This is a genomic window from Cellulomonas sp. ICMP 17802, from assembly GCF_041295535.1.
Classification (GTDB): Bacteria; Actinomycetota; Actinomycetes; order Actinomycetales; family Cellulomonadaceae; genus Cellulomonas.
Genome location: NZ_JBGFQZ010000004.1, coordinates 1 through 109,785, shown reverse-complemented (window position 1 = coordinate 109,785; position 109,785 = coordinate 1). Strand labels below are relative to the sequence as shown.

Genomic DNA, 109,785 nt, shown 5'->3' with positions numbered 1-109,785 from the left:
GACCTGGCGCGACCGCATGGAGTGCATGGCGAACCCCTCGCGGTGCAGCGCGTAGACCAGGTCGTCCGTCGAGGGTTCGACCTCGGCCAGGATGCCGAGCCAGGCGTACGGGTACGTGCGCTCCCAGGTGACCTGCTCCGACGGCGGCAGCGACCGGCGGCAGACCCCGTGGTACCCGTCCGCGCCGATCACGACGTCGCACGCGAGCTCGACCTCCCCGCGGTCGTCGCGGTAGCGCACGCCCGGGCTGCTCCCGGTCACGCCGCGCACCTGGACGTCGGCCGCCTCGAACACGATGTCGGACCCGGCGCGCTCGTGCTCGGCGAGCAGGTGCGCGACCAGCGCCTGCTGCCCGTAGACGGTCACGGTGCGTCCGACCAGCTCGGGGAAGTCGAGGTGGTGGCGCTCGCCCTCGTACTGCAGGTAGATCCCGTGGTGGGTCAGGCCCCGGCGGCGCAGGTCGTCGTCCAGGCCGAGCGACGCGAGCAGGTCGACGGTGCCCTGCTCGAGCACGCCGGCGCGCACGCGGCCCAGCAGGTGCTCGCGCGTGGTGGCCTCGAGGATGCGGAACGGCACGCCGGCCTGGGCGAGGATGTGGCCGAGCGTGAGCCCCGCCGGCCCCGCGCCGACGATCGCGACGCCCGTCGTCTCCTGCACGGGACCGCTCACGGCGCGGCGACGAAGGTCTGGCGGATGTCCCCGATGCCCTCCGCGGTGCTCACCAGCGTCTCGCCCGGCCGCAGGAAGCGCGGCGGCGTGCGGCGGTTGCCCACGCCGGCGGGCGTCCCGGTGAAGATCAGGTCGCCCGGGAGCAGGCGGCACACGGCCGAGAGGCGGGCGACCAGGTCGTCCACCGGGAAGATGAGCTCGCTCGTGCGGCCCTGCTGGAGGACCTCGTCGCCGATCCGGGACGCGAAGCCGACGTCGTCGCGGTCGGGCAGCTCGTCGGGCGTCACCACGACGGGCCCGGTGGGTCCGAACCCGGGGTGGGACTTGGCCAGCGAGAACTGCGGCGGGGTCCCGCGCAGCTGCTGCACGCGCTCCGAGAGGTCCTGCCCGAGAGTGAGGCCCGCGACGGCGTCCCACGCCTCGGCGCGGGGGATCCGGTACCCGCCGCGGCCGATGACGGCGACCACCTCGATCTCCCAGTCGACGTGACCCTCGGGCAGCTCGACGGTGGTCACCGGGCCGGTGATGCTGGTGGGGAACTTGGTGAACACGAGCGGCTCGTCGGGCGCCACGAACCCGGCCTCGGCGGCGTGCGGCCGGTAGTTCAGCGCGATCGCGAACACCTGCCGAGGGGCCGGGACCGGAGCCCCGAGCTGGTCGGGGGTCACCGCGACCCCGCCGTACCAGTCCGCGCCCGGCGCCCAGGAGACGACGTCCGACCAGCGCTCGAGAGCGGCCACGGGGTCCGCCGGGAGAGCGCCGCCGGACGCGGTGGCCACGTCGAGGGCGCGCCCGTCGCGGACCAGCGCGAACCGTCCGTCGAGGGTGCCGAACCTCATCGCGTCAGCCGTTGGTGGGGGAGTAGAGGTCCGTCGTGTACGGCTCCGTGTCGTGCGCGGCGCTCCACGGCACCACGTGGTTGCGCAGGATGCCGACGCCCTCGATCTCCGCCTCGATCCGGTCGCCCGGCTGCAGGTAGAAGTCGAAGGGGTTCGGCTGGATCGCCGCGACGCCCGAGATGGTGCCGGTGGTGATGATGTCGCCCGCGCTGTAGCCCTGCGCCGAGTGGTAGGCGACCAGGTGCGGCAGGGAGATGATCATGTCGGACGTGTTGCCCTGCTGCCGGACGTCGCCATTGACCCGCAGCTCCATGCGCAGGTTCTGCGGGTCCGGGATCTCGTCCTTGGTGACGATCCACGGGCCGATCGGGCAGAAGGTGTCGATCCCCTTGGAGAACGAGAAGACGCCCGACTGCATCTCGCGGCGCTGGATGTCCCGCGCCGTGATGTCGTTGAACACGAGGTAGCCGGCGATGTAGTCCTCGGCCTCCTCGGGCCCGAAGAACTTGCCGCTCTTGCCGATGACGACGCCCAGCTCGAGCTCGTAGTCCATCTCGCGCGTGAGGCCCTCGGGGTATACGATCGCGTCGTCGGGGCCGATGATCGCGTCGACGTTCTGGAAGAAGACGATGCCCTTGTGCACCGGGTGCGACCAGTTCACCGCCGCGAGCTCCTCGTGGTGGGCCGCGAAGTTGCCGGCCGTGTGGAAGAACTTCTTGGGCACGATCGGCGCCCGCAGGTGGACCGCGTCGCGCGAGAACCGGCGTCCGGTCTCCTCGACGTCACCGCCCCGCTCGAAGTACTCCCGCGTGGAGCCGACGCCGAGCTCGACGACCTCGTCACCGTCGAGGTACCCCACGAGGCCCTCGTTGAACGTCACGAGCTTCATCGCTCGACCCTCTTTCACTCTACGAAAGTTAGTTTCACAATTCTGATGAGGCGACGGTCCACCTGTCAAGCGAGGCGGCGGTCAGTGCGGCGGTGCGGCGACGCGCAGCACGCGCAGCTGAAGGGCCAGCGTGTCGTAGTAGCCGACGAGCGTGAGCAGCTCGAACACCTGGGGGAGGCCGAGCACGTCCGTAGCCTGCGCGAACGCCTCGTCGTCGAGGTCGCCGGAGTCCAGGAGCTGGTGCGTCGAGCGGGCCACGACGCGCTCTGACGGTGACGTGAGCACGTCGTAGTCGTGCTCCCGCAGGGCCTGGAGCTCCGCGTCCGTGAGCCCCGCGTGGCGCCCGACGGCCTCGTGGGCGTACCACTCGAACGCGGAGTCGCGGTGGACCGCGACCACGAGGATGGCGATCTCGCGCTCCCGGTCCGAGAACGTCGTCCGGTAGCGCACGGCCGCGCCGAGCTCCTGGAGCGCCATGCCCACGCCGGGCTGCAGGAGGAAGGCGTTGAACGGCCCCTCCAGGGCGCCGGCGTCGTCGACCAGCCGGAACAGCGCGGGACCCTGGGCGCGGGGACCGCCGGTGACGGCGTCGTACACCGCGCGCTGTGCCTCGTCGAGAGAGGCGGGGTCGAGCCGGGGGACCCGGGTCACGCGTGGCCGCCGGACAGCAGCGCGGAGATCTCCGCGCACGTGTCCAGCAGCGTGGGTCGCAGCTCGCGCACGATGCGCTGCGTGGACCAGTCGCGCGCCTGGACCGCCAGGTTGACGCCGGCGACGACGCGCCCGCCCTCGCCGGTGACCGGGCCGGCGACCGACCGCAGCCCGTAGGCCAGCTCCTCGTCCTGCATGGCCCAGCCCTGCTGACGGATCTGCTCGAGCTCCGTCCGCAGCTCGTCGAGGGAGACCTTCGCGTTCGGGCCGTGCTGTGCGGCGAACGACTCCGGCGTGATCCGCGACGCCAGGTCGTCCTCGTCGAGGTGGGCGAGCAGGAGCTTGCCGATCGACGTCGTCACGGCGGGCAGCGTCGACCCCACCTGGATGTTCGCGGTCACCAGGTCGGAGTTGCGCAGCCGCACGAGGTAGAGCACGTGGTCGCCGGTGAGCACCGCGAGGTTCACGGTCTCGCCGGTGCTCTCGCCCAGGCGCTGCAGCCTGGGGGTGGCGACGCCGACGAGGTCGAGGCTGCGCAGCGCGGCCGACCCGAGCGTCAGCGTGCGGACGCCGGGGCGGTAGTCGCCGTTGGGCAGGTGGTCGAGATACCCCTCGGACGCGAGCGTCTGCACCACGCGGTACACGGTGGGCATCGGCAGCCCGGCGGCGGCGGCGAGATCGGTGACGCGCCAGGTGGGTCGCTGCTCGTCGAACAGGCTGAGGATCCGCAGGCCCTTGGCCAGCGCCTCGACCCGGTACTCGCGCTTCTCGGCAGCCTCGGCCGGGTCGGCGGCGGTGGCGACCTTGGTCTTGGGGGGCATCGGTGTCCTCCGTGCTCGTCGTCCCGACTGGTCCGCGTCAGCCTAGGGCGCGGGGTGGGCGATGCCTGGACAGGCTCGCGGTGTCTACCATAGTCTACGGGAAAGCGACTTTCATGATGTGAGAATGAAGGGACACCGGAGTCCATGGGGGATTGGCTGGGTCTAGGGGGCAGGCCAGCGCTCGTCGTGGGCGCCGGAGGGCTCGGCGGCGCGAGCGCGGTGAGCCTGGCGGTCCAGGGTGCGCGCGTGGTCGTCGCCGACATCGACGAGGGTGCGCTCGAGTCCGTCGCGCGCGGGGCCAAGGACGAGGGCGCCGAGGTGCTCACGCTGCTGGCCGACGTGTCGACGGCCGAGGCCAGCCGCGCCGTGGTCGAGGAGGCCGCCTCGCTGGTGGGGACCCCGCAGGTGTTCCTGCACGCCGTCGGCCGCAACGACCGGCGCCCGGTGCTCGAGCTCGCCGACGAGGACTGGGAGTCCATCCTCACGCTCAACCTCTCCACGGCGTGGTGGCTCGGGCAGGAGGTCGGCCGCCGGATGGTCGCGGCCGGCACCGGCCGCATGGTCTTCGTGTCCTCCGTCTCGGCCCTGCTGGCCCACGCCAACCACGCGCCGTACGCGGCCACCAAGGGCGGGATCAACCAGATGATGCGGGTCATGGCCCGCGAGTGGGCGCCCCACGGCGTCAGCGTCAACGCGGTCGGCCCCGGCTACGTGGAGACCGACCTCACCCGGACGTACCTCGCGCGCGACGGCCACCGCGAAGAGCTGGAGTCGCTCGTCCCCGCGGGAAGGCTGGGCCGTCCGGCCGAGGTGGCCGACGCCGTGACCTTCCTGCTCTCCGAGCGCGCCGGGTTCATCACCGGCCAGTGTGTGTACATCGACGGCGGCCGCACGCTGGTCTGACCGTCACCCGCCCGATCCACCGAACCGCAAAGGACACACCGCCGTGCCTCTCGCTCCCGTCCCCGTCCCGCGGCGCTTCGAGGGCCGCTCCGTCGTCGTCACCGGGGCCGGCACCGGCTTCGGCGCCGAGATCGCCGTGCGCGCCGCGCAGGAGGGCGCCCGCGCCGTCGGGATCCACTACCGCAGCTCCGCGGCCGGGGCCGAGGCGACCGCCGAGCGCGTGCGCGCCGAGGGCGCCGAGGCGGTGCTCCTGCAGGCCGACATCATCGAGTGGGCGCAGGTCGCCGCGATGGCCGACGCCGCGTTCGAGGCGCTCGGCCAGGTCGACGTGCTGATCAACAACGTGGGGGACGTCGCGCGCGAGCAGATGTCGTGGCGGGACATCACCGAGGAGTCGATCGACCACGTGCTGGCGGTCGACATCAAGGGGACCATGGCGTGCATCCACGAGTTCGGGCAGCGGATGCTCGACCAGGGCCACGGCGCCATCGTCAACATCGGGTCGACCGTCATCGTCCGCGGCAGCGCGCGGGCCCCGCAGTACGCGGCGGCCAAGTACGGCCTGCTCGGTGCCACCAAGTCGTACGCGCACGCCTTCGCGCCGACCGTCCGGGTCAACATCTTCGCGCCCGGGTTCATCGAGACCGAGGCGACCCTGGGCCGCAAGGACTGGCGCGAGGGTCGCGGCGACCAGCTCCGCGCCCTGACGCCCATGGGCCGCATCCCCGGACCGGCCGAGATGGCGGGCCCGGCGCTGTTCCTGGCCACCGACGACGCGGCGCACATCACGGGCACCTACATGGTGGCCGACGGCGGCTACAACATGGTCGGGGCGTGAGCACGCACCCGCGCGACCTGCCGCTGGCCGAGGCGCGCGCCCTGGTGCAGCGCGCGGTCGACAAGGCCGAGCAGCTCGGACTGCGCGGCGGCGTCGCCGTGGTGGGAGCGAGCGGCGCGCTGGTCACCGCCTCGCGGCTCGACCACGGCGGGCCCGGAGGCATGGCGCGGGCGCGGTCGAAGGCGTGGATCTCGGCGACGCAGCAGATCCCGAGCGCCGAGCACCTGCACCGGATGACCGTGCTGCCGGTGCCGATCTCGACGGGCTTCGTGGCCGCGTCTCCTGAGGCGGTGTTCCCCGGGGCCGGCGGCATGCCCGTGCTGCGCGACGGGGTCGTGGTCGGCGGCGTGGCGGCCTCGGGCGCGACCGTCAGCCCCTTCCTCCCGGCCGGGGTCGCACCGGAGGTGGTCAGCGCCGAGGGCGAGCCGGCCAACCCCGAGGACCTGCTCGTCGCGTACGCGCTGGGCGGCGGCTACGTCGGCCAGCACGGCGACGACCGGGCGCGCTGGGAGGCGCGGTTCGGGGATCTCGTCGTCGCGCCCGAGGCGAGCCTCGGCATGAAGCCGGCGCCGCGCGCGAGCGCCCAGGACGAGCTGACCTGGGCGATCGCCCTGTGCGACGCCGCGATGGCCCGGGCCCAGGCGCTCGGCGTCCGGGTCAGCGTGGCCGTCGTCGACCGCGGCGGTGATCCCGTGCAGCAGGACCGCATGGACGACGCGGTCGCCGGCGGCGTCGACGTCGCGCTCGCCACCGCCTCCGCGGCCGCGCGCTTCGGCGTGCCCAGCGCTGAGCTCGCGACGTCCTTCGGTGCCGCCGCGGCGGCCCTGGGCACCCTGTCGCCCGCGCCCTTCCTGGCCGCGCCCGGGGGAGTGCCGCTGGTGATCGGGGGCCGGGTGGTCGGCGGCCTCGGCGTGGGCGGTGCGGACCCGCAGACCTGCGCCGACATCGCCGCGCTGGCGGCGGCGTCGTGACCGTGCGGGTCGCGGTCCTCGGGTGCGGGGCCATCGGCAGCCTCTACGCCGCGCACCTCGCGCGGGTGCCGGGCGTCGAGGTCTGGGCGGTCGACCCGTGGTCCGAGCACGTCGCCGCGATCGAGAGCGGCGGGCTGCGCGTCACGGGCAACGCCGACTTCGTCGCCCCCGTGCGGGCGGTGACCGACGCCGCGCAGCTGCCCGCGTGCGACTTCGGCGTGGTCGCGACGAAGGCGCAGCACACGCGCGCGGCGGTGCAGGCGGCCCGGTCCGCGCTCGCCGACGCCGCGGTGGTGAGCGTGCAGAACGGCCTGGGCAACGAGGAGGTCGTCGCCGAGTCCGTGCCGCACGTCATCCGCGGCAGCATCGTCACGGCCGGCGCGGTGACGGCACCCGGCACCGTGCGGTACGACGCCCCGGGCGACTCGTGGTTCGGGCCGTTCGAGCCGAGCCCCGCGGGCGCCGACGAGATCGCACGGCTGGCGGCGCTGCTGACCGAGGGCGGCCTGCGCACGCACGCGATGGCCGACGCCCGCGGACCGCAGTGGACCAAGGTGGTGTTCAACGCGGCGACCAGCCCGCTGTCGGCGCTCACGGGCCTCACAGTCGGCCAGGTGTGCACGGACCCCGGGCTGCGCGCTCAGGTGGACGCCCTGGTGGCCGAGGCGCTCGCCGTGTGCGCGGCGGCCGGCATCGTGCTGCTCCGGGAGCCCGCGGAGTCGGTGCAGGAGGCCATCGACGAGGCCTTCTGGCACAAGCCGTCGATGCTGCAGGACGTGCTGGCCCGGCGGACGACGGAGGTCGACGTGCTCAACGGCGGCATCGCGCTCGAGGGCGCGCGGGTGGGCGTCGCCACGCCGCAGCACGACGCCATGGTCGCGCTGGTGCACGGGCTCGAGAGCTCCTGGTCATGACGGGCCAGGTGCTCGGGCTCGGGTGCGGGGTCCCCGGCGGAAGCGCCGAGATCCTGCTGGTGGAGGCGCTGCGCGCGGCCGAGGCCGACGGGGCGACGGTGGAGCTCGTGCGGCTCGACGAGCTGCGGCTGCCCGAGGACGCCGACTGGTTCTGGGAGCGCCTGGTGGCCTGCGACGCGTGGGTGGTCAGCGCGCCGATCATCAGCCGCACCGTGCCGGGCCGGCTCAAGGTGCTCGCCGACCTGCTCCTGGGGCCCAACGCGGACGCGGCGATCATCCAGGGGCTGCTCGAGGCGAGGCGGGCCGGGGCCGAACCGGTGGTGCCCTTCCGGGTGGACGAGCGCGTGCTCAGGCCACGGGTGGCCGCGTTCATCGCCTGCGGGGGGTCGCTGACGACGCAGTGGAAGGCGCTCGCGCTGCCCGTCATGCACACCCTCGCGTTCTCGATGCACCTCAAGGTGGTCGACCAGCTGGTGGTCGACGGCGCCGGCACGCCCCGGTCCGTCGTGCTCGACGACGACGCCCTCCGGCGCGCCGCCGCCCTGGGCCACCACGTGGCGAGCCAGCGGGGCCGACCGTGGCAGGAGGCCGAGTACCTCGGCCCGCCCGGGGCGTGCCCGATGTGCCGCCTCGACGTCGTGGTGCTCTCGGGCCGGGACGTCGAGTGCGCGACCTGCGGGGCGCGGGGACGGCTCGCCGACGACTTCGCGGTCGAGTGGACCGACCTCACCACCTCGGTGATCTCCATGGACGAGAAGCGGGACCACTACGTCGAGATCGTCGACACCGCCCGGCGGCACGCAGGCCTGCGCGACGTCATCGACGAGCGCGCCGCGGCGTACGCCGGGTTTCCCGTCACCCGTCCGGCCCCCTGAGCACAGTCACAGTTTCGTCACGACGGGCCGGGACGTAGACAACGGCTCGTCGTCGCTCTACGGTTGGTGCTAGATGGAAAGTTACTTTCACGATGTGAAAGCGCCTCATCACCGCGGACATCAAAGGAGATCCCCGTGAGCTTGTCCCGCCGGCACTACACCCGCACGATGTCGGGCCTCGCGCTCGTCACCGTCGTCGGCCTTCTCGCCGCGTGCAGCGGCTCCAGCGGCGACGACACCGCGTCGACGCCCGGCGCCTCGGACACCGGCTCGTCCGGTTCGAGCCTGCCCAAGACCCTCGCGTTCTCGCCGATCGGCCTCCAGGTCCCCGCCATGAAGGGCCTGTCGGAGGGCGTGACGGGCTACGGCAAGTCGCAGGGCTGGGAGGTCATCGTCCAGGACCCGAGCCTCGACCCGACCAAGCAGGTCCAGCAGGTCACCGAGGTGCTCGACTCCGGCCGAGCAGGCGCAGCGTGGATCATCGCGATCGCCCCCAAGTCGATGAGCGACGTGCTCAAGAAGGCGCAGTCGAGCGGCATCCCGGTCCTGATCAACGGCGTCCCGGCCGACTACGGATTCGACGGCCCGCAGCCGGGCATCTCGTTCGACACGATCGACTACGCGGCCGGCGGCACGGCTGTCGGCGAGCAGCTGGGCAAGTGCATCAACGAGAAGATGGGCGGGACCGCGAACGTCCTGTACGGCGAGTCGGCGGCCGGCACGGCCGGCAAGGAGGAGTCCGACAAGGCGTTCAAGGACGCCCTCGCCAAGACCGCCCCCAAGGCGAAGATCGTGCAGAGCTGGACCATCTCGGACCGCGCCGCCTCGCAGACCGACGTGGGCAACATCCTGCAGGGCCAGCCCGACGCCAACGCGGTCGCCGCGGCCAACGACGAGGGCGCGCTCGGCGCCATCGGTGCCTTCAAGGCGGCGGGCAAGGACCTGCCGTGCATCGTCGAGTTCGGCGGCAACGACGAGGTCCTCGCGCTGGTCAAGGACGGCACGATCTTCGCGTCCGTCGCCCTGCAGTTCGGCGACGACATGACGCAGTCGTTCGACACCCTGGTCACGATGCAGGAGGACCCGACCGCCGTCGGCCCGATGCTCACGGTTCCGCAGAAGGTCATCACGGCCGGCAGCTGACCGGGCGCGTGAGGGAAGAGACGTGACGATGAGCCTGCCCACCGAGGCGCACGGCCAGGTGGCCCCCGACGAGCCGGGGGCCACCGTGCCGGCACCGCCCGCCTCGCCCACGCCCGCACCGTCGCCCGTCGGCGACAGCGCGGGGGTGCGCGGCCTGATCTTCCTCCGGGACCGCGGCATCTTCGTGCTGTGGGGGCTGCTGATCCTCGCGTTCAGCTTCTGGTGCAGCCCCTACTTCGCGAGCCTGAACAACGCGATCCTCATCGCCAACGCGGCGGCCATCAGCGCGATCTTCGCGGCCGGTGTCGCGGTCGGGATCATCTGCGGGGCGCTCGACCTGTCGATCCCGGGCGTCGCCGCGCTGGCCAGCTGTCTGACGGGCTGGTTGATGATCAACGGCGCGCCGGTCTGGCTCGCCCTCCTGGCCGGTCTGGCCGTGGGGCCGCTGGTAGGCCTGCTCAACGGGCTCGTGTCGCTGCGCGGCTTCAACCCGATCATCGTGACCATCGCGACGCTCTCGTTGACGTCCGCCGCCGCCGCGATCATCGCGGGCGGCTACACGATCCCCGGCCTCGACGCCCTCGACTTCATGGGCACCCAGCGCTACCTGGGCGTGCCGGCGCCGGTCTGGATCGTCGCCGTGCTCTTCCTGGTCGGCACCGTCTTCCTGACCCGGACCCGGGACGGCATCCGACTGATGGCGGTCGGCGGCAGCGCCGAGGCCGTGCGCCGGTCCGGCATCCACAGCAACCGGTACCGCGTGCTGGCGTTCATGATCAGCAGCGGCTGCGCCGCCCTCGGTGGGCTCGTCACCGCGGCCACGGTCACCGAGGCCAGCCCGTCGGCCAGCCCGGGCATCATCTTCACGGCGCTGACGGCCGTCGCCCTCGCCGGTGTCTCGCTCGTCGGCGGTCGGGGCAGCCTGCCTCGCGTCCTGGTCGGCGCCCTGGTGCTCGCGACGATCTCCAACGGCCTGACCATCAAGGGCGTCCAGCCGTACTGGGCGACAGGCGTCACCGGCCTGCTGCTGCTCGGCTCGCTCGGCCTCGAGCGCTGGATCTCCATGACGGTCTCGCGCCGGCTCATGGCCACGGCGCAGGCATCCGTCCACACGGGAACGCGGTGAACGCCATGACGGACCAGGCACCGGCCCTCGAGCTCGAGGCCGTCGACATGCACTACGGCTACGTCCGGGCCCTCGACTCGATCGACTTCCGGGTGGGGCAGGGCGAGGTCGTCGGCCTGCTCGGCGACAACGGAGCCGGCAAGTCGTCTCTGCTCAAGGTGATGTCCGGTGCGCACCGCCCCTCGGGCGGCACGCTCCGGGTGCACGGCACCGAGGTCGAGTTCCACGCGCCCAGCGATGCCACGCGGGCCGGGATCCAGATGGTCTACCAGGACCTCGCGCTGGTGGAGCCGCTGGACATCGCCACGAACCTCAACATCGGCCGGGAGATCCTGCGCAAGGGGCTGCTGGGCACGCTCGGGTTCGTCGACCACAAGGCGCAGCGCCGCCGCTCGGAGGCCGAGCTGGACAAGCTCGGCGTCCGGACCGCGGCCATGACCCGCCCGGTGGAGATGCTCTCCGGCGGTCAGCGTCAGGTCGTCGCCCTGGCCCGCAGCGCCACGCGCGTGTCCGGCGAGCAGAACGGCATCCTGCTGCTCGACGAGCCCACGGCCGCCCTCGGCTACGAGCAGACACAGGTGGTGCATGCGCTGATCCGGCGGATGGCGGACCAGGGCATCGCGATCGTGCTGGTCACGCACAACCTGCCGCTCGCGACCGCCGTGTGCGACCGCATCGCCGTGCTCAACCGCGGGCGCAAGGTGGCGGACCTGCCGACGGCCGAGACCGACAACGACCAGCTGGTCGGCTGGATCACCGGGGCGCGCGCCTCGATGTTCGTCTGAGGTGCCCGCACCGCTCGCGCCGAGGGCCGTCCGCGTCGACGTCGTCGGCGGGGACCCTCTCGGGCGCGGCGACCGGCCCGCGCTGTCGTGGTGGCTGCCCGAGGGCGCCACCCGGCAGACGGCCTACCGCATCGCGACCGACGACGGGTACGACACCGGGGTGGTGGAGTCCGAGCGCCAGTCGTACGTCGAGGTGCCCGTGTTCGACCGGTCGCGGCGCAGCTGCCGGGCGCGGGTGACCGTGTGGACCGACCTCGGCCAGAGCCCGGCGAGCGAGCCCGTCCTGCTCGAGAGCGGCCTGCTCGACGAGGCCGACTGGTCGGCGCACTGGATTGCAGCGCGCGAGGCCGGGCGGTCGGCCCGGTGGTTCCGCTCGGTCGTCGACGTGCCGGCCGGCGCGGACGCGCGCCTGCACGTCACGGCACTCGGGCTCTACGAGGCGTTCCTGAACGGGCGGCGCGTAGGCGACGTCGAGCTGGCGCCCGGGTACACGCAGTACGCGCGACGCGTGCAGCGGCTGGCGTTCGACGTCACGGCACTGCTGCGGCCCGGTCCGAACGTCATCGCGGTGCTGGTGGCCGACGGGTGGTACCGCGGCCAGGTCGGAGCGCCTCGCGCCACCGACCAGTTCGGCTCCCAGCCTGCCCTGCGCCTGCAGCTCGAGGCGAGGGACGGCCCGGGATGGACCACCCTGGCCGCGACGGGCGAGCACTGGCAGACCGGCCCCTCGCACGTGCTGGCCGCCGATCTGATCGCGGGCCAGCACGAGGACCGGCGGCTGGTGGACCCCTCCGTCCACGAGACCGCCGACCCCGGCTGGGGGAACGCGGTCGAGGTGCCGGTGGACGTGGCGGTCGTCGGCCCCGTCGCGCCGCCCGTCCGGCGCGTCGAGGACCTCCGCCCGGTCGCGGTCGCGCGGCGGCCGGACGGCGCCTCGATCGTCGATCTCGGGCAGAACGTCAACGGCTGGACCCGGGTCCGCGACCTCGGGCCGTCCGGGACCACGCTGGTGCTCCGGCACGGCGAGCACCTCGACGCCGACGGGGACCTGACCACCACGCACCTCGACGTCGACCTTCCCGTGGTCCCGGACCCGCTGCCGCTCGGGCAGGTCGACGTCGTGACCTCGGCCGGGCGTCCCGGCGACGCGTTCGAGCCGCGCTTCACCACCCACGGGTTCCGCTACGTCCGGGTCGAGGGCCATCCGGGCACCCTGACGCCCGACGACGTCACCGGCGTGGTCGTGCACTCCGACCTGCGCCGCACCGGCTGGTTCGCCTGCAGCGACGAGCGGGTGCGACGCCTGCACGACGCGGTCGTGTGGTCGTTGCGCGGGAACGTGTGCGACATCCCCACGGACTGCCCGCAGCGCGAGCGGGCGGGGTGGACGGGGGACTGGCAGGTGTTCGCGCCGACGGCCGCGGCCCTCTACGACGTGCTCGGCTTCAGCCGGAAGTGGCTGCGCGACGTGGCGCTCGACCAGCGTGCCGACGGCTGCGTCGCCAACATGTCGCCGTGCCCGCCCGCGGAGGGCTTCGACGGCCCGATCGGCTTCCTCAACGGCTCGGCGGGCTGGGGCGACGTGGTCGTCGCGACGCCGTGGGACCTCTACCAGGCCTACGGGGACCTCTCGCTGCTTCGCGAGTCGTGGCCCGCGGCCACCCGGTGGCTCGACTTCGCGATCCGCGGCGCCGCGCAGGGCCGGCACCCGGACCGCGCGGCCCGACGGCCCGTCGCCGCGCCGCACGAGGAGTTCCTGTGGGACATCGGCTTCCACTGGGGCGAGTGGCTCGAACCCGGGGTCGAGGTGGGCGACTTCCGCGCCTTCGTGGGTGCCGACAAGTCCGAGGTGGCGACCGCGTACCTGCACCGCTCCGCGGCGACGATGGTGCAGGTCGGGGAGCTGCTCGGCGAGGACGTCGAGCGGTACCGCCGGGTCGCCGAGGGCGCGCGGGCCGCCTGGCAGGCCGAGTTCGTGGCGGCCGACGGCACGCTCCGGGTCCGGACGCAAGCGTCGCACGTCCGCGCACTGGCGTTCGGCCTGGTGCCCGACGACCTGCGCCCGGCCGTCGCCGACGCGCTGGTCCGGCTGGTCGCCGAGGCGGGGGGCCACCTCGGCACCGGCTTCCTGTCGACGGGGCTGCTGCTGCCGACCCTGGCCGCGTCGGGCCACGCCGACGCCGCCTACGAGCTGCTCCTGCAGGACACCGAGCCGTCGTGGCTGGCCATGATCGACCGGGGCGCCACGACGATGTGGGAGCGGTGGGACGGGGTCGATGCGGACGGGGTGGCGCACGCGTCCCTGAACCACTACAGCAAGGGCGCGGTCGCGTCCTTCCTGCACCGGCACGTCGCCGGCCTCGAGCCGACCGCGCCGGGCTACCGCGCGTTGCGGGTCCGCCCCGTGCCGGGCGGGGGGCTGACGTGGGCGACGCTGCGGCACGACAGCCCGTTCGGCCCGATCGAGGTGGCCTGGCGGATCGAGGGCGGCGGGTTCGAGCTCGACGTCCAGGTGCCTCCCGGCACGTCCGCGGAGCTGGTGCTGCCCGACGGGTCACGCGAGACCGTCGGTCCCGGCGCGCACCGCCGACGGGTCACAGGGTCGTGGCCTCGCCCGTGACCAGCCGGCGCACGACGCCGTCGGGGCTGAAGGCGGCGAGCATCCCCGCGTACTTGGCGGGGTCGGTGGTCTCGCCCTCGTGGATCGGCACGGCGACGCGGGGGGCCACGGCGCGCACGTACTCGACGGCCTCGGCCAACTTGAGCCACGGCCCGTCGATGGCGACGGCGAGCACGTCGACGTTCCGGCCGGGCAGCACGAACGAGTCGCCGGGGTGCAAGAGCGCGCCGTCGTCGACGAGGTACGCCGCGTTGGTGCAGCCCGGCACGTCCGCCCACACGGCCGCGTGCAGGTCGCCCAGGACGTCGACCGTCGAGCCGCCGAACGTCAGGCGGTCGCCGGGCCGGGCGACGACGACCGTCGCACCGAGGCCGGCCACGGCGGGTGCGGTGTCCGCGTCGACCACCAGGGTGGCGGCGGGGTTGGCCTCGAGCAGCGCGCCGAGCCGGGCGATGTCGACGTGGTCCGGGTGCTGGTGCGTGACCAGGACGGCGTCGAGGTCGCGCACGTCCTTGAAGCTCGACAGGGTGCCCGGGTCGAGAAGGAGCCGCGCCCCGTCGGTCTCGACGAGGAGGCAGGCGTGGCCGAGGTGGGTGAGCTGCATGCGGCCATACTCTCACTGTCAGAACATCACTTCCACAGAACGGGAGACGTGATGCATCACCTCGGCTACTGGGTCGACGACCTCGACGCGGCGATCGACCGCACTGTCCGGACGCTCGGGGTGGGCCCGTTCCTGGTCCACGAGCACGTCCGCTTCGAGTCGTTCGTGCTGGCGGACGGCACGGTGGTCGAGGACCCCGCGTACTTCGACCACTCGGCGGCGTTCACGGCCTGGGGCCCGGTCGTCCTCGAGCTGGCGGTCGTGCACTCGGTCGACCCGGCGCTCGCCACGGCCTACGGGCTCGGCGTGGGCGGGCTGGGGCACGTCAGCTGGGTGGCCGACGACCTGGCGGCCGAGTCCGCGCGCCTCGAGGAGCAGGGCTGCCGGCTGATCCACACGGCGAGCTCCGGCGCCGTCGCGGTCGCGTGGCACGACGGCGGCCCGCTGTTCCCGCACCCGATCGAGGTGCACCGCGCCGGCGCGCCGATCCTCGGGATGCACGCGCGCCTGGCCGCCCTCGCGGCAGGCTGGGACGGTCGCGAGACGCGGTTCCCGATGCAGGGGTGACGGTGCTGGATTCCTGACGGCGGTCGAGATATCCTTGCTGCGAAAGTCGCTTTCACAGGACGAAAGTGCCGCTTGCACAAGGGAGTGCCGCCGTGACCGATCCTCGACCGTTGCACGTGCTGATCGCCGGTGGGGGCCTCGCCGGCCTGGCCACGGCCCAGGGCCTGCTCAAGTCCGGCCACACCGTCGAGGTGTTCGAGCGCGACGCCGACCTCAACCGCAAGCAGGGCTACTACCTGCACTTCAACGCGATCGGCGGAGAGGCCCTCCGTCGGTGCCTGCCGGACGACCTGTTCGCGCTGTACCAGGAGACGTCGCGCCGCAGCTACGACCGACCCGAGTCGATCGTGCTCGACGACCAGCTGAACGAGCTCAGCTCGCGCCCGCACATGGGCCCGCCGAACGACGGTCCCGTGCCGCACACGGGCGTCCACCGCCGGACGCTGCGGCAGGTGCTGTCCGCGCGGCTCGGCGACGCGATGCGCGTCGGCGCCCCGGTGGTCTCCTACGTCGAGGACGCGGACGGCGTGACCGCGACGCTCGCCGACGGCAGCACCGCGCGCGGCGACGTGCTCGTCGGGGCCGACGGCATCCGGTCGGCAGTGCGCCGCCAGCTGCTGCCCGACGTGCCGGTCATCCCGACCGGCATCCGCGGCATCGGGGTCTTCGGCCGCACGCCGATCACGCCGGAGCTGGACGAGCTCATGCCGCACATCCTCGACCAGGGCGTGCTCATGGCGGTGGACCGCAAGGGCTCCCGCCTGCTCATCGCCAACTTCCGGCCCCGCCGCCCCGCGGACGAGGCCGCCGCCGAGGTGGCCCCCGACGTGGTCCTCGACCCGGTCCCGGCGTACATCATGGTGAGCTGCAGCCTGACTGAGGGGACCGTCGTCCCGCCCGTCGGGGAGTGGACCGCGCAGACGCCGCTCGACCTGCGCGAGTCGATGCTCGCCGCGGTCGAGGGCTGGCACCCGGCGGCCCGGGCGATCGTCGCCGGGCTGGACCCCGAGTCGATGTTCGCCATCCCGTTCGGCTTCCTCGAGCCGGCCGAGACCTGGGAGCCGTCGCGCGTGACCATCGTCGGCGACGCCGCGCACGGCATGCTGCCGACCCTGGGCATGGGCGCCAACCTCGCGCTGAACGACGCGGCCCTGCTGGTGGACCAGCTCGACCGGGTGGCGCGCGGCGAGGTCGACGTGCCGGCGGCGGTCGGCGCGTACGAGCAGCAGATGCGCGAGACGTCGTACCCGATCCTGCGGATGACGCTGGACCACGACAAGAACTTCGGCGGCGGCGCGCTCGCCGAGGCGAGCGGGGATCGGCAGGCCGGGTGAGCGGGCGGCTGGCCGGCCGTGTGGTGCTGGTCACCGGCACGGGCGGCGGCATCGGGCGGGCCACGGCGCTCGTGTGCGCGCGCGAGGGCGCCCACGTGGTGGGGTGCGACCTGCATCCCGGGCCGTCGCAGGAGACGGTCGAGCTCGTGCGGGCGGCGGGCGGGCGCATGGACGGGGTCGCGCCCGTCGACCTGGCCACCGAGGAGGGCGCGCGGGCGTGGGTGCAGGAGGCCGTCGCGCTGGCCGGTGGCGTCGACGTGCTGGTCAACAACGCGTCGGCCATCCGCTTCGGGGCGATCGACCGGCTGTCGTACGCGGACTGGTCGTTCACGCTGCGCAACGAGCTCGACATCGTCTTCCTGGTGACGCGAGCGGCGTGGCCGCACCTGGTGGCCCGCGGGGGCGGCTCGATCGTCAACATCGGCTCGATCAGCGGGTCGCGGGGTGCGTGGTTCGAGCCCCAGAACGCGCACGGCGCCGCCAAGGGCGGGGTGCTGGCCCTGACGTCGCAGCTGGTGGTCGAGGGTGGGCCGCACGGCATCCGCGTGAACGCGGTCAGCCCTGCGATGACGCAGACGCCGCAGACGGACGCGATGCTGCGGGACCCGGACGGGCCGGCCGAGCAGATCCTGTCCCGCGTGCCGCTGCGGAAGTGGGGGCAGCCCGAGGACGTCGCCCACGCCGTGCTCTTCCTCGCGAGCGACGAGTCGTCGCACGTCTCGGGGGCGAACATCCCGGTCGACGGTGGCGCCGCGGTGGTCGGATGACGGGCCGGCTCGTCCTGCGCGGCCAGGAGGGGTACGAGGAGGCGCGCGTGGGGCGGGTGTTCAACGCGCGCCGCCCGGACCGGTACCCGGCGGCGGTGCTCGAGGTGGCCGACGAGGACGACGTGGTGGCGGGGGTGCGCCTCGCGATCGAGCGGGGCTGGGGCATCAGCGTCCGGTCCGGGGGGCACTCCTGGGCCGCGTGGAGCGTGCGCGACGACGTCCTGCTGATCGACCTGGGCGCGCTGCGCTCGATCGCGTACGACGAGGCGACCGGCGTGGTCGCGGCCGGGCCCGCCACCACCGGGGCCCTCGAGCTCGCGCCGTTCCTGGCCGAGCGCGGGCGCGCGTTCCCGGTGGGTCACTGCGCGACGGTCGGGATCGGCGGCTTCCTGCTGCAGGGCGGGCAGGGCTGGAACGGGCGCGCCCGCGGCTGGGCGTGCGAGGGCGTCGTGGCCGTCGACGTCGTGACCGCCGACGGCGAGCTGGTCCGCGCGGACGCGTCGCAGAACACCGACCTGTACTGGGCCGCGCGCGGCGCGGGGCCGGGGTTCCCGGGCATCGTCACCCGCTTCCACCTGCAGAGCTACCCGCAGCCGGCCGTGATGTGGCAGGACACGTGGACGTTCCGGCTCGACGACGCCGAGGCCGTGATCCACTGGTTGCACGACGCGCTGCCGCGCCTGGACCGGCGGGTCGAGCCGGTGATGGCCGCCACCCGGCTGCCCGACGTCCCGCTGGACGAGGGCGTGCCGCACCCCGGTGGCACGGTGCTGCTGCTGCACACCACCTGCATGGCCGACTCGGACGAGGAGGCGCTCGCGCTGCTCTCGGCGCTGGGGGAGTGCCCGGTGCTCGGGCGCGAGCTGGGCCACGTCACCGGTCCCACGTCGCTGGCGCAGGAGAGCGTCGCGCAGGCGGGCCAGAACCCCGAGGGTCACCGGTACGCGGTCGACTGCACGTGGACGGACGCTCCCGCGGACGTGCTCGCCCCGCTGCTGCTGGACATCTGGCGCGGGCTGGACACCGAGCACTCGTTCTCCATCTGGTACGGCTGGGCACCCACCCGCGTTCTGCCCGACATGGCGTTCTCCGTCGAGGGCCAGGTCTACGTCGCGACCTACCTGATCTACACGGACCCGGCGGACGACGAGCTCTACCGCATGCGCGTGCACGAGCGGACGGCCGCGATCGCGCGGCAGGGCGGCGTCGGCGTCTACCTCGGCGACACCGACTTCACTCGTCGTCAGGACCGGTTCCTGGCGCCCGAGAACCTGGCGCGGCTCGAGGCGGTCCGGGCCGCGCGGGACCCGTCGGGCCGGATCGCGTCCTACCTGACGGCCGACCGGGCGGGGCTGAACCGGCATGGCTGAGCACACCCCGCGCCTGGACCACGTCGGCCTCACGGTGGCGGACCTGGGCTCCGCGCAGGCCTGGTACTCGGCGGCCTTCGGCTTCGTCACGGAGCTCACCGCTCGGGTGGACGCCGTCGGCCTGGACGTCGTCATGCTGGTCCACCCGGGTCGCGGTGACCGCCTCGAGCTGCTGCACCGGGCAGGGTCGGCGCGCGGCCCGCGGGCCGCCGATCCCGCGGCGGCGGCCCTGGTCGAGGGCTACGGGCACGTCGCGTTCGACGTCCGCGACCTCGAGGAGACGTTCGACCGGCTGGTCGCCCTCGGGGCACGACCCGTGATGGCGCCCCAGCCGTCGCCGGAGCCGGGCGTGCGCATGGCGTTCGTCGCGGACCCCGAGGGAAACCTGGTCGAGCTGCTGGACCGGTCGGGCGGCCCCGCGTGAGCGCTCCTGCCGTTCCCGTCCCGCGGCACCTCGTCCCCCTGCTCGCGGCGTTCACCTCCCTGGTCGTCCTCACCACCGACGTGTACCTGCCCGTGCTCCCGCAGCTGGGGACGGAGCTGGGCACCACGAGCGCGGCCGCGGCGGCGACGGTGTCCGCGGTGCTGGTCGGCATCGCGGTGGGCCAGGTGGTCGTCGGGCCCCTGAGCGACGCGGTGGGTCGACGGGTCCCGCTGCTGGTGGGCGGTCTGGCGTACGCGGTCGCGCACCTGCTCAGCGCGCTGGCGCCGTCGATCGGGGTCCTGCTCGGGCTGCGGGTGCTGGCAGGCCTGGCCACGGCTGCGTGCCTCGTGGTCACCCGGGCGGTGGTCGCGGACGCCTACCCCGGGGCGGCGGCGGCGCGGGCCTTCGCCACCCTGAGCGCGGTCACCGCGATCGCGCCGGTGGTCGCGCCCGTCGCGGGCGGGCTCCTGGCGCACGTCATGACCTGGCGAGGCATGTTCGTCGTGCTGGCCGGCGCGGCCGTGCTGCTCACCGCGATCAGCTGGCGCGCCCTGCCCGAGACGCTGCCCGCCGAGCGCCGCGTCCCGCCCCACCTGGGGTCGGTGGTCGCCGGGCTCGGGTCGGTGCTGCGGATCCGCACGTTCCTGGCCTACCTGGCGGCGACCGCGGCGTTCGGCGGGATCCTGTTCGGCTACATCGGCGCCTCGTCGTTCGTGCTGCAGGGCTCGTTCGGGCTGTCCCCGCAGCAGTACAGCCTGGTGTTCGCCCTCAACGCCGTGGGCATCTTCGTGGCGTCGAACCTCAGCCGGCACCTGGTCGGCCGAGCCGGGTCGGCCCGGCTGCTGGCGAGCGGGCACCTGACGTCCGGGGCCGGCGCCGTCGTGCTGGGCGTCGGCGTCGGGCTGCACAGCCTCCCGCTGGTCATGGCCGGCCTGTTCCTCGCCGTGGCCAGCCTGGGCCTGGTGATCCCGGCCGCCACGACGCTGGGCATGGCGGCGGCCCCGGGCCGCGCCGGCGCCGCGTCCGGCGTGCTCGGCATCTGCCAGTTCACCGTCGGGGCGATCGCCTCCCCGCTGGCCGGCGCCGGCGGCTCGCCGTGGTCGCTCGTGGTCGTCGTCGCCGTCTGCGCCGCGGCCGGGCCCGTCCTCCTGCACGTGCTCCGGCGCCCCGCGCCCGAGCCCACCGCACCGCACCCGTCCGACACGAGGAGCACCACATGACCGCGCGACAGTTCCCCGACGGCTTCCTCTGGGGGGTGGCCAGCGCCGGCCACCAGAACGAGGGAGGCAACACGACGAGCGACACGTGGTTCGCCGAGAACGTCAGCCCGACCGTCTTCCGCGAGCCCTCGGGGGCCGCCTGCCGCGGCTACGAGCTGTGGCGCGAGGACGTGGACCTCGCCGCCGGCATGGGCCTGAGCGCGTACCGGTTCTCGGTGGAGTGGGCCCGGGTCGAGCCCGTCGAGGGCCAGGTCGACGCCGACGCGGTCGCGCACTACGAGGCGATCGTGGACCGGTGCCTGGAGCTCGGGCTGGCGCCCGTGGTCACGTTCAACCACTTCACGTCGCCGCACTGGTTCGCGTCCGCCGGCGGCTGGCTGAACCCCGCGGCGCCCGACCTGTTCGCGCGCTACTGCGACGTCGTGATGGCGGCGTTCGGCGACCGCATCGCGTACGCGGTGACCATGAACGAGCCGAACCTGGCCCGCCTGCTCACCTGGATCGACCTGCCCGGGTTCGTGCGGGACCTGGAGCGCGCCACCCTGGCCGCGGCGAGCGAGGCCGCGGGGGTCCCGCGCTACCGGCTGGGCAACGTCATGCTCCCCGAGGAGATGGACGCGATGGCCGACGGCATGACCGCGGGTCACCGGGCCGCCCGCAGCGCCATCAAGGCCCGCCGCCCGGACCTGCCGGTCGGGCTCAGCCTCGCGATCGTCGACGACCAGGTGGCCGACGACGACGCGTCCGTGCGCGACCGCAAGCGCGCCGAGGTGTACGCGCGGTGGCTGGAGCTCGCGCGCGAGGACGACTTCGTCGGGGTGCAGAACTACGAGCGGGTGGTCTACGACGGGACCGGACCCGCCCCGATCCCCGAGGGCACACCGACCAACGACATGGGCTCCGCGATCGCGCCGCTCTCGCTGGCCGGCGCCGTGCGGTTCGCCTACGAGCGGGCGGGCGTCCCGGTGCTGGTGACCGAGCACGGCATGTCCACGCACGACGACGCGTTCCGCGCGGCGTTCCTCGCCCCGTCGCTCTCGGGCCTCCTCGACGCGATCGACGACGGTGTCCCGGTGCTCGGCTACCTGCACTGGACGCTGATGGACAACTTCGAGTGGATCTTCGGCTACGGCCAGCAGCTGGGCCTGCACTCCGTGGACCGGGAGACCTTCGTCCGCACCGCGAAGCCCAGCGCGGGCGTCTACGCCGCCATCGCGCGGTCCCACGGGGCGGACCTGTGAGCGCGCTGGTGGCCGAGCTGGCCGGCCGGCTCGCGCTGCTCGACGGCATGCCCGACCTCGGGGCGGGCGCGCCGTCGCCGGAGGACATCGCCCGCTTCGACGGGTTCTTCGCGCCCGTCGGCGACTACCGGGCGCCGACCGCGGTGGTCGAGGAGCACGTGGCCCCGGGCCCGCACGGGCCGGTCCCGGTGCGCGTGTACCGACCCGCCGACCATCCGGCCGCACCCGTCGGCCTCGTCTGGATGCACGGCGGGGCGTTCATCTCGGGCGACCGCGACATGCCCGAGGCGGACGTCGTCGCGCGCGAGCTGGCCTCCCGGGTGGGCGCGACGGTGGTCTCGGTCGACTACCGCCTGTGCCACGGGGGCGTCCACTTCCCCGTGCCGCACGACGACGTGCACGCCGCCTTCGCCTGGGCCGCGACGGCGTCCGACCTGCTGCCCGCGGGCGCCCCGTGGGCGATCGGCGGCGCGAGCGCCGGCGCGAACCTCGCCCTCGGCGTGGCCCAGCGGCTGCGCGACGAGGGCGGCCCCGCGGCGAGCGCGGTCCTGCTGGCGTACCCGGTCGTGCACGACCCCGTCCCCGCCGGGTCACCCGAGCTGGCGCTGCGGATGGCGACCCTGCCGTCGGTCCTGCGGTTCACCCCGGAGGCCACCCGGTTCCTCAACCGCAACTACCTCGGCCCCCACCCGGCGTCCGTGCCGTACGCGTTCCCGGGCGACGGTCGTCTGGAGGGGCTGCCGCCGACCGTCGTGTCGCTGTGCGAGTACGACGACCTGCTGCCGTCGGGGGAGCGGCTCGTTGCCGACCTGCGCGCGGCCGGTGTGACGGTGGTCGAGGACGCCGCGACGGGTGCACCGCACGGACACCTGAACGTGCCGGGCCTGCCCGCCGCGCTCGCGTCGCTGGGGGTGATGAGCGAGCACCTGCGCCGCACGTCCTGAGGTCACGCGTGGGACGATCCAGGCGTCGGGCACCGCTGACCCTCTGACCCAGGACGCACCGTGGACGTCACCGATCGTCGCGAGCTCGCGCGGCGGGCGCTGGACGGGTACCCCAGCGGCCCGGGCGCGCCCGTCCGGGCGACCGCCGGCGCCGTCGCCCGGCTGGACGGCGCCGCCGCGCTGGTGGTCGTCGAGGGCATCAGCGACCAGATCGCGATCGAGACGGCGGCGCGCGGGCGTGGTCGCGACCTCGACGCCGAGCGGGTGGTGGTCGTCCCGATCGGTGGGGCGCACGCGATCCGCCCGTTCCTGGCCGTGCTCGGCCGTCGCGGCGCCGGCGCGGTGCCGCTCGCGGCCCTCTGCGACCGGCGCGAGGAGGAGGTCGTCCGGCGCGCGCTGACCGACGCCGGCGTCGGCCAGCTCGGGCTCTTCGTGTGCGTCGAGGACCTGGAGGACGAGCTGGTCCGGGCCGTGGGCGTCGCGGGGGTCGAGGCGGTGGTCGAGGCCCAGGGTGACCTCGGATCGTTCCGGTCGCTGCAGAACCAGCCCGCGTGGCGCGGGCAGGACCCGGGCGCGCAGCTGCGCCGGTTCCTGGGCAGCGGGTCGCGTCGGAAGCTGCGGTACGCGCGCCTGCTCGTCGAGGCGGCGGCACGCGCGGACACCCTGCCCCGGCCGCTGGAGGAGCTGCTCGGCGCGGTGTGAGGCCGCACGCGTTCGCCGCCGGTGAACGGCGCGAAAGACCACTGGCACTCTGCACCGCAGAGTGCTAATCCTTCTGCTGTAGCCAGTCCGGCGCCGAGCCGGACAGCACCCGGGGCCCGGACCGCCCGGTGCCCCGACACGAGGGAGGTGAGGGTCATGGCTACGCGATTCGACCCGTTCCAGGAGTTCGACCGGCTGTTCGGGCAGATGCTCACCGCCGACCGCTCGTCGGCGACGATGCCCATCGATCTCTACCGGTCTGGCGACCACTACGTCCTCCACGTCGACCTGCCGGGGGCGGACCCGGGCTCGATCGACGTGAACGTCGAGGACCGCACCCTGACCATCCGGGCGCAGCGGACCGCGCACACCGAGAGCGACGCGCAGTGGTTGGCCAAGGAGCGGCCGACGGGCACCTACGCCCGGCAGCTCAGCGTGGGCCGCGGGCTCGCGCTCGACGCGATCTCGGCCACGTACGCCGACGGCGTCCTCACCCTGAGCATCCCGGTCGCCGAGGAGGCCAAGCCGCGGCGCATCGAGGTGCAGCACGGCGGCGACGCCACCCAGATCACGTCGGGTGCCGAGGCGAGCGCCTGACCCACCTGACGGCAGGGGCGCGACGAGCAGCGAGAGCGCTGTCGCGGGGCCCGGGACGTCCTGTGCGGGCGAGCCGCGCCCCCGCGCCCCTGCCGTCACCGGCGGGCCGCAGCTCGACGCAGGTACGGTCGGGAGCCACCGTCGAGGAGGACCCATGACCCGGCTCGTCCTGCTCGCCGACACGCACATCCCGGGCCGCGCGCGTGACCTGCCCTCCGCGGTGTGGGCGGCCGTCGACGAGGCCGACGTGGTGATCCACGCCGGTGACTGGGTGTCCGAGCGGGTGCTCGACGATCTGGAGGCACGGGCCCGCCGGGTGGTGGGGTGCTGGGGCAACAACGACGGACCGGCCCTCCGGCGTCGGCTCCCGCTGGTCGCTCGGCTGGAGCTCGACGGTCTGCGGCTCGGCGTCGTGCACGAGACCGGGCAGGCCACGGGAAGGGAGCGGCGGTGCGACGCCGAGCACCCGGGGCTCGACGTCCTGGTGTTCGGCCACAGCCACATCCCCTGGGACACCGTGACGCCGCGCGGAATGCGGCTGCTCAACCCGGGGTCGCCGACCGACCGGCGCCGGCAGCCGGTCGCCACCTTCATGACGGCGTCCGTCCGGGACGGCCGGCTCGGCGAGGTCGTGCTGCACCCGGTGGAGCGGCCCGCGCCCTGAGGTGCGGCCGGCCGTGTCCGCCCGCACCATGGAGCGCGGCGTCGGGCAGCGGGCGCCGAGCTCGACAGACGACCGGTCGCCCGCGTGGGCGCCGACTCCGGGAGGTCACCGTGTGGGTCCTGATCCTGCGGCGGGTGCGCCTGTTCCTCATGATCGCCGTGCTGCTGCCGGTGGTCTCGTCGCTCTCGCGCAGGATGGCGGAGCGCCTCGAGCGCCGGGCCGCGGGTCCGACGTTCGGCTCGCGCGGGCTGCGCACGATCGAGGGCGTGGCCGGCCGCGCGCGCTCGGCGCTCCGGCGGTAGAGGTGCACGTGGGCCACGTGTTCCGCCAGATCGGCGTGACGGACCGCACGAGCGCGGCCCTGTGGGGCAAGGAGCACCTGGCGGACGAGTGACGCCGGGCGGCGTCCGCGTCGCGGGCGTACGGTCGGACCGACGGCGCCGCCGAGGGGCGCGCCCCGGAGGAGGACGCACCGATGAGCACCGACACCCCGCCGCTCCCCGACGACGAGACCCGCGAGCACGCCGAGGAGCCGGCCGAGGGTGCCGAGTCCGTCGACCCCAGCCCCGAGGTGCGCGAGCACGCGAGCGAGCCCGCCGAGGGCGAGGACACCGGCGCCTGACCCCCGGCGCTCAGCCCCCGGCCCGCACGGCGACGCCCGCGTCCCACCCCGGCGCGAGCCCGGATCCGGGCGGGCCGAGGTCACCCAGCAGGCCGACGTCGGCGAGCACCCACGACACCACCGAGTTCGACGTCCACATGTCGCGCGCCGACCGGACCTGGCGTCCCCACGTGAGGCGGGGGACCCCGGGCGCCGCCGCGAGCACGGCCGCCACCGCCTCGGGTCCCCGGCCCACCACCGTGGCGCCGGGGTCCGCCGGCGTGCCCGGCCGGGTGAACCGGACCTCGTAGCGGAACAGCCGGGACCGGCCCAGCCAGCGGGCGCCGACGGGTCCGGTGGCGACGACCTCGCGGGCGCCGGCCGCGGCCCGGCCCCACCGCGGCGTCATCTCGAGGACGACGACCTCGTCGTCCACGACGAGCTCGAGCGCCGCGTGGTACAGCGCGCGCGGCGGCCGGTGCTGGCGCGCGGCGACCGCGACCTCCCACCAGTGGCTGGTCCGGCGCACGACGTGCCCGCCCTCGCCGACCAGAGCCCACACGACCGACACCCGCCCGTCGGGCAGGTCCGGCCGGTCCGGCTCCCCGGTCACGGCCGGGGCAGCGTGAGCCGGTAGAACGCGCTGTGCGGGTCGAGCACGTAGTCGGCGAACGGCGGGCACGCGACGAACCCGGCGCGCTCGTAGAGCCGGCGGGCGGGCGCGAAGTAGTCCTGCGTCCCGGTCTCGAGGTGCACGGTCCGGATCCCGCGCCGGCCCGCCTCGGCGAGGACGTGCGCGAGGACGGCCCCGCCGACGCCACGCCCCCGCGCAGCCGTCGCGGTGCGCATCGACTTGAGCTCGGCGTCCGTCGGGCCCAGCCGCTTCAGGGCGGCGCAGCCGAGCAGGGCGCCCGAGCCGTCGCGCGCGGTCCAGAACGTGATGCCGGGCGCCGCGAGCGCGGTCGGGTCGAGCGCGTGCACGGACTCGGCGGGGGACGTGGCGTACATGTCCGTGAGGTGCTCGCCGAGCAGCGCCAGCACGTCGGCGGACTGCGGGTCGTCGATGCTCACGGTGAGCCCGGGTGTCGTCAGGGGCATGCGCCGGTTGCTCCTCTGGTTGGCGATGACGGAGACGATCGTGCACATCGTGCCATCGTCGGCACACCCGCCGACGTCGTGGCAGGATCGCTCCACCGATCGTCGGGAGCCCGCCGTGGATGCCTCTGTCGCCAGTGCCCTGCACCGCAGCCAGGTGATCGACCTGACCACGACCGGACGGCGCACCGGAGAGCCCCGGCGCATCGAGATCTTCCTGCACGACCTCGACGGGCGGCTGTTCATCTCCGGCATGCCGTCGCCCCGCACGCGCGCGTGGGTGCACAACGTGGCCGCCGACCCGCACGTCGTGGTCCACCTCAAGCGCGGCGTGTCGGCCGACGTGCCCGCGCTGGCCCGGGTGGTCGACGATCCGGCGGAGCGGCGGCCCCTGATCGAGGCGGCGGCCCGGCAGTGGGGTCGCGACGACGTCGAGCTGATGATGGTGCAGAGCCCGCTGATCGAGATCACACCGGCTGACGCGCCCTGACGTCGGCCACGCCGGCCCTGACCTCGCCGGCGACGGCCTTCCGCCGGGCGAGGCGAGCCTGCAGGGCGGGTTGCCCGAGCAGCACCCCGACCAGGACCACGAGCACGCCGAGCAGCTGGGCGCCCGTGAGCACCTCGCCGGCGACGAGGACGCCGAGCAGCACGCCCGCGACCGGGTTGAGCAGCCCGAGCAGCCCGACGGTGCCGGCGGGCAGGTGCCGCAGGCCGGCGAACCAGGCGAGGTACGCGACCGCGGTGGCGACGAGCGACACGTACGCGAAGCCGAGCAGCGCGCGGCCGTCGAGGGCCGGCGGTCCGCCCTCGACCGCGACGGCGAACGGCACGAGCACCAGCCCGCCCCCGAGCAGCTGCCACGCCGTGGTGGCGACCACGTCCGCGCCGCCGCTCCACCGGGTGGCCAGGACGAACCCGAGGCTCGACATGAGCATGGCCGCGACCGACGCCAGGACGCCGAGGGCGTCGACGTCCGTGCCGCCGGTCAGCAGCATCGCCGCGACGCCGAGCAGGCCCAGCACCGCGCCGGCCAGGCCCAGCACGCGCGGTCGCTGCGCGAGGAGGGCCCACGCGACGAGCATCATCGCGACGGGGGACGTCGCCATCACGGTCGTCGCGACGCTCGTCGGCAACGCCTGGGCCGCGACGTAGACGAGCGCGAAGAACGCGCCCATGTTCAGCGTGCCCAGCACCACCGCGCGCCACCACCACGATCCGCGGGGCAGGCGCCTCGCGACCACCAGCAGCAGGAGCCCGGCGGGCAGCGCGCGCAGCACGGCGCCCCACAGGGGTGCGTCGGCGGGCAGGGCGTGCCGGGTGACGTAGTACGTGGTTCCCCAGGCGAGCGGCGCGAACGCCGTGACCACCGACCAGCGCACCGGGTTGTCTTCCATGGAAGAGACCATATCTTCCCAGGAAGATAGAGTCGAGGGGTGACCGACCGACTCGATCTCATCCAGCAGGCGTGGAGCCGCGAGCGACCCGACCTGGACGTCCGGCCGCAGGGGGTGATCGGCCGGCTGCACCGCGTCGCCGGCCACCTCACCGCCGAGCTGGTGGCCGTGTACCGCGAGCACGGTCTGGGGGAGGGGGACTTCGACGTGCTGGCCACGCTGCGCCGCGCCGGCGAGCCCTACGAGCGGACGCCGGGCGACCTGGCGGAGAACACGCTGGTGACGTCAGGCGGGATGACCAAGCGCATCGACCGGCTGGAGCGCGCGGGCCTGGTCACGCGCCGGCCCAGCGAGGTCGACGGGCGCGGCCGGGTGGTCGCGCTGACGGCGCAGGGCAAGGACGTGATCGACGCGGCCTTCGGCGCGCACCTGGCCAACGAGCGGCGGCTGCTCGACGTGCTCGACCCGGACGACGTCGCGCAGCTCGAGCGCATCCTGCGCCGCTGGCTCGCGCAGTTCGAGCCGCCCCCCGCCGACGAGCCCTGAGGCCGCCCGGGACTTCCGGCCCTGCCCTGGTGGCAGCACCGGCGGGACGATCGACGGGTGCCCGCGGACGGCGCGGGGTTGTCGAACGTCCGAAGGAGGACATCATGACGCGCGTCCTGGTCGCCTATGGAACCTTCCGGGGTGGCACGCAGGGGCTCGCCGAGATGATCGGCGAGGACTTCCGCGACAAGGGGTACGACGCGATCGTGCGCCCGGCCGCCGACGTCGAGGACCTCGAGGACGTCGATGCGGTCGTCGTGGCCGGCGCGCTGTACGCGGGCCGCTGGCACAAGGACGCCCGCGCGCTGATCAAGCGCCTGGCCGCGCGCCTCGTGCAGCTGCCCGTCTGGCTCGTCGCGACGGGTCCTCTGGACACCACGGCGGAGACCAAGGACATCCCGCCGGTCTCGCACGTGCGGAACGCCGCCGACAAGATCGGCGCGCGGGGCGTGGAGACCTTCGGCGGTCGGCTGCTGCCCGACGCCAAGGGCTTCCCGGCCGCGGCGATGGCCAAGAACAAGTCCGGCGACTGGCGCGACGCGGACCACGTCGCCCGGTGGGTCGACGAGGTGGACGCCCAGCTGCGCGCCTGACGCCGTCGCCGCCGGGGGTGCGTCGAGGACGCGCCCCCGGCGGCCGGACGATCAGTGCGGGTCGTCGGGTCGGATCTTCTCGGCGTCGGTGGTCACGTCCACGTCGGCGGCGGAGGGCTGGAACGGCTCGTCGATCTGGTCGGACCGCAGCCGCACGCCCTCGGTCGTGCCGACCGTCTCGACGTGCGTGACCGGCTCGCCCAGGCCGGCGGCCCGGATCTTCTCGGCCTCGGTGGTGTGCACGTCCGGCTCGTCGACCTCGCTGCCGGCCGGCTCGACGATCCGGTCGGACCGGATCCGTTCCGCCTCGGTGGTGTCGAGCTCGTGCGACTCGTGCTCGCTCATGCTGCTCTCCTTCGTGGTCCGATCCCCGCCGGTCGTCGGTGGCCGGCCGGGATCCCGGTCAATGACCCCACTGTGCGCCGAAGCACGCGCGACCGCCCGGGCAGACGTCCCGCGCGGCCCGTCCCGATCGCCCACGGCCGCGACGACTGCAACCGATTCGTAACGCAGGGGGGCGTCGGCGCAACGGATTTCCGCTAAGTTCCGTCGAAACGGCTGCGATATCGGCGGTCGTGGGAGGCAACAGCCACGGGAGAGGGGCTGCGGCGATGGCGGACTCCGAGGTCGTCGCTGTCCGGCTGCGCGCCGTGCGCAAGGAGTTCGGGGACGTCGTCGCGGTGGACGGGGTGGACCTCGACGTGCGCGACGGCGAGTTCATGACGCTGCTGGGCCCGTCCGGGTCGGGCAAGACGACCGTGCTGCGGATGATCGCCGGGTTCGAGCTGCCCACGGCGGGCACCGTCGAGCTGGCGGGCGTGGACGTGACCCGGCGGGCGCCGTTCGAGCGGGACGTCAACACCGTGTTCCAGGACTACGCGCTGTTCCCGCACATGAGCGTGCTCGACAACATCGCCTACGGACTGCGCGTGAAGAAGGTCGGCCGCAAGGAGCGCACCGCGCGCGCGCTCGAGGCCCTCGAGAGCGTGCGGCTGGGCGGGTACGGCGCGCGCAAGCCCGCGCAGCTGTCGGGTGGCCAGCGTCAGCGCGTCGCGCTCGCCCGCGCGCTGGTCAACCGTCCGCGCGTGCTGCTGCTGGACGAGCCGCTCGGCGCGCTCGACCTCAAGCTGCGCGAGCAGATGCAGGTCGAGCTCAAGGCGATCCAGCGCCAGGTGGGCATCACGTTCCTGTTCGTCACGCACGACCAGGAGGAGGCGTTGACGATGTCGGACCGCATCGCCGTCTTCTCCGGCGGGCGGATCGAGCAGGTGGGGTCGCCGGCGGAGGTCTACGAGAAGCCGGCCACGCCGTTCGTCGCCGGCTTCGTCGGCACCTCGAACCTGCTGGTGGACCGGGTGGCGGAACAGGTGCTCGGGCGGACGGGCACGTGGTCGGTGCGGCCGGAGAAGATCCGGATCGCGGCCCCCGACGCCGTCCCCGGCCCGGGCGAGGACGGGGCGCCCGGCACGGTGCGTGAGGTCGTGTACGTCGGCTCGGCCACGCGGTTCCTGGTGGACCTGGACGCCGGCGCGACGCTCGTGGCGCTGCGGCAGAACCAGCAGACCTCCTCGATGGACGTGCAGGACGTGCGCGGCGCGCGCGTGCTGCTGGTCTGGGCGAAGGAGCACGAGTTCGAGGTGAGGACCCCCGCGGCAGACACCCCCCTGCCGTGAGCCAGCGAAGAACGAAGGAGACGACGATGAAGCACCTACGTCTGCTGCGGTTCGTGGCGGTCGGCGCAGCGGCGGGGCTCGCCCTGGCCGCCTGCGGGACGTCCGACGGAGGTGGCGGTGGCGGCGGCTCGAGCCGGGCGACCCCGCCGGCCATGGACGCGCTGAGCTCGCTGGGCGACGGCGAGGGCGAGGTCAACATCCTGGCGTGGGCCGGCTACGCCGAGGACGGGTCCACCGATCCGGCCGTCGACTGGGTCACGCCGTTCGAGCAGAAGACCGGCTGTACCGCGAACGTCCAGGTGGCCGACACCTCCGACAGCATGTTCGAGAAGATGGGCACCGGCGACTTCGACGTCGTCTCGGCGTCGGGCGACTCGTCGCTGCGCATGATCTACGCGGGCAAGGTCGCACCGGTGAACACCGACCTGCTCACCAACTACGGCGACGTGCCCGACTTCCAGAAGATGCAGGCCTGGAACTCGGTGGGCGGCACGGCGTACGGGATGCCGCACGGCTGGGGCGCCCAGCTGCTGGGCTACCGCACCGACAAGGTCGACCCGGCCCCCGACTCCTGGAGCGTGGTCTTCGAGCCCGACTCCCCGTACGCCGGCAAGATCACCGACTACGACTCGCCGACCGACGGCATCGCCGCCGCGGCCGTGTACCTGATGTCCACGCAGCCGGACCTGAAGATCACCAACCCGTACGCGCTGGACAAGGACCAGTTCGACGCCGCCGTCGCGCTGCTCACCGCGCAACAGCCGCAGGTGTCGAGCTACTGGGCCAGCTACGCCGACGCGCAGAAGGCGCTCGAGAACGGCAGCACCGAGGTCGGCTCGACGTGGCAGATCATCATCAACCTGGCCAAGGGCGACGCCGCCCCGGTCGAGTCCGTGCTGCCCAAGGAGGGCGCCACGGGGTGGGCCGACACGTGGATGGTCGACGCCAAGTCGCCGCACCCGAACTGCGCGTACGAGTGGATGAACTGGGTGACCAACCCCGACGTGCAGGCGCAGATCGCGGAGTGGTTCGGCGAGGCCCCCGCCAACACCAAGGCGTGCGCGCTGACCACCGACCCGGCGCACTGCGACACCTTCCACGCCGACGACGAGAGCTACTTCTCGAAGATCTGGTTCTGGTCGACGCCGCAGTCCGACTGCCTCGACGGGCGCACCGACGTCAAGTGCATCCCGTACGCGGAGTGGGGCAAGGCGTGGAGCAGCGTCAAGAACGGCTGACCGGATGACGACGGTCGCGCGGCCGGCGTCCACCTCGGGTGGACGCCGGCTCTCGGCCGCCCTCTTCCGGCGCCCGCGGCTGCGCCTGGCCGGGCTCCTGGCGCTGCCGACGACATGGCTCGTGCTCGTCTACCTCTCGGCCCTGCTGGCGCTGCTGGCCACGGCGTTCTTCTCGGTCGACGAGTTCACCAACGAGGTCGTCCGCACGTTCACGCTGCAGAACGTCGAGGACGTCCTGTCCGACCCCGCCTACCTGCAGGCGACGGTGCGGACGATCGGCATCGCGGCCTCCGTCACGGTGCTGTGCACCCTGCTCGGCTTCCCGATGGCGTTCTTCATGGCCAAGGTGGCGCAGCCGCGCTGGCGGGGGCTGCTCGTCGCCCTCGTCGTCACCCCGCTGTGGGCGTCGTACCTGGTGAAGATCTACGCGTGGCAGGCGATGGTCCAGCCGGAGACCGGGGTGCTCGCGTGGCTGCTGGCGCCGATCGGGCTTGACGGCCCCGGGTACGGAGTCGCGGCGACGATCCTCACGCTCACCTACCTGTGGCTGCCGTACATGATCCTGCCGGTCTACGCGGGCCTGGACCGGATGCCCGACAGCCTGCTCGACGCCTCGGGCGACCTGGGCGCCCGGCCCGGCCGCACCGTGCGCAGCGTCGTCGTGCCCCTGGTGTACCCGTCGATCGTGGCCGGCTCCGTGTTCACGTTCTCGCTCAGCCTGGGCGACTACATCACGGTGCAGATCGTCGGCGGGCGCACCCAGATGCTCGGCAACATCGTCTACCAGAACTACACCAGCAGCCTGCCGTTCGCGGCGGCGATCGCCCTGATCCCGGTCGTGATCATGGTGATCTACCTGGCGCTGGTGCGGCGGACGGGAGCTCTGGACAACCTGTGAGGAACTCCCGCCGCGCCCGCTGGACCTTCGGCCTGATGATGCTGTTCGGGCTGGCGTTCATCTACGTGCCGCTCGGCGTCATCGTCATCAACTCGTTCAACGCGAGCACGGTGTTCGCGTGGCCGCCCCAGGAGTTCACGACGCACTGGTGGACGGCGACGTTCGGCAATCACAGCGTCCGGTCCGCGGTGCTCACGTCGATCGAGGTCGGCATCGTCGCGACCGCCGTCGCCCTCGTGCTGGGCACCCTGCTGGCGTTCGCCCTCGGGCGGTACACCTTCTTCGGGCGGCACACCCTCTCCCTGCTGGTGGTGCTGCCCATCGCCCTGCCGGGCATCGTCACCGCGCTGGCGTTCCGCACCGGGTTCCGCACGTTCCTCGGGCTCGAGCTGTCGATCTGGACCGTGGCCATCGCGCACGCGACCTTCTGCATCGTCGTCGTCTACAACAACGTGCTGGCGCGCCTGCGTCGGATGGGCACCAGCCCCGAGGAGGCGTCCATGGACCTCGGCGCCGACACGTTCACCACGTTCCGGCTGGTCACCTTCCCGCTGCTGCGCGGGGCCATGGTGGCCGGGGCGCTGCTCGCGTTCGGGCTCTCGTTCGACGAGATCGTGGTGACCCTGTTCACCGCGCCGCCCGGCGTGACCACGCTGCCCATCTGGATCTTCCAGAACCTCTCCCGCCCCAACCAGGGCCCGGTGGTCAACGTGGTCGCCGCCGTGCTCGTGCTCGCGTCCATCGTGCCGATCTACCTGAGCCAGAAGGTCGCCGGGGAGTCCACCGGCGGCGGCCGCATCTGACGACCGGCTCAGTCGTCGTCCGTCGCGGCCCCGGGCAGCAGCAGCCGGACGCCGTGCAGGTGGTAGACCGTCGTGAGCTCGTGCAGCTCCTCGGTGGTCTCCGCGTCGAAGCCGTTGCCGGTCCCGCGGGCGAGCACGGTGGCCGCCCCCGACGTCAGGTACCGCACGGCGGCGTGCTGCCACTGCTGGTTCTCCACGCGGGGCACAGGCCGGCCCTGCGCGTCGCGCGAGCCCTCGTCGTAGGTCTGGCCGGACAGGTCGACGGGGACGTCGCACCCCCGGGCCAGGTCGCGCGAGTAGACGTCGAGCAGCACGAGCGCCGCGGGGGAGTCGGACCGCACACACCCCTGCTCGGGCAGCCGCTCCCGGATCTGCGCGGCCGGGAACGAGGCCTGGGGCGCCGGGGCGAGCGCGCCGCCGACCAGCCCGAGGGCCAGGCAGGTCGCGGTCGCGACGGCCAGCCGGGACGGTGCCGGGACGAGCGAGACCGCCGCGGCGACCACGAGCACGAGGGCCGGCGCCGGGTAGGCCGCGTAGTGGGGGAGATAGCTGGGGGAGGCCAGCAGGACCCCGGACTGGACGACCAGCAGCACGACCCAGAGCCGGCCGCGGGCACCGCGCCACGCCACCACGGCCGCGGCGGCGATCCCGGCCAGGACGAGCGCGACGAGCACGGTCCGCAGCGGATCGGTCCCCGGCACCACGGTCACGTCCACGCCCGTGATGCTGCCGAGCCGCGCCACGGTGCTCGTGTGCTCGCGCGGCCTGCCCAGCTGGTCCTGGACCACCAGCCGGAACATGCGCGGGCCCGCCAGGACCGCGAAGGGAGCGACCACGACGGCCGTCGAAACGAGGGCCCCGACGCCCGTCCGCAGCGCCGGTCGGCGCCCCTGGGTCCACAGCTGCCACGCGACGACGATCGCGGCCGGGACGACGGCCCAGATCTTCACTACGACGCCCAGGCCGAGGACGGCGCCGGCGGCCCACTGCCAGCGGGCCGGGACGCGCGACTCGGCGGCGCGCAGCAGCAGCACGACGGCACCGAGCAGGGTGAGCGTGCCCAGGGGCTCGAGCAGCGTGAGCCGGTCGGCGTAGGCCGCGGCGGACGACAGCGCGTACAGGACCCCGGCGACCACGGCGGCGACCGTGCCCCAGCGGCGCGCGATCCGGGTGACCAGCACGGTGCTCGCCGCGCCCACCAGGATGAAGGCGACGCGCGCGGCCGCGAACGCGGTGGAGTCGCTGGTCCAGTGGGCGAGGGCCGCGAACGGGGCGAGCGCGAGCATGATCCCGGGCGGGTGCAGCAGGAGGAAGTCGCGGTACGGCACGGCGCCGTGCACGAACGACATGGCCGACGCGAAGTACACGCCGTCGTCGTACCCGTGGTACGACCTCAGGCCCTGCGCACCACCGACCAGCCGCCAGCGGACGGCGACCGCGAGCACGGCGACGACGGCGGTCACCAGCCAGGTGGTGGACCGCCGGGTCTGCGCCGCAGAGGACCCCACGTGCCCATCATGCCCGAGAGCGTGCCGGGGAGCGGCGTCGGGTCGAGATCAGGCGTCGCTCGCGCAGCGGAACCCCACGTTGCCCGCGGACGAGTCCGGGGTGCTGGAGCTGCGCGAGTCGACGCGGTAGCGGAAGCAGTACGACTCGTGGCACAGGTAGGAGCCGCCGCGCATCACGCGCAGGCCGCTCGGTGCGGGCGTGCCGGGCGTGCGGTAGGCGTCCCGGGCGAACCAGTCGGCGCACCACTCCCAGACGTTGCCGGTGGTGTTGTACAGGCCGAACCCGTTGGGCTCGTAGGCGTCGACGGGTGCGGTGCCGACGAAGCCGTCGGCGCCGGTGTTCGCGGACGGGAACGTGCCCTGCCAGACGTTCATGCGGTGCGCCCCGCCGGGCTCGCGCTCGTCGCCCCAGGGGTAGTGCGAGCCCGCCAGGCCGCCGCGCGCGGCACACTCCCACTCGGCCTCGGTGGGCAGGCGCACCCCGGCCCACACGGTGTACGCGACCGCGTCGGTCCAGCTCACGTGCACGGCGGGGTGGTCGGCCCGCACGTGCACGTCGGACTGCGGGCCCTCGGGATGACGCCAGTCCGCGCCCTCCACCTGCCGCCACCACGGCGTCTGCTCGACCCCCCGCGTGGGCGGGAAGTCGTCGGGCAGCAGGCCCGCGAACACGAACGACCACCCGTAGGTCTCCGCCTCGGTGCGGTACCCCGTGGCGTCGACGAACGCGCCGAACCGCTCGTTGCTGACCGCGACGGGATCGATCCAGAAGGGGCCGAGCGTGACGGGGTGCGCCGGCCCCTCGCCGTCCTCGGGGTACCCGTCGGGCCCGTCGTGACCCATGACGAACTCGCCCCCAGGCAACCGCACCATCCCGCGGGCGGGCGTGGTGCGGTTGCCGGGGGCGCCGATCGCGAGCGGGGCCCGGTGCGCCGACGGGGCGCAGCAGGCGTGCTCCGCCGGCACGCCGTCAGCTCGAGAGGATGCGGTTCTTCTGCACCTCGAACTCGATGTCGCTGAGCACGCCCGCGTCACGCAGGGAGCCCAGCTGGGCGAGCTGCGCGAGCTTGGCGTCCATGTCGGCGGGCGCGGGCGCGGCCGGCTGCGGCGGAGGCGGCGGCGCCGCGTAGGTCGGCTGCGGGGCCGCCTGCTGCGGGGCCGCCTGCTCCTCCTGCGCGGCCCAGCGTCCCGCCTGGCGACGGGAGACGCGGTTGGACACGGCCGTGGCCGTGCCGGCGATGGCGGCGGTGCGAGCCACGCCGCGGATCAGTCCTGGCATCGGATGCTCCTTCTCGAGTCTCGGGGGCCGGCTCAGCCGGCGGCTTCGGTGGCGTCCAGCGAGGCGATGATCGCCTGCACCGGGATGCGCCCGCTGGCGACCAGCTGCCCGCCCGCACGGCGCAGTGCGATGGCGAACGGTGCCGCCCACACGTTCTCGTAGATGAACACGCCGGCCGCGTCGCCGGGCTCGAGCGCGTCGGCGGCCTCCTCGAGGTCGTCGTCGCCGAGCAGACCCGAGGACGCGCCCTCGAAGATGGTGAGGTCGACGCCGCCGTCCGCCAGCTGGGCCAGCTCGAGCGCGGTCACCGACCCGTCGTCCGCCTTCTGGATGAAGGCCAGGTCGAGGATGCGGATGATCCCGCGATCCACCAGGTCGACCAGGAGAGGGAACGCCTCGCCCGTGAAGTGGGCGTGCGGAAAAGCCACCACCAGGTAGTCGATCGGGCCGGACTCCTCGAGCCCGGTCAGGTCCTCCGTCATCGGTTCTTCCTCTCCCGCGCTGCCGTATCGCTGCTGCTGACGTGCCCTTCTCTGGTGAACGTAGCAGCGCCTCCCGGTGCCCGACAGGGGTCTTTTGCCGGGAATGGCGCACCGGTACGGTCGATGTCGGGCCGAGCCCGCCGAACGGGCGCGGTACCCCGGCGAAGGAGCCTCGGATGAGTGCGGATCGGCACGCCCGGACCATGTTGCCCATCCCGGACCGGCGCGCCCCGGGCCTGACCACGTACGACGCGAAGGACCCCGACACCGCCTTCCCGCCGATCGAGCCGCTGCTCCCGCCGCCCGGTGCTCCGAACGTCGTGATCGTGCTGCTCGACGACGTGGGCTTCGGAGCGTCCAGCGCGTTCGGCGGCCCGTGCGCGACCCCGACCGCCGAGCGGCTGGCCGCCGGAGGGCTGCGCTACAACCGGTTCCACACCACCGCGCTGTGCGCGCCCACCCGGCAGGCGATGCTCACCGGCCGCAACCACCACTCGGTCGGCATGGGCAGCATCACGGAGACGGCCACGTCGGCGCCGGGCAACAGCTCGCTGCGGCCCAACACCAAGGCGCCGCTGGCCATGACCCTCAAGCTCAACGGGTACTCGACCGCGCAGTTCGGCAAGTGCCACGAGGTGCCGGTCTGGCAGTCGTCCCCGCTCGGCCCGTTCGACGCGTGGCCGTCCGGCGGCGGCGGGTTCGAGACGTTCTACGGGTTCATCGGCGGCGAGAACAACCAGTGGGACCCCGCCCTGTACTCGGGCACGACCGCGGTCGAGCCCCCCGCCACCCCCGAGGAGGGCTACCACCTGACCGAGGACCTGGCGGACCACGCGGTGAGCTGGGTCCGTCAGCAGAAGGCCCTGATGCCGGACAGGCCGTTCTTCCTCTACTTCGCGCCCGGTGCCACGCACGCCCCGCACCACGTCCCGCCGGAGTGGATCGAGAAGTACGCCGGCCGGTTCGACGACGGCTGGGACGTGCAGCGGGAGCGCACGTTCGCTCGGCAGCTGGAGCTCGGCGTGGTCCCCCCGGGCACCGAGCTGACCGCCCGGCACGCGGAGATCCCGGCGTGGGCGGACATGCCCGACGAGCTCAAGCCCGTCCTGGCCCGGCAGATGGAGGTGTACGCGGCGTTCCTCGAGCACGTCGACTTCCACGTCGGACGGCTGGTCGACGCGATCGAGGACCTCGGCGTGCTGGACGACACGCTCGTGTACTACATCGTCGGCGACAACGGCGCGTCGGCCGAGGGCACGCTCAACGGCTCGTTCAACGAGATGGCCAACTTCAACGGCATGGCGGCCATCGAGACGCCCGAGTTCCTGCTGAGCAAGCTCGACGAGCTCGGGTCGCCCAGCTCCTACAACCACTACTCGGTGGGCTGGGCGTGGGCCATGAACTCGCCCCTGCAGTGGACCAAGCAGGTGGCCTCGCACTGGGGCGGGACCCGCAACGGGACGATCGTGCACTGGCCGCACGGCATCACCGACGCCGGCGGCCTGCGGTCGCAGTTCACCCACGTCATCGACCTCGCACCGACGATCCTCGAGGCCGCGGGCCTGCCCGAGCCCACGATGGTGAACGGGGTGCAGCAGTCGCCCCTGGAGGGCACGAGCATGCTGTACACCTTCGACCAGCCCGAGGCGCCCGAGCGGCACGACCTGCAGTACTTCGAGATGTTCGGCAACCGGGGCATCTACCACCGCGGCTGGAGCGCGGTCACCAAGCACCGCACGCCGTGGATCATGACCGGCGCGCTCCCGCCGTTCGACGACGACGTGTGGGAGCTCTACGACGGCTCGACCGACTACAGCCAGGCCCGCGACCTCGCCGCCGAGCACCCCGACGTGCTCGCGAGACTGCAGCGGCTCTGGCTGATCGAGGCGACGAAGTACCAGGTGCTGCCGATGGACGACCGGGGCGCCGAGCGGCTGGAGCCGTCGCTGGCGGGCCGCCCGACGCTCATCCACGGCAGGTCGCAGCAGCTGTTCCCCGGCATGGGACGGCTCTCGGAGAACAGCGTCGTCAGCATCAAGAACAAGTCGTTCTCCGTGACCGCCGAGGTGGTGGCGCCGGCGGGGGGCGTCGAGGGCGTGATCATCGCGCAGGGCGGCCGCTTCGGCGGCTGGAGCCTCTACGCGACCGGCGGCCGCGCCAAGTTCGTCTACAACGTGCTCGGCATCCACGAGTTCCCCGTCGTGGCGGACGCCCCGATCCCGTCCGGCCTGCACCAGGTGCGGATGGAGTTCGCCTACGACGGCGGCGGGCTGGCCAAGGGCGGCCTGGTGACCCTGTACTACGACGGGACGGCCGTCGGGTCCGGCCGGGTCGCCCTGACGCAACCCATGATCTTCTCGGCCGACGAGACCACCGACGTCGGCTACGAGTCGGGCACCACGGTGAGCACGGACTACACGGCCGCCACCAGCCGGTTCACCGGCAAGATCCACTGGGTGCAGATCGACCTCGGGGTCGACGACCACGACCACGTCATCGACCCCGAGGAGCGCCTGCGGGTCGCGATGGCGCGGCAGTAGCCGCAGCGGCTCAGCGCAGCGCCGCCAGCAGCGCCCCGGCTGTCGCCGCAGCTCCGGCGATCCACACCCACGTCGGCAGCCGGTGCCAGAAGGACTTCACGCGCGCTCCACCTCACCCTGGTCGGTGACCACGATCTGCACCGCCTCGAGCGGCTTGGTGGCCGGGCCCTGGACCACGGCACCGGTCGTGGCGTCGAACGCGCTCCCGTGGCAGGGGCAGTGGATCCTGCCGCCGCTCACGCCGCCGACGAGGCAGCCCTGGTGCGTGCAGACCGCGTCGAAGCAGTGCACCGTCGAGCCCTGGCGGGTCAGCACCAGCTTCTCGTCGGTCAGCACGAGCCCGCCGCCGTCGGGCACGTCGTCGACCGCGGCCAGCGGGCCCGAGCCCTTGCCATTGCCGGAGCTGTCGCCGCCTCCGGAGTAGCCGTCGTCGCCCGAGCCGCTCGCGTCGTGGGAGCCCGGCGCGGGACCGAGCGCGACGAAGCCGACGTAGCCGGCGGTGCCGGCGACGAGCGCGACGCCGGCGCCCTCGAGCACCGAGCGGCGGGTGACCTCCGGACCGGCCACGTCAGTAGCTCGCGTAACCGGACTGGCCGAAGAACCAGAACGCGGAGGAGAACCAGAGCACCACGAGCACCCCGGCCAGCAGGCCGCCCAGCACCGGCACGGTCGCCGACGGGAGGCCCGGCAGGCGCAGCGCCAGCATCTTCGCCGCGAACACGCCGTAGAACACGCAGCCCGCCACCGAGTGCAGGATCACGCGGGTCGAGCCGTCCTCGAAGCCGAGCGACCAGACGCAGTGGAAGACGACGGGCAGCGTGAGCAGGAACGCGACGACGCCGGTCCACCGGTGCAGGCCGGTGACCCAGGCGGGCGGGTCGGTGACGCCCGGCAGCCTGCCCCACATCGCCAGCGCGGAGAGCACCTGGACCACGACGAGCACCGTCGCGGCCGTGGTCAGCCACGCCTTCATCTGGAGCATCCCGCTGAACCCGAGCGTGGTGAGCGCCGCGCCGTCGCCGGGGTGCACCCGGGCGTAGGCCGCGAGAGCGGCCGCGACCGCCAGACCGACCGCGCCGAGCGCCGCCAGCCCCCACTGCGCCGGCCGTGCGGCCGCCTGCGCGTCGGTGCCCACCCGTCGATGGTGGTGCTCCGTGGGTGCCGAGCGATAGCCCCCGGGGACCGGGTGAGTCGTTGCACACATGTGCAGGGCCCCTGGACGTCCGTCCGGCGGCGTCCTAGCGTCGATCCGCCGGCCCGCCGACGGACGGCTGGCCCGCACTGGAGGCCCCATGCTCTCCGCGCACGCCGCGTTGCCCGTCCTCGCCGTCACGGACATGGACAAGGCGCGCTCGTTCTACGAAGGGACGCTCGGTTTCAGCTCGGTCGGGGACATGCCCGAGGGAGTGGTCTACCGGACGTCCAACGGCGGGTTCCTGGTGTACCCGTCCTCGTTCGCGGGGACCAACAAGGCCACCGCGATCACCTTCCAGGTACCGGGCGACGCGTTCGACGCCGAGATCGACGCGCTGCGCACCGCGGGCGTGACGTTCCAGACGTTCGACATGCCCGGCGACGCCACGTGGACCGACGGCGTGCTGTCCGACGCGGACGGCTCCATGCGCTCGGTCTGGTTCGCCGACCCCGACGGCAACATCCTCAACGTCGAGACGGACGCGTCGGTCGCGACCGGCTGACGGGCGTGGGCGGCGGTCGCACGACCGTCGCCTCCACCCCGCCCGGTCAGTCGCTGTCGATCTCCGTGCCGTCGGGCGCGATGACGTACCAGACGCTGTTGAGGCCCTGGCCGTTGACGTCGCCCGGCGCCTTGTCGTTGGCGAACGTGTAGATCGGGCGTCCGTCGATGGTGATCTGCATCTTCCCGTCGGTCCCGGTGATGGTCCCGACCTCGCCCGTCACGCCCGTGACGGTCGGGGTGGCGTTGTCCGTGGTGATGGCGGGCCACGCGGCCGCGCAGTCACCCGAGCACGCGCTGGTGCCGGAGCCCTTGGTGTCCTTGAGGAAGAAGTACGCGGTCATGCCCTTGCCGTCGACCACGACGGTGCCGAGCGAGGTCTCCGCGGTCGAGAGGTCGGTGCTCGCGGCCGCCGCGGGCGACTCGGCCGGCGTCGACGACTCGCTCGTGGGGGACGAGCTCCCGTAGCCCCCCGACGTGTCGTTCCCCGAGCCACCGCCCCCGCAGGCCGTCAGGCCGGCGGCAGCCACGAGCGCGGTGATCGAGAACAGGATGGTCCGTCTCACGATGATCTCCTCTGGTCGGTAGCAGGGCCCCTGCTCCTGCTACCTGGGACCACGGTGCCGGGCGGAGCGAGGTTCAACGCGCGGTGAACCTCGGCGGCACCTGCGCCGTAGAGGGAGTAGGACTGGCATCGAGCACAGTGGGAGGTGGCGTGGCCGAGGAAGCTGACGCGCTCCTGCGCGCGCTCCACCAGGCGTACGCGCGCCCGCTGCAGAGCTACGTCGTGCGGCTCACGGGCGACCACGCGCTGGCGCAGGACGTGGTCCAGGAGGCCATGGTGCGGGCGTGGAAGCACCCGGAGGTGCTGGAGCGCGAGGACGGCGCCACCCGGGCCTGGCTGTACACGGTCGTGCGGAACCTCGTGATCGACGACCGCCGCAGCGCCCGCCACGTGCGCGAGCGGACCACCGACCAGGCCCCCGACACGCCCCAGCCGGACGCGACGCAGGCCGTGCTCGACAGCTGGCTGGTGGCCGACGCGCTCGAGCAGCTGACGGCCGAGCACCGGGCCGTCGTGGTGGGCGCCTACTACGGCGGGCGGTCGGTGGCGGAGCTGGCGCGCGAGCACCAGATCCCCGAGGGCACCGTGAAGTCACGCATGCACTACGCGTTGCGCGCGCTGCGCCTCGCACTGCAGGAGAGAGGGGTCTCGGCATGACCGGGCGGGAGGTCGACGAGCGGCAAGGTGACGACGCGTTCCGTGACTGGGACGCGGCGTACGTCCTCGGTGCGCTCGACTCCGAGGACCGGCGCGCGTTCGAGGAGCACCTGCGCACGTGCGCGTCGTGCCGCGCGTCCGTGGCGGAGCTGGCGGGGATGCCGGGGCTGCTGCGGATGGTCTCGCCGCAGGACGCGGCCGCGCTCGGCAGCGCGGTCGAGGCCCAGGCGGAGGTGGTCCAGCTGGCGTCGGTCGCGCACGCGGCCCGCCGCGCCCGGCGGCGCCGGAACGGCTGGCTCGCCGCGGCCGCGGCCGCGCTGCTGGTGATCGGCGGCGCCGCGGGCTCGCTGGTCGACCGGCCGGCGGGCACGCCCGAGGCGTCGCCGTCGTCGACCGCGCAGGTCACCGCGCTGGAGCTGGAGCCGGTCGGTGCCGTGGCGGTGAGCGCGGACCTCACGCTGCAGAAGAAGGGCTGGGGCACCCGGATCGACTGGGAGTGCCGCTACCCGGCCGACGCGTGGGCGGACGGGACGGGCCCGACGTACGAGCTCGTGCTCGTCGACGACACCGGCACGAGCACCGTGGTCGCCACCTGGCTGGCGCGCAACGCCGGCGCGCACGGGCTCGGCGCGTCGTCGAGCATCGACACCGACACCATCCGCCGCGTGGAGATCCGGGTGGCCGGCTCGGACGCACCGCTGGCGGCCGCGCAGACCTGACCGTCAGGCGGGCTGGCGGCCGTCCACCGCGAGGGTGATCGCGGCGTCGTGCCCGAGCAGCTGGCGCGCCGCGACCGGCAGCTGGATCTTCGCCAGCCAGCTGCCCGTGGTCGAGTCGAGGTCCTGGAGCTGCTGGTCGCTGGCCCGGTCGGGCTCCCAGTCGCGGATCGCCGTGCCCAGCGACGAGTTCCACACGGCCCAGGAGCGCGGGGGAGCACCGTCGGGGTGGAACTCGATGTCGACGACCAGCACGTCGGACCAGTCGGCGGTCTGCTCGAGGTGGTCGAGGAACGAGAGCAGGTGGTCCTTCTTGCGCAGCGAGAGCAGCCGCAGCTGCAGCACGTGGCGCATGGTGGGCACGTCCGGCCGGCTGGCCTTGGTCGACAGGTAGGTGCGCACCAGGGGGATCGGGGTGCTCGTGGTGTCGGGGGCCTTCGGGCGCTCCAGCTGGATGGGGCACAGGTGGGCCGTGCTCTGCTCGTGCAGGACGACCGGCAGCCCGCGGATCGACAGCGACGTCTCCAGCTGCCAGACCGTGTCGTCGTCAGGCGTGCCGGGGACCACCACGTCGGTGAGCTGGGCCCGCACCTGCACGTCTCCGAAGAGGAACCGCTGCAGGTTCTGGTAGCCCTCCTCGGAGTTGACGATGCCGAACCGGCCCGAGTGGCTGCGGTGCACCAGCGCGCGCGGCGCGCCCTTCACGTAGGCGTTCTCGATCTGGACCAGGCCGTCGCTGCGGGCGCCGACGGCCTTGGCGGACAGGCCCAGAGCCGTGGTGTAGTCCGTGGAGTTGGTACCGACCAGGCAGAAGAACCGGTCGGTCGGGAAGCCGTCCTCGGGCATGACCGTGGCGTCCCAGCCGTCCGGGACCCGCTTCTTGGTCGACGCCAGCGGGGTCAGGTACTGGTACATCCGCGCCGGCCCGAAGATGTCCGCGCCCGCGAGGCCGGTCAGGTCGCGCAGCTTCTCGAGCGCGCCGAACCCGATCGCGAACTCGATGCCCCCGTGGGGCGTGGCGTAGGTGAACACCCGGTCGACGAACGCCTTGGCGGCGTCGGGCGACCCGTCGGTCTTCTCGGGGGCGATCTTCTGGATCATCGACCGCACGATCAGCCCGCCCATGGAGTGGGCCACCAGGAACACCCGCGGGGCGCCGGTCTTGCGCCGCACCAGCGTGACCAGGTCGAACAGGCTCTCGGCGGCCCGCTCGATGCTGAACGCGTTGGGGTCCTTGGTGAGGTTCGGGGCGAACTCGTCGTAGAACCGGTGCACCCAGATGGTCGCCGGGTCGATCGTCCGGTCCGGCCGTTGCTCGAGGTACGCGCTCTGGTTGCCCTGCACCAGCAGCTGGTACCCGTGGTCGATCATGAGCCGCAGCAGCGGGCTCTCGAACTGGTGGAACGCCGGACGGTCGGTGTCGTCCACCCGCACCTGGACCGACCCCTCGTTGAACCCGTAGAACGGGTCGTCGACCGCGGTGTTGATGCCGGACGGACCGCCGGCGAAGCCGCGCACGTAGATCACCGGGAGCCTGCCGCCGGTCTGGTCACTCATCTGAGCTCCTCCGTGTGCACCCTCGTCGGTGGGAAGGACGCGTCGTCGCGCCGGTGCCCGAGGAGAAGGAGCGGGCGGGACGATCGCCGATACGTGATCGTCCCAGGGGATCAGGGCCGTGACGAGAGGAAGGGCGTGCCGGCCACGTCGAGGGTCTGGGCGGCCGGCGAACCCGGCGGCGCGACGACCTGCAGGTGGTCCACCGTCCGCAGCAGCGACTCCAGCACCCTGACCCCGGCGCTGCCGAGGTGGACGACGTCGCGCAGGTCGACGGTGACGGGCACCAGGCCGTTGCGGGACCGGCGAAGCACCTCGGCCTGCATCTGCGCCGCGCCCGACCGGTGGTCGACGGCCCCACCCACGCGGACCACGTGCGCGTCGGACGGCTCGGCGCTGAGCGCCAGCGGGGCGGTCGCGCCGGTCACGGCCTCCGAGACGGCGTCGGCCTGGTCCACGGGCGCGGGGCGCCGGGCGGGGCACTCCAGCGTGACGACCGTGCCGTCGTCGCCGGTCGCGACGCCCACCAGCAGGCCGGCGGAGGCCATCATGCTGAAGCCCCGCCCGCGCTCGCCCGGGTCCCGGTCGGGTTCGCGCCACCGGCCGTGGTCGCGGACCACCACCTCGATCATCGCGTCGTCCCGGATGGTCGCGCGCACCTCGACCAGCCCGCCGCGGGTGTCCCGGTAGGCGTGCTCGACCGCGTTCGCCATCACCTCGCTCACCCCGAGGACGAGCGCCGAGCGGTCGCGCGACCCCATCCCGACGCCGAGCCCCCACGAGTCGACGGCGGCGCGGACCCGCGCGAGCTGGCCCGGGTCCGCGGCGACCCGCAGCTCGAGGGGGTCGGGGGCCGGCCGACGGTGGGCCGCCAGCACGGTCACGTCGTCGGTGAACCCGTCGTCGACGAGCACAGCGGGCAGCTGCTGGCAGATGCGCCCCGCCACCGAGGCACCGCCGCGGGTGTCGGAGTAGGCCTCGACGGCGGTGCGCTCCAGCTCGGCGAGCCCGTCCCGCAGCGGCCGGTGGGTGTTCTCGACCAGGCCGTCGGTGAACAGGACGATCGCCTCGCCGTCGCCCAGGGTCGCCGTGGCGACGCGGCCGTCCGACCGCGAGCCCAGCGGGCCGTCGCCCGTCGTCGGCAGCAGGTGCGCGCCGTCCGGGCCGACCACCAGCGGCGCGGGGTGCCCGCGGGTGGCGTACTCGAGGGCGCCGGTGTGGGGGTCGAGCAGGGCGACGCACAGGGTGGCGGCGAACGCGCCCGAGACGCGCCCCGCGAACGCCTCGACGGCCTCGAGCGCCGGCAGGATCCCGGCACCCTCGAGCAGGCGCGCGGCCAGCACCGCCCGGAGCTGGCTCATGATGGCGGAGGCCTCGACGCCGTGCCCGACCACGTCGCCGACGCTCAGGCTGACGCGGCCGTCGGGCAGCGTCGCGGAGTCGAACCAGTCGCCGCCCGCGGCCTGCTCGAGCCCCGCGACCAGGTAGGACGCCGCGACGTCCACCCGCGGCAGGAGCGGGACGGTCGACGGCAGCAGCGCGCCCTGCAGGCGCAGGACGACCTCGCGGGCGCGGGCCAGGCGGTGGTCGGCGGTCGCCGCGCCGGACCGCTCGAGCTGCGCGGCCCGCAGGCGGGTGGTGACGTCGGTCCCCGCCGCGACGGCGCCCGCGACCGCCCCGGCGTCGTCGTGCCAAGGCGTGACCGTCAGGTCGAGCCACGTGCCCGAGGCGGGGTCGGACCAGTCGGCCACCACCGGCACCTGGTCGTCGTGGAACGACTCTCCGGTGCGCACGACGTCGGTCAGAGCCGCCACGAGCGGCTGGAACCCGGGGTCGCGCAGGTCGTGCAGGCTCAGGTCGAGCAGGGCGCCCCGCTGGAACGTGTCACGCGCCCCGCGGTTCGCGGCCACGATGCGCAGGTCGGTCGCCCGCACGACGAGCTGGACGCCGGGGGAGGCGTCGAACGCGCGCAGGACCGCGTCCTGGTCGACGTACCCCTCTGCCGCCATCCGCCCTCCTCAGCCCGCAGGCGCTGCCTGGTCGAGCGTGGGCACCTCGTCGGCGGGTGCGCTGATCACGTCCAGGCCGTGCGCTCCCGCCAGCCCGAGGCTGGTCCCGGGGGAGAGCACGATACGCATCCTCACACCTGCGGACGCGCTCCGCCGGTGGGCGGCCGTCAGGGCGGACACACCGACCGAGCCGAGGTGCGACACCAGGCGCAGGTCGACCACCATGGCGCCGGCCTCCCGGGCGGCGATCATCAGCTGGGTGACAGCGGCGGTGAGCTCGTGGGCCGTGGCCAGGTCGACCGGCCCCTCGACGCGGACCACCGGCACGTCCCCCGTGGTGTCGAACGTGGCGCGCAGACCGGGGCTGGTGCCCGCGGCCGCCTCGGCCGGGGCGTCGGTGAGGCTGGCGAAGAAGAAGTCGTCGAGCCGCTGCCGCGTGTCCGAGCCCAGCCCGCCGCCGCCCTCGACCGCCGCGACGATGCGCTCGGCCAGGGTGAGCAGCCGGACGTTGCGCTGCTGGGACCCCCACCGCAGCAGCTCGAACGCCGCGTCGCCGTCGATCCCGTAGCCGAGCATGAACGCGCCCTTGGCCTGGTCGATCACGGCGTGCGACCGCAGCGCCTGGGTGAGCTCCTCGTTCACGCGGTGCGCCACGGCGTCGCGCTGGGCGGCCGTGACGTCCACCAGGAACCCGGTGACGGTGCGCTGGCCGTCCTCGCCGGGCTCACCGGCACCGGTGAGCGTGACCCAGTGCTCCGCGCCGCCGAGGTCGAGCAGGCGGTACTGGCAGCCGAACGGCTCACCGTCGAGACCGCACTGCCCGAGGGCGTCCATCACCCGGGCCCGGTCCTGCGGGTGCATGTGCCGCGACATGAGGGCCAGCGTGGGCACCACGTCGCCGGGCGCCATGCCGTGGACCACGTACATGCCGTCCGACCACCACCAGCGGCCGGTCGGCGGCGTGTACCGGTAACGACCGACCTGGGCGGGGGAGTGGGTAGGGGTGGGCACGACGTCCTCCGCGATGCCCTCGTGGGGCGGGAGCTCTCGTGGGCTCGTGGCTGAACCCGGCGCGTCCGACGGACGCTGGGGCCCGCCGACCTGCGTCCCGCAGCGTATGTCAGGATCGCGGCGGCAGCCCGTCGAGGCTCAGTGGAGCTGGCGGCGCCAGTCGTCGGGGACGCGTCCCGCCGGTCCCGGCACGGTCTGCTCGACGGGCCGGTGCTCGGGCGCCGCCAGCGGGGGACCGTCCGTGTAGTCGCCGGCGGGGTAGTCCCAGAACCAGTCCTCGCCGGGCTCGAACGTCCGCACGACCGGGTGACCGGTCTCGCGGTAGTGGGCGCTCGCGTGCTGGGAGGGAGAGGTGTCGCAGCAGCCGATGTGCCCGCAGGTGGCGCACCGGCGCAGGTGGAACCACCAGCCGTCCACCTGGTCGCACTCGACGCAGCCCGTGCCGCTCGGCGGGACGGTGGGGTCGATGACGGCCTCGGTCTCGGTCACGGTGTGGGTCCTTCCGTCGAGGTGTAGGGCAGCCGGACCCGGAACCGCGTGTCGCCCGGCTCGGAGGTGACCGACAGGTCGCCGTGGTGCTTGCCGACGACGATCCGCCACGAGATGTCCAGGCCCAGGCCCGTGCCCGAGCCGACCGGCTTGGTGGTGAAGAACGGCTCGAAGATCCGCCCGACGACGGCGTCGGGGATGCCCGGCCCGGTGTCGGCGACCTCGACCTCGAGCCAGTCGTCGACGCGGCGGGTGGTGAGCGTCAGCGTGCCGTGGCCGTCCATCGCCTGCGCCGCGTTGTCGATGAGGTTGGTCCACACCTGGTTGAGCTCGGCCGCGAAGACGTGGATGGGCGGCAGGCTGCGGTCGTAGGCGCGGACCACGGTGATCCCGTCGCCCAGCTGGCGCTCGAGCATGGTGATCGTGCTGTCCAGCAGCTCGTGCACGTCGACCGTCTGGTCGGGCGCGCGGCCGATCTGCGAGTACTGCTTGGCGGCGCCGACCAGCGACGAGATCCGGGCGGTGGCGTCCTCGACCTCGTTCATGAGCGACTCGGTCTCGAGCGTGTACGACAGCCAGCGGACCGCGCCCTCGAGCACCTCGTCGCCGACGTAGGCGGCGACCATGTCCAGCCACGCGGTGCCCAGGTCGGCCGCGACGAACGCGGAGGCGAGCTCCCACCCGCCCGAGATGCCGTGGTCGGTCATCCAGTCGGCCAGCTCGTCCTCGAGGTCGGACACCTCGAGCGCGGTCCGCTTGCCGTCGGCGGCGCGGGCGCGCTTCAGGGCGGCGACGGCCTTCTCCTGCAGGTGGATGATCTGCGCGAGCTGGTCGCGGTCGTACGGCCCGGAGGCGATCATCGCGAGCTTGTGCCGCATCCCGGCGACCCGCTCGCGCAGCGTCGCGGTCGCCCGCGTGGCCGCCGCCGCGGGGTTGTTCAGCTCGTGCGTGAGGCCGGCCGACAGCGATCCCAGCGCGAGCAGCCGCTCACGCTGCCCGATCGCGGCCTGCGAGCTCTGCTGCCCGAAGAACAGGCCCTCGAGCAGGTGGACGGCCATGGGGAACCAGTCGTTCATGAACGCCGCGAAGTCGGCGGCGGCCAGCACGTAGTAGCGCGACGGCTCGAGCACCCGCAGCGTCTGCGAGTACGTCTGCGGCACGCGGTCGCCCAGGTACGCCGCCCACGCACCCGCGTAGACCCCGACCTGCCCGGTCCGGGCCACCTCGACGTCGTCGGCGCCGACCCGCCGGTACAGGGCCACCGAGCCGGAGAGCATGACGTAGAAGTCGGTCGCCGGGTCGCCCTCCCGGTAGAGCACGCCCGGCTCGATGAACTCGACGTGCCCGTGGCCGCAGAGCCAGAGCAGCTGCTCGTCGCTCAGGTGCTCGAACAGGAACAGGGTCCGCAGCTCGTCGATGTCGCACGCCAGGTGGGTCCGGATGGTCGCCGCGATCGGTGCGGTGGTCGGTTGCATGGTGGTCACAGCTGCTCCAGGTAGCGGTGGACGAGCATCACGGCCATGGCGCCCTCGCCGACGGCGGAGGCCACGCGCTTGGCGGACTCGGCGCGCACGTCGCCGGCCGCGAAGACCCCGGGGACGCTCGTCTCCAGGTGGTACGGCGGCCGGTCGAGCGGCCAGGTGTCCGGCACCTTGCCCTCGACCAGCAGGTCGTGACCGGCGCAGACGAAGCCGTGCTGGTCACGGGTCACGGTGCCGTCGAGCCAGGTGGTCAGCGGGGCGGCCCCGATGAACACGAACAACCAACCGGTGTCCGCCGATTCCTTCTCCCCGCTGACGGTGTCGCGCAGCACGATCCGCTCGAGATGGTCGTCGCCGACGGCCTCCACCACCTCGGACCGCGTGCGCACCCGGATCCGTGGGTTCCCCTCGACCTGCTCGATGAGGTACCGCGACATCGACTGCACCAGCGACTCGGCGCGCACCACGAGCGTGACCGACCGGGCGTGCCGCGACAGATACATGGCCGCCTGGCCCGCGGAATTGGCGCCGCCGACCACGTAGATGTCCTGGTCGGTGCACGCGGTCGCCTCGGTGAGCGCCGACCCGTAGTAGACGCCCCGGCCGGTCAGGGCACCGATCCCGGGCCCGTCGAGCTCGCGGTAGGCCACGCCGCTGGCCACGATCACGGTGTGCGCGTCGACCGTGCTGCCGTCGTCGAACCGCACCGACCGGGCCGCGCCGTGCACCTCGAGCCCGACGGCGTCGCGGGTCATCACGATCTCGGCGCCGAACTTGAGCGCCTGGCGTCGGGCCCGCTCCGTGAGCTGGGCGCCCGAGACGCCGTCGGGGAAGCCGAGGTAGTTCTCGATGCGGGAGCTCTGGCCGGCCTGGCCGCCGGTGGCCGACCGCTCGACGAGCGCGGTGCGCAGCCCCTCGGACGCGCCGTAGAGCGCCGCGCTGAGGCCCGCCGGGCCGCCGCCGATGACCACGAGGTCGTAGAACCGCTCGGACGGGTTCACCGACAGGCCCACCTGCGCCGCGAGGTCGCCGTCGGTCGGTGCCACCAGCACGGTGCCGTCGGCGGTGATGACGACGGGCAGGGTGGCGTCGTCCGTGCCCGCGACGTCGAGCAGCACGCGCCCCTCGGGGCTGTCGCTCGCGTACCAGCGGTAGGGGACCTGGTTGCGCGCGAGGAACTCCCGGACCTCCGACGACCGCGCCGACCAGCGGTGCCCGACCACCTTCGTCTGGGCGACGGCCTTGGGCGGGTTGGCGGTCCACGCCTCGAGCTGCGCGTCGATCACCGGGTAGAACTTCTCCTCCGGCGGGTCCCACGGCTTGAGCAGGTAGTGGTCGAGGTCGACCACGTTCACGGCGTCGATGGCGACGTCCGTGTCCGCGTACGCCGTCAGCAGGACGCGCCGCGCCTGGGGGTAGATGTCCATCGCCTGCTCGAGGAACTCGATGCCGGTCATGACGGGCATCCGGTGGTCCGCCAGCAGCACGGCCACCTGCTCGCCGCGCAGCTTGAGCTCGCGGAGGGCCTCGAGCGCCTCCGGGCCGGAGTCGGCGCGCACCACGCGGTACGTGTCGCCGTAGCGTCGCCGCAGGTCACGTGCCACGGAGCGGGACACCGCCGGGTCGTCGTCGACCGTCAGGAGCGCGGGCCTGCGCTGCTCGTCCCCTGTCGCCTGCACCATCTGGTCCCCTCTCGTCGTGCCCAGTCTGTGCCGCGGTGCCGCCGCCGCGCATCCGTCGCGCGACGGGCGTCAGTCGCCGACGACGAGCGCCGCGCCGCCCGTGATCCGCACGAGCTCGTCGAAGGTCGTCGGGAACACCGTGTGAGGCGTGCCGCCGGCGGCCCAGACCTGCGGGTGCTCGGCCAGCGCGACGTCGATCACCGTCTCCAGCTGCTCCGGGTGGCCCAGCGGGGCGACGCCCCCGATCGCCTGCCCGGTCGCGGCCCGCACCTGGTCCGGCGTCGCGCGGCCCACGTGCGCCTTGCCCAGCTGCCGCGCCAGCGCGGCGGTGTCCACGCGGTGCCGGCCGCTCGTCAGCACGAGGAGCGGCCGGTCGTCGGCCCAGAACACCAGGCTGTTGGCGATCGCGCCCACGTCGACGCCCACGGCCGCGGCGGCCTCGGCCGCGGTCCGGGCCGAGTCGGGCAGCTCCACGACCTCGCCGCGCACGCCGGCGTCGGTCAGGGCGGCAGCGACCAGCTGGGAGCGGGTGGGCAGGTGGGACAGGTCGGTCACGGGGTCTCCGGGGTGCGGGGGAGCCGCCGGCGCGGCTGGAGGCGGATGTTCGGCAGGTCGGGGGCGGGGATCCGCGCGCCGTCGTGACCGGCCACTTGCCCGAAGCGCTCGGCGCGCTCGTCGGACTCCCAGTCGGCGCGCGCCCGGGCGATGTCGGCGTGGTCGCGGCCCACGAAGTTCCACCACATGACGAGGTCGTGCGCGAACGGCGCGCCGCCCAGCAGCAGGAGCCGCGCCCCGTCCTGCGACCGCACCCGGACGTGGTCGCGCCCGTCGCCCAGGTACAGCAGCCCGCTCGTGGTGTGCGGCGTGCCCGCCACCTCGGCCGTGCCGCCCAGCAGCAGCACCGCGTGCTCGAACCCGCGCACCAGCGGGACCTCGATGTCGGCGCCCGCGCCGAGCACCACCTCGGCACCGAGCAGGGGCGTGTGCACCCGTGCTCGCGACCACGTCCCGTCCAGGTCGCCGACGAACACGGTCGCGCGCGCCCGGGGCGCCTCCCACACCGGCAGGTCGCCCACCTGCTCGAACCCGGGCGGGCCGTCGGCCACCCCGTCCGGCAGCGCGACCCAGAGCTGGACGGCGTGCAGCAGCGGTTCGTCGCCCAGGGAGAACTCGGAGTGCGCGACGCCGTGCCCGGCGGTCATGAGGTTCAGCTGGCCCGGGCGCACCACCACCTCCGACCCGACGCTGTCGCGGTGCAGGATCTCGCCCGCGACCGGCCACGTCACGGTCTGCAGGCCGGTGTGCGGGTGGGGGAGCACGCGCATGTCGACGCGCTGGGGGCCGAACTCGTCGAGGAAGCACCACGCCCCCACCATGGGCAGGGCGCGCTGGGGGAGCGTGCGGCGCACCCGCATCGCCCGGACCCCGCCGAGCGGGACGTCCCGCGCCTCCAGCAGCTCGACCACGGGTCCGTGCGAGGGCACGAGGTCGCACACCTCCGGCACCGGCCGCACCTCGAGGTTCGTCATGCGTCCCACCCTAGGAGGCACGGCGGGAGTCGGACCTCACACACGGAGGACCTGGTGCGTCTGCACACTGTGAGCGTGAAGGAACCCTTCGAGCGTGTGGTCGTCGTCCACGGGCCCACGGTGCTGCGCGTGTGCCGTGCGGTCGTCGGACCCGTGGACGCCGACGACGCGTGGTCCGAGACGTTCCTGGCCGCCCTGCGCGCCTACCCCGACCTGCCCGCCGACGCCAACGTGGAGGCGTGGCTGGTCACGATCGCCCACCGCAAGGCGATCGACGTGGTGCGGCGTGCCGCGCGGCACGCCGTGCCCGTGGCCGACGTCCCGGACCGCCCGGAGGCTCCCCGCGGGCGCGACCTCGACCTCTGGGCGGCGGTGGCCGCGCTGCCCACCAAGCAGCGGCACGTCGTGGCGTACCACCACCTCGGCGGGCTGCCCTACGACGACGTCGCCGCCCTGGTCGGCGGGACGGCCGCGGCCGCGCGGCGGGCGGGCTCGGACGGCGTCGCCGCCCTGCGACGGACCATGACCGATCAGGAGGACCGATGAGCACCGACGACCTGTTCCCCCGGGTGGACGAGACCGACCTCGCCCGGCTGCGCCGGGATCTCGCGGCCCGAGCCGCCTCGCAGGGGCTGCTGGACGTCGCCTTCCGCACCGTCGACAGCCCCGTGGGCAGCCTGCTGCTCGCGCGGACGCCGCAGGGGCTGGTCCGGGTCGCGTTCGCGGTCCAGGACCACGACGCGGTGCTGCAGGGGCTCGCGCAGACCGTGAGCCCGCGCGTCCTGGAGGCGCCGGGGCAGCTGGACGACGTGGCGCGCGAGCTGGACGAGTACTTCGCGGGGCGCCGGACCGTGTTCGACGTGCCGCTCGACCTGCGGCTGCTGCGCGGCTTCCGCCGCGACGTCGTCCTGCACCTGCCCGAGATCCCCTACGGACGGACCGCCAGCTACGCGGCGATGGCCGGCCTGGCGGGCAGCCCGCGAGCGGTCCGGGCCGTCGGCACGGCGTGCGCGCTCAACCCCCTGCCGCTGGTCCTGCCGTGCCACCGGGTGGTGCGCTCGGACGGCTCTCCCGGGCAGTACGCGGGCGGCGCCGACGCCAAGGTCGCGCTGCTCGCGCTCGAGACGGCCGTCGGTGCGGCGGCGTAGCGTCGGGGCCATGTGCCGGAACATCACCACGCTCCGCGGGCTCGAGCCGCCCGCCACCACCGAGGAGATCGAGGCCGCCGCGCGGCAGTACGTCCGCAAGGTGACCGGGGTGCAGTCGCTGAGCGACGCGACCCGTGAGCCGTTCGAGGACGCCGTCCGCCAGGTGGCCGCGATCACCGCGCGGCTGCTCGACGAGCTCCCGGCCCGCCGCCAGCCGCCGACCACCGTCCCGCCGCTGCGCCGGGCCGACGTCCAGGCGCGGATCGCGGCGCGCGAGGCGCACGAGCGGGCGCACGAGCTCGGGCTGCCGCACGAGCACGACGACGAGCTCGAGCACGTCGGGTCCTGAGCGCCCGGCGGGGCCTAGAGGGGCCAGCGCACCAGGCGGGGGATGCCGTCGGGCGCGACCGCGGCGAGCGCCAGGAACCGTGCCTCGGCCCGGTGCAGCCGGATGTGCTCGTCCAGCGACCAGGTGGGTCCGTTGGTGAGCTCCATGCCGCACGCGCACGCGATCGTCACGCGGCCGTCGGCCGTCGGGGTCACCTGACCGACGGTCGTGTGCTCCGTGGCGGCGCGCACCTTCGCGTGGCGCATCTCGGCGCTCACGGCCTCGACGGGGTTCTCCAGGGGGTCGGCCATGACCCCATCCTGGTGCAGGACGGTCAGTGCTCGGACCGGATCTGCTCGTCCTCCACCAGCTGGTCGAGCTCGAACGACTCGTCCCACTCGCCGCCGCCGAGGCTCGGCATCATCGCGCGCAGGCGCGGCTGCCAGGCGTCCGCGCGGTCGGGGAAGCACCGGTCCAGCAGGTCGAGCATGGTGGCCACCGCGGTCGACGCCCCGGGCGAGGCGCCCAGCAGGCCGGCGATCGTGCCGTCGGCGGACGTGACCAGCTCGGTGCCGAACTCCAGCACGCCGCCCGTGGCCGGGTCCTTCTTGATGACCTGCACGCGCTGGCCGGCCGTGACCAGCTCCCAGTCGCGGGGGTGGGCGGTCGGCATGAACGCGCGCAGCGTGCGCAGGCGGTCGGTCTCCGTGGCGGTGACCTCGCCCACCAGGTACTTGACCAGGTCCAGGTTGCGCAGACCCACGGCGATCATGGGGACGAGGTTGCCCGGCCGGATCGACCGGATCAGGTCGGTCCAGGAGCCGTTCTTGAGGAACTTCATGCTCCAGCCCGCGTACGGGCCGAAGAGCAGCGCCGTCCCGCCGTCGACCACGCGGGTGTCCAGGTGCGGCACCGACATCGGGGGAGCGCCGATGTCGGCCTTGCCGTACACCTTCGCCTGGTGCCGCGCGACGATCTCCGGGTTGGTGGTCTTGAGGAACTGGCCGCTGATCGGGAAGCCGCCGAAGCCCTTGGCCTCGCGGATGCCGGACTTCTGCAGGAGGGGCAGCGCGCCGCCACCGGCGCCGATGAACACGAAACGCGCGGAGACCTTGCGGCTGCGCACGTGGCCGTTCCAGCGGCGGTCGGCGACGCGCAGGGACCACGTGCCGTCCTTCTTCTGCCGGAGCCGCGTGATCTCGGACTCGAGGTGCAGGCGCGCCCCGCGCTCGACGGCGTCGGCGACCATCGCGCGGGTCAGGCGGCCGAAGTCCACGTCGGTGCCGGCGGCCGCGCGCGTGGCGGCGACGGGCTCCGACGGGTCGCGGTCGTCCACCAGGAGCGGGGCCCACTGCGCGATCTGCGCCGGGTCCGTGCTGAACTCGAGGTCGGAGAAGAGGGGGTGCTTGCGCAGCGTCTCGAACCGTCGCCGCAGGTAGTCGGCGTTGTCCGCGCCGCGCACGAAGGTCATGTGCGGGGTGGTCGACAGGAAGCCGTCGCCGCCCGGCAGGCGGTCGTGCGTGGCCAGGTGGTGCCACAGCTCGCGCGAGAGCTCGAACTGCTCGTTGATCGTCACGGCCTTGGCGATGTCGATCGTGCCGTCGGCCCGCTCGGGCGTGTAGTTGAGCTCGCAGAGCGCCGCGTGGCCCGTGCCGGCGTTGTTCCAGGCGTTCGAGCTCTCCTGCGCCAGCTCGGGGCGCCGCTCGTGGATCTCGACGGTCCACGTGGGCTCGAGCGTGGTGATGAGCGCAGCGAGGGTGGCGCTCATGATCCCGCCCCCGACGAGGACGACGTCGACGATCTCTTCGCGTTCTGGCACGCCCTGGATCGTATGTTGACGTCGAGATACCTCTCCCCCCGGGGGCGTGTGATCTTCCCCACGCGCGCCGGGGGAGCGCCGCGCCGCGCCTCGGCGGGACGGCGTCGACCAGGGGGTGGTCCGCGCGTGCATCGGGGGTCGACGCGGGGTAGAACCAAAGCATGAGCCGCGACCGCGACCTGACGTCCGACCCCTCCGCCGAGCACCTCGCCGACCGTGAGCCTGCCCAGGCCGAGCTCGATGCCGCCGACGCACGATCCGGTGGCAACCCCGACCGCGGACCGCGGTCGCTCCACGCCGTCGAGCTCGAGGCCGACGACGAGGCCATCGCCAGCAACGACGAGTGGGACGACCCCGAGCGTCTCTAGCCCCGACGCAGGTCCAGGCCCTGGTCCCGCAGACCGCGCCGCAGCGCCTGCCCGTCCTCGCCCTGGACCACGGGGATGCCGTCCGGGCGGCTGGCCGCCTGCTGCTCGGCGCGCACCGAGTCGGTGGACGGCACCGGCACGCCGTGCGCCAGGACGTGCTCGGCGAACGTGAGCTGGCGGATCAGGATCGCCCGCACGTGGTCGGGGTGGTGCTGCGCAGCGCCCGCGTAGATCTGCGGGTCGCGCTGGCCGTCGTCGCCGACCAGCACCCACCGGACGTCCGGCAGCTCGGCGAACAGGCGGCGCAGCTGGGCCACCTTGTGGGCGGGCCCGCTGCGGAACCAGCCGCTGTTCGTCGGGCCCCAGTCCGTGAGCAGCAGGGGACCGGCGGGGTAGCGGTGCCGCCGCAGGAAGCGGGCGAGCGTCGGCGCGGCGTTCCAGGCGCCGGTCGACAGGTAGACGACGGGCACCTCCTGGTCGCCCGCGCGGAGCTCCTGGTACAGCCGCGCCATCCCCGGCACGGCCTCGCGGGCGTTCTCGTGCCGCAGGAAGACGTTCCACGCCGCGACGAACGGGCGGGGCAGGCGCGTCACCATGACCGTGTCGTCGATGTCGCTGACGATCCCGAGCCGCACGTCGGGCCCGATCACGTGCACGGGCGCCGTCGCCGTGGAGCCGTCGGCCGTGGTGAGCCCGACGTCGTGCCAGCCGGGCGCCAGGTCGGACTCGAGGACGGTGTCGACGTACCCGCCGCGGTCGGTCACCACGCGGTGCGTCCGGCCGCCCACCTGCACCTCGAGCTCGGCGCCGGAGACCTGGGCGGTGGCGAAGCTGCGCCAGCCCCGCAGGGCCGTCGCCGAGCGCGTGCCGGCCTGCGCGGCGCCGCCGGCACCCGGCAGGTCGGCGTCGCGCACGTGCGGCGCGGCGAGCAGCGTGCGGGCCAGCACCCGCACCCACCCCGTGGCGCCGTAGCCGGCGTACGGCTCGATCCGCACGGTCCAGCCCCGCCGCCGCAGCTGGTAGGCCACCGCGCGGTCGAACCCGTTCTCGAGCCGCGCGGCCAGGTGCGTGCGCGGGACCGACGAGGCGGGGTTGGTCGACGCCTGCGAGGGTCCGCCCGGGCGGGCGGCTCGAAGCACCGGCCCGCCGCCGGACTCGACGACGGGCCGGGCGCTGGGGGATGCGGTCACGCGCTGTCCTTCGCCGACGCCTTCCGGGCCGCGGTCTTCTCGGTCTGGGCGTTGCCGGTGGTGAGCACGCCGCCGGCGGACTCGAGGTGGGCGCGCACGAACCAGTGGAACAGCTCGAGCTCGTGCAGGTGCCCGATGAGCAGGTCGTTGGTGACGGGGTCGGTCTCCTCGACGTCGTCGGCCGCCTTGCGGTGGTCCTCGATGACGCCGATGTACACGACGTCGAGGGCGCCGAGGTGGGCGATCGCGCTGTCGCGCCCGAGGGAGTAGTCCTCCCACGTCCGGTTCTTCACCAGCTGGCCGGGGGTGCCGACCGGCGCCACGCCCAGGGTCGCGATCCGCTCGGCGATCGCGTCGACCATGAGCCGCACGGCGTCCACCTGCGGGTCGAGCATCTCGTGCACCGCGATGAAGTGCGGGCCGACCACGTTCCAGTGGATGTGCTTGAGCGTCAGGGCCAGGTCGTTGAGGGCGTCCAGGCGCTGCTGGAGCACCGCGGCGACGTCGGCCCCCTGCTGGAGGGTGAGGGACGGGACGGTGTACTTGGGCAGCGCCATGAGGGCTCCTTCGATGCGGGTGCGCGGGAGTTTCTGCCCGCCTGGCCTCCACGCTGCCAAAGGTCGCAGCGGCCCGCCATCCGAGAGGCCTCAGGCGAACGGATCTCCGCGCTCGGCGTAGCGGGCCGCCACCTCGTCGGGGGTCAGCTGGGCGAGCCCGGGCCCGATCTCGTCCCACCACCGCGGCGCCGCCACATGGGGCGCGTCGCGGCCGCGCAGCGAGTACGGCGTGATCGTCGTCTTCGCCGGGTGGTTCTGCGACCAGTCGATGAGCACCTTGCCGCCGCGGATGTCCTTCTTCATCACCGCGACGACCTGGCCGGGGTGGGCGGCCGCGATCTCGTAGGCGACGTCGCGCGCGTACTGCCGGATCTCCAGCACGCTCTGCGTGCCCGGCAGGGGCGCGTACAGCTGCATGCCCTTGCTCCCGGAGGTCACCGGCACCGTGGTGGCCAGGCCGTCCTCGCGCAGCCGGTCCGCCACCAGGTGCGCCACGGTCGCGCACTCCGCCAGCCCCGCGGGTGCCCCGGGGTCGAGGTCCACCACCAGCCGGTCGGGCCGGTGGATCTTGCCACGCGGACCCACGCGCCACTGCGGCGTGTGCAGCTCGAGAGCGCCCTGGTTCGCGGCCCAGACCAGTCCGGCGAGGTCGTCGAGGAACGGCAGCTCGAGCTCGGCTCCCTCGTCCTCGGCGCCGGGCGCGGCGCGCAGCGTCTGGCGGCGCACCCAGTCGGGCGCTCCGCGCGGGGTGTTCTTCTCGAAGAACTTCTCGCCGGCGACCCCGTCGGGCCACCGGATCCGGGTGACCGGACGATCACGCAGCTGAGCCAGGAGGGCGGGCGCGACCTGCACGAGGTAGTTCATGACCTCGGCCTTGGTCATGCCCGTCGACGGGTACATGACCTTCTCCAGGTGGCTGACGCGGACCTGCCGGCCCTCCACGTCGACCATCTGCCGCTCGGGTGTCATGGCTGCTCCCAGGGGTCGGCGTCGGTGTCGGTGCGCACGCCGCGCACCACCGGCTGGCGGAGCCGTCCGGTCGGCGTCCGGGTCAGGTAGAGGGTGTCGACGACGACCGTCGGCTCGACCCACCGGGTGCCGCGCGCGTCGATCGGCGGCACCTCGTCGTCGAACGGGGAGTCCGCCCGCGGCTCGAGCAACCGCTGCAGCTCCGCGGCCCGCTTGCCCGTCAGACCGCTGCCGGCCCGCCCGAGGTAGCGCAGCGCGCCGTCGGCGTCCCGGGCGCCGAAGAGCACGGCTCCGAGCCGGCCGGAGCCGGTCGTCTCCTCGCGCCACCCGCCGACCAGGGCGGCGCGCGTGGTCCGGTGCGGCGCCTTGACCCAGTCGGGCGACCGGCGGCCGGGTTGGTAGACGGAGGACCGGCGCTTGGCGACGACCCCCTCGAGCCCCAGCGTCTTGGTGACCTCCCACAGCTCCGCGCCGTCCGGGTACACGGGGGAGACCTCGACCCGGTCGGGCAGCTCGAGCCGGGAGAGCGTCTCGCGGCGCTCGTCGTAGGTGCTGCGGGTCAGGTCCACGCCGTACAGGCGCAGCACGTCGAAGACGAGGAACGTCACCGGGCGCTGGGCCGCGAGCGCCTCGGCCCGCCGGGGGTCGCGCACGTGCATCCGCTCGGCCAGGGCGCTGAACGACGGGATGCCGTCGGCCATGAGGACGATCTCGCCGTCGAGCACGGCACCCTGCAGCGCCGCCAGGCCGGCCAGCTCCGGGTAGGCCGCGGTGATCTCGCGCTCGTTGCGGCTCCAGAGCCGCAGGTGCCCCGACGTGGTGTCCGCGAGCGCCCGGACGCCGTCCCACTTGACCTCGAACGCCCACTCGGGCCCGCGCGGGAGCTCCGCCGGACCGGTCGCAGGGGTGGCGAGCATGGGCTCCACGGGTCCATCCTGCCCATGGAAGGTCGCGCGCGGCGCGGTCTGGACGGAACACGCCCTGCAGCCATCGACGGAGGACACGGCCATGCGAGCGATCTGGAAGGGTGCGGTCGCCTTCGGGCTGGTCAACGTGCCCGTGCGGCTGTACTCGGCCACCGGGGAGCACGAGGTCACGCTGCACCAGGTGCACAAGGAGGACGGCGGCCGCATCCGGTACCGCAAGTTCTGCAGCATCGACAACGAGCCCGTCGAGATGTCGGACATCGCCAAGGGCTACGAGACCGACGACGGCGAGCTGGTGGTGCTGACCGACGAGGACTTCGCGTCGCTGCCGCTGTCCACCGAGCGCGAGATCGAGGTGCTCGAGTTCGTGCCGGTCGACCAGGTGGACCCGATCCTGCTGCAGAAGACGTACTACCTCGAGCCCGAGAAGACGGCCGCGAAGCCGTACGCCCTCCTGCGCGGAGCCCTCGAGCAGGCCGACCGCGTCGCCGTGGTCAAGGTGGCGCTGCGGCAGCGCGAGTCGATGGCGATCCTGCGGGTGCGGGACAACGTCATCGTCATGCAGACGCTGCTGTGGCCCGACGAGGTGCGCGCGGCCGACTTCCCCGTGCTGGACGCGGACGTGTCGGTCCGGCCCCAGGAGCTCGCGATGGCCGCGTCGCTGGTCGAGTCCCTGGCCGCGGACTTCGACCCGTCGCAGTACGAGGACCGCTACGCCGGCGCGCTCGAGCAGCTGATCGAGGCCAAGGTGTCGTCCGGCAGCACGCGGGCCCTCCCGGTCCCCGCCGGCGAGGAGGCCGGGGCGAACGGCGGGGGCGACGTCGTCGACCTGCTCGCCGCGCTGCAGCGCAGCGTCGAGAAGGCGCGGGGCGCGCGCGGTGACGCGCCGGCCCCGGAGGCCGAGGAGAAGCCGGCGCCGAAGGCGAGGAAGGCCGCCGAGAAGAAGCCAGCTGCCAAGAAGGCCACCGACGAGGACGAGCCGACCCCGCGCAAGACGCGTCGCAAGGCGTCGTGAGCGAGGCTGCCGACCGGCAGGCGGACGCGGTCGCGGCCCTGCGCCGCGTGGCCTTCCTGCTCGAGCGCGCCCAGGCGAGCCCGTACCGCAGCGAGGCCTTCCGCCGGGCCGCGGTCAGCGTCGAGCGGCAGGCGCCCGACCGGTTGGTGGCGCTCGCCGCGTCCGGATCGCTGGCGGACCTGCCGGCGGTCGGTGCCCGCACGGCGGACGTCGTGGCGCACGTGCTGCGCGGCAAGCGCGTCGAGTACCTGGACACCCTCGAGGCCGAGTACGCGGAGTCGCGCTCGGCCGAGGTCGACCCCCGGGCGCTCGCGCTGCGCGAGGCCCTGCGCGGCGACCTGCACTCCCACACCGAGGCGTCGGATGGTGCGACCCCGATCCAGGAGATGGTGCTGGCCGCCCTCGAGCTGGGCCACGAGTACCTGGCGATCACCGACCACTCGCCCCGCCTGACGGTGGCGAACGGTCTGTCGGCACCCCGGCTGCGCGCCCAGCTCGAGCAGGTCGCGGCGCTGAACCGGGCGGTCGGCCCGTTCCGCGTCCTGACCGGGATCGAGTGCGACATCCTCGACGACGGCGGACTCGACCAGGACCCGGACCTGCTGGACCAGCTGGACGTGGTCGTCGCGTCGGTGCACTCGAAGCTCCGGATGGAGTCGGGCCCGATGACCCGCCGGATGATCGCCGCCGTCAGCAACCCGCGCACCGACGTGCTCGGGCACTGCACGGGCCGCCAGATCAAGGGCAAGAGCCGCCCGCCCAGCGAGTTCGACGCCCGGGCGGTCTTCGACGCCTGCGCCGAGCACGGCGTCGCGGTGGAGATCAACTGTCGGCCCGACCGGCTGGACCCGCCGCACGAGCTGCTGGCCGTCGCCATCGAGGCCGGCTGCGACTTCTCGATCGACACCGACTCCCACGCGCCGGGCCAGCTCGACTGGCTCCTGGCCGGCTGCGCGCGTGCGGCGCAGCACGACCTGGACCCCGATCGGGTGATCACCACGCTGCCCGTCGAGGACCTGCTGGCTCGTACGCACAGGTGACGCGACACGCCCGATGCGGGGATCCGACCGGTTCCCGGGTTAGTGTCAGCCGATCGTCCCCGGTTCCCGCGGTCCTGCCGCGCGCCCGGGTACTGGGCCCGGTAGTGGGCCTGCATGTCCGAGTGAACACAGAGGAGCACATCCAGTGAGCGTGAACCGCACCGAGCTCGTCCAGGCCGTCGCGGCCAAGACCGGCCTGACCAACACCGACGCGGACAAGGCCCTCAAGGCCTTCCAGGAGGTTCTCGTGGAGAACCTCGCCGCCGGCGAGGCCGTCACGATCCCCGGCTTCCTGGCCGTGGCCCGCGCCGAGCGCGGTGCCCGCACCGGCATCAACCCCCAGACGGGTGAGAAGCTCGAGATCCCCGCGGGCTACCGCGTGAAGCTCACGGCCGGCAGCGCCCTCAAGCGCGCCGTCCAGGGCTGACCTCAGCCCCACCGACCGGGCCCTCGATCCTCCGGGATCGGGGGCCCGGTCGCGTTATAGTGGGAACCAGTCTCAGGAAGGGGTGGTCGACGCCATGGTGGTGATCCCGCGGCAGACGCGACAGCGCGCCGAGATCCTGGACCTCCTCGAGGACGTCGACGAGTTCCGCAGCGCCCAGCAGCTGCACGAGATGCTGCGGGCGCGCGGGTCGAGCGTCGGGCTGGCGACCGTCTACCGGGCCGTGCAGAGCCTGTCCGAGCACGGCGACGTCGACGTGCTGCGCACCGAGGACGGCGAGTCGGTCTACCGGCGGTGCGAGCAGCGCAGCCACCACCACCACCTCGTGTGCCGGTCGTGCGGCCGGACGGTCGAGATCGAGGCCGGCCAGGCCGAGGCGTGGGCGGCCCAGGTGGGCGCGGCGCACGGGTTCGACGACGTCGACCACACCATCGAGCTCGTGGGCACCTGCGCCACCTGCCGGGCCGCCGCGGCGTCCTGAGCGCCACACTCCTCGGTCCGTGTCGGACCCCGGATCTAGCGTGTGCGGCATGGACCTCGAGGATCAGCAGGGCACGCAGCTCGAGAACGTCGACATGACCGGCTCCCGGTTCACCAGGGTGGACTTCACGGGGGCCACGTTCCGCGCGGTGGCGCTGCAGGACGTGGTGATGCGCGACGTCGAGGTCTCGGGCACCACGATCGACGGCGAGATCGGGAGCCTCGTGGTCAACGGGATCGACGTGGTGCCGCTGGTCGAGGCCGAGCTCGACCGCCGCCACCCGGAGCGCCCGCTGTTCCGCCCGACCGACGCCGACGGCTTCCGTGCCGCGTGGGACGTGAACGAGCGCCTCTGGGCGGACACGGTCGCGCGGGCGCGCTGGCTGCCCGAGGAGCGGCTGCACGAGTCGGTCCTCGAGGAGTGGTCGTTCGTCCAGACCCTGCGCCACCTCGCGTTCGCGTCGGAGTCGTGGGTGGGCCGCGGGGTGCTCGGCGACCCGAGCCCTTGGCACCCGCTGTCGCTGCCCTGGGACCAGATGGAACCGCGGGACGGCGTGCCGCACGACCGGGACGCCCGGCCGACCCTGGACGACGCCCTCGCGCTGCGCCTGCGGGCGATGGCGCTGGTGCGGACCGTCGTCGAGGGGCTCACGGACCAGCAGCTCGACGTCCCGGGCGAGCCGCTCCGCGGTCCGGGCTGGCCCGACGAGGGCGAGGTCCTCACGCCGCGACAGTGCCTGCGCGTGGTCCTCAACGAGGAGTGGTGGCACCGCCGCTACGCGGAGCGGGACCTGGCCGTGCTCGAGCGGGACGGGGCGTGACCGGACGGATGCACCACGCTCGGGCACGCGCGCCCTAGTCCCGCGCCCGTCGCGCGATGAGCCGGGGGACCAGCCACCAGGAAGCGACCAGGAGCACGAGCGACGCGATCCCGACAGCCCGGCCTGCGTCGCGGGACAGGACCACGTCGAAGATCAGCATCGCGCTGCCCGCCATCACGAGCGCCAGGACGACGAGACCGGCGCGCGCGAAGGCCCCTCCCGCGGTCACCAGCTCGGGCTTGAGCCGGCGCCCGAAGAGCGCGCGGTGCAGGCTCACGGGCGCGACGAACAGCGCGGTCGCCAGGACCGCGAGCACCACGAGGACCAGGTAGAGGTCCGTCTGATAGCTGTCGAGGTCGCCGAACCGCTGCTGGAACGGGATCGTCAGCAGGAAGCCGGTGAGGATCTGGGTGCCCGTCTGCGTCACGCGCAGCTCCTGCAGCAGCTCGTTCCAGTTGCGGTCCGCGCGCTCGTTGTGGGTCTCGGTGCGGCCGTCGCCGGGCGCCGCGTCGATCTCGGGCAAGATCAGCCTCCTGGTGTCACCCGGATCATCCCGCACGCCCGCGACACGCCGCACGTGCAGGTGACGGCGTCGTCGGGGGAGACTGCTCCCCGTGACCCGACTGCATGATGCCGACCGCCGCGATTTCGCCTCCGACAACTACGCGGGGGTGCACCCCGAGGTGCTCGCCGCGATCGCCGAGGCCAACGGTGGCCACCAGACCGCGTACGGCGAGGACGTCTACACGTCGCGGCTGCAGGAGGTGGTGCAGCAGCACTTCGGCCCGCAGGCCTCGGCCTTCCCGGTGTTCAACGGCACGGGCGCGAACGTCCTGGCGCTGCAGTCCGTGCTGCCGCGGTGGGGAGCGGTCGTCTGCGCGGAGACCGCGCACATCCACACCGACGAGAACGGCGCGCCCGAGCGGGTAGGCGGCCTCAAGCTGCTCACCGTCCCGACGCCGGACGGCAAGCTCACCCCCGAGCTCGTCGCCACGCAGGCGTGGGGGTTCGGCGACGAGCACCGCGCCCAGCCGGGCGTCGTCTCCATCACGCAGGCCACGGAGCTGGGCACGGTCTACACGCCCGACGAGGTCCGCGCGCTGGCCGACCAGGCGCACGAGCTCGGTCTGAAGCTCCACCTCGACGGTGCGCGGATCTCCAACGCGGCGGCGGCCCTCGACGTCCCGCTGCGCGCGTTCACCACCGACGCGGGCGTCGACCTGCTCTCGCTGGGCGGCACCAAGAACGGGCTCCTGTTCGGCGAGGCAGTCGTGGTGCTCGACCCCGCCGCCGACGGCGGCCTGACCTACCTGCGCAAGATGGACATGCAGCTCGCGTCGAAGATGCGCTTCGCGTCCGCACAGCTGGTCGCGCTGTTCGAGGGCGACCTGTGGCTGCGGTCGGCCCGGCACGCGAACGCGATGGCCGCCCGGCTGCGCACCGGCATCGAGGGGCTGCCGGGCGTGCAGGTGACCCGCCCGACGCAGGCCAACGGCATCTTCGTGATCTTCCCGGCGGGGGTCGCGGACGCGCTGCGCCGACGCTGGCGGTTCTACGACTGGATCGTCGAGACGGGCGAGGTCCGGCTCATGTGCTCGTTCGACACCACCGAGGCCGACGTCGACGAGCTCGTCGCCGCGGTGAAGGACGCCGTCTCCTGACCGGCCCCTCGGCCCGGTGCTGAGGTAGCACGATGCCCCTGCCTCCCGCGGGGGAGACAGGGGCATCGAGGGCGACGGATCAGCTGCGGCCGCGGGCCGGGCCGTGCGTCGGGCGCGAGGCACCGTGGCCCGGGCGCGGGCCCGAGTCCAGGCGGATGCGCAGCGGGCGGCCGGCGACGCGCGTGCGGGCCAGCCGGTCGATGACGTCGGCCGAGAGGCCGGCCGGGATGTCGACCAGCGCGAAGCTGCCGAAGATGTCGATCTTGCCGACGTCCTTGCCGGTCAGCCCGCCCTCGCCGGTGAGCGCGCCGACGAGGGCGCCCGGCTGCAGGCCGTCACGGTGCCCGACGGCGACGCGCCAGCGCGGCGAGCCCCCGGCGATGTGCGTGTCGGCGCGGCGACGCTCGCCCCGCTCGGGACGGTCGTAGCCGCGCTCGCCGTCACGCTCGCGAGCGTTGCCGCCGGTGAGGTGGGCGCGGGAGAGCGCGTCGTCGAGGTCGTCGCCCTGGACGGCCACGGGGCCCTCGTCGCCGACCGCGAGCGCGGTGACGACGGCGAGCAGGTCGACCGGGTCGACGTCCGGGTTCTGGGCGAGGTGCACCGCGATGGCCTCGCGGTAGAGGTCCAGGCGACCGACCTCGGCGCGGGCGCCCGTGCGGGCCAGCAGGGCCTGCACGCGGTGCGCGGAGACCTCGGCCGGCGACGGGATGTCGACCTGCAGCAGGGACTGGCGGGTGGTCCGCTCGATCTGGCGCAGGCGCGACTGCTCGGCGGGCGTGACGAACGACAGCGCCTCGCCCTCGCGGCCGGCACGGCCGGTGCGCCCGATGCGGTGCACGTACGTCTCGGGCTCGCGCGGCACGTCGAAGTTCACGACGAGGCCGATGCGGTCGACGTCGAGCCCGCGCGCCGCGACGTCCGTGGCCACGAGCACGTCCAGCGCGCCGGTCCGCAGGCGGTCGACGATCTTCTCGCGCTCGGTCTGGGCGACGTCGCCGGAGATGTAGGCGGCGGAGATCCCGCGCTCGATCAGCGCGCTGCCGACCTCCTCGGCGGCACCACGGGTGCGCACGAAGACGATCGCGGCGTCGGCCTCGGACACGGCGAGCACGCGGGCGAGCGCACCGGTCTTGTGGCGGTGCGGGACGACGGCGTAGGTCTGGCGGACGCTCGTCACGGTGGACGCCTGGCGCGAGACGGTGATCTCGACCGGGTGGTTCAGGTGCTGCTCGGCGACCCGACGGATCTGCGGCGGCATCGTCGCGGAGAACAGGGCGACCTGACGCTCGCGGGGCGCGGCGGACAGGACCTTGTCGACGTCCTCGGCGAAGCCCATGCGCAGCATCTCGTCGGCCTCGTCCAGCACGAGGAAGCGGACCTGGTCCATCTTCAGCGTGCGGCGGTCGAGGTGGTCGAGCACGCGGCCGGGGGTGCCGACGACCACCTGCGCGCCGCGGGACAGCGCGCGCTGCTGCGGCAGGAACGGCGAGCCGCCGTAGACCGCGAGCACGTTCAGGCCGGGCAGGTGCGTGGCGAAGGACTGGATCGCGTCGGCCACCTGCATGGCGAGCTCGCGCGTCGGGGTCAGGACGACGGCCTGCACGGCCGGCAGGTCGTAGTCGATCGCGGCGAGCAGCGGCAGGCCGAACGCGGCGGTCTTGCCGGTCCCGGTCTGGGCGACGCCGACGATGTCGCGGCCGCTCAGCAGGGCGGGGACAGCCTGCGCCTGGATGGCGGACGGAGTGGTGAAGCCGAGGTCCGCGATCGCGGACTGGAGCGCCGGGGGGAGACCCAGCTCGTCGAAGGTGCCGTTCTCGGGCATGGAAGAGGGCGCAACAGAGCTCATGAAAAGAGGGAACCGATCATCGCGGGGCGGAGCCCTGAACCGTGCACCAGGTCGGCGAACAGCGGGTCGCAGCCCCGGACCACCCAGTGGCAACCGCTCACGCGATGCCTAGACCACACGACGCGAGGCGGGCCCCGACCGGCTGAGCGGTGGTGGCGACGCCTCGAAGGGGGACGCGACGAACTCCAGATTCATCACGTAGTCTACCGGGTGGACGTCCGCCGCGGGGCGGAGGGTGTGCGTGACCTCGCGCACAGGGTGCGCAGCCGCCTCACAGCCCCCGGCGCGGGCCCTCGATCGCCGGGCAGGCGTCCATCACGAGGTCGAGCCCGGCGGCGCGGGCGCGCTCGGCCGCGGCCTCGTCGACCACCCCGAGCTGGAGCCACACGGCCTTCGCACCGATCGCGATCGCCTGGTCGACCACGTCGCCGGCGAGGCTGCTGTTGACGAACACGTCGACCACGTCGACCGGGCCCTCGACGTCGGCGAGCGCCGCGACGCCGGGGGCGTCGTGCACCGTCTCGGCCAGCGGGTGGACCGGGACGATCGTGTGCCCGAGGGACTGCACGTACCGCGCCACGCCGTAGGCCGCACGCGCGCTGTTGGTGGAGAGCCCGACCACGGCCCAGCGGCCCGGGGTGCTCAGCAGTCGGGTGATCACGTCCGGGTCGTTGCGGTGCGCCATGCGGGAACTCTTCCACCCGGACGGGCCAGATGCGCGCCGTCGTCTCAGATGCGCGCCGTCGTCGAGGGCGGGCCCGCGTGACGCATAGGATCGACGCCGCCAGGACGGACGGTGACGGGGGAGGCAGTGGCGAGCAACGACGTCGTCTCCGCACGCGTGCTGACCGTCCCGAACGCCATCAGCTTCGTCCGGCTGCTCCTGGTCCCCGTGTTCGCCGTGCTGATCGCGCGCGGGCAGGACGGCTGGGCCGTCGGCGTGCTCGCCGTCTCCGGCGCCAGCGACTGGCTGGACGGCGTGCTCGCGCGCAAGCTCGGCCAGGTCTCGCGCCTCGGCCAGCTGCTCGACCCCGCCGCCGACCGGCTGTTCATCATCGTCACCCTCGTCGCCCTGGCCTGGCGCGACGTCGTGCCGTGGTGGCTGCTCGCCGTCCTCGTGCTGCGCGACGTGGTCCTCGCCGTGATGCTCGTCGTGCTGGCCCGCGGGGGCTACGCGCCGCTGCCCGTGCACCTGGCGGGCAAGGCCGGCACGTTCGCGCTGCTGTACGCGTTCCCGCTGCTGCTGCTCGCGCAGTGGGACTCGTGGGTGGGCACCGTGGCGGGCGTGGTCGGGTGGGCGTTCGCGCTCTGGGGCGTCGCCCTCTACTGGTTCTCGGCCGTGGTGTACCTGGCCCAGGCGCGCCACCTGCTGCGCGACACGGCGGAGCCCGCATGAGCACCCGCCACGGGACCAGCGCGCCGCCGCGCTCGCCGGACGCGTCCATGACGCTGATCACCGAGTTCTACCGCCGCCCGCTCGACCCGGGTTATGCCGAGGCGGCGGCACGCCGCGCCGCCGGGGCCGGTCCGCGCCGCACGCTGCGGTCCACCGCCGGCCTCGTCGCGCTCGCCATGGCGCTCGGGCTCGGGGCCACTGCGGCCACGCTCGCGCTGCGCCAGCCGGCCGGCTCCGTGCTCGCCGCGCGGGCGCTGCTGGAGAAGCAGATCGAGCAGCGCAGCGCCGAGGCCGATGCGACCCAGGCCGACATCACCGCGATGACCACGCAGATCGCCGAGCTGCAGGCGCAGCTCCTGGGCGACGAGGGCCAGGGCCTGCGCGACCAGGTGGCCGCGGGCTCGGTGCAGTCGGGGGTCACGCCCGTGACCGGCCCCGGCCTGCGGATCGTGCTCACGGACGCGCCCTCCGACGACCCCGACGCCGAGGACCCCGAGCTGCGCGTGCAGGACGTGGACCTGCAGGTCGTCGTCAACGGGCTGTGGGCCGCCGGGGCCGAGGCCGTCGCGGTGAACGGCGAGCGCCTCACGGCGATGACGGCCATCCGGAGCGCCGGTGACGCCGTGCTGGTGGACCTGGTGGCCCTGAGCAGCCCGTACACGGTCGAGGCGATCGGCGACGCGGTCGGCATGCAGACGTCGCTCGCCCGCGCCAGCGCGGGTCAGCACCTGGCGACGCTGCGGACCACCTACGGGATCGGCGTGCAGCTGACGTCGCAGAGCACGCTCAAGCTGCCCGGCACCGGCCTGGTCGCGCTGCACGATGCGCACGTGCCGCCCGAGAGCGACGCATCGCCGGGGAACGCGGACGCGTCGAGAGGTGCGCCCGACGAGACGGGTGTGGCAGGGTCTGCAGGTCCGACAGGGAGGGACGGCACGTGATCGCAGTCATCGGTCTGGTCATCGGCGTCGTCGGCGGCCTGCTCCTGCAGCCCACCGTCCCCACCGAGCTCCAGCCCTACCTCCCGATCGCGGTCGTGGCCGCGCTGGACGCGCTGTTCGGCGGCCTGCGCGCGATGCTCGACGGCATCTTCGACGACCGGGTGTTCCTCATCTCCTTCCTGTCCAACGTCGTGGTCGCGGCGCTCATCGTGTTCCTGGGCGACCAGCTCGGGGTGGGCACGCAGCTGTCGACGGCCGTCGTCGTCGTGCTCGGCATCCGGATCTTCTCCAACGCCGCGTCGATCCGCCGGCACCTGTTCAAGGCATGACCGTGACGCCGTCGCAGGAGGAGCGGGACGAGCCGGTCGAGGGTGGTCGCGAGCCCGCCGAGGACGCGCTGAGCCTGCCCCCGGTCGTGCCCGAGGACGAGCAGCTCAGCCTGCCCCCGGTCGTGCCCGAGAACGAGCCGCTGAGCCTGCCCCCGGTCGTGCCGGACGACGAGGAGCTCAGCGTGCCCCCGGTCGTGCCCGAGGGCGAGCAGCTCAGCCTGCCCCCGGTGGTGCCCGAGGACGAGCAGCTGCGCCTGCCCGCAGCGGCGGCTCAGGACGAGACGTCCGGCGGGACGCCCGACCTCGCGGACACCGGAGCGGGATCGGTCGACGAGACCACCGTGGCGAGCGCCGCCGAGCCTCCCGCGCCGGCCGACGGCAGAGCCGGCCCGGCCGAGGAGCCGAGCGGCTGGACCGTGCTGGGCCGTGCCCTGCGGCCGCGGCTGACGCGAGCGCAGCTGCTCGCGGGCCTGCTCTGCGCGGTGCTGGGCTTCGCCCTGGTGGCGCAGGTTCGGCAGTCGGGCGGCGCGGACCTGGCCGGCATGCGTCAGGGCGACCTCGTGCGGATCCTCGACGAGACCACCAACCGCGGGGACGCCCTCGCGCGCGAGTCGGCCGACCTGGCCCGCGAGCGGGACGACCTGCTCTCGGGGTCCGACCGCCGCCAGGCCGCCCTGGACGCCCTGCGACGCAGCGCCGAGACCCAGGGGATCCTCACGGGTCGGCTCCCGGCCCAGGGTCCGGGCGTGGTGGTCACGCTCACCGAGCCCGACGGGTACATCAAGCCGATCACGATGCTCAACCTGCTCGAGGAGCTGCGCAACGCGGGCGCCGAGGCGGTGCAGCTCAACGACCAGCGCGTCACCGCGAGCAGCGCGTTCACCGGCACGGGCGGTGCGGTCGTCCTCGACGGGGTCGCGCTGACCGCGCCGTACCGCTGGATCGCCATCGGCGACCCCGACATCATCTCGCCGGCGCTGCAGATCCCCGGGGGCGCGATGGCGCAGGTGCGCAACAACGGCGGCCGGGGCACGGTCGAGAGCGTCGACGAGGTCCAGGTCGACGCGATCCGCGACCTGCCGGACCCGGTCTACGCGACACCGGTGCCGCCCACGGGCGATTGATCCCGGTTCGCTCCGGGTTCCGGGGTCGCGGACCCTCCGCCACGACCGAGGACGTGCTGCGCCGACAGGCTCGCTCCGCATAGGGTGTGGCTGACCCCGAGCAACGTCGGAGGTCGACGCGAGGAACGGGCCCGGGAGGTGGCATGAGCGGCGAGGACCCGCAGGTCGGACGGCCCAACAACGGACCCGACACGACGATCAGCTTCGGCGCGATCGAGCCGGTCGAGATCGAGGCCTCAGCACCCGTCGGGCTCACCCCGGACGAGGTCGGCGCGGTGCACGCGCTCCCGCCCACCTCGGCCCTCCTGGTCATGCAGCGGGGCCCGAGCGCGGGCGCCCGGTTCCTGCTCGACGCCGAGCGGACCGTCGCGGGGCGCTCGACGGCCGCGGACATCTTCCTCGACGACGTGACCGTCTCCCGCAAGCACGCCGAGTTCGTGCGCGAGGGCCAGACGTTCGTGGTCCGGGACATCGGCTCGCTGAACGGCACGTACGTCAACCGCACCCGCATCGACCAGCAGGTGCTCAAGGCCGGCGACGAGGTGCAGATCGGCAAGTACCGCATGACCTTCCACCCGAGCCCGCACCGCGACGCGGCCGGCGCGTGACCGGCGGGCAGCTGACGCTCGGGACGACGGGGAGCCCCACGTGACGAGCGCACGAGCACAGCGCGTGCAGGTCGACCCGGTGGGTGCGCCGGACGTCGAGCACGAGCGCTGGCCGCGGGGGATCTCGCGCCAGGCCTCGATGCGGATCTCCGACGTGCTGGCCGCGCTGCAGATCGAGTTCCCCGCGGTCACCACGTCCAAGCTGCGCTTCCTCGAGGAGCAGGGCCTGGTCGAGCCCGTCCGGACCGCGGCCGGCTACCGGCAGTACTCGCCGGCGGACATCGAGCGGCTCCGGTTCGTGCTGCGCCAGCAGCGGGACCGGTACATGCCCCTCAAGGTGATCGGCGACCGCCTGGCGGCGCTGGACGCGGGCGAGGAGGACGAGGTCGCGCCGCGCGCGCGCCTGGCCACCCGCGACGGCGTCCGCGAGTCCGTGGGCACGCGGTGGACGGGCGAGGCGCTGGCCCGCGAGTCCGGCGTCGAGGTCGCGTTCGTCGAGAGCCTCGTCGCCGCGGGCGTGCTGCGCGCGCACGGGACGTCGTTCGACCCGTGGGCGCGCGAGATCGTCGTGGCGGCGGCCGCGCTGGCCGAGCACGGCATCGACCCCCGGCACCTGCGGCAGTTCCGCACGGCGGCGGACCGGCAGGCCGACCTGGTCGAGCAGGTGGTGGCCCCCTGGCGGGGGCAGCGCAGCGCGTCGTCGCGCGCCCGGGCCGGCACGCTCGCGGCCGAGGTGGGCGAGCTCTGCAACCAGATGCACACGGCGCTGGTGCGCGCGGCGGTCGCCGACCTGGCTCCGTAGCGCAACCCGCGACACGCGCCCAGATCTGGGGGGCGCCGGATCGGCGTCGGCGTCGTAGCGTGGTCGGCATGGGGGAGGACGCCGAGCTGGTACCGGTCGAGGTCGTCGGGGTGCGTCAGCACCTGGCCGACGACGAGATCGTCGTGCTGCTCCTGGACCCCGACTCCGAGCTGCTCGTGCCCATCCTCATCGGGCCCGCGGAGGCGAGCGCGATCGCGTCGGCGCAGGCGGGGATCGTGCCGCCCCGGCCGATGACGCACGACCTGCTGCGCGACGTCCTCATCGCGACCGGCTCGGGCCTGACCCGCGTCGAGATCACCCGGCTCGAGGACGGGGTGTTCCACGCCGCGCTCGTGCTGCGGACGGGACCGCGCGTCGACTCGCGGGCCTCGGACGCGATCGCCCTGGCGCTGCGCTTCGGCTGCCCGGTGCTGTGCTCGGCCGAGGTGGTCGCGGTGGCCGGCGTGGAGGTGCGGACGACCACCTCAGAGCAGGATCTGGAGCGGTTCCGGCGGTTCCTCGACCTGGTGACGCCGGAGGACTTCAGCACGGGCGCGGAGCCCGAGGACGAGTAGCGCCAGATCGGCAGTTCGGGGCAAACCTTCGCCCTCAGGTCGAAGGTGAGACTCGCCGGACGCGACACGCCCGGCGGGCGTCATGGCGTCTGCCGCGCCGCGGGCCTAGTCTGGCAAGCAGCCGGGGGAGCCGTCCGCCGACCGGCTAGCGACGAGTGGAGGATTCGTGACCAGCACCGAGAGTGCCGAGAGCGCGAGCGGGGCAGTCCCGCAGCGCGCTCAGGGCATGCTGTTCGACGACGACCTCCCCGACCTCGACACCGCGACCGGCTACCGCGGGCCCACGGCCTGCCGCGCCGCCGGCATCACGTACCGCCAGCTCGACTACTGGGCCCGCACCGGCCTGGTCGAGCCGTCGATCCGTCCGGCCACCGGGTCGGGCACGCAGCGCCTGTACAGCTTCCGGGACATCCTCGTCCTCAAGGTGGTCAAGCGGCTGCTCGACACGGGCGTCTCGCTGCAGCAGATCCGCACCGCCGTCAGCCACCTGCGCGAGCGCGGCGTGGACGACCTCGCGCAGATCACGCTGATGTCCGACGGCGCCAGCGTCTACGAGTGCACGTCCGCCGACGAGGTCATCGACCTGGTGCAGGGCGGCCAGGGCGTCTTCGGCATCGCGGTCGGTCGCGTCTGGCGCGAGGTCGAGGGCACGCTGGCGCAGCTGCCGTCGGAGCGCGCCGAGGAGGACGACGAGCTGGTCGGCGAGCCGTCGCCGCACGACGAGCTCGCGATGCGGCGTCAGGCGCGCTCGGCCGGCTGAGCCCCTCGACTGTCCACGAGAGCGGCTGCCCCAGCGGGCGGCCGCTCTCGTCGTCTCAGTGGCGCGGTGCGCGCAGCGCGCGGTCGAGCAGCGCGTCGAACGTGCGGCCCAGCTCGGCCGCCGCGGCGCCCGGCCACGCGTGCACCGGTTGGGCCGCACCCTGCGCCTGCTGCAGCGCGGCGCGCTCGGGCACGGGCGGGGTGAGTACCAGCGGGCCGTAGAGGGTCTGCAGCTCCTCCAGCCGGAACGCCTGCTCGATCGAGCGCGCCCGCACGCGGTTCACCACGATGCCGAGCGGCTGGAGCGCCGGAGCGGGCCCACGGCGAAGCTCGTCGATGGTGCGCATCGCCCGGCCCACCGCCATCACGGCGAACAGGCCCGGCTCGGTGACCACGAGGGCGCGGTCGCACGCGGCGAGCCCGGTCCGCGTGAGCCCGCCGAGCGACGGCGGGCAGTCGATGAGGACCAGGTCGTAGCCGCTGACCCAGGAGAGGGCGTAGCGCAGGCGGTCGAGGTCGTCGCCGTCCAGGCGGTCGTGAGCGGCGGACCGCTCGGAGCCCGCCAGCACGTCGAGCCCGTCGTCGGCCCACGACGACAGGACGGTCGCGGCCGCCATCGTCGCCTCGCCGGGCTGGTCGAGCACCGAGGCGACGTCGCCGGTCTCCGGCCGCGCGCCGAGCGCCATCGTGCTGTCGCCCTGGGGATCCAGGTCGATGACGAGCGTGCGCAGGCCGCGCTCGAGCGCAGCCGACGCGAGACCGAGGGTGATCGACGTCTTGCCCACGCCACCCTTGAGACTGCACACCCCGAGCACCAGCACGTGCGACACCGTAGCCGGGCAGCACGGCCACCACGAAAAGCCGCACCGCGAACCACCCTCCTGCCGGTTCCGGGAGCACGGACGCGCAGGTCACGCCAGACTGGGTGGATGAGCACCCGACTGACCCGCTGGGGACACGCCTGCATCCGTCTGGACCGCGGCGACGACCGCCTGGTGATCGATCCCGGGGTCTTCTCCGAGCTGCCCGACGCGCTCGACGGCGTCTCCGCCGTCCTGGTCACGCACGAGCACGCCGACCACCTGGCCACCGAGCCGGTGGTCGAGGCCGTGGCCGCCGGCCTGGAGGTCTGGGCGCCGCAGGCCGTCGTCGACGTCCTGGTGGGCGCGGGCGCGCCTGCCGACCGGGTGCACGCCGTCAGTGCGGGAAACGCTTTCACCGCAGGCGGCTTCGAGGTCGAGGCGCTGGGGGAGTGGCACGAGCTGATCCACGTGGACGTGCCCCGCGTGCACAACGTGGGCTACCTCGTCGCGGGCGTGCTGCACCCCGGCGACGCGTACGTCGACACGGCGGGGGCGCACGTGGACGTGCTGTGCACACCGGTGGGAGCGCCGTGGCTCAAGCTGGGCGAGGTCGTCGACTACGTGCGCCGCGTCGAGCCCGGCCGCCTCGTCGTGATCCACGACGCGCTGCTCAGCCCGATCGGCCAGGGGATGGCGGCCAACCTCCTGAGCCGCCTGGGTGGCGCCGGCGACCCGGTGCAGCTCGACCCGGGCGACGGCATCGACCTCTGAGGCGCCCCGCCTTTCGCACCGGGCGCCCCGCCCGTAGCGTGATCGCGACGGAAGGAGACCACCGTGACGGAGCCCGCTGGGCACGAGGTGCCCGAGCTGGAGTACGACGAGAGCGTCCCGCCGCGGCCGGAGGAGGAGATCGCCGACGCCGCCCGGTCGGTGCCCGATCCCGAGGGTCACGGGGGCACGCCGGCCGACCAGGTGACGGCGCGCGACGAGCCCTGAAGCCGACATCGCCCGATGTGAGGCATCCTGTGCAGGTGATTGTCCAACAGGTGGGGGAGAACGACTGGCAGCTGGTCCAGGGCGTCCGGCTGCGCGCACTGCGCGAGGACCCCGACGTCTTCGGTGCCGCGCTCGAGCGCGAGGAGCGGTTCGTCGAGTCGCACTGGCGGATGCGCCTGCGGACGTCGACCACGTGGATCGCCGTCGACGACGGGGGAGTCGGCCGGGGGATCGTCACGATGCTCCAGGAGCCGGGGTCACCCGTCGACGACCGGCACGTGGTGTCCCTCTGGGTGGCACCCGAGGCGCGACGGCAGGGCCTGGGGTGGGCGCTGCTCGACGCCGTCCGTCAGGCGGCCGAGGCCGACGACGCGCGGACGGTGTCGCTGTGGCTGGTGGACGGCAACCACGCCGCGGGCGACCTCTACGTGCGCGCCGGCTTCACGCGGACGGGGGAGCGGCAGGTGCTCCCTCGGGACGCGTCGCAGACCGAGGAGCGCTACGTGCTCACCCTGCGGTCGGCCGAGGTCCCCTAGCCGACGAGCGCGAGCAGGTCCGCGCCCGCCACCGATCCCGGACGCGTCCCCGTCGCGGCCGCCTGACGGGAGAGCCGCTGCAGCAGCGCGTTCACCGGCGTCGGCACGCCGTGCAGGCGTCCGAGCAGCACGATCTCGCCGTTGAGGTAGTCGGTCTCGATCGACCCCGTGCCGCGCACCAGCGACTGCCAGGACGAGCCGCCGCCCTCCTCACCGGGCAGCCGGGCCATGTGGAACCGGGCGCGGGAGGCGTCGTGCTCCTCGTCGGAGAGGACGCTCGCGCCGGCCGCGGACAGGACGGCGCGGCCCTCGGCGGTGGCCCGGGCGGCGAGCTCGCCGGCCGCCGCGTCCCACGCCGTGCCGACGAGCGCCTCGACGGAGTTGGCCAGGTTGGTCAGCAGCTTGGAGTACTTCCACGCCATGACGTCGCCGACGACCGGAGCGCGGAACCCCGCGGCCTCGAGGTCCGCCGCGACGTCCGCCGGGACAGGGCCGCCCGGCGGCACGGCGCCCAGCGTGAGCACCCCGGGGACGGGCGTGCTGCCCGCGGAGACGCGGCCGGGCTCGAGGAACGTCGCGGGCAGCCAGACGCACATGCCCACGACGTGGCCGAACCGGCGCAGAGCCGCTCGTTCGTTGTCGACGCCGTTCTGGGCGCACACCAGACGGAGGTCGGTCGCCGCGGTCCCGCCGCCGGCGACCGGACGGTCGGCCCAAGCGTCGAGCACCGCGGCCGTGTCCTGGCTCTTCACGGCGACGACCAGCACGTCGTCGGGCCGCAGCTGCACGTCGTCCGGGCCGGCCGCGGTCGGTGGGTGGACGTGGTGCACGCCGTTCGCGGTGGCCACCTCGAGCCCGCCGGACGTCAGCGCCTCGAGCTGGCGGTTCCGAGCCACCAGCACGACGTCACGTCCGGCCGCCGCGAGCAGCCCGCCGATCACTCCGCCGACGGCCCCTGTCCCGATGATGATGTAGCGCACGGGCGCACGTTACGCGGGGGTGGGGCCCGCCGCGGTTCAGGAGGGGTTCTGGAACGTGGAATGTCATAATGTGCATTATCGGCGTAGCGCATGAGCCGAGGGCGTCGCCCACGTACACATTCCACCGATGGGCTCGAGGACGACCGATCGTCGCGCGCTGTCCCGGCTGACGTGTGGCACCGTGCACCATCCTGGGGTCGGCCCGCGGTTGCTCGTCGATACTGGCGTCGGCGTGCCGTGTGCTCGTCGACATGCTCTGGCCCCGACGATCGTCGGCGTCCGCGAGAGGGCTGACGCCGACGGCGGCAGCGTGGCACCGGCGAGCGGTCCGATCGGTCGACACCCTGCTCCGGCACCCTGCCGCCGCTGACATAATCGGCAGATGCCGCTGCTCCGCCCTCCGGACGCCCTGGAGACCGATCGCCTCGTCCTCCGGGATCGTCAGGTCGGCGAGGCCGACGTCTACCGCCGCCTGTGGACCGAGCGGGACCCGCGGGTGCCCGCGCACCGGCGCATCGGTCCCGACGGCCGGCCGACCGTGGAGGACATCGCGGCGCAGCTCCTCGCCGAGCAGGACGAGCCGGGGCCCCGGTTGCTGGCGGTCGAGCGGAAGGACTCGAGGGACGTCATCGGGTACTGCGGCCTGACGGTCCGCGGGAGCGGGACGCCCGACGAGCCGGAGCTCGCCTTCGAGCTGCTCCGCGCGGTGCACGGCGCCGGCTACGGGACCGAGGCGGCCCGCGCCGTGGTCGGCTGGGCGACCGAGGTGGGCTACGTGCGCTTGTGGGCGGAGGTCTGGGACTGGAACCTCGCGTCCCGACGCGTCCTGGCGAAGCTCGGGTTCCAGGAGACGGGCCGGGTGGAGCGCACATCGATCCACGGTCAGAGCCTGCTGACCGTCCGTGAGGCGTCGCCCGTGCCCGGCACCCGCTAGCCGCTCGAGGTCCGGTCCCGGCCGTCGAACTCGTGGCTCAGGAGCGACCAGACGGCCTTGTCGTGGAACGTGCCGTCCACGAGCCACGCCTCACGCAGGTCACCCTCGTGCACCATGCCGAGCCGTCGGGCTACCGCGATGCTGCGCAGGTTGTCGCTGCGGCAGCGCCACTCCACGCGGTGCATCCCCCGCACCTCGAACGCGTACCGCAGGAGCTCGGTGACGGCCGCGGTGATGTGCCCGTGCCCCTCCCCCGCGGGCTCCGACCAGCAGCCCACCTCGCAGACGCCGGCGGCCGCGTGGAACTCCACGAACATCACCCCGCCCACCAATGTGCCGTCCGCCCAGATGCCGTAGATGCGTGGCCCGTCGTGGGCGAGGTGCTCGGCGTAGCGGGTCAGCGTGGCGTGCGCGCCGGCGACGTCGTCGCTGAGGAACGACGGGCCGACCCACGGACGGATGTGCTCGCGGGCGCGGTCCATGTGGGCCGCGAACTCGGCCGCGCGCCACGGCTCGAGGGCGTCCAGGTGGGCGCCCGTCTCCAGCTCGGTCGGAGTCATCGTGGTCCCTGCTCGTCGTGTGCGCCGCGGACGGCGTCGGGTCCGCCCGCAGGCCGGGGCGCCTACCCGGACCGGCGCCTCGACGACCGTACGCTCCCGACATGGCCGTCGGTGGGAGTCGCAGGGCACGCGCGGCGCGTCGCCGGCAGCGCCGGATGGACCGCGTCGAGCACGACCTCACGCCGGACCAGTGGGCCGCGCTTCAGGACACCTGGGCCGGGTGCGCGTACTGCGGCGCCCCCGACGGGCCGCTCCAGCGCGACTGCGTCCTGCCGATCTCGCGCGGCGGGCGCTACACGCTGGAGAACGTCGTGCCCGCGTGCCGCTCGTGCAACACGAGCAAGTGCAACGACGAGGTCACGGCCTGGATCCGGCGGAAGCGGCTCGACGAGCGCGCGTTCCTGCAGCGGTACGTCGAGCTGCGCGCCGAGCTCCGGCTGCGGTTCCCGGCGACCGCCGAGCCCGCGGCGGTCAGCTCACCGCCCTCGTGACCAGCTCGGCGATCCGCTTCTCGTCGGCGGCCGTGAGCGACGTCAGGGCGAACGCGACCGGCCACATGGTGCCGTCGTCGATCGTGGCGGCGTCGTTGAAGCCGAGCGTCGCGTACCGGGTCTTGAACTTCGAGGCGGCCTGGAAGAAGACGACGACCTTGCCGTCCTTGGCGTAGGCGGGCTGCCCGTACCAGGTCTTCGGCTCGAGCTCCGGGGCGGCCTGCGTGATGACCGCGTGGATCCGCTCCGCCATCGCGCGGTCGGCGTCGCCCATCTCGGCGATCTTGGCCAGCAGGTCCGCCTCGCCGTCGCCGGACGTCTTGCCGCGGGTCTCCTTGGCGCGCTCCTTCATCGCCGCGCGCTCTTCGGCCGTGAAGCCCTCGGACTTCGTCGTCGCCATCGTCCTGCCTCTCTCGTCGTCCTGGGGAACGACTCCCACCCTAGGGACCGGCGCCTGACCTGCGCTTCTCCGATGCTGCTCGATCAGGCGCCGACGTAGGCCGCCAGGTGCTGGCCCGTGAGCGTCGACCGTGCGGCGACGAGGTCGGCGGGCGTGCCCTCGAACACGACCCGGCCGCCGTCGTGGCCGGCGCCGGGACCCAGGTCGACGATCCAGTCGGCGTGCGCCATGACGGCCTGGTGGTGCTCGACGACGATCACCGACTTGCCCGAGTCGACCAGGCGGTCGAGCAGCCCGAGTAGGTTCTCCACGTCGGCGAGGTGCAGGCCCGTCGTCGGCTCGTCGAGCACGTAGATGCCGCCCTCGTCCGCCATGTGGGTGGCCAGCTTCAGGCGCTGACGCTCGCCGCCGGAGAGCGTCGGCAGCGGCTGGCCCAGGCTCACGTACCCCAGCCCGACGTCGACCAGCCGGTCGAGGATCGCGTGCGCGGCGGGCGTGCGCTGCTCCCCCGCGGCGAAGAACTCCTCGGCCTCCACCACCGACATGGCCAGCACCTCGCTGATGTCGCGGCCGCCCAGGTGGTACTCCAGCACCGAGGCCTGGAAACGCTTTCCCTCGCACTCCTCGCAGGTCGTGGCCACCCCCGCCATCATGGCCAGGTCGGTGTAGATCACTCCCGCGCCGTTGCACGTGGGGCACGCGCCCTCGGAGTTGGCGCTGAACAGCGCGGGCTTGACGCCGTTGACCTTGGCGAACGCCTTGCGGATGGGCTCGAGCACCCCGGTGTAGGTGGCGGGGTTGCTCCGGCGCGACCCGCGGATGGCCCCCTGGTCGATGGACACCACCCCCGCGCCGGCGGGGACTGACCCGTGCACGAGCGAGCTCTTGCCGGAGCCCGCGACGCCCGTGACGACGACGAGCACGCCGAGCGGGATGTCGACGTCGACGTCGCGCAGGTTGTGGGTGGTCGCGCCGCGGATCTGGAGCGCGCCGGTGGCGCTCCGGACACTCTCCTTGAGGCGGGCGCGGTCGTCGAAGTGGCGCCCGGTGAGGGTGCCGCTCCCCCGCAGCCCCTCGACCGTGCCCTCGAAGCAGATGGTGCCGCCGGCCGTGCCAGCGCCCGGTCCCAGGTCGACCACGTGGTCGGCGATCACGATCGTCTCGGGCTTGTGCTCGACGACGAGCACGGTGTTGCCCTTGTCGCGCAGGCGCAGCAGCAGGTCGTTCATGCGCTGGATGTCGTGGGGGTGCAGGCCGATGGTGGGCTCGTCGAACACGTACGTGACGTCGGTCAGCGACGACCCCAGGTGGCGGATCATCTTGATCCGCTGCGCCTCGCCGCCGGACAGGGTTCCGGACGGCCGGTCGAGCGAGAGGTAGCCCAGCCCGATGCTCACGAACGAGTCGAGCGTCTCCTGCAGGGAGACGAGCAGAGGCGCGACCGACGGCTCGTCGAGGCCGCGCACCCACTCGGCGAGGTCGCTGATCTGCATGGCGCACACCTCGGCGATGTTGACGCCGCCGATCCGGGACGAGCGCGCGCCCGCGTTGAGCCGGGTGCCGTCGCAGTCGGGGCACGTGCCGAAGACGACCGTGCGCTCGACGAACGCCCGGATGTGCGGCTGGAGCGCGTCGACGTCCTTGGACAGGAACGACTTCTGGATCCGCGGCACCAGGCCCTCGTAGGTCAGGTTGATGCCCTCGACCTTGATCTTGGTCGGCTCCTTGTAGACCAGGTCGTGCAGCTCCCGCTCGGTGAACTCCCGGATCGGCTTGTCGGGGTCGAAGAAGCCGCAGCCGGCGAAGATCCGGCCGTACCAGCCGTCCATGCTGTAGCCCGGGATCGTCAGCGCGCCCTCGTTGAGCGACTTGGTGTCGTCGTAGAGCTGCGAGAGGTCGATGTCGCTCACCTTGCCGGTGCCCTCGCAGCGCGCGCACATCCCGCCGGTCAGGGTGAAGCTCCGGCGCTCCTTGGTGGTGGTCGCCCCGCGCTCGATGGTCACCGCGCCGGCGCCCGAGACGGACGCGACGTTGAACGAGAACGCCTGCGGCGAGCCGATGCGCGGCTGCCCGAGGCGGCTGAAGAGGATGCGCAGCATGGCGTTGGCGTCCGTGGCGGTGCCGACGGTCGAGCGGATGTTGGCGCCCATCCGCTCCTGGTCGACGATGATCGCCGTGGTCAGGCCGTCGAGCACGTCGACGTCGGGCCGCGCCAGCGTCGGCATGAAACCCTGGACGAACGCGCTGTAGGTCTCGTTGATCATCCGCTGCGAGTCCGCGGCGATCGTGCCGAACACCAGCGAGCTCTTGCCCGATCCGGAGACGCCCGTGAACACCGTCAGCCGGCGCTTGGGCAGCTCCACGCTGACGTCCTTGAGGTTGTTCACCCGGGCGCCCTGCACGCGGATCAGGTCGTGGCTGTCGGCAGGGTGCCGTGCGGGCGCAGTGGTCTCGGGCGTGGTGTCCGTGGTCATCGGGTCCCCATCTGGTGCGCGGCCGGTCTCACGGTCACGCTAGCGGCGTCGTCGGACCGCGTGCTTCTCGACACGTGCGCGATCCGCGTGCACGGCACCCCGAGCCTCCTATAGTTGAATGGTCAACCATCGAGAGGACGCCCATGCCCGACTACGGCCACGAGCTCGTGCTCGGCACCTTCCTGACGCCGTCCGCCCAGGACCCGCACCAGGTCGTCGCGCTGGCGCAGGCCACCGAGCGCGCCGGGCTCGACCTGGTGACGTTCCAGGACCACCCGTACCAGCCGGCGTTCCTCGACACGTGGACGCTGCTGTCCTGGGTCGCGGCGTCCACCGAGCGCGTGCACGTGGCGGGCAACGTGCTCAACCTCCCGCTGCGCCCGCCCGCCGTCCTGGCCCGCGCCGCGGCCAGCCTCGACCTGCTCTCGGGTGGCCGGTTCACGCTCGGGCTGGGCTCCGGGGCGTTCTGGGACGCGATCGTGGCGATGGGCGCCCCGCGCCTCACGCCGGGGCAGGCCGTGGACGCGCTCGACGAGGCCATCGACATCATCCGCGGCATCTGGGACGCCGACGAGCGCCGGCCGCTGCGGGTCGCCGGCACGCACCACCGGGTCGACGGGGCCAAGCGCGGCCCGGCGCCGGCCCACGACGTGCCGATCTGGCTCGGCGCGTACAAGCCCCGCATGCTCGCCCTGGTCGGGCGCAAGGCCGACGGCTGGCTGCCGAGCCTGGGCTACCTCAAGCCCGGCGACCTGGCCGACGGCAACGCGCGGATCGACGACGCGGCGCAGGCCGCCGGGCGCGACCCGCGCGAGATCCGCCGGCTGCTCAACCTGGGTGGGGGCTCGGCCAGCGGCTCGGGCTTCCTGCAGGGACCGCCCGAGCGGTGGGTGGACGACCTGCTCCCCCTGGTCCTCGACGACGGCATCGCGACGTTCATCCTGGGCGGCGACGACCCGGCGACCATCGCGATGTTCGGCGAGGAGGTCGCCCCGGCGCTGCGCGACGCCGTCGCCGCGGCCCGCGCCACCGCCGGGACCTCGACCGGCTCGGTCCGCCCGGCGGTCTCGCTGGCCAAGCGCCGCCCTGGCATCGACTACGACGCCCTGCCCCCGTCGCTCGTCGCCACCGCGGTCGAGCCGGGCGACCGGGAGTACGGCCGCGTTCGCTCGTCCTACGTGTACTCGGGCTCCCCCGGGCTCGTGCTGCGGCCGCGGGACGCCGCGGGCGTCAGCGCGGCGCTGGGCTTCGCGCGCGCCCAGGACGTGCCGCTCGCGGTGCGCAGCGGCGGGCACGGGATCAGCGGCCGCTCGACCAACGACGGCGGCATCGTCATCGACGTCGGCGCGCTCGACCAGGTCGAGGTCCTCGACCGGGAGCGGCGGCTCGTCCGGCTCGGTGCGGGCGCACGCTGGGGTGACGTGGCGGCCACCCTGTCCCCGCACGGCCTCGCGATCAGCTCGGGCGACTACGGCGACGTGGGCGTGGGCGGCCTGGTCACCGCGGGCGGCCAGGGCTTCCTGGGGCGCTCGTACGGCCTGACGCTCGACCACGTCGTGGCCGCCGAGCTGGTGCTCGCGGACGGGCGGGTCGTGCGCACCGACGCCGAGCACGAGCCCGACCTGCTCTGGGCGGTGCGCGGTGCGGGGGCCAACTTCGGCATCCTCACCGCCGTCGAGATCGAGGCCGCCGAGGTGGGCAACGTCGTGCACGCGACGATCGTGTACGACGCCACCGACGCCGCGCCGTTCCTGACCGCGTGGGCGCAGCTGGTGGAGGACTCGCCGCGGCAGCTCACCAGCTTCCTCAGCCTGGTTCCGGCGCGCGGCCAGAACCCGGCGGTCGGCTACGCGATCATCGTGTGGGCCGACGACGACACCGAGGCGGCCGTCGTCGCCCTCGAGCGGTTCCTCGACCTCGCGCCCGTGCTCCAGCAGCAGGCACAGCTGGTGCCGTACGCCGCAACCGTCGCCGCCCACCACGGCCAGCACACGGGCGGCGCCGACTCCGCCGCGCGCGGCGGCCTGGTGGAGCACGTGACGCCTCCGCTGGCGGACCTCCTGGCCCAATTGCTGGCCGCGGGCGACGCGGACATGGTGCAGCTGCGTGCCGTCGGCGGCGCGGTCAACGACGTCGCGCCCGACGCCACGGCGTACGCGCACCGCACGCAGAACTTCTCGCTGCTGGCGTCCGCCCGGGCGAGCCGCCGCACCCAGATAGACGCCTGGTGGGACCGGCTCGCGCCGCACCTGCGCGGCGTCTACCTGAGCTTCGAGACCGACCAGTCCCCCGCGCGGGTGGCCGAGGCGTTCCCGCCCGAGACCCTCGCCCGGATCGCTCGGCTCAAGGCCGTCTACGACCCCGAACACGTGTTCGACGGCAACTTCGGCGTCACTCCCCTGGCGGCCGAGGACGCCGTGCCACGATGACGGGATGAGCACCCCGGACGACATCTCGAGCACCATCGCGCAGGTCGAGCAGCAGGAGCACGACCTCGTCTTCAGCACGTTCACCCACGACGACGCCTGGCGGCTGGGCTGCCTGCTGGTCGAGCTCGCCCAGGAGCGGGACCTGCCGGTGACCGTCGACATCCGGCGCGGCACCCAGCAGCTGTTCCACGCCGCGCGGCCCGGCACGACGCCCGACAACGACAGCTGGGTCGAGCGCAAGGTGCGTGTGGTCGAGCGGTTCGGGGCGTCGTCCTACCTGGTCGGCCTGCGGGCCAGGGCGAAGGGCACCACGTTCGCCGAGCAGCACGACCTGCCGCTGCAGCAGTTCGCCGCGCACGGTGGGGCGTTCCCCGTGCGGGTGCGCGACGTCGGCATCGTGGGCGTGGTCACCGTCTCCGGGCTCCCGCAGGCGGACGACCACGCGCTCGTCGTGGAGGCTGTCGCCGCGCACCTCGCCTGAGCCGCCCCCAGCCCCATCCTCGAGTCCCGGCGTCCACGAGCCGCCACCGGTCGGCGTGGTGGGGCGGCCGGCCGCGCGAGGCTCCTGGCCATGACGCAGACCGGGGACCACGGCTGGTTCGAGGACGACGACTGGGACGACGACGAGCACGACACCTGGGGCGACGAGCCCTGGCTCGTGGACGACGCCGGGCCCGACGACGACCTCCCCGACGCGCCCGGGGCGAGCCTGCGCTCGGCCGGCGACGCCCTGAGCGTCCTCCTCGACCTGGTCGGGCCCGAGCGCGCGGGTCCGCCGGCCCTGTGGTTCCTGCTGCTCGACGCCGCCGACCGCACGCTGCCCGTGGTGCTGCCGATCACCGACGTCCCTGCGCGGGCCGACCAGGCGGTCGCCGGCCAGCTCATGGGGCTGCTCGCCACCGTGCTGGACCGGGACTCGCCGGGCGGGTCGGTCGTGGTCGGGCTCGTGCGGGCCGCCGGCGGCGACCGCGGGGCGTTCGAGACGTCCTGGGGACCGGCCCTGCGCCGGGCGGCCGACGAGTCCGGGGTGCGCCTTTGGGCGGTCGTCGCGCTCGGCGCGCACCGCGCGCGCGTGCTCGAGTGGTGACGCCGCGTCAGGGGGCCGCCACGTCGATGGCCGCGAGCTGCTCGAGGTCGGGCTCCCACGCGATCGACGCGACGTTGGCGCGCAGCTGGTCGGGCGTGCGCGCCCCCGCGATCACGGTGGCCACGGCCGGCTGCGCGGCGAGCCCGCCGAGGGCCAGCGTCGGCAGGTCGATGCCCCACTCGCGCGCGAGCGACTCCAGGGCCTCGATCCGGTCGAAGTCCGCCCGGGCCAGGCGCTCGGGCATCCGGGTGAGCCGCGAGCCCTCCGGCGCCGACCGGTCGCGCCGGTACTTGCCCGTGAGCAGGCCGGACGCGAGCGGGACGTACGGGATCAGGCCGACGCCCACCGTCTCGAGCGCCGGCACCAGCTCCGCCTCGGCCGTGCGGTCCAGCAGGTTGTACCGGTCCTGCGCCGAGACGAACGGCGTGGTGCCCGTGGTCCGGGCGGTCCAGTCCGCGTCCACCACCTGCCACGCCGCGAAGTTCGACGTGCCCAGGTACCGGACCTTGCCCTCCACCACGAGCTCGTGCAGCGCGGCGAGGGTCTCCTCGATGGGGGTCGCGGGGTCGGGCGCGTGCATCTGCAGGAGGTCGACGTGGTCGGTGCCCAGACGGGCCAACGAGCTCTCGACGGCGCGGCGCACGTACCGACGCGACCCCCGGACCCCCCAGTCGGGGCCGTTCAGGCCGCCGGTGTCCAGCCCGAACTTGGTGGCCAGCACGACGTCGTCGCGGTGGGCACCCAGCGCGGCGCCGAGCAGCTCCTCGCTCTGGCCGGGCACGCCGCCGTAGACGTCCGCGGTGTCGAAGAACGTGATCCCGGCGTCGAGCGCGGCGTGCACGAGTGCGGGCACGCCGTCGGGCGGCAGCGTGGCGCCGAACGTGTTGCAGCCGAGGCCGGCGACGGAGACCGTCAGACCGCTGTCGCCGAGCTGTCGGAAGGACATCTCGGCCGTGGTGCGGGACCCTGGAGGGGTGGACGTGGGGGCAGGTGTGGAAGAATTGCTCACCCGGGCAACATTAAGCCTCTCCCCCGCCCTCCACCGGTGTTCACCAGACCTTCACGTCGACCTGGAACACTGGAGGGGCCACCACCGTTGACATCGGTGGAAGTTCTCACTCTCGACGGCCGTACAACGGCACGGAGGTTCCCCAGATGGCAAACCGGTCCCTGCGCGGCATGCGCATCGGGTCCCACAGCATGGAGACCGAGGACGGCGTCGAGTTCGCCCCCCGGCTCCAGGCTCACTACGACTGCCCCAACGGGCACACGATCATCCTGCCGTTCTCGGTCGAGGCCGACGTCCCGGTGGTGTGGGAGTGCCGGTGCGGCGAGGAGGCGCTCCTGCGTGACGCGTCCAAGCCCGAGGTGAAGGCCGGCAAGCCGCCGCGCACGCACTGGGACATGCTGCTCGAGCGCCGCACGGTCGGCGAGCTCCAGGAGCTGCTCGACGAGCGCCTGGACCTGCTCCGCTCGGGCAAGCTGCGCCGCAGCGCCTGATCGGTGTTCTGCGCGGGCTCAGCCCGCTGTCCGACAGAACGCTCCCGCCACACGGCGGGAGCGTTCTGCTATGCCCCACCGCGTCACGCTGACCAGCGCCTCGACCACGATGCCGCGGCTCATCTTGGAGCGGCCGAGCTCACGCTCGACGAACGTGATGGGCACCTCGACCACGCGCGCGCCCGTGCGCACCGCACGCCACGCCATGTCGACCTGGAAGCAGTAGCCCTGCGACGCGACGTCGCCCAGCTGGAGCTCGCGCAGCAGGTCCGCGCGATAGGCGCGGAAGCCGCCCGTCGCGTCGCGCAGCGGGATGCCCAGGATGAGCCGGGTGTAGGTGTTGGCGCCCCGCGACAGCACGTGCCGGCTCAGCGGCCAGTTGAGCACGCTGCCGCCCGGCACCCAGCGCGAGCCCAGCACGAGGTCGGCGTCGGCGGTGCGCGCGAGCAGCCGCGGCAGGTCCTCGGCGCGGTGCGAGCCGTCGGCGTCCATCTCGACCACGACGTCGTACCCGTGCTCCAGCGCCCACCCGAACCCCGCGACGTAGGCGGTGCCCAGCCCGAGCTTGCCCGCGCGGTGCAGCACGTGGACCCGGCGCCGTCCGCCGTCCGCCACCTCGCGCTCGGCGATCTTCTCGGCCAGCTCGCCCGTCCCGTCGGGCGACCCGTCGTCCACCACGAGGACGTCGGCGTCCGGCACGTGCGTCCGGAGGCGCTCGAGCGCGCCGGGCAGGTTCTCGAGCTCGTCGTACGTGGGGACGACGACGAGCACCCGCTGGGGGTCGGAGGTCATGCGGCGGTCTCGTTCCGGTCGGCGCGACGCACCCGGTGCGCGCCGGCCATGCCGGCGAGCACCACGCACACCGCGAGGGCGTCGATGATCCATGCGGGCCACGAGCCGAGCCGCGTGGCGGGCGTCAGGGTGTCGCGCAGGGGAAGGTTAGCCACCATCTGCTCGGCGGTGAAGAGCCCGGTCTGCTGGCTCACCACCCCGTTGGGGTCGATGACGGCGCTGACCCCGACCGTGGAGATCTGCACGGTCGCGCGGCCGTGCTCGATCGCACGGATGCGGGACATCGCGAGCTGCTGGGTGGACTCGTCCGAGACCCCGAACGAGGCGTTGTTCGTCTGCACCACGAGCACCTCTCCCCCGGAGCGCACCGCCTCGCGCACGATGCCGTCGTAGGCGACCTCGAAGCAGATGACGTCGCCGATGCCCACGGTCCGCCCGAGGCGCTCCGACTCGAGCGGCACGTAGCCGGGCCGGTCGCCGGCGATCATGTCCCGCGTCACCAGGTCCACGGCGGACGAGAAGTGCCGCACGAACGACCGGATGGGGATGTACTCGGCGAACGGTGCCGGGTGCTGCTTGGTGTACGACGCGGTGACCCCGACGCCCGGCTCCCAGAGCACCGCGGTGTTGTACCGGCCGCCGCTCGGCGGGTACTGCACGGTGCCGACGAGCATGGGCGCGCCGACCGCCTGGGCGGCCCCGTCGATCAGGTCCGCGGCCTTCTGGTCGGCCTGCGGGTCGATGTCGGTCCCGTTCTCGGGCCACAGCACGAGGTCGAGCTGGCCGGGCTCCACCTGGTCGAGCAGCGCGAGCGTGCCGGTGACGTGGTTGTCGAGCACGGCCTCGCGCTGGCCGAACGCGTCGAGCCCGGTGCCCGGGACGTTGCCCTGGACCGCGCCGACCCGCAGGTAGCCCTTCTCGGCCTGGGTGTCGAGCGGCACCAGCAGGCCGAGCAGCAGCACCGCTGCCGCGACGGCCGTGGCGACGACGACGCGCGCGACCTGCAGGCGGCGGGCGGCCAGGACGGCCTGCGCGAGCAGCACGCCGACCACCACGACGGACCCGGTCAGCAGCGGGGTGCCGCCGAGCGACGCCAGCGGGGCCAGCGGCGAGTCCGCCTGCGAGAACGCGAGCCGCGCCCACGGGAAGCCCCCGAACGGCCAGGCGGCGGCCAGCTCCTCGATGGCGACGAACAGGATGGCGAAGACGACCACCTGCAGCCCGGCGCTGCGCCAGACGGCGTTCCCCCGGCGCGCCCAGGCCCAGGCGGCACCGAACAGGGCGAAGAGCAGGGCCTCCAGCGTGCTGAGCGCGATCCACGGGATCTGGCCGACGGCCCCGTCGGCCCACGTGATCAACGGCGCGACGAACGCGAGCCCCCAGACCAGCCCGACGAGGGCGTTCCAGCGCGCGCTGTCCCGCCGCAGGGCCAGGAAGAGCAGGGCGACGCCGACGAACGCGGCCCCCCACCAGCCCGGCGCCGGGAACGCGAGGCGGGTGAGCACACCACCCGCGACGGCCAGGACGAGAGTCCACCATCGGGCGGGTTCACGGGCGGGCACCCCAGGAGGGTACGACAGTCGGCTGAGGTCCGACCGACCGGCCCGCGTGTCCTTCGTACCGGTCGGCGTGCAGGCGCACGGACCGTTGTCTACTGAACACGCGGGCCCGGTCGGAGCCCTACCCCCTCCCGCGGCGCCCCAGGCCCGACGTCGTCGTGGGCAGCTCGCCGCGGTGGATCTCCTGAGGAACCTACCGAGATCCAGAACCCTGTCAAGGTGGCGTCGGTGCAGGTGGGAGCCGTACGTGCAGGTCACCCGCGCACCATCGGTCCCGTCTGTACCGTTCGGACCGGCGTGTCGTCGCGCGTGTCGCCGGATCGGGTCGAAGCGGGCGGTTCCGGTCGCCGGAGCGCGGCCAGGAATTCACCCGCTCGGACCACGCCCCGCCCTCAGAACGTGTCGTGCAGCACCACGCCGGCGCGCACCGTGCGCAGGCACGTGGGGGGCGCCGCGTCCGCCGAGAGGTCCGGCAGCAGCGGGATCCCGGCCCGCGCGTCCGCGCTCCACGACGAGAAGCTCCCCTCGGCCGACTGCACCGTCAGGTGCTCGGCGCGCCAGACGGCCAGGTGCGCGGGCGACCCCACGCGGAGCTCGCCGGCGCCGGTGTGGTCGAGCCCGGCGACGCGCCAGCCGCCGCGCGTGGACGCCCGGAAGGCCGCGCGCGCCGAGATCCGCTGGTCGGCGGCGTGGTGCGCCACCGCGGCACGCACGCCGGCCCACGGGTCGACGGCGGTCACCGGGGAGTCGGAGCCGAACGCGAGCGGCACGCCGGCGGCGGCGAGGTCGGCGAACGGGTTGAGGGCCGCGGCGCGGCCCGCGCCCAGCCGGGTCGCGTACATGCCGTCGGTGCCGCCCCAGGCCGCGTCGAACGCCGGCTGGACGCTCAGCCGGACCCCGAGCAGCACGAGCGCCGCCAGGGTCGGCGCGTCGATCATCTCGGCGTGCTCGAGGCGGTGGCCCATGCGCGCGATGGCGTCGGGTCCCTCCACGTCGACCGCGGCCCGCAGGCCCAGCAGCAGCTCGTCCATGGCGCGGTCGCCGATGACGTGGAAGCCGCCCTGGACGCCGGCGCGCGTGACGGCGGTCAGGTGGTTGCAGATCTGCTCGGCGGTCAGGTACAGGACGCCCTGGTCGCCGGGCGCGTCGGCGTACGGCGCCCGGACGGCGGCGGTGTGCGAGCCCAGCGAGCCGTCGACGTTGAGGTCGCCCGCGATCCCCGTGAGCCCCGGGATCGCGGCGAGGATCTCGCGGGCGTCGTCGACCGTCACGCACTGCTCGCCGCGGTAGGCCACCAGGTGCGGCAGCCCGTCCCGGGGGTCCGCCGTCAGCTCGAGCAGCTCGACCAGGCCCGCGCGGGTGTCGATCGACGGCGCGCTGTGCTCGTGCACCGAGACGACCCCGCGAGCGGCGGCGTGCGCGAGCGCCCGCCGGTACAGGGCCGTGCGCCGCTCCGGCGAGACCGCACGGGCGGCGTCGCGCGCGGCGTGGTGCGCGTCCCGCTCGACGCGACCGTCGAAGCTCCAGCCCGGGAGCAGGTCGAGACCGGCATCGCGCGACAACGCGCTCGAGACGACGGCCGAGTGCACGTCGACCCTGGCGAGGTAGACGGGCGCGCCGCCCGCCGCCGCGTCGAGCTCCTCGCGCGTCGGCGGCCGGCCCTCGGGCCAGCGCAGCTCGTCCCAGCCGAAGCCGAGGACCGTGCCGCCGGGCTCGAGGGTCGCGGCGACCCGGTGCACGGCGTCGAGCGCGTCGGACAGCGAGTGCACGCCGCCCTCGGGCGACAGGTCGATGCTCTCCAGCGCGAGGCCCGTCTCCAGCACGTGCACGTGGGCGTCGACGAAGCCGGGCGCGACGAGCGCCCCGTCGAGGTCGATCACCTCGTCGGCGCGCGAGACCATGCCGTCCGCGGTGTCGTCCGCGCCGAGCCAGACGACCGTGCCGTCGTCGACGAGCAGGGCCTCCGCGAACGGGTCGGCGGAGGTGTGGATGACGCCGTGGCGATAGAGGGTCGAGCTCACACCGGCACACGATAGGGCAGGTCAGCCGTGCTAGACCGACGAGTAGGCCACCACCCCGTGCCGCAGCGCCTCGACGGCCTGCCGCGCGGTGTCCCGGACGCGCTGGTGGGGGGCCGCCTGCGACACCTGGTCGAGCACGTCGATGACCTGCTTGCACCACCGCACGAAGTCGCCCGCGGACAGCTCGCTGCCCTTGAGCACCGCGTCGAGGCTGCGCCCGGCCGCCCAGCGGTGCACCGCCTCGACCAGGCCGGCGTCGAGCGGCTGGATGGTCTCGACCTTGTGCGCGGTCTCGAGGTCGTCGAGCTCCGACCAGGCCCGCACGGTCGCGTCGAGGGCCACCCCGAGCCGGCTGTTCGGCCCGCCGGGGATGCGCGGCTCGCCCTGGTCGTCCCGCCGCGAGCGGTAGACCAGGGTGGAGACGGCGGCCGCGAGGCCCGGCGCGTCGAGCTCGTCGAAGACGCCGCGCCGCAGGCACTCGGCCAGCAGGAGGTCGTTCTCGGCGTACAGCCGGCGCAGCCAGCGGCCGTCGTCGGTCACCTGCAGGACGCTGCGGCCGGCGTCGTCGGACGTCTGCTCGAGGTAGCCGAGCCGCTGGAGCACGTCGCAGATGCGGTCGAACACGGCCGCGATCGACCCGGTCCGCCCGGCGATGCGCGCGACCAGGGCGTCGTGCTCGCCCGCCAGGCGCGCCCATCGCTCGGCCCACCGGGCGTGCTCCTCGCGGTCCGGGCAGCTGTGGCACGGGTGCGCGCGCAGCCGTCGCCGCAGGGCGGCGAGCTCCGCGTCGTCGGCGGCCGCGCACTGCCCGCCCTTGGGGCGGTCCTTGCGGGTGGGGCCCCGGTCCGCGCCCACGGACGACCGCAGCGCCGCGGCGAGGTCGCGGCGAGCGGCCGGCACGCGCGCGGTGAAGCCCTTGGGCACGCGCAGGAACCCGACCGTGCGCACGCCCGTCCCGACGTCCGCGACCGTGAGCTTGCGCACCTGGCGGTCGACGGTGAGCACCGTGGGCCGGGGACCGTCGAAGCCCCCGTCGCCGCCCGGGTCGATGACCACGGCGTGCCCGGACCGCCGGCCCACCGGGATCTCCAGCACGTCCCCGACCCGCAGGCCCTCCAGGGTGCGCGCCACCTCGGCCCGGCGCGCCTGCGCCTCGGCCCGGGTCAGGTCCTTCTCGCGCGCGGCGATCTCGCGGCGGAGGGCCGCGTACTCGGCGAAGTCGCCCTGGTGGCACACCATCGCGCGGGCGTACCCCTCCAGGGCCTCTGCGTGGCCCTGTGCCTGCCGCGCGAGGCCGACCACGCCCCTGTCGGCCTGGAACTGCGCGAAGGACGTCTCCAGCACGTCACGGGCCCTGTCGCGGCCCACCTGCGCCACCAGGTTGACCGCCATGTTGTACGTGGGGCGGAAGCTGGACCGCAGCGGGTACAGCCGCTTGGACGCCAGCCCCGCCAGCTGCACCGGGTCCAGGCCCGGGTGCGCGACGACGACCGCGTGCCCCTCGGTGTCGATGCCGCGGCGGCCCGCACGCCCGGTCAGCTGCGTGTACTCCCCCGGCGTGACGTCGACGTGGTTGGAGCCGTCCCACTTGACCAGCTTCTCCATGACCACCGACCGGGCCGGCATGTTGATGCCCAGCGCCAGCGTCTCGGTGGCGAACACGACCTTGACCAGGCCGCGCGAGAACAGGTCCTCGACCGTCTCCTTGAACAGCGGCAGCATCCCGGCGTGGTGCGCGGCGACCCCGCGGGACAGCGCGTCGCTGAACTCCCAGTAGCCGAGCACGTCGAGGTCCTCGGGCGGCACCGCGGCGCAGCGCTCCTCGACGATCCGCCGGATCTCCGACTGCTCGGCCGGCGAGGTGAGGCGGACCCCCGCCGCCAGGCACTGCTGCACGGCGCCCTGGCAGCCGGCCCGGGAGAAGATGAACACGATCGCCGGCAGCAGCCCGTCGCGGTCGAGCGCGTCGACCACGGCGAACCGCGGCGTCGGCCGGCCGCCGCCCGGTCGGGCGCCGCCTCCGCCGGGCCTGGCCCCGCCCCGCCCCCGGTAGCCCCGGTCCCCCGGGCCGCGACGGCCCTGGCCGGGTTCCTCGCGGTTGCTGCGCCGCAGCAGGTGCGTGAGGTCGGGGTTGATCGGGGGGTCGACGCCGGGGTCGGTCGGGTCCACGTGGCCGGCGTACAGGTCCAGCAGGTCGCCGCGTACCAGCACGTGCTGCCCGAGCGGGACCGGACGGTGCTCGCTCACCACGACCGTCGTGTCGCCGCGCACGGTGGCCAGCCAGTCGCCGAACTCCTCCGCGTTGGACACGGTCGCGGACAACGAGACCAGCTGCACGTCGTCGGTGAGGTGGATGATCACCTCCTCCCACACGGGCCCGCGGAACCGGTCCGCCAGGTAGTGCACCTCGTCCATGACGACGAACCCGAGACCCTGGAGCGTCGTCGAGCCCGCGTAGAGCATGTTGCGCAGGACCTCGGTGGTCATGACGACGACCGGCGCCTCGCCGTTGATCGTGGTGTCGCCGGTGAGCAGGCCCACGCGGTCGGCGCCGTAGCGGCGCACCAGGTCGGAGTACTTCTGGTTGGAGAGCGCCTTGATCGGCGTGGTGTAGAACGCCTTGCGCCCGGACGCCAGCGCGAGGTGCACCGCGAACTCGCCGACCACGGTCTTGCCGGCCCCGGTCGGCGCCGCGACCAGGACGCCGCTCCCCCGCTCCAGCGCCTGGCAGGCGTCGATCTGGAACTCGTCGAGCGGGAAGCCCAGCAGCTCCCGGAACTGGCCGAGCTCGCTGCGGTCGACCTCGGCCCGTCGCCGTGCCGCCGCGTAGCGCTCGGCGGGCGAGGGCTCGGTCTCGGACGAGCGAGTGTCTGTCGACGGGGGGCCGGTCTTGCGGGAGCGGGACACCACAGGCACACCCTAGGCACACGCCTCGGGCGGCGGCCCGCACGCCGCGCTCAGCAGAGGATGGACAGCGCCCCGGGGTCGACGGTGACCCGCAGCGGCAGGGGCCCGATCCGCTCACCGTCGGCGAACGCGACCGGCGGCAGCGGCCCGAGGTCGGTCAGGGGTTCGATGAGCACCGACCGGCTGCGCAGGATCTGCACGGACGGGTGGCCCACGTGCCTGCCCTGGTAGATGCCGGGGAAGATCTTGACGATGCCGGCCTTGCTGAACGGCCCGGCGACGACCACGTCGAGCAGCCCGTCGTCGACGAGCGCGTCGGGCGCGATCTGGAGCCCTCCCCCGAAGCACGGCACGTTGGCGACCGCCACGAGGCTGCCGGCGGACTCCCAGACCGAGTCGTCCAGCGTCACGCGGTAGCCGTAGGGCCGGAAGCGCCCGAGCTCCGCGGCGAGCGCCCGCACGTACCGGCCGGAGCCCTTGGGCCAGGTCATCTCGTTGGCCCGGGCGTTGACCGTGGCGTCGAACCCGCAGGACAGCACCCCGACGTACCACTCGTGCGCCGCGTGCTCGGGCGATCCCACGCGCACGGCGTCGACCCGGCGCGGCCCGTCGAACAGCCCGTGCTCGATCGCGGCGACCGCCGCCTCGACGTCCCCCCGCGGCAGCGCCAGGGTGCGCGCGATGTCGTTGCCCGTGCCCGCCGCGACGATGCCGAGCGGCAGCCCGGTGCCCGCCACGACGTTCACGCCGAGGTGCGCCATGCCGTCGCCGCCGACCACCACGAGGGCGTCGAGCCCCTGCACGGCGGCGGCCCGCGCCCGGTCGGTGGCCTGGGCGAGGGTGGCCGCCGACAGGTCCTCGACCTTGTGGCCCCGGGCGCGCAGCAGGTCGTGCGCCTGCCGCCCCGCGTGCGTCCCGCGACCCTTGCCGGCGGTCGGGTTGACCACGACGCCCAGGTGGATCACGCGGTCGCCCCGGCGCCGCCAGGCTCGTCGTCCATCGTCCCGTCGAGGCGCGGCAGGCCCGCCGCGATCCGCTGCCGGTCGACCCGGCGGTCGTGCAGCACGCACACTCCCAGCGCGACGAAGTAGAGGCCGCAGATGGGCAGGGCGACCGCGAGCATGGTCATGGCGTCGGGCGTCGGCGTCATGACGGCCGCGAACACGAACGCGATCATCACGGCCCAGCGCCAGCCCCGGCGCCAGGTCGCCGCGGTGCCGATCCCGGCGAAGTTCAGCGCGACCATGACCACGGGCAGCAGGAACGCCAGCCCGAAGGCGAGCATCAGCCGCATCACGAAGCCCAGGTAGGTCTGCGCGTCGATGAGGTTGGTGGCGCCCGTCGGGGTGAACTCGGTGAGGAGCTTGACCGCGTTCGGCAGGGCCCACCACGCGACGAACGCGCCCGCGAGGAACAGGGGCACGGCGACCCCGAGGAACCCGAAGGCGTACACGCGCTCACGGTGGTTGAGCCCAGGCGTGACGAAGGCCCAGAACTGGTACAGCCACCACGGGCTCGACAGGATCACGCCGAGGAAGAACGAGACCTTCACGCGCATGTCGAACGAGGTGGCGATGCCCGAGAAGTTCAGGGCGATCAGGCTGCCGCGCTCCTGCGCCACGTGCACGATGGGCTGCTGCAGCGCCGTGAAGACCGGGTCGTAGAGGAACCAGCCGATCACGGCGCCGACGACCACCCCGATCGCGGCGAGGAAGATGCGGCGGCGGAGCTCGACCAGGTGTTCTCGCAGCGGCATCCGGCCGCCGGGCTCACCCCCGCGGCGGGCGTTCACGCGCGGATCAGGCCTTCGGCGGGGCGTTGCCCTCGGACGGCTCGTCGGCGGGCCGGACGGGGGTCACGTACTGCGGCTCGACCGGGGCGGGGACGACCGGGGGTGCGCTGACAGGCGGCGCCGCGGCGACCGGCGGTGCGGCGGGCGGCGTGGCCGGGCCGGCGTCGTCGGTCCGCAGGTCCTTGACCTCGTTCTTGAAGATCTTCATCGACTGGCCCACGCTCTTGGCCAGGTCGGGCAGCCGCTTCGCGCCGAAGAGCAGGACGACCACCAGCAGCACGATCAGCACGTGCCATGCGGTCAGGTTTCGCAACACGTCGAGTCCTCCGTCGGAATGTCGATGACCGTGTGATCGTACCCGCGTCACCTGAGGATGGAGCGCAGGCCGTCAGCTCCAGTACGCACGCCAGCGCAGCCGCGTGGCGGCCCGGCGCTGCTCGCGCTCGGCGCGCCGGTCGGCCGCCTCCGCCCGGAGCTCCGCCCAGTGCTCCCACAGCGGCTCCGGGTCGGCGAACAGGGTGGGACCCGTGTCGACCGCGGCGCGGGCCGCCTGGAGCTCGTCGACCCGGTCCGCCAGCTGCGACGCCGTGTCGGCCGCCCGGGACAGCTCGCGGCCCAGCGCGACCACCGACCGCCAGAGCCGGCGCCCGAGCAGGAACGCCCCACCCAGGGTCGCCAGGACGAGGATCGTCCACACCGAGAACCACAGCACGGTCAGCCCACCTCCTCGTACGCCCGCAGCGCGGCCCGCGCGGCGGCCGCGACCTCCTGCGCGATCCGGGCCGGGCGGACGTCGAGCACGTCGTCGGCGACCTGGAGCACCAGGTGCCGCAGCCAGGCGTGCTGCACCACCCGCAGATCGACCTCGAACGAGCCGTCCTCGAGGTTGCGCACGGCGTCGACGGGCGTCGTCTCGACCACCCACCGTGCCTGGCTGGCCAGGTGGAGCGTCACCAGCTCGCCCTCGGCGCCCGGCGAGAAGACGTCGGCGCCGTCGGGCACCTGGTGGTCCGCGGCGGGCGTGTCGAGCACGGTCGCCGCGAGCACGCGGTCCACGCGGAACAGCCGCTCGCCGTCGACCAGCAGGCACCAGCCCAGCAGGTACGAGCGCTCGTCGTCGGTGACCAGGCGGATCGGGTCGACGTCGCGCTCCGTGGTGACGTCGGACGCGTTCACGTAGCGCAGGTGCAGCCGGCGGCCGTGCCGCAGCGCGGTGGCGACCGCGGCCGCGACGTCCGGTGCGGCGTCGACCGAGAGCCGGACGTCCACGGCGGCCGCCGCGTCCCCGGTGGCGGCGCTCAGCTTGGCCAGCGCGGAGCGCAGCACCGCGGCCCGCTCGGGGTCCAGGGCGTCCCCCAGGGCCGCGTCCACGGCGCGCAGGGCGGCGACGAGCGCGACGGCCTCGCGCGCACCCAGCCGCAGCGGGCGGGTCATGCCGCGGGACTCCGTGAGGCGCACCACGCCCTGCTCGTACGAGGCGGCGTCGAAGTCGATGAGGTCGTGCGGGTAGTAGCCGGGCGTGCCCGTGACCCACAGGGTGTCGATGTCGTCCATCACCTGCCGGGTGCTCACGCCGAACTGCGACGCGATCGCCTCGACCGACACGTCGTCGTGCCGGTCGAGGTACGTGATCATGCCCAGCATCCGCAGGAGCCGGTCGCTCGCGCGCTCAGCCATCGGTCCGCACCCCCTCGTCCAGCGTGGCGGCGGTCTGCAGCAGGTGCAGGACCGAGGCGCGCAGCCCCGGCGGCGCGAGCACGACGACGGCGTCGCCGTAGCCCACCAGCTCCTCCGCGAGCTCCCACTCGGCGCGGAACGGCACGTGGACGATGTCGCGGTGGACGTGCGTGCGCACCGGCTCGTCGGGCGGGGCCGGGACCGCGCGGGCGCGGGCGGCGCTGGCGCGCTCGGGCAGGATGGCGAGCGTCGCGATCCGCTCCGGCCCGCTCGCCCACGTGCGCAGCGCGTCGGCCAGCTCCTGCGCCGACGGGGCCGTGAACGAGCCGGGCTCGCCGACGGTGCGCACGACCCCCTCCACCCGGCTCAGCCGGAACGAGCGGCTGGCGCCGCGGTCGCGGTCGCGGCCGACGAGCACCCAGCCGCCGCGGCGCGCCAGCAGCTTCCACGGCTCGACCGTGCGCTCGCGGACCTCGCCCGTGGTGGCTGCCCGGTACGTGAACCGGACGGCCTGGCGCGCCTGCACCGCGTCGACCAGCGGGCCGAACGCGCCCCCGCCCGCCCGGACCCGCGGCGCGAGGCCGGCCACCAGGTCCGTCGACTCCGGGGCGTCGCCCACCGCGCGCAGCTTGGTGAGCGCGCGCGTCGTGTCCGCCCGGACGGCCTGGTCCTGCCAGACCTGCGCGGCCATCGCCAGCACGCCGAGCTCGGCCGCGGTGAGGTCGAGCGGGGGCAGCGCGTACGCGTCGAGGTCGACCCGGTAGCCGATGTCGTCGCCGTGCCCCGCGTCCGTGACCGTGAGGATCGGGATGCCGAGGTCGCGCAGCGTGTCCTTGTCGCGCTCGAACATCCGCTCGAAGGCGTCGTCGGACGGCGCCTCCTGGTAGCCGGCCACGCTCGTGCGCACCTGCTCCTTCGTCATCCGCCCGGCGGTGTTGACCAGGGCGATGACGAGGTTGAGCAGGCGTTCGGCGGGGGCGATCTGGGCGGCCATCGGGCACCACCGTAGTGGCCGGTAGCGTGGGCGCGTGATCACGTGGCGTGCGGGTGTCGTGGTGTCGCTCGGGGCCACGTGGCCCGGCGCCGCCGAGGTGACGGTCGAGCTCGAGGCCCCCGTGGGCACCGCGACCGCCGGCGACGCCGTCCGCGCCCTCGCGTTCCCGGAGCTCGTCGGCAGCCCGGAGATCGGCGACCGCGTGCTGCTCAACGTCTCGGCGCTGGCCCGCGGGCTGGGCACCGGCGGCTACGCGCTGGTCATCGCGCTGCCCGACCGCCCGCGCGCCGACCCGCCCGAGGGCCCCGGCCACCTGGTCAAGGCCCGGTACACGCCGCTGCAGGCCATGGTGCTGGGGGTCGACGACCAGGAGTCCCCGCACCACGAGCTGCTGCGCGACGCCGACGACCTCGGCGGGCTGCCGGTGGTGGTCGCCGACCTGCACTCGGCGCTGCCCGCGATCGTCGCCGGAGCCCGGTACGCCGCGGCGCGGGCTGGCCGCCCGGCTCCCAGGGTCGCGTACGTGATGACCGACGGCGGCGCGCTGCCCGCGTGGTTCTCCCGGACGGTGGCCGGCCTGCGGTCGGCCGGGTGGATCGAGGCCTGCGTGACCACGGGCCAGTCGTTCGGGGGCGACCTCGAGGCCGTCACGGTGCACACGGGCCTGCTGGCCGCGCGGCACGTCGTCGGCGCCGATCTCGTGGTCGTCGCGCAGGGCCCGGGCAACCTCGGCACGGGCACGCGCTGGGGGTTCTCCGGGGTCGCCGCGGGCGAGGCGGTGAACGCGACGGGCACCCTGGGCGGGCGGCCGGTGGCGTCGCTGCGCGTCTCCGGTGCCGACCAGCGCGAGCGGCACCTGGGCGTGTCCCACCACTCGCTGACCGCCTACGGCCGGGTGGCGCTCGCGCCCGCCGACGTCGTCGTGCCGACGTTCGACCCCGGCCCGCTCGAGGAGCTCGGGCGGCGCGTCGTCGCGCAGGCCGCCGCGCTCGGGGCGCGGCACCGGCTGGTCACCGTGCCGGCCGACGAGGAGCTGGTCCGCGCCCTGGAGGGCTCGCCGGTGCGCCTGTCCACGATGGGACGCGGGCTGGTGGACGACCCGGCGGCGTTCCTGGCGGCGGCCGCCGCCGGCGTGCACGCGCGGGACCTGGTGGGCTGACGCCCGCGCGTCAGTCGTCGCGCGGCGTGGTGGTGTGCATCGCCACCAGGGTGGCCAGGCGGCGGGCCTCGGCGTCCGCGAACGCGCCGTCCGCCCGCTGGATGCCCATGACCGCGAGCGTGTCCCCGTCGGCCAGGTCCAGCTGGACCCACGGCCGGCCCGACCCGAACCGCACCGACACGATCTCGGCCCACTCGAGCCGGCGCGTGAAGACGAGGTTGCGGACCGTCAGGCCGTCGTCGTCCGCCCGTGCGACCACCGACGCCTGGCGCCAGAGGAACAGCGCGATGAGGCCGCCGACGATCGCGAACCCGAGCCGGTCGCCCGTCGTGAGGATGGACAGCGCCAGCATGATCGCGATCGTCAGGGCGACCACGACGACGGCCATGACCAGGGTGACGACGCGGGCGAGCCGCGGCCGGAACGGGGAAGTCAGCGCGTCCACGCCTGTCCCCCGCTCACCGCTCAGAGCCGGCACGCGTGGATCGACGTCACGAGGATCGCGCGCGCACCGATGTCGTACAGGGAGTCCATCACCCGGTTGGTCTGGTCGCGCCGGACCATCGCGCGCACGGCCGCCCAGTCGCGGTTGTGCAACGGCGAGACCGTGGGCGACTCGAGCCCGGGCGTGATCGCGACCGCCTGGTCGACCAGGCCGAGCGGCACGTCGTAGTCCATGAGGACGTACTCGCGGGCGGTCAGCACGCCCTGGATGCGCCGCGTCAGCACGTCGAGGCCTGCGGGCTCCTCGCCGTCCGAGCGGCGGACCAGCACGGCCTCGGAGCGCAGGATCGGGTCGGCGAAGATCTCCAGCCCGGCGGCGCGCAGCGTCGTCCCGGTCTCGACGACGTCCGCGATCACGTCCGCGACGCCGAGCTTGATGGCCGACTCCACGGCACCGTCCAGGCGCACGACGCCGGCGGGCTCGATGCCGAGCGACCGCAGGTACGACCGCACGAGCACCGGGTAGGACGTCGCGACGCGCCGGCCGCCCACCTGCGCGACGTCGGTCCACTCCCCCGCCGTCCCGGCGAACCGGAACGTCGAGCGCGCGAACCCGAGCGGCAGGTGCTCGACCGCCGCGGACTCCGAGTCGAGCATGAGGTCCCGCCCGGTGATCCCGACGTCGACCGTGCCGGCCCCCACGTACACGGCGATGTCCCGCGGCCGCAGGAAGAAGAACTCCACGTCGTTGTCGGGGTCGGGCAGCACGAGCTCGCGGGAGTCACGACGCTGCCGGTAGCCGGCCTCCTTGAGCATCTCGACGGCGGGCTCCGACAGGGAGCCCTTGTTCGGGACGGCGATCCTCAGCACGGTCGTTCCTCTCAGAGGTGGGTGTACACGTCGGCGAGGGTCAGCCCGCGCGCGATCATCAGCACCTGGAGGTGGTAGAGCAGCTGCGAGATCTCCTCGGCGGTCCGCTCGTCGGACTCGTGCTCGGCGGCCATCCAGACCTCGGCGGCCTCCTCGACGACCTTCTTGCCGATGCCGTGCACGCCGGTGTCCAGCTCCGCGACCGTGCCGGAGCCCGCGGGGCGGGTGGCTGCCTTCTCCGAGAGCTCGGCGAACAGGGTGTCGAAGGTCTTCACGCGGGCACTCTAGACGGGAAGCGACTCAGGGTGCGTGGGGGTACCACGCAGCGCGCGCAGGGCGACCACGGTCGCGACGGCGGCCTCGGCGGCCTCGGCGCCCTTGTCCTCGTGCGAGCCCTCGAGCCCCGCGCGGTCCAGCGCCTGCTCCTCGTTGTCGCAGGTGAGCACGCCGAACCCGACCGGCACGCCGGTGCGGATCCCGACGTCGGTCAGGCCGAGCGTCGCGCCCTGGCAGACGTACTCGAAGTGCGGTGTGCCGCCGCGGATCACGACGCCGAGCGCGACGACCGCGTCGGCACCGCCCGCCGCCGCGACCTGCGCCGCGACGGGCAGCTCGAACGTGCCCGGGACGCGGACGATCGTCACGTCGTCGACGTGCGCCGCGGCGAGGGCCCGCTGCGCGCCCGCGAGCAGGCCGTCCATCACCACCGTGTGCCAGCTCGCCGCGACGACGACGACCCTCAGGCCGCTCCCGTCGACCGTCAGGGTGGGCGCTCCTGCACCGCTCATGCCAGGTCCTCCAGGTTCTCGAACGCGTGGTCGTCGTGGTCGGCGCCGGGGGTGGCCGGCGTCGCGTGCACGGGCGCGACCGCGATGGGCTCGCCCTCCGTGCCGGGCGGCAGGTGGAGCAGGTGCCCCATCGACGTCGCCTTGGTGCGCAGGTAGGCCTCGTTCTGCGGGGTCCGGCCCACCTCGAGGCTGCGGATCTCCGCGACGTCGATCCCGTGCGCGCGCAGCCCGGCCACCTTCGCCGGGTTGTTGGTGAGCAGGCTGATGCGCTGCACACCGAGGTCCGTGAGGATGGCCGCGGCGGCGCCGTACTCCCGCCGGTCCGCGGGCCACCCGAGGTCCAGGTTCGCCTCGACCGTGTCGCGGCCCGCGTCCTGCAGCGCGTAGGCGGCGACCTTGGCCAGCAGCCCGATCCCCCGGCCCTCGTGCCCGCGCAGGTAGATCACGGCACCGCCCTGCGCGGCGGCGAGCTCGAGCGCGGCGTCGAGCTGGGGGCCGCAGTCGCACCGCGCCGAGCCGAAGGCGTCGCCGGTCAGGCACTCGGAGTGCACCCGGACCACGGGCTCGACGGCCAGGCCCTGGGTGGGCACGAGCGCCACGTGCTCCGCGCCCGTGCGCAGGTCGCGGTAGCCGTGGATGCGGAAGTCGCCGTGCTTGGTCGGCAGGTACGCCGTGTGCGTGGCGTGCACGCGCTCCTTCGGCGGCGCGGCGACGGCGGCCTCGGCCGTCACGTCGTCGTCGTGCTCGGTACGCCACGCCACGATGTCCTCGATCGTCAGCAGCACGAGGCCCTCGGCCTCCGCCAGCGCCGACGCCACGTCGAGCCGGGTCATCGTGCCGTCGTCGTTCACCAGCTCCGCGATGGCGCCGACGGGCTCCAGGCCGGCGAGCCGGCACAGGTCGACCGCCGCCTCCGTGTGGCCCGCGCGGTGCAGCACGCCGCCCGGCACCGCCCGCAGCGGCAGCACGTGGCCCGGGCGGATGAGGTCCTCGCGGCCCGACGCCGGGTCGGCCAGCACCCGCATGGTCCGCGCCCGGTCCGCCGCCGAGATGCCGGTGGTCACGCCCGTCGCCGCGTCCACCGTGACGGTGTACGCCGTGCGGCGCGGGTCCTGGCTGTGCGGCACCATCAGCGGCAGGTCGAGCGCGTCGGCCCGCGACGCCGGCATGGGCGCGCACAGGTAGCCCGACGAGTGCCGGATGGTCCACGCGATCCACTCGGGCGTGGCGGACTGCGCGGCGAGGATGACGTCGGCCTCGTTCTCCCGGTCCGGCGAGTCGGCCACCAGCACGGGACGACCCGCGCGCAGCGCCTCCAGCGCCTCCTCGACGGTGCCCACCTTCACGCCGGCCGGGGCGGTCATCGCAGCACCCCCGCCGTCGACAGCAGCCGTTCGGTGTACTTGGCCAGCACGTCGACCTCCAGGTTGACCCGTGCGCCGGGCGCGAGCGTGCCGAGGGTCGTCGCCTCGAGCGTCGTGGGGATGAGGGAGACGCCGAACGACTCGTCGCCCACGTGCGTCACGGTCAGCGAGATGCCGGACACGGCGATGGAGCCCTTCTCGGCGACGTAGCGCGCGAGCTCGGGCGCGAGCCCGATCTCCACGTCGTCCCAGCGCGGGCCGGGCGACCGCGACAGGATCGTCCCGACGCCGTCGACGTGCCCCTGCACGACGTGCCCGCCGTACCGGCCGCCGACGGCCAGCGCCCGCTCCAGGTTGACCGGGCTGCCCACGCCGACGTCCTCGAGCGCGCTGCGGCGCAGGGTCTCCGGCATGACGTCCGCGAGGAACGTCCCGTCGCCGGGCAGCTCGGTGACGGTGAGGCAGACGCCGGAGACGCTGATCGAGTCGCCCAGGTGGGCGTCGGACACGACGAGCGGGCCGCGCACGCGCAGGCGCGCGTCGGTCCCGTCCGGACCGTGCACGATCTCCTCGACGGTGCCGATCTCCTCGACGATTCCGGTGAACATCAGGGCTCCTCCGTGGGGCTGGGCGGGTCGATGGTCGCGACGACGAGGACGTCGGGACCGAGCGGGATGACGGATCGGGTGGTGAGGCGGACGGCGTCGCCGATCGAGACGACGCCGAGGTCGGCCATCGCGGACGGCCCGGACCCGAGCAGGACCGGCGCGACGTACGCGTGCAGCTCGTCCACGAGGCCGGCCCGCACGAACGCGGCGGCGAGCGTGGGACCGCCCTCGACGAGCACGTGCCGGACGTCGCGCGCGTGCAGCTCGGCCAGCACCTGCGCCGGGTCGTGGGTGCGGAGGTGGACCAGCTCGCCGCCCGGGCCGCGCAGCCGCGCGTCCGCGGGCACGTCGCGGTGCCCGACGACCACCCGCAGCGGCTGGTGGCCGTGCAGCTCGCCGGCCGCGTTGCGCGCGGTGAGCGACGGGTCGTCCACCAGCGCGGTGCCGGTGCCGACGGCGATGGCGTCGACCTCGGCGCGCAGGTCGTGCGCGTGGTGGCGCGAGACCTCGGACGTGATCCACCGGCTCGAGCCGTCCGCCGCGGCGATGCGGCCGTCCAGCGACATGGCGATCTTGAGGGTCACGAACGGCCGCCCGCGCTCGACCGACGGCAGCCAGGCGCCCAGCACCGCGCGCCCCTCGGCCGTCAGCACGCCGGTCTGCACGTCGACGCCGGCGGAGCGCAGCCGCTCGACGCCGCCGGAGGCGACGGGGTTCGGGTCGTCCACGGACACCACGACCCGCGCGACGCCCGCCGCGATGAGCGCCTCCGAGCACGGGCCGGTGCGACCCGTGTGGTTGCAGGGCTCGAGCGTGACCACGGCCGTGGCGCCCTCGGTGGGCAGGCCGCGTGCGGCGGCGTCGGCCAGCGCGGCGACCTCGGCGTGCGGCGTGCCGGCGCCGCGGTGCCAGCCCTCGCCGCGGACCTCGCCGTCGGGGCCCAGCAGCACGCAGCCCACGCGGGGGTTCGGGTCGGAGGCCGGGCCGCGCAGCGCGAGCGCGAGGGCGCGGCGCATGGCCGTCAGCTCGGCGGCGGCGACGGGTGCGCCCGTGCCGAGGTCGGTGCTGGCCATGCGTCACCTCCGGGCGCGATGGCTCCGGGGTGAGGGCGGCAGGAAGAGTCCCGCAACCACGGCGCGACGGCGCCGCCACGTGATCCTCCCATCCGGACTTTCACCGTCGGTCCTGGAGTTCCACCAGGTCAACCGCCCGATCCTTGCGGACCGTGCGGGTCGCGGACTGTCACCGCCGGCTCGGAATTACACCGACCCCGGAGCACGTGTATGTGTTCGTACTGCGCCAACGATCATGCCACACGGCACATTCCCGCCGGGCGGCCCGACCGGTCAGGCGCCCGCGTCCGCCAGGCTGCGCAGGGCGGCGATCTCGGCCGCGACGTCGGGCGCGCCGTAGACCGCGGACCCGGCCACGAAGACGTTGGCGCCGGCGGCGGCGATGCGCCCGATCGTGTCGCGGGCGACTCCCCCGTCCACTTGGATCCAGGTGGACCCGCCGGACGCGTCCAGGGCGGCGCGGGCGCGGCGGATCTTCGGCAGCATGCCCTCGATGAACGCCTGGCCGCCGAACCCGGGCTCGACCGTCATCACGAGCAGCATGTCGAACTCCGGCAGCAGGTCGAGCAGGGGCTCGACCGGGGAGGCCGGCCGCAGCGCGATGCCGGCCCGCACCCCGCGGGACCGCAGCTCACGGGCCAGCCGGACCGGTGCCTGCGTCGCCTCGGCGTGGAACGTCACCGACGCCGCACCCGCGGCCGCGTACTCCGGCGCCCAGCGGTCGGCGTCCTCGATCATCAGGTGCACGTCGAGCGGCAGCGGCGAGACCTCGGCGATCCGCGTCACGACCGGCAGGCCGAGCGTCAGGTTGGGCACGAAGTGGTTGTCCATGACGTCCACGTGCACGTAGTCGGCCGCCGCGATCGCCTGGAGGTCACGCTCGAGGTTGGCGAAGTCGGCGGACAGGATGCTCGGGTTGATCAGCGCAGGCACCCGGCCAGCGTAGAGGCCTCAGGACGTGCGGCGGAGGAGCGTGAGGTGCATCGCGTCCGTGCCGTGCACGTGCGGCCACAGCTGGACGTCGGTGCGCGACTCGTCGAGGTCGACCGTGCCGTCGGGCGCGATCTCCCGGACGACGGCCTTGGCGTCGACGGCCTCGACGGCGATCCCCGACCGTCGGACGGCGTCCTTGACCACGAGCTGCGTCTCGACGAGGTGCGGCGAGCACGTGACGTAGGCGACGACCCCGCCGGGCCGGACCGCGCGCAGCGCCGAGACCAGCAGCTCGCGCTGCAGCGCGCTGAGTCCCGCCAGGTCGGCGGGCGTGCGCCGCCACCGGGCCTCGGGCCGCCGCCGCAGGGCGCCGAGGCCGGTGCACGGCGCGTCGACCATCACCCGGTCGTACGAGGCCGGCTCGTCGGTGCCGACCGAGCGCCCGTCGCCCGTGCGGACGTCCTCCACCGCGTCGGCGGGCACCGCGCGCAGCGCCTGCTCGACCAGCAGGGTGCGGTGCGGCTGCACCTCGTTGGCGACGATCCGGGCGCCGCGCTCCCCCGCGACCGCCGCGAGCAGCGCGGCCTTGCCCCCGGGCCCCGCGCACAGGTCGAGCCACCGCTCGTCCCGGCCGTCCAGCGGCGCCGCCGTCAGGGCCAGCGCGACCAGCTGGCTGCCCTCGTCCTGCACCCCGGCACGCCCGTCGCGGACGCTCGGCAGCGCCGCGGGGTCGCCGCCGGGCAGGATCACCGCGGTCGGGGTCAGCGCCCCGACCAGGCCCGCGCCCTCGGTCTCCTCGAGCACCTCGTCCTGGTCCACCAGCCCGGGGCGCGCGACCAGCGTGACGCGCGGTGCCAGGTTGTCCGCGGCGAGCAGCGCCTCGATCTCGTCCGCGGACCGCCCGTTGCCCGCCAGCGCCTCGCGCAGCGCCCGGACCACCCAGACCGGGTGGCTCTGCGTGACGGCCAGCCGCGCGAGGTCGTCGTCGCCGGCCGCCTCCGCGATCCGCTGCTCCCACTCCTGCGGCGTCGAGCGCCCGACGGTGCGCAGCACGGCGTTGACGAACTGCGACGGGCCCGTGCCCAGCTGCTCGCGGGCGAGCCCGACCGTCTCCGAGACCGCCGCGTGCGCGGGCACCCGCATGCCGAGCAGCTGGTGCACCCCGAGCCGCAGCACGTCGAGCGCGGGCGCGTCGATCGTGTCGACCGCGCGCGAGGCGGCCTGCGCGATCACGGCGTCGTACCGGCCCTGCAGGCGGAGCGTGCCGTACGCGAGCTCCGTGGCGAACGCGGCGTCGCGGCCGGTGATCCGGCGGTCCCGCAGCAGCGGCGGGAGCACCAGGTTGGCGTACGAGTCCGTGCCGGCGACCGCGCGCAGGACGTCGTAGGCGGCCGTTCGCGCGGGGTCGCTGCCGCGGCGACGCTGCGACGGAGCGGCGGCCGAGCGCTGCGTCCTGCCCTGCGAGCGGGCGGCTCCACGCTGCCGACCGCTCGCGTCGCGCCGGTCGTCGGCGGGACTCATGCGGCACCGCCGAGCACGGTGTCCGCGCCGAGGCGCGCGCCCCGGGCCCAGTCGGCCGCCGGCATCGCCCGCTTGCCCGGCGCCGTCACGTCGGTGAGCCGGACCGCGTGACCCCCGGTGCCGACGAGCACCTCCTTCTTGCCGACCCGCAGCTGCCCGGGGGCCAGGTCGGTCACGTCGGCGACGGGCACCACGGGCGCGATCCCGAGGCGCGAGCCGTCCGGCAGGGTGGTCCAGGCACCGGGCGCCGGGGTGCAGCCCCGGATCCGCCGGTCGACAGCGTGCGCGGGGTGCGACCAGCGCACCCGGGCGTCGTCCACCTCGATCTTCGGCGCGAGGCTGACCCCGTCGGTCGACTGCACGACCGGGCTGAGGATCCCGTCCTCGAGCGCGTCGAGCGTCTGCACCAGCAGGCCGGCGCCCGCGGTCGCCAGGCGGCCGAGCAGGTCGCCGGCCGTGTCCCGGGGGCGGATGGTCTCCGTGAGGAAGCCGAACACCGGCCCGGTGTCGAGCCCGGCCTCGAGCCGGAACGTCGACGCACCCGTCACCTCGTCGCCCGCGATGATCGCGTGCTGCACCGGAGCGGCCCCACGCCAGGCGGGCAGGACCGAGAAGTGCAGGTTGACCCACCCGTGCGCGGGGACGTCCAGCAGCGCGGGCGGGATCAGCGCGCCGTACGCGACCACCGGGGCCGCGTCGACGGCCAGCTCGGCGAGCCGGGCCTGGAAGTCCGCGTCCCGGGGGCGCTCGGGCGTCAGCACCTCGAGCCCGGCCTCCAGCGCCCGCGCCTTGACCGCGCTCTGCGCCGACGACCGGCCGCGTCCCGACCGGGCGTCGGGGCGCGTGAGCACGGCGACCACCTCGTGGCGGGAGGCGAGGAGCGCCTCGAGCGACGGCACCGCGGCCGCGGGGGTTCCGGCGAAGAGCAGTCGCATGCCGACGATCCTAGGTGCGCGCCAGGGCGAGCCCGCGCGCGACGAGGTCCGCGCGGAGGGCCTCCGCCGTGGTGAACAGGACCGCGTCGAAGCCCGCCGCCGCGGCCGCGGCGACGTTGGTGGCCGAGTCGTCGGTGAACACCGTGCGACCGGGCTCCAGCCCGTACCGCCGCGCCAGCAGCGCGAAGACGCGCGGGTCGGGCTTGGCCACGCCGGCCTCGCCGGAGACCAGCACGTCCTCCAGCAGCCCGATCGCGGGCGCCGCCGGCTCGGCCAGGTGGAACGTCTCCGCCGACCAGTTGGTGAGGCCGAGGAGCCGGAGGCCGAGCGCCCGCAGGTCGCGCACCAGCCGCTCCGACCCCGGCACCGGACCGGCCAGGGTGTCGGCGAAGTGCTCGACGTACAGGTCGAGCGCGGGCAGGTGCTCGGGGTCGCTGCGCGCGAGGGCGGCCCGCGCGTCCGCCCACGACCGGCCGGCGTCCTGGTGGTGGTTGAACGCCAGGAAGTCGACGTCGGTGAAGAACGCCTCGACCTCGCGCGCCGGGAGCCGGCCGACGAACGGGCGGCGGGGGTCCCAGCGGACGAGCACGTTGCCCAGGTCGAAGACCACGGTGTCGATCACGCGACCGGTCACCCGAGCTCGGACGGGTCGAGCTGCACCCGCACGGACCCGCCCTCGCGGCGCGCGCTGCGCACGGCCAGCGTGGCCGCGAGCCCGCGCGCCAGGGCCGCGCCCTGCGCCCGGGACACCCGGACGATCGCCCGGACGTCCGGCTCGAGGGAGCCCGCCTCGGGCTCGCCGACGGGCACGGGCCCGAGGATCTCGGCGTCCGCGAGCTCGAGGCGCGCCAGCAGGGTGTCGACGGCGTCGCGCGGTCCGGTGACCGCCGCCATCCGCACCGCGGGCGGCAGCCCCAGCTCGGCGCGCTCGGCCAGCTCCCGCGACGCGTACCCGGCCGGGTCCCACCGGACAAGAGCCTGCGTGGCGCGCTCCTCCGCGTCCCCGACGAGCACCACCGTGCCGCCCTCCGACGCCGGCCGGACCAGCGCCGCCGCGGTCAGCCACCGGCGCAGCGCGTCCTCGCCCGTGCGCAGGGACGCACCCGCGGTGCTCACGGCGGCGTCGAGCAGCAGCGCGGCCGCATAGCCCCCGGGCGCCACCGGCTCCGCCCCGGGGGTGGAGACGACCACCGCGGGGACGTCCTTGACGGTGGACAGCACCCCGCCGGCCGCGCGCGCGCCGGACACCCGCACGGGGACGCCCGGGAAGGCCCGGCCCAGCTCCTCGGCCGTCCGCTCCGAGCCGACCCGGACCGAGCGCAGGGCGCCGGCCCCGCACTCGGTGCAGCGCCAGTCGGTGGCCAGCCGGCCGCACCAGCCGCAGGTGGGGACGCCGTCGGCGGTGGTCAGGCCGAGCGGGCCGTGGCACACGCCGCAGCGGGCCGCGGCCCGGCAGCGCCCGCAGGCGACGGCCGGCACGTACCCGGACCG

General features: G+C 74.1%; 122 protein-coding genes, 1 pseudogene and 1 riboswitch (1 of these 124 only partly in view). Of the genes and pseudogenes, 61 read left to right on the top strand and 62 right to left on the bottom strand.

All coding sequences use genetic code 11. The features are described 5' to 3' along the window. The 5 genes from AB5970_RS06715 to AB5970_RS06695 form a co-directional block, all read right to left on the bottom strand. Positions 1-669: the 5' portion of a 4-hydroxybenzoate 3-monooxygenase gene (locus tag AB5970_RS06715; protein ID WP_370503144.1), read on the bottom strand. Its footprint begins 534 nt before the window's first position; only the first 669 of its 1,203 coding nucleotides appear in the window; the start codon lies at positions 667-669; its stop codon lies off the left edge, out of view. After that, positions 666-1,508 (bottom strand): fumarylacetoacetate hydrolase family protein, encoded by an 843-nt coding sequence (locus AB5970_RS06710; protein WP_370503143.1) that lies wholly within the window; start codon positions 1,506-1,508, stop codon positions 666-668. Before AB5970_RS06710 ends, AB5970_RS06715 begins: the two co-directional genes overlap by 4 nt. Before the next feature lie 4 nt (positions 1,509-1,512). Further along, positions 1,513-2,397 (bottom strand): fumarylacetoacetate hydrolase family protein, encoded by an 885-nt coding sequence (locus tag AB5970_RS06705; protein ID WP_370503142.1) that lies wholly within the window; start codon positions 2,395-2,397, stop codon positions 1,513-1,515. An 81-nt stretch (positions 2,398-2,478) separates the two neighbouring features. Next, positions 2,479-3,048 carry a carboxymuconolactone decarboxylase family protein gene (locus tag AB5970_RS06700; RefSeq protein ID WP_370503141.1) on the bottom strand — a complete coding sequence of 190 codons (570 nt, stop codon included), beginning with the start codon at positions 3,046-3,048 and terminating at the stop codon, positions 2,479-2,481. Continuing rightward, entirely contained in the window at positions 3,045-3,869 is an 825-nt protein-coding gene (locus AB5970_RS06695; protein ID WP_370503140.1) for an IclR family transcriptional regulator, read from the bottom strand. Before AB5970_RS06695 ends, AB5970_RS06700 begins: the two co-directional genes overlap by 4 nt. 186 nt (positions 3,870-4,055) lie before the next feature. Between AB5970_RS06695 and AB5970_RS06690 the strand changes: the two genes are divergently transcribed. The 9 genes from AB5970_RS06690 (at position 4,056) to AB5970_RS06650 (ending at position 14,044) form a co-directional block, all read left to right on the top strand. Further along, positions 4,056-4,772, top strand: coding sequence for an SDR family NAD(P)-dependent oxidoreductase (locus AB5970_RS06690; protein ID WP_370503139.1), 717 nt, complete (start codon positions 4,056-4,058; stop codon positions 4,770-4,772). 43 nt (positions 4,773-4,815) lie between these two features. Continuing rightward, on the top strand, positions 4,816-5,610 hold the full coding sequence (locus AB5970_RS06685) for an SDR family NAD(P)-dependent oxidoreductase (protein ID WP_370503138.1): 795 nt from the start codon (positions 4,816-4,818) through the stop codon (positions 5,608-5,610). Beyond that, positions 5,607-6,581: a GlcG/HbpS family heme-binding protein gene (locus AB5970_RS06680; protein WP_370503137.1), complete on the top strand. Its 975-nt coding sequence runs from the start codon at positions 5,607-5,609 to the stop codon at positions 6,579-6,581. The genes AB5970_RS06685 and AB5970_RS06680 overlap by 4 nt, the downstream gene beginning before the upstream one ends. Continuing rightward, positions 6,578-7,495 (top strand): ketopantoate reductase family protein, encoded by a 918-nt coding sequence (locus AB5970_RS06675; protein ID WP_370503136.1) that lies wholly within the window; start codon positions 6,578-6,580, stop codon positions 7,493-7,495. The genes AB5970_RS06680 and AB5970_RS06675 overlap by 4 nt, the downstream gene beginning before the upstream one ends. Further along, positions 7,492-8,370 carry a flavodoxin family protein gene (locus AB5970_RS06670; RefSeq protein WP_370503135.1) on the top strand — a complete coding sequence of 293 codons (879 nt, stop codon included), beginning with the start codon at positions 7,492-7,494 and terminating at the stop codon, positions 8,368-8,370. Before AB5970_RS06675 ends, AB5970_RS06670 begins: the two co-directional genes overlap by 4 nt. Positions 8,371-8,505: 135 nt before the next feature. Next, entirely contained in the window at positions 8,506-9,513 is a 1,008-nt protein-coding gene (locus AB5970_RS06665; RefSeq protein WP_370503134.1) for a sugar ABC transporter substrate-binding protein, read from the top strand. Between the two features lie 28 nt (positions 9,514-9,541). Further along, on the top strand, positions 9,542-10,639 hold the full coding sequence (locus AB5970_RS06660) for an ABC transporter permease (RefSeq protein WP_370503133.1): 1,098 nt from the start codon (positions 9,542-9,544) through the stop codon (positions 10,637-10,639). 5 nt (positions 10,640-10,644) lie between these two features. Beyond that, complete coding sequence (locus AB5970_RS06655) at positions 10,645-11,424, top strand: ATP-binding cassette domain-containing protein (RefSeq protein ID WP_370503132.1); 780 nt, start codon at positions 10,645-10,647, stop codon at positions 11,422-11,424. 1 nt (position 11,425) lies between these two features. Further along, complete coding sequence (locus AB5970_RS06650) at positions 11,426-14,044, top strand: family 78 glycoside hydrolase catalytic domain (RefSeq protein ID WP_370503131.1); 2,619 nt, start codon at positions 11,426-11,428, stop codon at positions 14,042-14,044. On the opposite strand, the gene AB5970_RS06645 is transcribed toward AB5970_RS06650, so the two are convergent. Then, on the bottom strand, positions 14,019-14,648 hold the full coding sequence (locus AB5970_RS06645; RefSeq protein WP_370503130.1) for an MBL fold metallo-hydrolase: 630 nt from the start codon (positions 14,646-14,648) through the stop codon (positions 14,019-14,021). The genes AB5970_RS06650 and AB5970_RS06645 overlap by 26 nt on opposite strands. A 51-nt stretch (positions 14,649-14,699) precedes the next feature. On the opposite strand from AB5970_RS06645, the gene AB5970_RS06640 reads away from it, so the two are divergent. From AB5970_RS06640 to AB5970_RS06580, 13 genes are all read left to right on the top strand, one after another. Beyond that, positions 14,700-15,215, top strand: coding sequence for a VOC family protein (locus AB5970_RS06640; RefSeq protein ID WP_370503129.1), 516 nt, complete (start codon positions 14,700-14,702; stop codon positions 15,213-15,215). Between the two features lie 92 nt (positions 15,216-15,307). Continuing rightward, complete coding sequence (locus AB5970_RS06635) at positions 15,308-16,549, top strand: FAD-dependent oxidoreductase (RefSeq protein ID WP_370503128.1); 1,242 nt, start codon at positions 15,308-15,310, stop codon at positions 16,547-16,549. After that, positions 16,546-17,316 (top strand): SDR family NAD(P)-dependent oxidoreductase, encoded by a 771-nt coding sequence (locus AB5970_RS06630; RefSeq protein WP_370503127.1) that lies wholly within the window; start codon positions 16,546-16,548, stop codon positions 17,314-17,316. The genes AB5970_RS06635 and AB5970_RS06630 overlap by 4 nt, the downstream gene beginning before the upstream one ends. Continuing rightward, entirely contained in the window at positions 17,313-18,686 is a 1,374-nt protein-coding gene (locus AB5970_RS06625) for an FAD-binding oxidoreductase (protein WP_370503126.1), read from the top strand. Before AB5970_RS06630 ends, AB5970_RS06625 begins: the two co-directional genes overlap by 4 nt. Next, positions 18,679-19,110 carry a VOC family protein gene (locus tag AB5970_RS06620; RefSeq protein ID WP_370503125.1) on the top strand — a complete coding sequence of 144 codons (432 nt, stop codon included), beginning with the start codon at positions 18,679-18,681 and terminating at the stop codon, positions 19,108-19,110. Before AB5970_RS06625 ends, AB5970_RS06620 begins: the two co-directional genes overlap by 8 nt. After that, positions 19,107-20,330 carry a Bcr/CflA family efflux MFS transporter gene (locus AB5970_RS06615; protein WP_370503124.1) on the top strand — a complete coding sequence of 408 codons (1,224 nt, stop codon included), beginning with the start codon at positions 19,107-19,109 and terminating at the stop codon, positions 20,328-20,330. The genes AB5970_RS06620 and AB5970_RS06615 overlap by 4 nt, the downstream gene beginning before the upstream one ends. After that, positions 20,327-21,571 carry a glycoside hydrolase family 1 protein gene (locus tag AB5970_RS06610; RefSeq protein WP_370503123.1) on the top strand — a complete coding sequence of 415 codons (1,245 nt, stop codon included), beginning with the start codon at positions 20,327-20,329 and terminating at the stop codon, positions 21,569-21,571. The genes AB5970_RS06615 and AB5970_RS06610 overlap by 4 nt, the downstream gene beginning before the upstream one ends. Then, positions 21,568-22,515 carry an alpha/beta hydrolase fold domain-containing protein gene (locus tag AB5970_RS06605; protein WP_370503122.1) on the top strand — a complete coding sequence of 316 codons (948 nt, stop codon included), beginning with the start codon at positions 21,568-21,570 and terminating at the stop codon, positions 22,513-22,515. The genes AB5970_RS06610 and AB5970_RS06605 overlap by 4 nt, the downstream gene beginning before the upstream one ends. Before the next feature lie 60 nt (positions 22,516-22,575). Then, a complete protein-coding gene (locus AB5970_RS06600; RefSeq protein WP_370503121.1) occupies positions 22,576-23,217 on the top strand; it encodes a TOPRIM nucleotidyl transferase/hydrolase domain-containing protein in 642 nt (213 codons plus the stop codon). Positions 23,218-23,373: 156 nt separating this feature from the next. Next, the gene (locus tag AB5970_RS06595; RefSeq protein WP_370503120.1) at positions 23,374-23,814 is read left to right on the top strand and encodes an Hsp20/alpha crystallin family protein; all 441 of its coding nucleotides are present in this window, start codon (positions 23,374-23,376) and stop codon (positions 23,812-23,814) included. Positions 23,815-23,968: 154 nt separating this feature from the next. Next, positions 23,969-24,478, top strand: coding sequence for a metallophosphoesterase family protein (locus AB5970_RS06590; RefSeq protein WP_370503119.1), 510 nt, complete (start codon positions 23,969-23,971; stop codon positions 24,476-24,478). Positions 24,479-24,588: 110 nt separating this feature from the next. Then, positions 24,589-24,780, top strand: a complete 192-nt coding sequence (locus AB5970_RS06585) for a hypothetical protein (protein WP_370503118.1) — start codon at positions 24,589-24,591, stop codon at positions 24,778-24,780. A 173-nt stretch (positions 24,781-24,953) separates the two neighbouring features. Continuing rightward, positions 24,954-25,100, top strand: coding sequence for a hypothetical protein (locus tag AB5970_RS06580; protein WP_370503117.1), 147 nt, complete (start codon positions 24,954-24,956; stop codon positions 25,098-25,100). 10 nt (positions 25,101-25,110) lie between these two features. On the opposite strand, the gene AB5970_RS06575 is transcribed toward AB5970_RS06580, so the two are convergent. Both AB5970_RS06575 and AB5970_RS06570 read right to left on the bottom strand, forming a co-directional pair. Beyond that, positions 25,111-25,692, bottom strand: a complete 582-nt coding sequence (locus AB5970_RS06575; RefSeq protein WP_370503116.1) for a hypothetical protein — start codon at positions 25,690-25,692, stop codon at positions 25,111-25,113. Further along, on the bottom strand, positions 25,689-26,177 hold the full coding sequence (locus AB5970_RS06570; protein ID WP_370503115.1) for a GNAT family N-acetyltransferase: 489 nt from the start codon (positions 26,175-26,177) through the stop codon (positions 25,689-25,691). Before AB5970_RS06570 ends, AB5970_RS06575 begins: the two co-directional genes overlap by 4 nt. Here AB5970_RS06570 and AB5970_RS06565 point away from each other — a divergent pair. Then, the gene (locus AB5970_RS06565; RefSeq protein WP_370503114.1) at positions 26,086-26,664 is read left to right on the top strand and encodes a nitroreductase family deazaflavin-dependent oxidoreductase; all 579 of its coding nucleotides are present in this window, start codon (positions 26,086-26,088) and stop codon (positions 26,662-26,664) included. The two genes, AB5970_RS06570 and AB5970_RS06565, sit on opposite strands and share 92 nt — an antisense overlap. Here AB5970_RS06565 and AB5970_RS06560 read toward each other — a convergent pair. Continuing rightward, positions 26,642-27,571, bottom strand: coding sequence for an EamA family transporter (locus AB5970_RS06560; protein ID WP_370503113.1), 930 nt, complete (start codon positions 27,569-27,571; stop codon positions 26,642-26,644). The genes AB5970_RS06565 and AB5970_RS06560 overlap by 23 nt on opposite strands. Before the next feature lie 39 nt (positions 27,572-27,610). Between AB5970_RS06560 and AB5970_RS06555 the strand changes: the two genes are divergently transcribed. Both AB5970_RS06555 and AB5970_RS06550 read left to right on the top strand, forming a co-directional pair. Continuing rightward, positions 27,611-28,117, top strand: a complete 507-nt coding sequence (locus tag AB5970_RS06555; RefSeq protein ID WP_370503112.1) for a MarR family winged helix-turn-helix transcriptional regulator — start codon at positions 27,611-27,613, stop codon at positions 28,115-28,117. A 104-nt stretch (positions 28,118-28,221) separates the two neighbouring features. Beyond that, a complete protein-coding gene (locus tag AB5970_RS06550; RefSeq protein ID WP_370503111.1) occupies positions 28,222-28,710 on the top strand; it encodes a flavodoxin domain-containing protein in 489 nt (162 codons plus the stop codon). A 51-nt stretch (positions 28,711-28,761) separates the two neighbouring features. On the opposite strand, the gene AB5970_RS06545 is transcribed toward AB5970_RS06550, so the two are convergent. After that, positions 28,762-29,055, bottom strand: a complete 294-nt coding sequence (locus tag AB5970_RS06545; RefSeq protein WP_370503110.1) for a hypothetical protein — start codon at positions 29,053-29,055, stop codon at positions 28,762-28,764. Positions 29,056-29,321: 266 nt separating this feature from the next. On the opposite strand from AB5970_RS06545, the gene AB5970_RS06540 reads away from it, so the two are divergent. The 4 genes from AB5970_RS06540 to AB5970_RS06525 are packed head-to-tail and all read left to right on the top strand — an operon-like array spanning position 29,322 to position 33,322. After that, complete coding sequence (locus AB5970_RS06540) at positions 29,322-30,383, top strand: ABC transporter ATP-binding protein (protein WP_370503109.1); 1,062 nt, start codon at positions 29,322-29,324, stop codon at positions 30,381-30,383. A 26-nt stretch (positions 30,384-30,409) separates the two neighbouring features. Further along, on the top strand, positions 30,410-31,621 hold the full coding sequence (locus AB5970_RS06535; protein ID WP_370503108.1) for an ABC transporter substrate-binding protein: 1,212 nt from the start codon (positions 30,410-30,412) through the stop codon (positions 31,619-31,621). Between the two features lie 4 nt (positions 31,622-31,625). Then, entirely contained in the window at positions 31,626-32,519 is an 894-nt protein-coding gene (locus AB5970_RS06530; protein WP_370503107.1) for an ABC transporter permease, read from the top strand. Next, positions 32,516-33,322: an ABC transporter permease gene (locus AB5970_RS06525; RefSeq protein WP_370503106.1), complete on the top strand. Its 807-nt coding sequence runs from the start codon at positions 32,516-32,518 to the stop codon at positions 33,320-33,322. Before AB5970_RS06530 ends, AB5970_RS06525 begins: the two co-directional genes overlap by 4 nt. A gap of 8 nt (positions 33,323-33,330) precedes the next feature. Here the strand turns inward: AB5970_RS06525 and AB5970_RS06520 are convergent, their stop codons facing one another. From AB5970_RS06520 to AB5970_RS06505, 4 genes are read right to left on the bottom strand one after another with little or no spacing between them, the layout of a single operon-like run. Continuing rightward, positions 33,331-34,830: a glycosyltransferase family 39 protein gene (locus AB5970_RS06520; RefSeq protein ID WP_370503105.1), complete on the bottom strand. Its 1,500-nt coding sequence runs from the start codon at positions 34,828-34,830 to the stop codon at positions 33,331-33,333. A gap of 48 nt (positions 34,831-34,878) precedes the next feature. Next, positions 34,879-35,796 carry a formylglycine-generating enzyme family protein gene (locus tag AB5970_RS06515; protein ID WP_370503104.1) on the bottom strand — a complete coding sequence of 306 codons (918 nt, stop codon included), beginning with the start codon at positions 35,794-35,796 and terminating at the stop codon, positions 34,879-34,881. Positions 35,797-35,800: 4 nt separating this feature from the next. Beyond that, the gene (locus AB5970_RS06510; RefSeq protein WP_370503103.1) at positions 35,801-36,109 is read right to left on the bottom strand and encodes an SHOCT domain-containing protein; all 309 of its coding nucleotides are present in this window, start codon (positions 36,107-36,109) and stop codon (positions 35,801-35,803) included. 32 nt (positions 36,110-36,141) lie between these two features. Beyond that, on the bottom strand, positions 36,142-36,591 hold the full coding sequence (locus AB5970_RS06505) for a DUF6325 family protein (protein ID WP_370503102.1): 450 nt from the start codon (positions 36,589-36,591) through the stop codon (positions 36,142-36,144). Between the two features lie 176 nt (positions 36,592-36,767). Between AB5970_RS06505 and AB5970_RS06500 the strand changes: the two genes are divergently transcribed. Continuing rightward, a complete protein-coding gene (locus tag AB5970_RS06500) occupies positions 36,768-39,131 on the top strand; it encodes an arylsulfatase (RefSeq protein ID WP_370503101.1) in 2,364 nt (787 codons plus the stop codon). A 96-nt stretch (positions 39,132-39,227) separates the two neighbouring features. On the opposite strand, the gene AB5970_RS06495 is transcribed toward AB5970_RS06500, so the two are convergent. Continuing rightward, positions 39,228-39,698, bottom strand: a complete 471-nt coding sequence (locus tag AB5970_RS06495) for a Rieske (2Fe-2S) protein (protein WP_370503100.1) — start codon at positions 39,696-39,698, stop codon at positions 39,228-39,230. A gap of 1 nt (position 39,699) precedes the next feature. Further along, positions 39,700-40,266: a DUF6529 family protein gene (locus AB5970_RS06490; RefSeq protein ID WP_370503099.1), complete on the bottom strand. Its 567-nt coding sequence runs from the start codon at positions 40,264-40,266 to the stop codon at positions 39,700-39,702. Between the two features lie 157 nt (positions 40,267-40,423). Here AB5970_RS06490 and AB5970_RS06485 point away from each other — a divergent pair, with 157 nt between their 5' ends. After that, entirely contained in the window at positions 40,424-40,828 is a 405-nt protein-coding gene (locus tag AB5970_RS06485; RefSeq protein WP_370503098.1) for a VOC family protein, read from the top strand. 46 nt (positions 40,829-40,874) lie between these two features. Here AB5970_RS06485 and AB5970_RS06480 read toward each other — a convergent pair whose 3' ends face one another. After that, on the bottom strand, positions 40,875-41,393 hold the full coding sequence (locus tag AB5970_RS06480) for a COG4315 family predicted lipoprotein (RefSeq protein ID WP_370503097.1): 519 nt from the start codon (positions 41,391-41,393) through the stop codon (positions 40,875-40,877). Positions 41,394-41,542: 149 nt separating this feature from the next. Between AB5970_RS06480 and AB5970_RS06475 the strand changes: the two genes are divergently transcribed. After that, positions 41,543-42,049 (top strand): sigma-70 family RNA polymerase sigma factor, encoded by a 507-nt coding sequence (locus AB5970_RS06475; RefSeq protein ID WP_370503096.1) that lies wholly within the window; start codon positions 41,543-41,545, stop codon positions 42,047-42,049. Beyond that, positions 42,046-42,768 carry an anti-sigma factor family protein gene (locus AB5970_RS06470; protein WP_370503095.1) on the top strand — a complete coding sequence of 241 codons (723 nt, stop codon included), beginning with the start codon at positions 42,046-42,048 and terminating at the stop codon, positions 42,766-42,768. The genes AB5970_RS06475 and AB5970_RS06470 overlap by 4 nt, the downstream gene beginning before the upstream one ends. A 3-nt stretch (positions 42,769-42,771) precedes the next feature. Here the strand turns inward: AB5970_RS06470 and AB5970_RS06465 are convergent, their stop codons facing one another. From AB5970_RS06465 to AB5970_RS06430, 8 genes are all read right to left on the bottom strand, one after another. Continuing rightward, positions 42,772-44,322 (bottom strand): esterase/lipase family protein, encoded by a 1,551-nt coding sequence (locus tag AB5970_RS06465; protein ID WP_370503094.1) that lies wholly within the window; start codon positions 44,320-44,322, stop codon positions 42,772-42,774. A gap of 110 nt (positions 44,323-44,432) precedes the next feature. Beyond that, the gene (locus AB5970_RS06460; protein WP_370503093.1) at positions 44,433-46,328 is read right to left on the bottom strand and encodes a SpoIIE family protein phosphatase; all 1,896 of its coding nucleotides are present in this window, start codon (positions 46,326-46,328) and stop codon (positions 44,433-44,435) included. A gap of 9 nt (positions 46,329-46,337) precedes the next feature. Beyond that, complete coding sequence (locus AB5970_RS06455) at positions 46,338-47,339, bottom strand: ANTAR domain-containing protein (RefSeq protein WP_370503092.1); 1,002 nt, start codon at positions 47,337-47,339, stop codon at positions 46,338-46,340. Positions 47,340-47,477: 138 nt separating this feature from the next. Further along, positions 47,478-47,828, bottom strand: a complete 351-nt coding sequence (locus AB5970_RS06450) for a UBP-type zinc finger domain-containing protein (protein ID WP_370503091.1) — start codon at positions 47,826-47,828, stop codon at positions 47,478-47,480. Continuing rightward, the gene (locus tag AB5970_RS06445; protein ID WP_370503182.1) at positions 47,825-49,303 is read right to left on the bottom strand and encodes an ATP-binding protein; all 1,479 of its coding nucleotides are present in this window, start codon (positions 49,301-49,303) and stop codon (positions 47,825-47,827) included. Before AB5970_RS06445 ends, AB5970_RS06450 begins: the two co-directional genes overlap by 4 nt. Before the next feature lie 5 nt (positions 49,304-49,308). Beyond that, positions 49,309-50,991 carry an FAD-dependent oxidoreductase gene (locus tag AB5970_RS06440; RefSeq protein WP_370503090.1) on the bottom strand — a complete coding sequence of 561 codons (1,683 nt, stop codon included), beginning with the start codon at positions 50,989-50,991 and terminating at the stop codon, positions 49,309-49,311. A 69-nt stretch (positions 50,992-51,060) separates the two neighbouring features. Further along, positions 51,061-51,546, bottom strand: a complete 486-nt coding sequence (locus AB5970_RS06435; protein ID WP_370503089.1) for a YbaK/EbsC family protein — start codon at positions 51,544-51,546, stop codon at positions 51,061-51,063. Beyond that, a complete protein-coding gene (locus AB5970_RS06430; RefSeq protein WP_370503088.1) occupies positions 51,543-52,520 on the bottom strand; it encodes a pirin family protein in 978 nt (325 codons plus the stop codon). The genes AB5970_RS06435 and AB5970_RS06430 overlap by 4 nt, the downstream gene beginning before the upstream one ends. A gap of 75 nt (positions 52,521-52,595) precedes the next feature. Here AB5970_RS06430 and AB5970_RS06425 point away from each other — a divergent pair, with 75 nt between their 5' ends. Genes AB5970_RS06425 through AB5970_RS06415 form a run of 3 tightly spaced genes read left to right on the top strand, consistent with a single transcriptional unit; the run spans position 52,596 to position 54,017 of the window. After that, entirely contained in the window at positions 52,596-53,066 is a 471-nt protein-coding gene (locus tag AB5970_RS06425; RefSeq protein ID WP_370503087.1) for an RNA polymerase sigma factor, read from the top strand. Further along, positions 53,063-53,668, top strand: coding sequence for a methylated-DNA--[protein]-cysteine S-methyltransferase (locus tag AB5970_RS06420; protein ID WP_370503086.1), 606 nt, complete (start codon positions 53,063-53,065; stop codon positions 53,666-53,668). The genes AB5970_RS06425 and AB5970_RS06420 overlap by 4 nt, the downstream gene beginning before the upstream one ends. A 10-nt stretch (positions 53,669-53,678) precedes the next feature. Continuing rightward, positions 53,679-54,017 carry a DUF2277 domain-containing protein gene (locus AB5970_RS06415; protein WP_370503085.1) on the top strand — a complete coding sequence of 113 codons (339 nt, stop codon included), beginning with the start codon at positions 53,679-53,681 and terminating at the stop codon, positions 54,015-54,017. Between the two features lie 14 nt (positions 54,018-54,031). Here the strand turns inward: AB5970_RS06415 and AB5970_RS06410 are convergent, their stop codons facing one another. Beyond that, positions 54,032-54,307, bottom strand: coding sequence for a hypothetical protein (locus AB5970_RS06410; protein WP_370503084.1), 276 nt, complete (start codon positions 54,305-54,307; stop codon positions 54,032-54,034). Positions 54,308-54,330: 23 nt separating this feature from the next. Then, a complete protein-coding gene (gene mqo, locus AB5970_RS06405; RefSeq protein WP_370503083.1) occupies positions 54,331-55,815 on the bottom strand; it encodes a malate dehydrogenase (quinone) in 1,485 nt (494 codons plus the stop codon). A 161-nt stretch (positions 55,816-55,976) separates the two neighbouring features. Here mqo and AB5970_RS06400 point away from each other — a divergent pair, with 161 nt between their 5' ends. Continuing rightward, on the top strand, positions 55,977-56,183 hold the full coding sequence (locus tag AB5970_RS06400; protein ID WP_370503082.1) for a hypothetical protein: 207 nt from the start codon (positions 55,977-55,979) through the stop codon (positions 56,181-56,183). Here the strand turns inward: AB5970_RS06400 and AB5970_RS06395 are convergent. From AB5970_RS06395 to ligD (AB5970_RS06380), 4 genes are all read right to left on the bottom strand, one after another. Beyond that, positions 56,180-57,373 carry an App1 family protein gene (locus AB5970_RS06395; protein ID WP_370503081.1) on the bottom strand — a complete coding sequence of 398 codons (1,194 nt, stop codon included), beginning with the start codon at positions 57,371-57,373 and terminating at the stop codon, positions 56,180-56,182. The genes AB5970_RS06400 and AB5970_RS06395 overlap by 4 nt on opposite strands. Beyond that, positions 57,370-57,930: a Dps family protein gene (locus AB5970_RS06390; protein ID WP_370503080.1), complete on the bottom strand. Its 561-nt coding sequence runs from the start codon at positions 57,928-57,930 to the stop codon at positions 57,370-57,372. Before AB5970_RS06390 ends, AB5970_RS06395 begins: the two co-directional genes overlap by 4 nt. 90 nt (positions 57,931-58,020) lie before the next feature. Continuing rightward, complete coding sequence (gene ligD, locus AB5970_RS06385) at positions 58,021-58,899, bottom strand: non-homologous end-joining DNA ligase (RefSeq protein ID WP_370503079.1); 879 nt, start codon at positions 58,897-58,899, stop codon at positions 58,021-58,023. Further along, positions 58,896-59,816: a non-homologous end-joining DNA ligase gene (gene ligD, locus AB5970_RS06380; RefSeq protein WP_370503181.1), complete on the bottom strand. Its 921-nt coding sequence runs from the start codon at positions 59,814-59,816 to the stop codon at positions 58,896-58,898. The genes ligD (AB5970_RS06385) and ligD (AB5970_RS06380) overlap by 4 nt, the downstream gene beginning before the upstream one ends. 91 nt (positions 59,817-59,907) lie before the next feature. Between ligD (AB5970_RS06380) and AB5970_RS06375 the strand changes: the two genes are divergently transcribed. The 5 genes from AB5970_RS06375 to AB5970_RS06355 all read left to right on the top strand — a co-directional run bounded on the left by AB5970_RS06375 (position 59,908) and on the right by AB5970_RS06355 (position 63,626). Then, the gene (locus tag AB5970_RS06375) at positions 59,908-60,840 is read left to right on the top strand and encodes a Ku protein (RefSeq protein WP_370503078.1); all 933 of its coding nucleotides are present in this window, start codon (positions 59,908-59,910) and stop codon (positions 60,838-60,840) included. Next, complete coding sequence (locus tag AB5970_RS06370) at positions 60,837-61,880, top strand: PHP domain-containing protein (RefSeq protein WP_370503077.1); 1,044 nt, start codon at positions 60,837-60,839, stop codon at positions 61,878-61,880. Before AB5970_RS06375 ends, AB5970_RS06370 begins: the two co-directional genes overlap by 4 nt. Positions 61,881-62,025: 145 nt before the next feature. Continuing rightward, a complete protein-coding gene (locus tag AB5970_RS06365; RefSeq protein ID WP_055914607.1) occupies positions 62,026-62,307 on the top strand; it encodes an HU family DNA-binding protein in 282 nt (93 codons plus the stop codon). A gap of 94 nt (positions 62,308-62,401) precedes the next feature. Continuing rightward, positions 62,402-62,806, top strand: a complete 405-nt coding sequence (locus AB5970_RS06360; protein WP_370503180.1) for a Fur family transcriptional regulator — start codon at positions 62,402-62,404, stop codon at positions 62,804-62,806. A gap of 49 nt (positions 62,807-62,855) precedes the next feature. After that, positions 62,856-63,626 carry a DinB family protein gene (locus AB5970_RS06355; protein ID WP_370503076.1) on the top strand — a complete coding sequence of 257 codons (771 nt, stop codon included), beginning with the start codon at positions 62,856-62,858 and terminating at the stop codon, positions 63,624-63,626. Between the two features lie 34 nt (positions 63,627-63,660). Here the strand turns inward: AB5970_RS06355 and AB5970_RS06350 are convergent, their stop codons facing one another. Next, a complete protein-coding gene (locus AB5970_RS06350) occupies positions 63,661-64,149 on the bottom strand; it encodes a DUF6328 family protein (protein ID WP_370503075.1) in 489 nt (162 codons plus the stop codon). 91 nt (positions 64,150-64,240) lie between these two features. On the opposite strand from AB5970_RS06350, the gene AB5970_RS06345 reads away from it, so the two are divergent. Then, positions 64,241-65,287 (top strand): threonine aldolase family protein, encoded by a 1,047-nt coding sequence (locus AB5970_RS06345; protein WP_370503074.1) that lies wholly within the window; start codon positions 64,241-64,243, stop codon positions 65,285-65,287. A gap of 79 nt (positions 65,288-65,366) precedes the next feature. On the opposite strand, the gene AB5970_RS06340 is transcribed toward AB5970_RS06345, so the two are convergent. Together AB5970_RS06340 and AB5970_RS06335 are read right to left on the bottom strand one after the other, a co-directional pair. Further along, positions 65,367-67,133, bottom strand: coding sequence for a DEAD/DEAH box helicase (locus AB5970_RS06340; RefSeq protein WP_370503073.1), 1,767 nt, complete (start codon positions 67,131-67,133; stop codon positions 65,367-65,369). A 271-nt stretch (positions 67,134-67,404) separates the two neighbouring features. Beyond that, positions 67,405-67,818 (bottom strand): CoA-binding protein, encoded by a 414-nt coding sequence (locus tag AB5970_RS06335; protein ID WP_370503072.1) that lies wholly within the window; start codon positions 67,816-67,818, stop codon positions 67,405-67,407. A 111-nt stretch (positions 67,819-67,929) separates the two neighbouring features. Between AB5970_RS06335 and AB5970_RS06330 the strand changes: the two genes are divergently transcribed. The 8 genes from AB5970_RS06330 to AB5970_RS06295 all read left to right on the top strand — a co-directional run bounded on the left by AB5970_RS06330 (position 67,930) and on the right by AB5970_RS06295 (position 73,668). Next, complete coding sequence (locus AB5970_RS06330) at positions 67,930-68,529, top strand: CDP-alcohol phosphatidyltransferase family protein (protein WP_370503071.1); 600 nt, start codon at positions 67,930-67,932, stop codon at positions 68,527-68,529. Beyond that, entirely contained in the window at positions 68,526-69,470 is a 945-nt protein-coding gene (locus tag AB5970_RS06325) for a DUF881 domain-containing protein (RefSeq protein WP_370503070.1), read from the top strand. Before AB5970_RS06330 ends, AB5970_RS06325 begins: the two co-directional genes overlap by 4 nt. Next, positions 69,467-69,799: a small basic family protein gene (locus AB5970_RS06320; RefSeq protein ID WP_370503069.1), complete on the top strand. Its 333-nt coding sequence runs from the start codon at positions 69,467-69,469 to the stop codon at positions 69,797-69,799. Before AB5970_RS06325 ends, AB5970_RS06320 begins: the two co-directional genes overlap by 4 nt. Next, a complete protein-coding gene (locus AB5970_RS06315; protein WP_370503068.1) occupies positions 69,796-70,923 on the top strand; it encodes a DUF881 domain-containing protein in 1,128 nt (375 codons plus the stop codon). The genes AB5970_RS06320 and AB5970_RS06315 overlap by 4 nt, the downstream gene beginning before the upstream one ends. Before the next feature lie 143 nt (positions 70,924-71,066). Then, positions 71,067-71,531, top strand: coding sequence for an FHA domain-containing protein (locus AB5970_RS06310; protein ID WP_370503067.1), 465 nt, complete (start codon positions 71,067-71,069; stop codon positions 71,529-71,531). 40 nt (positions 71,532-71,571) lie between these two features. Continuing rightward, complete coding sequence (ftsR, locus tag AB5970_RS06305) at positions 71,572-72,333, top strand: transcriptional regulator FtsR (RefSeq protein WP_370503066.1); 762 nt, start codon at positions 71,572-71,574, stop codon at positions 72,331-72,333. A gap of 68 nt (positions 72,334-72,401) precedes the next feature. Continuing rightward, positions 72,402-72,908, top strand: a complete 507-nt coding sequence (locus AB5970_RS06300; protein WP_370503065.1) for a bifunctional nuclease family protein — start codon at positions 72,402-72,404, stop codon at positions 72,906-72,908. A 226-nt stretch (positions 72,909-73,134) separates the two neighbouring features. Continuing rightward, a complete protein-coding gene (locus AB5970_RS06295) occupies positions 73,135-73,668 on the top strand; it encodes a MerR family transcriptional regulator (protein WP_370503179.1) in 534 nt (177 codons plus the stop codon). Between the two features lie 55 nt (positions 73,669-73,723). On the opposite strand, the gene AB5970_RS06290 is transcribed toward AB5970_RS06295, so the two are convergent. Beyond that, a complete protein-coding gene (locus AB5970_RS06290; protein WP_370503064.1) occupies positions 73,724-74,488 on the bottom strand; it encodes a ParA family protein in 765 nt (254 codons plus the stop codon). Positions 74,489-74,596: 108 nt separating this feature from the next. Here AB5970_RS06290 and AB5970_RS06285 point away from each other — a divergent pair, with 108 nt between their 5' ends. The 3 genes from AB5970_RS06285 to AB5970_RS06275 all read left to right on the top strand — a co-directional run bounded on the left by AB5970_RS06285 (position 74,597) and on the right by AB5970_RS06275 (position 76,002). Further along, complete coding sequence (locus AB5970_RS06285; protein WP_370503063.1) at positions 74,597-75,241, top strand: MBL fold metallo-hydrolase; 645 nt, start codon at positions 74,597-74,599, stop codon at positions 75,239-75,241. 63 nt (positions 75,242-75,304) lie between these two features. After that, a complete protein-coding gene (locus AB5970_RS06280; protein WP_370503062.1) occupies positions 75,305-75,466 on the top strand; it encodes a hypothetical protein in 162 nt (53 codons plus the stop codon). Positions 75,467-75,501: 35 nt separating this feature from the next. Then, the gene (locus tag AB5970_RS06275; protein ID WP_370503061.1) at positions 75,502-76,002 is read left to right on the top strand and encodes a GNAT family N-acetyltransferase; all 501 of its coding nucleotides are present in this window, start codon (positions 75,502-75,504) and stop codon (positions 76,000-76,002) included. On the opposite strand, the gene AB5970_RS06270 is transcribed toward AB5970_RS06275, so the two are convergent. Then, positions 75,999-76,982, bottom strand: a complete 984-nt coding sequence (locus tag AB5970_RS06270; RefSeq protein ID WP_370503060.1) for a ketopantoate reductase family protein — start codon at positions 76,980-76,982, stop codon at positions 75,999-76,001. The genes AB5970_RS06275 and AB5970_RS06270 overlap by 4 nt on opposite strands. A 382-nt stretch (positions 76,983-77,364) precedes the next feature. Here AB5970_RS06270 and AB5970_RS06265 point away from each other — a divergent pair, with 382 nt between their 5' ends. Continuing rightward, on the top strand, positions 77,365-77,916 hold the full coding sequence (locus AB5970_RS06265) for a GNAT family N-acetyltransferase (RefSeq protein WP_370503059.1): 552 nt from the start codon (positions 77,365-77,367) through the stop codon (positions 77,914-77,916). Here AB5970_RS06265 and AB5970_RS06260 read toward each other — a convergent pair. After that, entirely contained in the window at positions 77,913-78,476 is a 564-nt protein-coding gene (locus AB5970_RS06260; RefSeq protein WP_370503058.1) for a GNAT family N-acetyltransferase, read from the bottom strand. The two genes, AB5970_RS06265 and AB5970_RS06260, sit on opposite strands and share 4 nt — an antisense overlap. Before the next feature lie 155 nt (positions 78,477-78,631). Here AB5970_RS06260 and AB5970_RS06255 point away from each other — a divergent pair, with 155 nt between their 5' ends. Then, entirely contained in the window at positions 78,632-78,967 is a 336-nt protein-coding gene (locus AB5970_RS06255) for an HNH endonuclease (protein WP_370503057.1), read from the top strand. Here the strand turns inward: AB5970_RS06255 and AB5970_RS06250 are convergent. Together AB5970_RS06250 and AB5970_RS06245 are read right to left on the bottom strand one after the other, a co-directional pair. Then, the gene (locus AB5970_RS06250; protein WP_370503056.1) at positions 78,948-79,367 is read right to left on the bottom strand and encodes an iron chaperone; all 420 of its coding nucleotides are present in this window, start codon (positions 79,365-79,367) and stop codon (positions 78,948-78,950) included. The two genes, AB5970_RS06255 and AB5970_RS06250, sit on opposite strands and share 20 nt — an antisense overlap. 83 nt (positions 79,368-79,450) lie before the next feature. Beyond that, positions 79,451-81,841: an ATP-binding cassette domain-containing protein gene (locus tag AB5970_RS06245; RefSeq protein ID WP_370503055.1), complete on the bottom strand. Its 2,391-nt coding sequence runs from the start codon at positions 81,839-81,841 to the stop codon at positions 79,451-79,453. A gap of 143 nt (positions 81,842-81,984) precedes the next feature. Here AB5970_RS06245 and AB5970_RS06240 point away from each other — a divergent pair, with 143 nt between their 5' ends. The 3 genes from AB5970_RS06240 to AB5970_RS06230 all read left to right on the top strand — a co-directional run bounded on the left by AB5970_RS06240 (position 81,985) and on the right by AB5970_RS06230 (position 85,357). Further along, complete coding sequence (locus tag AB5970_RS06240) at positions 81,985-84,270, top strand: LLM class flavin-dependent oxidoreductase (protein ID WP_370503054.1); 2,286 nt, start codon at positions 81,985-81,987, stop codon at positions 84,268-84,270. Positions 84,271-84,274: 4 nt separating this feature from the next. After that, positions 84,275-84,751, top strand: coding sequence for a heme-degrading domain-containing protein (locus AB5970_RS06235; protein WP_370503053.1), 477 nt, complete (start codon positions 84,275-84,277; stop codon positions 84,749-84,751). A 90-nt stretch (positions 84,752-84,841) separates the two neighbouring features. After that, entirely contained in the window at positions 84,842-85,357 is a 516-nt protein-coding gene (locus AB5970_RS06230) for a hypothetical protein (protein ID WP_370503052.1), read from the top strand. A 7-nt stretch (positions 85,358-85,364) separates the two neighbouring features. Here the strand turns inward: AB5970_RS06230 and AB5970_RS06225 are convergent, their stop codons facing one another. After that, positions 85,365-86,303, bottom strand: coding sequence for an aldo/keto reductase (locus AB5970_RS06225; RefSeq protein ID WP_370503051.1), 939 nt, complete (start codon positions 86,301-86,303; stop codon positions 85,365-85,367). A 209-nt stretch (positions 86,304-86,512) separates the two neighbouring features. Here AB5970_RS06225 and AB5970_RS06220 point away from each other — a divergent pair, with 209 nt between their 5' ends. Then, positions 86,513-86,857, top strand: a complete 345-nt coding sequence (locus AB5970_RS06220) for an RNA polymerase-binding protein RbpA (protein WP_055914529.1) — start codon at positions 86,513-86,515, stop codon at positions 86,855-86,857. 18 nt (positions 86,858-86,875) lie between these two features. Here AB5970_RS06220 and AB5970_RS06215 read toward each other — a convergent pair whose 3' ends face one another. The 10 genes from AB5970_RS06215 to AB5970_RS06170 all read right to left on the bottom strand — a co-directional run bounded on the left by AB5970_RS06215 (position 86,876) and on the right by AB5970_RS06170 (position 98,599). Then, entirely contained in the window at positions 86,876-87,649 is a 774-nt protein-coding gene (locus AB5970_RS06215; protein WP_370503050.1) for a polyprenol monophosphomannose synthase, read from the bottom strand. Next, entirely contained in the window at positions 87,646-89,211 is a 1,566-nt protein-coding gene (lnt, locus tag AB5970_RS06210; RefSeq protein ID WP_370503049.1) for an apolipoprotein N-acyltransferase, read from the bottom strand. Before lnt ends, AB5970_RS06215 begins: the two co-directional genes overlap by 4 nt. 389 nt (positions 89,212-89,600) lie before the next feature. Beyond that, positions 89,601-91,229 (bottom strand): amidohydrolase, encoded by a 1,629-nt coding sequence (locus AB5970_RS06205; RefSeq protein WP_370503048.1) that lies wholly within the window; start codon positions 91,227-91,229, stop codon positions 89,601-89,603. Positions 91,230-91,259: 30 nt separating this feature from the next. Further along, positions 91,260-94,139, bottom strand: a complete 2,880-nt coding sequence (locus AB5970_RS06200) for a DEAD/DEAH box helicase (RefSeq protein WP_370503047.1) — start codon at positions 94,137-94,139, stop codon at positions 91,260-91,262. Positions 94,140-94,186: 47 nt separating this feature from the next. Next, complete coding sequence (locus tag AB5970_RS06195) at positions 94,187-95,101, bottom strand: diacylglycerol/lipid kinase family protein (protein ID WP_370503046.1); 915 nt, start codon at positions 95,099-95,101, stop codon at positions 94,187-94,189. Continuing rightward, entirely contained in the window at positions 95,098-95,892 is a 795-nt protein-coding gene (gene tatC / locus AB5970_RS06190; RefSeq protein ID WP_370503045.1) for a twin-arginine translocase subunit TatC, read from the bottom strand. The genes AB5970_RS06195 and tatC overlap by 4 nt, the downstream gene beginning before the upstream one ends. Positions 95,893-95,935: 43 nt before the next feature. Further along, entirely contained in the window at positions 95,936-96,244 is a 309-nt protein-coding gene (gene tatA, locus AB5970_RS06185; RefSeq protein WP_370503044.1) for a Sec-independent protein translocase subunit TatA, read from the bottom strand. Between the two features lie 72 nt (positions 96,245-96,316). Beyond that, positions 96,317-96,640, bottom strand: a complete 324-nt coding sequence (locus AB5970_RS06180; RefSeq protein WP_370503043.1) for a hypothetical protein — start codon at positions 96,638-96,640, stop codon at positions 96,317-96,319. Positions 96,641-96,642: 2 nt separating this feature from the next. Further along, a complete protein-coding gene (locus AB5970_RS06175) occupies positions 96,643-97,605 on the bottom strand; it encodes a helix-turn-helix transcriptional regulator (RefSeq protein WP_370503042.1) in 963 nt (320 codons plus the stop codon). Continuing rightward, complete coding sequence (locus tag AB5970_RS06170) at positions 97,598-98,599, bottom strand: helix-turn-helix transcriptional regulator (protein ID WP_370503041.1); 1,002 nt, start codon at positions 98,597-98,599, stop codon at positions 97,598-97,600. The genes AB5970_RS06175 and AB5970_RS06170 overlap by 8 nt, the downstream gene beginning before the upstream one ends. A 34-nt stretch (positions 98,600-98,633) precedes the next feature. On the opposite strand from AB5970_RS06170, the gene AB5970_RS06165 reads away from it, so the two are divergent. Continuing rightward, on the top strand, positions 98,634-99,758 hold the full coding sequence (locus AB5970_RS06165; protein WP_370503040.1) for a DUF3866 family protein: 1,125 nt from the start codon (positions 98,634-98,636) through the stop codon (positions 99,756-99,758). 10 nt (positions 99,759-99,768) lie between these two features. On the opposite strand, the gene AB5970_RS06160 is transcribed toward AB5970_RS06165, so the two are convergent. From AB5970_RS06160 to AB5970_RS06105, 12 genes and pseudogenes are all read right to left on the bottom strand, one after another. Continuing rightward, positions 99,769-100,203: a PH domain-containing protein gene (locus tag AB5970_RS06160; protein ID WP_370503039.1), complete on the bottom strand. Its 435-nt coding sequence runs from the start codon at positions 100,201-100,203 to the stop codon at positions 99,769-99,771. Between the two features lie 20 nt (positions 100,204-100,223). Beyond that, positions 100,224-101,072 (bottom strand): ATP phosphoribosyltransferase, encoded by an 849-nt coding sequence (gene hisG / locus AB5970_RS06155; RefSeq protein WP_370503038.1) that lies wholly within the window; start codon positions 101,070-101,072, stop codon positions 100,224-100,226. Positions 101,073-101,083: 11 nt separating this feature from the next. Next, the gene (locus tag AB5970_RS06150; protein ID WP_056094875.1) at positions 101,084-101,347 is read right to left on the bottom strand and encodes a phosphoribosyl-ATP diphosphatase; all 264 of its coding nucleotides are present in this window, start codon (positions 101,345-101,347) and stop codon (positions 101,084-101,086) included. Positions 101,348-101,356: 9 nt separating this feature from the next. Further along, positions 101,357-101,860, bottom strand: coding sequence for a 6,7-dimethyl-8-ribityllumazine synthase (ribH, locus tag AB5970_RS06145; protein WP_370503037.1), 504 nt, complete (start codon positions 101,858-101,860; stop codon positions 101,357-101,359). After that, a complete protein-coding gene (gene ribB / locus AB5970_RS06140) occupies positions 101,857-103,224 on the bottom strand; it encodes a 3,4-dihydroxy-2-butanone-4-phosphate synthase (protein ID WP_370503036.1) in 1,368 nt (455 codons plus the stop codon). Before ribB ends, ribH begins: the two co-directional genes overlap by 4 nt. After that, complete coding sequence (locus tag AB5970_RS06135) at positions 103,221-103,832, bottom strand: riboflavin synthase (protein WP_370503035.1); 612 nt, start codon at positions 103,830-103,832, stop codon at positions 103,221-103,223. The genes ribB and AB5970_RS06135 overlap by 4 nt, the downstream gene beginning before the upstream one ends. Continuing rightward, entirely contained in the window at positions 103,832-104,905 is a 1,074-nt protein-coding gene (gene ribD / locus AB5970_RS06130) for a bifunctional diaminohydroxyphosphoribosylaminopyrimidine deaminase/5-amino-6-(5-phosphoribosylamino)uracil reductase RibD (protein WP_370503034.1), read from the bottom strand. The genes AB5970_RS06135 and ribD overlap by 1 nt, the downstream gene beginning before the upstream one ends. A 76-nt stretch (positions 104,906-104,981) precedes the next feature. Then, positions 104,982-105,114, bottom strand: a riboswitch (FMN riboswitch). Between the two features lie 64 nt (positions 105,115-105,178). Continuing rightward, positions 105,179-105,838 carry a ribulose-phosphate 3-epimerase gene (gene rpe / locus AB5970_RS06125; protein ID WP_370503033.1) on the bottom strand — a complete coding sequence of 220 codons (660 nt, stop codon included), beginning with the start codon at positions 105,836-105,838 and terminating at the stop codon, positions 105,179-105,181. A gap of 18 nt (positions 105,839-105,856) precedes the next feature. Further along, positions 105,857-107,359, bottom strand: a complete 1,503-nt coding sequence (locus AB5970_RS06120; RefSeq protein WP_370503032.1) for an RsmB/NOP family class I SAM-dependent RNA methyltransferase — start codon at positions 107,357-107,359, stop codon at positions 105,857-105,859. Beyond that, positions 107,356-108,294 (bottom strand): methionyl-tRNA formyltransferase, encoded by a 939-nt coding sequence (locus AB5970_RS06115; RefSeq protein WP_370503031.1) that lies wholly within the window; start codon positions 108,292-108,294, stop codon positions 107,356-107,358. The genes AB5970_RS06120 and AB5970_RS06115 overlap by 4 nt, the downstream gene beginning before the upstream one ends. 10 nt (positions 108,295-108,304) lie before the next feature. After that, positions 108,305-108,916: an HAD-IA family hydrolase gene (locus tag AB5970_RS06110; protein ID WP_370503030.1), complete on the bottom strand. Its 612-nt coding sequence runs from the start codon at positions 108,914-108,916 to the stop codon at positions 108,305-108,307. Positions 108,917-108,924: 8 nt separating this feature from the next. Then, positions 108,925-109,785 (bottom strand): annotated as a pseudogene (locus AB5970_RS06105) (primosomal protein N'); the annotation flags it as partial.

Coding starts and splice junctions, on each gene's coding strand:
- AB5970_RS06260 (WP_370503058.1), bottom strand. CDS start 78,476: ATGACTCCGACCGAGCTGGAGACGGGCGCCCACCTGGACGCCCTCGAG.
- ribD (WP_370503034.1), bottom strand. CDS start 104,905: ATGGCCAGCACCGACCTCGGCACGGGCGCACCCGTCGCCGCCGCCGAG.
- AB5970_RS06175 (WP_370503042.1), bottom strand. CDS start 97,605: ATGGCTGAGCGCGCGAGCGACCGGCTCCTGCGGATGCTGGGCATGATC.
- AB5970_RS06265 (WP_370503059.1), top strand. CDS start 77,365: ATGCCGCTGCTCCGCCCTCCGGACGCCCTGGAGACCGATCGCCTCGTC.
- AB5970_RS06300 (WP_370503065.1), top strand. CDS start 72,402: ATGGGGGAGGACGCCGAGCTGGTACCGGTCGAGGTCGTCGGGGTGCGT.
- AB5970_RS06310 (WP_370503067.1), top strand. CDS start 71,067: ATGAGCGGCGAGGACCCGCAGGTCGGACGGCCCAACAACGGACCCGAC.
- AB5970_RS06430 (WP_370503088.1), bottom strand. CDS start 52,520: ATGACGAACCTCGAGGTGCGGCCGGTGCCGGAGGTGTGCGACCTCGTG.
- AB5970_RS06505 (WP_370503102.1), bottom strand. CDS start 36,591: ATGACGGAGGACCTGACCGGGCTCGAGGAGTCCGGCCCGATCGACTAC.
- AB5970_RS06510 (WP_370503103.1), bottom strand. CDS start 36,109: ATGCCAGGACTGATCCGCGGCGTGGCTCGCACCGCCGCCATCGCCGGC.
- AB5970_RS06470 (WP_370503095.1), top strand. CDS start 42,046: ATGACCGGGCGGGAGGTCGACGAGCGGCAAGGTGACGACGCGTTCCGT.
- AB5970_RS06540 (WP_370503109.1), top strand. CDS start 29,322: ATGGCGGACTCCGAGGTCGTCGCTGTCCGGCTGCGCGCCGTGCGCAAG.
- AB5970_RS06550 (WP_370503111.1), top strand. CDS start 28,222: ATGACGCGCGTCCTGGTCGCCTATGGAACCTTCCGGGGTGGCACGCAG.
- AB5970_RS06400 (WP_370503082.1), top strand. CDS start 55,977: ATGAGCCGCGACCGCGACCTGACGTCCGACCCCTCCGCCGAGCACCTC.
- AB5970_RS06355 (WP_370503076.1), top strand. CDS start 62,856: ATGGACCTCGAGGATCAGCAGGGCACGCAGCTCGAGAACGTCGACATG.
- AB5970_RS06420 (WP_370503086.1), top strand. CDS start 53,063: ATGAGCACCGACGACCTGTTCCCCCGGGTGGACGAGACCGACCTCGCC.
- AB5970_RS06695 (WP_370503140.1), bottom strand. CDS start 3,869: ATGCCCCCCAAGACCAAGGTCGCCACCGCCGCCGACCCGGCCGAGGCT.
- AB5970_RS06445 (WP_370503182.1), bottom strand. CDS start 49,303: ATGCAACCGACCACCGCACCGATCGCGGCGACCATCCGGACCCACCTG.
- AB5970_RS06655 (WP_370503132.1), top strand. CDS start 10,645: ATGACGGACCAGGCACCGGCCCTCGAGCTCGAGGCCGTCGACATGCAC.
- AB5970_RS06545 (WP_370503110.1), bottom strand. CDS start 29,055: ATGAGCGAGCACGAGTCGCACGAGCTCGACACCACCGAGGCGGAACGG.
- AB5970_RS06645 (WP_370503130.1), bottom strand. CDS start 14,648: ATGCAGCTCACCCACCTCGGCCACGCCTGCCTCCTCGTCGAGACCGAC.
- AB5970_RS06590 (WP_370503119.1), top strand. CDS start 23,969: ATGACCCGGCTCGTCCTGCTCGCCGACACGCACATCCCGGGCCGCGCG.
- AB5970_RS06460 (WP_370503093.1), bottom strand. CDS start 46,328: ATGGCGGCAGAGGGGTACGTCGACCAGGACGCGGTCCTGCGCGCGTTC.
- AB5970_RS06215 (WP_370503050.1), bottom strand. CDS start 87,649: ATGACCTCCGACCCCCAGCGGGTGCTCGTCGTCGTCCCCACGTACGAC.
- AB5970_RS06315 (WP_370503068.1), top strand. CDS start 69,796: ATGACCGTGACGCCGTCGCAGGAGGAGCGGGACGAGCCGGTCGAGGGT.
- AB5970_RS06410 (WP_370503084.1), bottom strand. CDS start 54,307: ATGGCCGACCCCCTGGAGAACCCCGTCGAGGCCGTGAGCGCCGAGATG.
- AB5970_RS06595 (WP_370503120.1), top strand. CDS start 23,374: ATGGCTACGCGATTCGACCCGTTCCAGGAGTTCGACCGGCTGTTCGGG.
- AB5970_RS06440 (WP_370503090.1), bottom strand. CDS start 50,991: ATGGTGCAGGCGACAGGGGACGAGCAGCGCAGGCCCGCGCTCCTGACG.
- AB5970_RS06325 (WP_370503070.1), top strand. CDS start 68,526: ATGAGCACCCGCCACGGGACCAGCGCGCCGCCGCGCTCGCCGGACGCG.
- AB5970_RS06375 (WP_370503078.1), top strand. CDS start 59,908: ATGCGAGCGATCTGGAAGGGTGCGGTCGCCTTCGGGCTGGTCAACGTG.
- AB5970_RS06295 (WP_370503179.1), top strand. CDS start 73,135: ATGCTGTTCGACGACGACCTCCCCGACCTCGACACCGCGACCGGCTAC.
- AB5970_RS06485 (WP_370503098.1), top strand. CDS start 40,424: ATGCTCTCCGCGCACGCCGCGTTGCCCGTCCTCGCCGTCACGGACATG.
- ribB (WP_370503036.1), bottom strand. CDS start 103,224: ATGACCGCCCCGGCCGGCGTGAAGGTGGGCACCGTCGAGGAGGCGCTG.
- AB5970_RS06640 (WP_370503129.1), top strand. CDS start 14,700: ATGCATCACCTCGGCTACTGGGTCGACGACCTCGACGCGGCGATCGAC.
- AB5970_RS06120 (WP_370503032.1), bottom strand. CDS start 107,359: ATGAGTCCCGCCGACGACCGGCGCGACGCGAGCGGTCGGCAGCGTGGA.
- AB5970_RS06225 (WP_370503051.1), bottom strand. CDS start 86,303: ATGTCCTTCCGACAGCTCGGCGACAGCGGTCTGACGGTCTCCGTCGCC.
- AB5970_RS06415 (WP_370503085.1), top strand. CDS start 53,679: ATGTGCCGGAACATCACCACGCTCCGCGGGCTCGAGCCGCCCGCCACC.
- AB5970_RS06625 (WP_370503126.1), top strand. CDS start 17,313: ATGACGGGCCGGCTCGTCCTGCGCGGCCAGGAGGGGTACGAGGAGGCG.
- AB5970_RS06170 (WP_370503041.1), bottom strand. CDS start 98,599: ATGGCCGCCCAGATCGCCCCCGCCGAACGCCTGCTCAACCTCGTCATC.
- AB5970_RS06220 (WP_055914529.1), top strand. CDS start 86,513: ATGGCAAACCGGTCCCTGCGCGGCATGCGCATCGGGTCCCACAGCATG.
- ligD (WP_370503181.1), bottom strand. CDS start 59,816: ATGCTCGCCACCCCTGCGACCGGTCCGGCGGAGCTCCCGCGCGGGCCC.
- AB5970_RS06705 (WP_370503142.1), bottom strand. CDS start 2,397: ATGAAGCTCGTGACGTTCAACGAGGGCCTCGTGGGGTACCTCGACGGT.
- AB5970_RS06115 (WP_370503031.1), bottom strand. CDS start 108,294: ATGCGACTGCTCTTCGCCGGAACCCCCGCGGCCGCGGTGCCGTCGCTC.
- AB5970_RS06250 (WP_370503056.1), bottom strand. CDS start 79,367: ATGGCGACGACGAAGTCCGAGGGCTTCACGGCCGAAGAGCGCGCGGCG.
- AB5970_RS06620 (WP_370503125.1), top strand. CDS start 18,679: ATGGCTGAGCACACCCCGCGCCTGGACCACGTCGGCCTCACGGTGGCG.
- AB5970_RS06570 (WP_370503115.1), bottom strand. CDS start 26,177: ATGCCCCTGACGACACCCGGGCTCACCGTGAGCATCGACGACCCGCAG.
- AB5970_RS06565 (WP_370503114.1), top strand. CDS start 26,086: ATGTCCGTGAGGTGCTCGCCGAGCAGCGCCAGCACGTCGGCGGACTGC.
- AB5970_RS06660 (WP_370503133.1), top strand. CDS start 9,542: ATGAGCCTGCCCACCGAGGCGCACGGCCAGGTGGCCCCCGACGAGCCG.
- AB5970_RS06535 (WP_370503108.1), top strand. CDS start 30,410: ATGAAGCACCTACGTCTGCTGCGGTTCGTGGCGGTCGGCGCAGCGGCG.
- AB5970_RS06530 (WP_370503107.1), top strand. CDS start 31,626: ATGACGACGGTCGCGCGGCCGGCGTCCACCTCGGGTGGACGCCGGCTC.
- AB5970_RS06710 (WP_370503143.1), bottom strand. CDS start 1,508: ATGAGGTTCGGCACCCTCGACGGACGGTTCGCGCTGGTCCGCGACGGG.
- AB5970_RS06580 (WP_370503117.1), top strand. CDS start 24,954: ATGAGCACCGACACCCCGCCGCTCCCCGACGACGAGACCCGCGAGCAC.
- AB5970_RS06360 (WP_370503180.1), top strand. CDS start 62,402: ATGGTGGTGATCCCGCGGCAGACGCGACAGCGCGCCGAGATCCTGGAC.
- AB5970_RS06240 (WP_370503054.1), top strand. CDS start 81,985: ATGCCCGACTACGGCCACGAGCTCGTGCTCGGCACCTTCCTGACGCCG.
- AB5970_RS06245 (WP_370503055.1), bottom strand. CDS start 81,841: ATGACCACGGACACCACGCCCGAGACCACTGCGCCCGCACGGCACCCT.
- tatC (WP_370503045.1), bottom strand. CDS start 95,892: ATGCCGCTGCGAGAACACCTGGTCGAGCTCCGCCGCCGCATCTTCCTC.
- AB5970_RS06335 (WP_370503072.1), bottom strand. CDS start 67,818: ATGGCGCACCGCAACGACCCGGACGTGATCACCCGACTGCTGAGCACC.
- AB5970_RS06255 (WP_370503057.1), top strand. CDS start 78,632: ATGGACCGCGTCGAGCACGACCTCACGCCGGACCAGTGGGCCGCGCTT.
- AB5970_RS06340 (WP_370503073.1), bottom strand. CDS start 67,133: ATGAGCTCTGTTGCGCCCTCTTCCATGCCCGAGAACGGCACCTTCGAC.
- ligD (WP_370503079.1), bottom strand. CDS start 58,899: ATGACACCCGAGCGGCAGATGGTCGACGTGGAGGGCCGGCAGGTCCGC.
- AB5970_RS06235 (WP_370503053.1), top strand. CDS start 84,275: ATGAGCACCCCGGACGACATCTCGAGCACCATCGCGCAGGTCGAGCAG.
- AB5970_RS06610 (WP_370503123.1), top strand. CDS start 20,327: ATGACCGCGCGACAGTTCCCCGACGGCTTCCTCTGGGGGGTGGCCAGC.
- AB5970_RS06135 (WP_370503035.1), bottom strand. CDS start 103,832: ATGTTCACCGGAATCGTCGAGGAGATCGGCACCGTCGAGGAGATCGTG.
- AB5970_RS06560 (WP_370503113.1), bottom strand. CDS start 27,571: ATGGAAGACAACCCGGTGCGCTGGTCGGTGGTCACGGCGTTCGCGCCG.
- AB5970_RS06465 (WP_370503094.1), bottom strand. CDS start 44,322: ATGAGTGACCAGACCGGCGGCAGGCTCCCGGTGATCTACGTGCGCGGC.
- AB5970_RS06670 (WP_370503135.1), top strand. CDS start 7,492: ATGACGGGCCAGGTGCTCGGGCTCGGGTGCGGGGTCCCCGGCGGAAGC.
- AB5970_RS06230 (WP_370503052.1), top strand. CDS start 84,842: ATGACGCAGACCGGGGACCACGGCTGGTTCGAGGACGACGACTGGGAC.
- AB5970_RS06390 (WP_370503080.1), bottom strand. CDS start 57,930: ATGGCGCTGCCCAAGTACACCGTCCCGTCCCTCACCCTCCAGCAGGGG.
- AB5970_RS06500 (WP_370503101.1), top strand. CDS start 36,768: ATGAGTGCGGATCGGCACGCCCGGACCATGTTGCCCATCCCGGACCGG.
- AB5970_RS06285 (WP_370503063.1), top strand. CDS start 74,597: ATGAGCACCCGACTGACCCGCTGGGGACACGCCTGCATCCGTCTGGAC.
- ribH (WP_370503037.1), bottom strand. CDS start 101,860: ATGAGCGGTGCAGGAGCGCCCACCCTGACGGTCGACGGGAGCGGCCTG.